This is a genomic window from Niallia sp. 01092 (genome assembly GCF_052318935.1).
Lineage (GTDB): Bacteria > Bacillota > Bacilli > Bacillales > Cytobacillaceae > Niallia.
Genome location: NZ_JBQRKO010000016.1, coordinates 1 through 115,343, shown reverse-complemented (window position 1 = coordinate 115,343; position 115,343 = coordinate 1). Strand labels below are relative to the sequence as shown.

The 115,343-nt window shown below is 35.3% G+C and carries 96 protein-coding genes; 73 read left to right on the top strand and 23 right to left on the bottom strand.

Annotation, left to right across the window (positions count from 1 at the left end; genetic code table 11):
• Nucleotides 1-201: 201 nt before the first annotated feature.
• Entirely contained in the window at nucleotides 202-471 is a 270-nt protein-coding gene (locus ACTXGU_RS15610) for a VanZ family protein (RefSeq protein ID WP_443482453.1), read from the top strand.
• 98 nt (nucleotides 472-569) lie between these two features.
• Nucleotides 570-2,117, top strand: coding sequence for a glycosyltransferase family 2 protein (locus ACTXGU_RS15605; RefSeq protein WP_443482452.1), 1,548 nt, complete (start codon nucleotides 570-572; stop codon nucleotides 2,115-2,117).
• A gap of 223 nt (nucleotides 2,118-2,340) precedes the next feature.
• Here ACTXGU_RS15605 and ACTXGU_RS15600 read toward each other — a convergent pair whose 3' ends face one another.
• Entirely contained in the window at nucleotides 2,341-3,516 is a 1,176-nt protein-coding gene (locus ACTXGU_RS15600) for a CDP-glycerol glycerophosphotransferase family protein (protein WP_443482451.1), read from the bottom strand.
• Complete coding sequence (gene tagD, locus ACTXGU_RS15595) at nucleotides 3,509-3,904, bottom strand: glycerol-3-phosphate cytidylyltransferase (RefSeq protein ID WP_443482450.1); 396 nt, start codon at nucleotides 3,902-3,904, stop codon at nucleotides 3,509-3,511. Before tagD ends, ACTXGU_RS15600 begins: the two co-directional genes overlap by 8 nt.
• A 289-nt stretch (nucleotides 3,905-4,193) precedes the next feature.
• Here tagD and galU point away from each other — a divergent pair, with 289 nt between their 5' ends.
• From galU to ACTXGU_RS15565, 6 genes are all read left to right on the top strand, one after another.
• Nucleotides 4,194-5,084 (top strand): UTP--glucose-1-phosphate uridylyltransferase GalU, encoded by an 891-nt coding sequence (galU, locus tag ACTXGU_RS15590; RefSeq protein WP_443482449.1) that lies wholly within the window; start codon nucleotides 4,194-4,196, stop codon nucleotides 5,082-5,084.
• A gap of 260 nt (nucleotides 5,085-5,344) precedes the next feature.
• Nucleotides 5,345-9,298, top strand: a complete 3,954-nt coding sequence (locus ACTXGU_RS15585) for a PA14 domain-containing protein (protein WP_443482459.1) — start codon at nucleotides 5,345-5,347, stop codon at nucleotides 9,296-9,298.
• Nucleotides 9,299-9,508: 210 nt separating this feature from the next.
• Nucleotides 9,509-11,626, top strand: a complete 2,118-nt coding sequence (locus ACTXGU_RS15580; RefSeq protein ID WP_443482448.1) for a CDP-glycerol glycerophosphotransferase family protein — start codon at nucleotides 9,509-9,511, stop codon at nucleotides 11,624-11,626.
• Nucleotides 11,627-11,950: 324 nt separating this feature from the next.
• On the top strand, nucleotides 11,951-12,769 hold the full coding sequence (locus tag ACTXGU_RS15575) for an ABC transporter permease (RefSeq protein WP_443482447.1): 819 nt from the start codon (nucleotides 11,951-11,953) through the stop codon (nucleotides 12,767-12,769).
• A 13-nt stretch (nucleotides 12,770-12,782) separates the two neighbouring features.
• Complete coding sequence (gene tagH / locus ACTXGU_RS15570; RefSeq protein WP_443482446.1) at nucleotides 12,783-13,592, top strand: teichoic acids export ABC transporter ATP-binding subunit TagH; 810 nt, start codon at nucleotides 12,783-12,785, stop codon at nucleotides 13,590-13,592.
• Nucleotides 13,593-13,905: 313 nt separating this feature from the next.
• Nucleotides 13,906-14,967: a glycosyltransferase family 4 protein gene (locus tag ACTXGU_RS15565; RefSeq protein WP_443482445.1), complete on the top strand. Its 1,062-nt coding sequence runs from the start codon at nucleotides 13,906-13,908 to the stop codon at nucleotides 14,965-14,967.
• Nucleotides 14,968-15,210: 243 nt separating this feature from the next.
• On the opposite strand, the gene ACTXGU_RS15560 is transcribed toward ACTXGU_RS15565, so the two are convergent.
• Both ACTXGU_RS15560 and ACTXGU_RS15555 read right to left on the bottom strand, forming a co-directional pair.
• On the bottom strand, nucleotides 15,211-16,278 hold the full coding sequence (locus ACTXGU_RS15560) for an LCP family protein (RefSeq protein WP_443482444.1): 1,068 nt from the start codon (nucleotides 16,276-16,278) through the stop codon (nucleotides 15,211-15,213).
• A 192-nt stretch (nucleotides 16,279-16,470) separates the two neighbouring features.
• The gene (locus ACTXGU_RS15555; RefSeq protein ID WP_443482458.1) at nucleotides 16,471-17,127 is read right to left on the bottom strand and encodes a YigZ family protein; all 657 of its coding nucleotides are present in this window, start codon (nucleotides 17,125-17,127) and stop codon (nucleotides 16,471-16,473) included.
• 654 nt (nucleotides 17,128-17,781) lie between these two features.
• Between ACTXGU_RS15555 and ACTXGU_RS15550 the strand changes: the two genes are divergently transcribed.
• The 30 genes from ACTXGU_RS15550 to ACTXGU_RS15405 all read left to right on the top strand — a co-directional run bounded on the left by ACTXGU_RS15550 (nucleotide 17,782) and on the right by ACTXGU_RS15405 (nucleotide 46,886).
• Complete coding sequence (locus ACTXGU_RS15550) at nucleotides 17,782-18,924, top strand: sensor histidine kinase (protein ID WP_443482443.1); 1,143 nt, start codon at nucleotides 17,782-17,784, stop codon at nucleotides 18,922-18,924.
• A 29-nt stretch (nucleotides 18,925-18,953) separates the two neighbouring features.
• Nucleotides 18,954-19,640, top strand: a complete 687-nt coding sequence (locus tag ACTXGU_RS15545; protein WP_443482442.1) for a response regulator — start codon at nucleotides 18,954-18,956, stop codon at nucleotides 19,638-19,640.
• Between the two features lie 613 nt (nucleotides 19,641-20,253).
• Nucleotides 20,254-20,409 carry a sporulation histidine kinase inhibitor Sda gene (sda, locus tag ACTXGU_RS15540; protein ID WP_443482441.1) on the top strand — a complete coding sequence of 52 codons (156 nt, stop codon included), beginning with the start codon at nucleotides 20,254-20,256 and terminating at the stop codon, nucleotides 20,407-20,409.
• A gap of 103 nt (nucleotides 20,410-20,512) precedes the next feature.
• The gene (locus ACTXGU_RS15535; RefSeq protein WP_443482440.1) at nucleotides 20,513-21,352 is read left to right on the top strand and encodes a DegV family protein; all 840 of its coding nucleotides are present in this window, start codon (nucleotides 20,513-20,515) and stop codon (nucleotides 21,350-21,352) included.
• Nucleotides 21,353-21,612: 260 nt separating this feature from the next.
• Nucleotides 21,613-22,599: a nuclease-related domain-containing protein gene (locus tag ACTXGU_RS15530; protein ID WP_443482439.1), complete on the top strand. Its 987-nt coding sequence runs from the start codon at nucleotides 21,613-21,615 to the stop codon at nucleotides 22,597-22,599.
• 3 nt (nucleotides 22,600-22,602) lie between these two features.
• Complete coding sequence (locus ACTXGU_RS15525; protein ID WP_443482438.1) at nucleotides 22,603-24,087, top strand: DEAD/DEAH box helicase; 1,485 nt, start codon at nucleotides 22,603-22,605, stop codon at nucleotides 24,085-24,087.
• A gap of 13 nt (nucleotides 24,088-24,100) precedes the next feature.
• A complete protein-coding gene (locus ACTXGU_RS15520; protein WP_443482437.1) occupies nucleotides 24,101-24,787 on the top strand; it encodes a ComF family protein in 687 nt (228 codons plus the stop codon).
• A 27-nt stretch (nucleotides 24,788-24,814) separates the two neighbouring features.
• Entirely contained in the window at nucleotides 24,815-25,237 is a 423-nt protein-coding gene (locus tag ACTXGU_RS15515; protein WP_443482436.1) for a TIGR03826 family flagellar region protein, read from the top strand.
• Nucleotides 25,238-25,392: 155 nt separating this feature from the next.
• Nucleotides 25,393-28,632 (top strand): hypothetical protein, encoded by a 3,240-nt coding sequence (locus tag ACTXGU_RS15510; protein WP_443482435.1) that lies wholly within the window; start codon nucleotides 25,393-25,395, stop codon nucleotides 28,630-28,632.
• 5 nt (nucleotides 28,633-28,637) lie between these two features.
• A complete protein-coding gene (locus tag ACTXGU_RS15505) occupies nucleotides 28,638-28,925 on the top strand; it encodes an EscU/YscU/HrcU family type III secretion system export apparatus switch protein (RefSeq protein WP_443482457.1) in 288 nt (95 codons plus the stop codon).
• 57 nt (nucleotides 28,926-28,982) lie between these two features.
• Nucleotides 28,983-29,408: a flagellar export chaperone FliS gene (gene fliS / locus ACTXGU_RS15500; RefSeq protein ID WP_443482434.1), complete on the top strand. Its 426-nt coding sequence runs from the start codon at nucleotides 28,983-28,985 to the stop codon at nucleotides 29,406-29,408.
• 26 nt (nucleotides 29,409-29,434) lie between these two features.
• Nucleotides 29,435-31,441, top strand: coding sequence for a flagellin N-terminal helical domain-containing protein (locus tag ACTXGU_RS15495; protein ID WP_443482433.1), 2,007 nt, complete (start codon nucleotides 29,435-29,437; stop codon nucleotides 31,439-31,441).
• Nucleotides 31,442-31,551: 110 nt separating this feature from the next.
• On the top strand, nucleotides 31,552-31,989 hold the full coding sequence (locus ACTXGU_RS15490; protein WP_443482432.1) for a YaaR family protein: 438 nt from the start codon (nucleotides 31,552-31,554) through the stop codon (nucleotides 31,987-31,989).
• Between the two features lie 248 nt (nucleotides 31,990-32,237).
• Nucleotides 32,238-32,498, top strand: coding sequence for a flagellar biosynthesis anti-sigma factor FlgM (gene flgM, locus ACTXGU_RS15485; RefSeq protein WP_443482431.1), 261 nt, complete (start codon nucleotides 32,238-32,240; stop codon nucleotides 32,496-32,498).
• 11 nt (nucleotides 32,499-32,509) lie between these two features.
• The gene (locus ACTXGU_RS15480) at nucleotides 32,510-32,992 is read left to right on the top strand and encodes a flagellar protein FlgN (RefSeq protein WP_443482430.1); all 483 of its coding nucleotides are present in this window, start codon (nucleotides 32,510-32,512) and stop codon (nucleotides 32,990-32,992) included.
• A gap of 11 nt (nucleotides 32,993-33,003) precedes the next feature.
• Complete coding sequence (flgK, locus tag ACTXGU_RS15475) at nucleotides 33,004-34,653, top strand: flagellar hook-associated protein FlgK (protein ID WP_443482429.1); 1,650 nt, start codon at nucleotides 33,004-33,006, stop codon at nucleotides 34,651-34,653.
• 23 nt (nucleotides 34,654-34,676) lie between these two features.
• A complete protein-coding gene (gene flgL, locus ACTXGU_RS15470) occupies nucleotides 34,677-35,822 on the top strand; it encodes a flagellar hook-associated protein FlgL (RefSeq protein WP_443482428.1) in 1,146 nt (381 codons plus the stop codon).
• A gap of 92 nt (nucleotides 35,823-35,914) precedes the next feature.
• On the top strand, nucleotides 35,915-36,364 hold the full coding sequence (gene fliW / locus ACTXGU_RS15465; protein ID WP_443482427.1) for a flagellar assembly protein FliW: 450 nt from the start codon (nucleotides 35,915-35,917) through the stop codon (nucleotides 36,362-36,364).
• A 4-nt stretch (nucleotides 36,365-36,368) separates the two neighbouring features.
• Nucleotides 36,369-36,596, top strand: coding sequence for a carbon storage regulator CsrA (gene csrA / locus ACTXGU_RS15460; protein ID WP_443482426.1), 228 nt, complete (start codon nucleotides 36,369-36,371; stop codon nucleotides 36,594-36,596).
• 130 nt (nucleotides 36,597-36,726) lie between these two features.
• The gene (hag, locus tag ACTXGU_RS15455; protein ID WP_443482425.1) at nucleotides 36,727-37,542 is read left to right on the top strand and encodes a flagellin Hag; all 816 of its coding nucleotides are present in this window, start codon (nucleotides 36,727-36,729) and stop codon (nucleotides 37,540-37,542) included.
• A gap of 81 nt (nucleotides 37,543-37,623) precedes the next feature.
• Entirely contained in the window at nucleotides 37,624-39,360 is a 1,737-nt protein-coding gene (locus tag ACTXGU_RS15450; RefSeq protein ID WP_443482424.1) for a motility associated factor glycosyltransferase family protein, read from the top strand.
• 17 nt (nucleotides 39,361-39,377) lie between these two features.
• Nucleotides 39,378-39,722 (top strand): hypothetical protein, encoded by a 345-nt coding sequence (locus ACTXGU_RS15445; protein WP_443482423.1) that lies wholly within the window; start codon nucleotides 39,378-39,380, stop codon nucleotides 39,720-39,722.
• A complete protein-coding gene (locus ACTXGU_RS15440; protein WP_443482422.1) occupies nucleotides 39,719-40,963 on the top strand; it encodes a motility associated factor glycosyltransferase family protein in 1,245 nt (414 codons plus the stop codon). Before ACTXGU_RS15445 ends, ACTXGU_RS15440 begins: the two co-directional genes overlap by 4 nt.
• A 30-nt stretch (nucleotides 40,964-40,993) precedes the next feature.
• A complete protein-coding gene (gene pseB, locus ACTXGU_RS15435) occupies nucleotides 40,994-41,965 on the top strand; it encodes a UDP-N-acetylglucosamine 4,6-dehydratase (inverting) (RefSeq protein WP_443482421.1) in 972 nt (323 codons plus the stop codon).
• 34 nt (nucleotides 41,966-41,999) lie between these two features.
• Nucleotides 42,000-43,169, top strand: a complete 1,170-nt coding sequence (pseC, locus tag ACTXGU_RS15430; RefSeq protein WP_443482420.1) for a UDP-4-amino-4,6-dideoxy-N-acetyl-beta-L-altrosamine transaminase — start codon at nucleotides 42,000-42,002, stop codon at nucleotides 43,167-43,169.
• Between the two features lie 3 nt (nucleotides 43,170-43,172).
• On the top strand, nucleotides 43,173-43,913 hold the full coding sequence (locus ACTXGU_RS15425) for a cytidylyltransferase domain-containing protein (RefSeq protein ID WP_443482419.1): 741 nt from the start codon (nucleotides 43,173-43,175) through the stop codon (nucleotides 43,911-43,913).
• A 33-nt stretch (nucleotides 43,914-43,946) separates the two neighbouring features.
• Nucleotides 43,947-45,041: a UDP-2,4-diacetamido-2,4,6-trideoxy-beta-L-altropyranose hydrolase gene (gene pseG, locus ACTXGU_RS15420; protein WP_443482418.1), complete on the top strand. Its 1,095-nt coding sequence runs from the start codon at nucleotides 43,947-43,949 to the stop codon at nucleotides 45,039-45,041.
• Entirely contained in the window at nucleotides 45,028-45,591 is a 564-nt protein-coding gene (pseH, locus tag ACTXGU_RS15415) for a UDP-4-amino-4,6-dideoxy-N-acetyl-beta-L-altrosamine N-acetyltransferase (protein WP_443482417.1), read from the top strand. Before pseG ends, pseH begins: the two co-directional genes overlap by 14 nt.
• Nucleotides 45,588-46,637 (top strand): pseudaminic acid synthase, encoded by a 1,050-nt coding sequence (pseI, locus tag ACTXGU_RS15410; RefSeq protein ID WP_443482416.1) that lies wholly within the window; start codon nucleotides 45,588-45,590, stop codon nucleotides 46,635-46,637. Before pseH ends, pseI begins: the two co-directional genes overlap by 4 nt.
• A gap of 84 nt (nucleotides 46,638-46,721) precedes the next feature.
• Complete coding sequence (locus tag ACTXGU_RS15405) at nucleotides 46,722-46,886, top strand: hypothetical protein (RefSeq protein WP_443482415.1); 165 nt, start codon at nucleotides 46,722-46,724, stop codon at nucleotides 46,884-46,886.
• A 669-nt stretch (nucleotides 46,887-47,555) separates the two neighbouring features.
• Here ACTXGU_RS15405 and bioB read toward each other — a convergent pair.
• Genes bioB through bioD form a run of 4 tightly spaced genes read right to left on the bottom strand, consistent with a single transcriptional unit; the run spans nucleotide 47,556 to nucleotide 51,179 of the window.
• Nucleotides 47,556-48,554 (bottom strand): biotin synthase BioB, encoded by a 999-nt coding sequence (gene bioB, locus ACTXGU_RS15400; RefSeq protein WP_443482414.1) that lies wholly within the window; start codon nucleotides 48,552-48,554, stop codon nucleotides 47,556-47,558.
• On the bottom strand, nucleotides 48,551-49,141 hold the full coding sequence (locus ACTXGU_RS15395; protein WP_443482413.1) for a biotin transporter BioY: 591 nt from the start codon (nucleotides 49,139-49,141) through the stop codon (nucleotides 48,551-48,553). Before ACTXGU_RS15395 ends, bioB begins: the two co-directional genes overlap by 4 nt.
• Nucleotides 49,138-50,514, bottom strand: coding sequence for an adenosylmethionine--8-amino-7-oxononanoate transaminase (bioA, locus tag ACTXGU_RS15390; RefSeq protein ID WP_443482412.1), 1,377 nt, complete (start codon nucleotides 50,512-50,514; stop codon nucleotides 49,138-49,140). Before bioA ends, ACTXGU_RS15395 begins: the two co-directional genes overlap by 4 nt.
• Complete coding sequence (gene bioD, locus ACTXGU_RS15385) at nucleotides 50,511-51,179, bottom strand: dethiobiotin synthase (protein WP_443482411.1); 669 nt, start codon at nucleotides 51,177-51,179, stop codon at nucleotides 50,511-50,513. The genes bioA and bioD overlap by 4 nt, the downstream gene beginning before the upstream one ends.
• A gap of 302 nt (nucleotides 51,180-51,481) precedes the next feature.
• Between bioD and flaG the strand changes: the two genes are divergently transcribed.
• The 15 genes from flaG to ACTXGU_RS15310 all read left to right on the top strand — a co-directional run bounded on the left by flaG (nucleotide 51,482) and on the right by ACTXGU_RS15310 (nucleotide 69,586).
• Nucleotides 51,482-51,853, top strand: a complete 372-nt coding sequence (gene flaG, locus ACTXGU_RS15380; protein ID WP_443482410.1) for a flagellar protein FlaG — start codon at nucleotides 51,482-51,484, stop codon at nucleotides 51,851-51,853.
• 14 nt (nucleotides 51,854-51,867) lie between these two features.
• The gene (locus ACTXGU_RS15375) at nucleotides 51,868-53,364 is read left to right on the top strand and encodes a flagellar hook-associated protein 2 (RefSeq protein WP_443482409.1); all 1,497 of its coding nucleotides are present in this window, start codon (nucleotides 51,868-51,870) and stop codon (nucleotides 53,362-53,364) included.
• A gap of 13 nt (nucleotides 53,365-53,377) precedes the next feature.
• On the top strand, nucleotides 53,378-53,779 hold the full coding sequence (gene fliS / locus ACTXGU_RS15370) for a flagellar export chaperone FliS (RefSeq protein ID WP_443482408.1): 402 nt from the start codon (nucleotides 53,378-53,380) through the stop codon (nucleotides 53,777-53,779).
• On the top strand, nucleotides 53,779-54,120 hold the full coding sequence (locus tag ACTXGU_RS15365) for a hypothetical protein (protein ID WP_443482407.1): 342 nt from the start codon (nucleotides 53,779-53,781) through the stop codon (nucleotides 54,118-54,120). Before fliS (ACTXGU_RS15370) ends, ACTXGU_RS15365 begins: the two co-directional genes overlap by 1 nt.
• Nucleotides 54,121-54,389: 269 nt before the next feature.
• Nucleotides 54,390-54,944, top strand: coding sequence for a ribosome hibernation-promoting factor, HPF/YfiA family (hpf, locus tag ACTXGU_RS15360; RefSeq protein ID WP_443482406.1), 555 nt, complete (start codon nucleotides 54,390-54,392; stop codon nucleotides 54,942-54,944).
• A gap of 276 nt (nucleotides 54,945-55,220) precedes the next feature.
• Nucleotides 55,221-57,737: a preprotein translocase subunit SecA gene (gene secA, locus ACTXGU_RS15355; protein WP_443482405.1), complete on the top strand. Its 2,517-nt coding sequence runs from the start codon at nucleotides 55,221-55,223 to the stop codon at nucleotides 57,735-57,737.
• A 276-nt stretch (nucleotides 57,738-58,013) separates the two neighbouring features.
• Nucleotides 58,014-59,124, top strand: a protein-coding gene (prfB, locus tag ACTXGU_RS15350) for a peptide chain release factor 2 (protein ID WP_443482404.1) whose coding sequence is annotated in 2 segments (ribosomal slippage) — nucleotides 58,014-58,085 and nucleotides 58,087-59,124 — 1,110 coding nt in all. Because the reading frame shifts where the segments join, the coding sequence is not laid out codon by codon here.
• 224 nt (nucleotides 59,125-59,348) lie between these two features.
• Nucleotides 59,349-60,161, top strand: coding sequence for a YitT family protein (locus ACTXGU_RS15345; RefSeq protein WP_443482403.1), 813 nt, complete (start codon nucleotides 59,349-59,351; stop codon nucleotides 60,159-60,161).
• A gap of 296 nt (nucleotides 60,162-60,457) precedes the next feature.
• On the top strand, nucleotides 60,458-60,757 hold the full coding sequence (locus ACTXGU_RS15340) for a c-type cytochrome (RefSeq protein WP_443482402.1): 300 nt from the start codon (nucleotides 60,458-60,460) through the stop codon (nucleotides 60,755-60,757).
• A gap of 425 nt (nucleotides 60,758-61,182) precedes the next feature.
• Nucleotides 61,183-61,869, top strand: a complete 687-nt coding sequence (gene ftsE / locus ACTXGU_RS15335; RefSeq protein ID WP_443482401.1) for a cell division ATP-binding protein FtsE — start codon at nucleotides 61,183-61,185, stop codon at nucleotides 61,867-61,869.
• The gene (ftsX, locus tag ACTXGU_RS15330) at nucleotides 61,859-62,752 is read left to right on the top strand and encodes a permease-like cell division protein FtsX (protein ID WP_443482400.1); all 894 of its coding nucleotides are present in this window, start codon (nucleotides 61,859-61,861) and stop codon (nucleotides 62,750-62,752) included. Before ftsE ends, ftsX begins: the two co-directional genes overlap by 11 nt.
• 318 nt (nucleotides 62,753-63,070) lie before the next feature.
• Complete coding sequence (locus ACTXGU_RS15325; RefSeq protein WP_443482399.1) at nucleotides 63,071-64,456, top strand: murein hydrolase activator EnvC family protein; 1,386 nt, start codon at nucleotides 63,071-63,073, stop codon at nucleotides 64,454-64,456.
• 530 nt (nucleotides 64,457-64,986) lie between these two features.
• Nucleotides 64,987-65,322 carry an ArsR/SmtB family transcription factor gene (locus ACTXGU_RS15320; RefSeq protein ID WP_443482456.1) on the top strand — a complete coding sequence of 112 codons (336 nt, stop codon included), beginning with the start codon at nucleotides 64,987-64,989 and terminating at the stop codon, nucleotides 65,320-65,322.
• A 264-nt stretch (nucleotides 65,323-65,586) separates the two neighbouring features.
• Nucleotides 65,587-67,956, top strand: a complete 2,370-nt coding sequence (locus ACTXGU_RS15315) for a heavy metal translocating P-type ATPase (protein WP_443482398.1) — start codon at nucleotides 65,587-65,589, stop codon at nucleotides 67,954-67,956.
• Between the two features lie 205 nt (nucleotides 67,957-68,161).
• Nucleotides 68,162-69,586 carry a S41 family peptidase gene (locus ACTXGU_RS15310; protein WP_443482397.1) on the top strand — a complete coding sequence of 475 codons (1,425 nt, stop codon included), beginning with the start codon at nucleotides 68,162-68,164 and terminating at the stop codon, nucleotides 69,584-69,586.
• Between the two features lie 142 nt (nucleotides 69,587-69,728).
• Here the strand turns inward: ACTXGU_RS15310 and ACTXGU_RS15305 are convergent, their stop codons facing one another.
• Nucleotides 69,729-70,610, bottom strand: coding sequence for a PhzF family phenazine biosynthesis protein (locus tag ACTXGU_RS15305; protein WP_443482455.1), 882 nt, complete (start codon nucleotides 70,608-70,610; stop codon nucleotides 69,729-69,731).
• A 161-nt stretch (nucleotides 70,611-70,771) separates the two neighbouring features.
• Here ACTXGU_RS15305 and ACTXGU_RS15300 point away from each other — a divergent pair, with 161 nt between their 5' ends.
• Nucleotides 70,772-70,912, top strand: coding sequence for a hypothetical protein (locus ACTXGU_RS15300; protein ID WP_443482396.1), 141 nt, complete (start codon nucleotides 70,772-70,774; stop codon nucleotides 70,910-70,912).
• 360 nt (nucleotides 70,913-71,272) lie between these two features.
• Here the strand turns inward: ACTXGU_RS15300 and ACTXGU_RS15295 are convergent, their stop codons facing one another.
• Nucleotides 71,273-71,656 carry a winged helix-turn-helix transcriptional regulator gene (locus ACTXGU_RS15295; protein ID WP_443482395.1) on the bottom strand — a complete coding sequence of 128 codons (384 nt, stop codon included), beginning with the start codon at nucleotides 71,654-71,656 and terminating at the stop codon, nucleotides 71,273-71,275.
• Nucleotides 71,657-71,956: 300 nt separating this feature from the next.
• On the opposite strand from ACTXGU_RS15295, the gene ACTXGU_RS15290 reads away from it, so the two are divergent.
• The 5 genes from ACTXGU_RS15290 to ACTXGU_RS15270 all read left to right on the top strand — a co-directional run bounded on the left by ACTXGU_RS15290 (nucleotide 71,957) and on the right by ACTXGU_RS15270 (nucleotide 79,126).
• Nucleotides 71,957-73,153, top strand: coding sequence for an MFS transporter (locus ACTXGU_RS15290; protein WP_443482394.1), 1,197 nt, complete (start codon nucleotides 71,957-71,959; stop codon nucleotides 73,151-73,153).
• 354 nt (nucleotides 73,154-73,507) lie between these two features.
• On the top strand, nucleotides 73,508-74,353 hold the full coding sequence (locus ACTXGU_RS15285) for an aldo/keto reductase (RefSeq protein WP_443482393.1): 846 nt from the start codon (nucleotides 73,508-73,510) through the stop codon (nucleotides 74,351-74,353).
• 235 nt (nucleotides 74,354-74,588) lie between these two features.
• Complete coding sequence (locus tag ACTXGU_RS15280) at nucleotides 74,589-75,458, top strand: 6-phosphofructokinase (protein WP_443482392.1); 870 nt, start codon at nucleotides 74,589-74,591, stop codon at nucleotides 75,456-75,458.
• A gap of 52 nt (nucleotides 75,459-75,510) precedes the next feature.
• Nucleotides 75,511-77,526 carry a transketolase gene (gene tkt / locus ACTXGU_RS15275; RefSeq protein WP_443482391.1) on the top strand — a complete coding sequence of 672 codons (2,016 nt, stop codon included), beginning with the start codon at nucleotides 75,511-75,513 and terminating at the stop codon, nucleotides 77,524-77,526.
• Between the two features lie 409 nt (nucleotides 77,527-77,935).
• Nucleotides 77,936-79,126, top strand: coding sequence for a PDZ domain-containing protein (locus ACTXGU_RS15270; RefSeq protein WP_443482390.1), 1,191 nt, complete (start codon nucleotides 77,936-77,938; stop codon nucleotides 79,124-79,126).
• A 359-nt stretch (nucleotides 79,127-79,485) separates the two neighbouring features.
• Here the strand turns inward: ACTXGU_RS15270 and ACTXGU_RS15265 are convergent, their stop codons facing one another.
• Nucleotides 79,486-79,626, bottom strand: a complete 141-nt coding sequence (locus ACTXGU_RS15265; protein ID WP_443482389.1) for a hypothetical protein — start codon at nucleotides 79,624-79,626, stop codon at nucleotides 79,486-79,488.
• Nucleotides 79,627-79,972: 346 nt separating this feature from the next.
• On the opposite strand from ACTXGU_RS15265, the gene ACTXGU_RS15260 reads away from it, so the two are divergent.
• Nucleotides 79,973-80,515: a sugar O-acetyltransferase gene (locus ACTXGU_RS15260; RefSeq protein WP_443482388.1), complete on the top strand. Its 543-nt coding sequence runs from the start codon at nucleotides 79,973-79,975 to the stop codon at nucleotides 80,513-80,515.
• A 680-nt stretch (nucleotides 80,516-81,195) separates the two neighbouring features.
• Here ACTXGU_RS15260 and ACTXGU_RS15255 read toward each other — a convergent pair.
• The 7 genes from ACTXGU_RS15255 to ACTXGU_RS15225 all read right to left on the bottom strand — a co-directional run bounded on the left by ACTXGU_RS15255 (nucleotide 81,196) and on the right by ACTXGU_RS15225 (nucleotide 88,513).
• Nucleotides 81,196-82,497 carry a hypothetical protein gene (locus tag ACTXGU_RS15255; RefSeq protein WP_443482387.1) on the bottom strand — a complete coding sequence of 434 codons (1,302 nt, stop codon included), beginning with the start codon at nucleotides 82,495-82,497 and terminating at the stop codon, nucleotides 81,196-81,198.
• Between the two features lie 101 nt (nucleotides 82,498-82,598).
• Nucleotides 82,599-83,885, bottom strand: coding sequence for an amidohydrolase (locus ACTXGU_RS15250; RefSeq protein ID WP_443482386.1), 1,287 nt, complete (start codon nucleotides 83,883-83,885; stop codon nucleotides 82,599-82,601).
• A gap of 149 nt (nucleotides 83,886-84,034) precedes the next feature.
• A complete protein-coding gene (locus ACTXGU_RS15245; protein WP_443482385.1) occupies nucleotides 84,035-85,234 on the bottom strand; it encodes a NupC/NupG family nucleoside CNT transporter in 1,200 nt (399 codons plus the stop codon).
• A 24-nt stretch (nucleotides 85,235-85,258) separates the two neighbouring features.
• On the bottom strand, nucleotides 85,259-86,299 hold the full coding sequence (mtnA, locus tag ACTXGU_RS15240) for an S-methyl-5-thioribose-1-phosphate isomerase (protein WP_443482384.1): 1,041 nt from the start codon (nucleotides 86,297-86,299) through the stop codon (nucleotides 85,259-85,261).
• A 37-nt stretch (nucleotides 86,300-86,336) separates the two neighbouring features.
• Nucleotides 86,337-86,969 carry a class II aldolase/adducin family protein gene (locus ACTXGU_RS15235; RefSeq protein WP_443482383.1) on the bottom strand — a complete coding sequence of 211 codons (633 nt, stop codon included), beginning with the start codon at nucleotides 86,967-86,969 and terminating at the stop codon, nucleotides 86,337-86,339.
• A 12-nt stretch (nucleotides 86,970-86,981) separates the two neighbouring features.
• Entirely contained in the window at nucleotides 86,982-87,716 is a 735-nt protein-coding gene (locus ACTXGU_RS15230; protein ID WP_443482382.1) for a GntR family transcriptional regulator, read from the bottom strand.
• 68 nt (nucleotides 87,717-87,784) lie between these two features.
• A complete protein-coding gene (locus ACTXGU_RS15225) occupies nucleotides 87,785-88,513 on the bottom strand; it encodes a nucleoside phosphorylase (protein ID WP_443482381.1) in 729 nt (242 codons plus the stop codon).
• A gap of 678 nt (nucleotides 88,514-89,191) precedes the next feature.
• On the opposite strand from ACTXGU_RS15225, the gene ACTXGU_RS15220 reads away from it, so the two are divergent.
• Together ACTXGU_RS15220 and ACTXGU_RS15215 are read left to right on the top strand one after the other, a co-directional pair.
• Entirely contained in the window at nucleotides 89,192-90,487 is a 1,296-nt protein-coding gene (locus ACTXGU_RS15220; RefSeq protein WP_443482380.1) for a Glu/Leu/Phe/Val family dehydrogenase, read from the top strand.
• A gap of 143 nt (nucleotides 90,488-90,630) precedes the next feature.
• Nucleotides 90,631-91,572 carry a DMT family transporter gene (locus tag ACTXGU_RS15215; protein ID WP_443482379.1) on the top strand — a complete coding sequence of 314 codons (942 nt, stop codon included), beginning with the start codon at nucleotides 90,631-90,633 and terminating at the stop codon, nucleotides 91,570-91,572.
• A 408-nt stretch (nucleotides 91,573-91,980) separates the two neighbouring features.
• Here the strand turns inward: ACTXGU_RS15215 and ACTXGU_RS15210 are convergent, their stop codons facing one another.
• Nucleotides 91,981-92,349, bottom strand: coding sequence for a MerR family transcriptional regulator (locus ACTXGU_RS15210; RefSeq protein WP_443482378.1), 369 nt, complete (start codon nucleotides 92,347-92,349; stop codon nucleotides 91,981-91,983).
• A gap of 262 nt (nucleotides 92,350-92,611) precedes the next feature.
• Between ACTXGU_RS15210 and zupT the strand changes: the two genes are divergently transcribed.
• The gene (gene zupT, locus ACTXGU_RS15205; RefSeq protein WP_443482377.1) at nucleotides 92,612-93,424 is read left to right on the top strand and encodes a zinc transporter ZupT; all 813 of its coding nucleotides are present in this window, start codon (nucleotides 92,612-92,614) and stop codon (nucleotides 93,422-93,424) included.
• Nucleotides 93,425-93,934: 510 nt separating this feature from the next.
• Here the strand turns inward: zupT and ACTXGU_RS15200 are convergent.
• Nucleotides 93,935-94,192, bottom strand: coding sequence for a hypothetical protein (locus tag ACTXGU_RS15200; RefSeq protein WP_443482376.1), 258 nt, complete (start codon nucleotides 94,190-94,192; stop codon nucleotides 93,935-93,937).
• Nucleotides 94,193-94,394: 202 nt separating this feature from the next.
• Here ACTXGU_RS15200 and ACTXGU_RS15195 point away from each other — a divergent pair, with 202 nt between their 5' ends.
• The 4 genes from ACTXGU_RS15195 to rpiA all read left to right on the top strand — a co-directional run bounded on the left by ACTXGU_RS15195 (nucleotide 94,395) and on the right by rpiA (nucleotide 96,689).
• Nucleotides 94,395-94,601 (top strand): DUF1657 domain-containing protein, encoded by a 207-nt coding sequence (locus ACTXGU_RS15195; protein WP_443482375.1) that lies wholly within the window; start codon nucleotides 94,395-94,397, stop codon nucleotides 94,599-94,601.
• 62 nt (nucleotides 94,602-94,663) lie between these two features.
• Complete coding sequence (locus tag ACTXGU_RS15190) at nucleotides 94,664-94,870, top strand: DUF1657 domain-containing protein (protein ID WP_443482374.1); 207 nt, start codon at nucleotides 94,664-94,666, stop codon at nucleotides 94,868-94,870.
• 19 nt (nucleotides 94,871-94,889) lie between these two features.
• A complete protein-coding gene (locus tag ACTXGU_RS15185; RefSeq protein ID WP_443482373.1) occupies nucleotides 94,890-95,747 on the top strand; it encodes a DUF421 domain-containing protein in 858 nt (285 codons plus the stop codon).
• 243 nt (nucleotides 95,748-95,990) lie between these two features.
• The gene (rpiA, locus tag ACTXGU_RS15180; RefSeq protein ID WP_443482372.1) at nucleotides 95,991-96,689 is read left to right on the top strand and encodes a ribose-5-phosphate isomerase RpiA; all 699 of its coding nucleotides are present in this window, start codon (nucleotides 95,991-95,993) and stop codon (nucleotides 96,687-96,689) included.
• Between the two features lie 380 nt (nucleotides 96,690-97,069).
• On the opposite strand, the gene ACTXGU_RS15175 is transcribed toward rpiA, so the two are convergent.
• On the bottom strand, nucleotides 97,070-98,365 hold the full coding sequence (locus tag ACTXGU_RS15175) for a nucleobase:cation symporter-2 family protein (RefSeq protein ID WP_443482454.1): 1,296 nt from the start codon (nucleotides 98,363-98,365) through the stop codon (nucleotides 97,070-97,072).
• A 176-nt stretch (nucleotides 98,366-98,541) separates the two neighbouring features.
• The gene (locus ACTXGU_RS15170; RefSeq protein ID WP_443482371.1) at nucleotides 98,542-100,164 is read right to left on the bottom strand and encodes a PucR family transcriptional regulator; all 1,623 of its coding nucleotides are present in this window, start codon (nucleotides 100,162-100,164) and stop codon (nucleotides 98,542-98,544) included.
• A 265-nt stretch (nucleotides 100,165-100,429) separates the two neighbouring features.
• Here ACTXGU_RS15170 and allC point away from each other — a divergent pair, with 265 nt between their 5' ends.
• The 4 genes from allC to adhE all read left to right on the top strand — a co-directional run bounded on the left by allC (nucleotide 100,430) and on the right by adhE (nucleotide 107,896).
• Nucleotides 100,430-101,665: an allantoate deiminase gene (gene allC, locus ACTXGU_RS15165; protein ID WP_443482370.1), complete on the top strand. Its 1,236-nt coding sequence runs from the start codon at nucleotides 100,430-100,432 to the stop codon at nucleotides 101,663-101,665.
• 18 nt (nucleotides 101,666-101,683) lie between these two features.
• On the top strand, nucleotides 101,684-102,913 hold the full coding sequence (locus ACTXGU_RS15160) for a pyridoxal-phosphate-dependent aminotransferase family protein (protein ID WP_443482369.1): 1,230 nt from the start codon (nucleotides 101,684-101,686) through the stop codon (nucleotides 102,911-102,913).
• Between the two features lie 64 nt (nucleotides 102,914-102,977).
• Entirely contained in the window at nucleotides 102,978-104,588 is a 1,611-nt protein-coding gene (gene ggt, locus ACTXGU_RS15155; RefSeq protein WP_443482368.1) for a gamma-glutamyltransferase, read from the top strand.
• 704 nt (nucleotides 104,589-105,292) lie between these two features.
• A complete protein-coding gene (gene adhE / locus ACTXGU_RS15150) occupies nucleotides 105,293-107,896 on the top strand; it encodes a bifunctional acetaldehyde-CoA/alcohol dehydrogenase (RefSeq protein WP_443482367.1) in 2,604 nt (867 codons plus the stop codon).
• Nucleotides 107,897-108,181: 285 nt separating this feature from the next.
• Here the strand turns inward: adhE and ACTXGU_RS15145 are convergent, their stop codons facing one another.
• Complete coding sequence (locus ACTXGU_RS15145) at nucleotides 108,182-109,207, bottom strand: HD-GYP domain-containing protein (protein WP_443482366.1); 1,026 nt, start codon at nucleotides 109,205-109,207, stop codon at nucleotides 108,182-108,184.
• A 1,178-nt stretch (nucleotides 109,208-110,385) separates the two neighbouring features.
• Here ACTXGU_RS15145 and uvrB point away from each other — a divergent pair.
• The gene (gene uvrB / locus ACTXGU_RS15140) at nucleotides 110,386-112,365 is read left to right on the top strand and encodes an excinuclease ABC subunit UvrB (RefSeq protein WP_443482365.1); all 1,980 of its coding nucleotides are present in this window, start codon (nucleotides 110,386-110,388) and stop codon (nucleotides 112,363-112,365) included.
• A gap of 4 nt (nucleotides 112,366-112,369) precedes the next feature.
• Nucleotides 112,370-115,246: an excinuclease ABC subunit UvrA gene (uvrA, locus tag ACTXGU_RS15135; RefSeq protein WP_443482364.1), complete on the top strand. Its 2,877-nt coding sequence runs from the start codon at nucleotides 112,370-112,372 to the stop codon at nucleotides 115,244-115,246.
• Nucleotides 115,247-115,343: the final 97 nt, after the last annotated feature.

Sequence of the window (115,343 nt, the reverse complement as noted above, 5' to 3'; positions counted from 1 at the left end):
AAAACCGCTGTAAAGGATTCAATGTCCTTCACAAGGCTCCTGACTGAGCTGTACACCTAACTGATGATTCCCTACCGTTCTTTGTTTTAGAAACAACGTGCGGACTGGGAGGAGGTAACGGTAACACCAAAGGCACTGACGGTTTGTAACGCAGTGAAATCCCTTTGGAATCCCCTTCCTCAAAAAACGTTAAGATTTTAGGTGGGGGAGGATGTCAATCTTGCATTTTTTACAATTCGAGCATTCCGAACTTATAAGCAGTCTACATTAAAGGCAGCCGTGATTAGTTTCTTGTTTGTGCTGATTTATGCTATATTAGATGAAACGCATCAACTATTTAAAGATGGAAGAACTCCGCTTAAATCGGATGTAATTGTTGATTGCTTTGGAGGAGGCTTAGGAATAGTCTTTTATTTAGTTTGGAAAAGGGGCCGGAGCTACGTCAACTTTAATGAAAAAAAAGCGGCGTGATAGTGCTTGGTAGATTGTTTTTTTATCCTAAGTTTAAGATAATACATAAGCGATATAATATAAAAAATAAAAGAGAAACAGAAAGAGAGTGTTAAGAGTTGTCTAATACTTATAATAAATTAGATTTTGAAAAACAACATAAAATACAATACAATAGCGACGGTTACTTTATTGCTAATAAAAAACCAAGCCTATTTGATGTCTTAAAAAAGAAAAAAGATAAAGTGGTAACGGTTGTTACACCTGTTTATAATGCTGAAAAATATTTAACGAAAACGATTGATTCTGTTGTGAATCAAACACTGAACTTTAATGAAATAGAATACATATTAGTGGATGATGGTTCAACTGACCAATCACGTCCTATATTGTTAGATTATGCAAAAAAATATGCGAACATGGTTGTTGTATTTTTAGAGAAAAATACAGGGACGCCTGCTCAGCCGAGAAATTTAGGAATCGAGTTAGCTACAGCACCATATATTACTTTTTTAGATGCAGATGATTGGTTAGAACAAGATGGTTTGGAAACATTGTATCAAATATTAAAAGAATCCAACGATGATTATGTGGTAGGAAAAACGATACAAGTGGAAACAAAATCAACGAAAATTGTAGGAGAACACGAATCATGTATGGAAAGAAGAGGAGTGTTGCCGACTTCTATTCCCCATATTTTTCAACATTTAGGACCTCGTTCAAGAATGATGAAAACAAGTGTATTAAAAGAAAATAATATTAGATACCCTGAAATGAAGTTTGCAGAGGATAAACAGTTTTTTATTGATGTATTAACAAATGCGAAAACAATATCTACTACAACGAAACCAATTTATTATTTAAATCGATTAGATGAAAACGATGCGTCCTTAACAAAACAAACGTCCATTATACAGAAGATGGACACAAATATAAAAGTAATTAATTATGTGAAAAGTAAAAAACTAGACATAAAGACAGAAAAGATGATTTTAAATCGACTATATGAGTTTGATTGCATTACAAGGTTATTTAATAGACAGCATTTTTTCAAAAGCAAAAATAAAGAAGCGTATTATGAGAAATTTAATGAAGTGATAGAAACGACAAAAGATCTTCCTTATTCTATCGAGGATCAGTTTTTTCATCCAATTAATAAAGTAGTTTATCACATGTTTTTAAATGGCGATCAGGAGAAAATTGCGCCATTGTTTATGTGGGATAAAAAAGAAAAAGTAAAGGAAATCGAAATAATTGATGACTTGCCTTATATGGTGACACCATTCGAGGAAAATAAGCATATTAGAGTATCAATGGCTGGTTTTTATCATGAAGGAACATTTCAAGAGGATAAGTATACATTAAGCTTTTCTGTATATGGCGACTATATACATGAAGTGAATGATATCGTTCTTCGAGACAGAAACGATCCAGCAAATCAATATTCCTTTAACGTAATGAAAAAAGATGATTATTTATTTGAACTAACAATTCCTATGTCAGTTTTAAAAGGTTTCAAAAAAGCAGGATACGCGATATTTCTTCGCTATAATGATTATCAAAAAATTAGCTTGATCCGAAAAGAACCGAATCAAATAATGTATGAAAAAAGATTATATCAATTTTATACAACCGTTAATTCTAATTTAGGATTTAACATTAAATAATAGGCTATGTTAAAGCTTATTGTTGATTTTGGCACTATGTTGATTGGAGTGGAAGGCGTGAGACTCCTGCGGGAAAAGTGAGTCAGAGGGAGACCCCACAGGCGCATAGCGCCGAGGAGGCTCCCGGACCGCCCGCGGAAAGCGAACGCCTGGAACGGAAATCAACAGGCAGGTTTACAGAGGCAAATAATAAAAAAGACTAGACAGAGAAAAAGCTTTTCGTCTAGTCTTTTTTTACCCATTCTAATAATAAGTGAGCCGTTTTAGAACTGGAACAGCCTACGGAATATTCATTCCATTCTTGATGAAACCGGTTGGTTTTTTCCGTATTGACACTTTGACTTTTTATTATGTCAATGATCTCTGCTGTATTGGATACGATGGGACCAGGAACAAGCTCCTCATAATCTTCCCAGAAACCTCTTGATTTTTTGTATTCGTCTAAATCATAAGGGAAAAAAATCATTGGTTTTTCCAAAAAGGAGAATTCGAATGGGATAGACGAATAATCTGTAATTAAGTAATCGGTTACTAAAAGTAATTCGTTAATATTAGGGTAATTTGTTAAGTCGTATACAAAATCCTTATATGTATCGAAATGCAGTGTATTCGTTATATGCGGATGTAGTTTTAAGATAAGGATATACTCTTCTTGCAAACTAGCTTTCATTAACGAAAGATCTAATGGCAATGTATAGTTTTTTTCCCCATCCCTATATGTAGGTGCATATAAAATCACTTTTTTATGTTGAAAATTTGGATAAGCAACGTAAATTTGTTGTTGAATTTTATTTTTTGTATCTTTTTGAAAAAACAAATCCGTTCTTGGAATGCCTAATGGCAGCATTTGATCTTTATTGGCTCCAAACGCTTCTTGAAAGATGGTCGACATTTTGTCAGAACCGGTCGAAATGTAGTGGAATTGCTTGTATACTTTCTGGAAACGAGTTCTTGCCGCAGCAGTTCTCGTTTTAATAGATGGATCTTTCCGTCCAAATTGTTTAATGGCTCCTGCTGCATGCCATATTTGCAGGCATTTCACATTTCGTTTAAAACGAATAGTTGATAAATAGCCATAATAATTATCAACTACTATTATTTTAGCAGTAGCAAGATGATAGATGCCTATTAAAAAAGTGAGAAATTTAATTGGTGAAAACAATAAGACGGTATCTGTTTGCTTCTGGTGCTCGATAAAATAACTAAATGTTCGTTTCTCCGTTAAAAAAACACATGGAATGTCAGCCTGTTGTGTTTTTAATTCGTTATATAAATAAAGATTATTTTCAGCAAAAGAGACACAAAAAACTATTTTCTTTTGCTGAGGAAATAGTTTTGCGATCCTAAACAGAAAAGAAAATAGTAATAAATAAGCAGAAATGGCTAGTTCTCTAGCCATTTACTTTAAAAAGATCTTTCTTAATTTTTGATGTCGAAATGCCAACCGTTCTAGGTAAATAAACAACTTCACAATGATCTTTTAAGAAATCAAATTTACCTTCCCAATCGTCTCCCATAACAAATATATCAATATTATGGTTGATAACGTCTTTTACTTTTTGATCCCAATCATTCTCTGGTATTACTTCATCTACATAGCGAATGGCTTCTAATATCATTTTACGATTATCGAAACTGTGGTATGCTTGTTTATTTTTTATAGCGTTAAATTCATCGGTAGAAATAGCAACAGTTAAGTGGTCGCCTAATTCTTTTGCGCGCTTCAAAATATTAATATGGCCCCAGTGCAGTAAATCAAAGGTTCCATAAGTAATTACTTTTTTCATTTTTTTCCTCCCGAAATAATATAGTCGGTTAAATTAGTTGATTTATAATATGAATCGTATGTGTATATAATATGTGTATATCATTTATATTTGCATAATTATTTATTCTAAAACTTTTATTTGCTTCTGACAAGTAGAAGTATAAAACGATTAAGAGGAAATGATTGGACATTAGTAATTCTATTGAGGGATAGTCCTATTATTAACTGATAATATGTAGGATAAATATAGACATTTACATGATAAAACTTTAATATATAGGTGGAAGAGGAATTTTTTGGAGGTAGTTATGACAAGAGTAAGAAAAGCTATTATACCTGCTGCTGGATTAGGAACAAGATTTTTGCCTGCAACAAAGGCAATGCCGAAAGAAATGCTGCCAATTGTCGATAAACCAACTATACAATATATAGTAGAGGAAGCAATTGCTTCTGGGATTGAAGATATTATTATTGTAACAGGAAAAGGAAAAAGAGCGATTGAAGATCATTTTGATCATGCTTGGGAATTGGAAGAAAACCTTGTCAGCAAGGAAAAATTTGACCTATTAGAAAAAGTAAAAAAATCATCCAATGTAGATATTCATTATATTCGACAAAAAGCACCAAAAGGACTTGGACATGCTGTTTGGTGTGCTCGCAAGTTTATTGGAGATGAACCTTTTGCTGTTTTATTGGGCGATGACATCGTGGATAGTGAAAAACCTTGCCTTGGCCAATTAATTAATGAATATGAACAAACTTTATCCTCCGTAATTGGGGTTCAAGTTGTTCCAGATTCCGAAACCCATCGTTACGGTATTGTTGATCCGATAGAAGATAACGGAAATAGACGTTACCAAGTCAAAAAATTTGTGGAAAAACCTGCAAAAGGAACAGCCCCTTCAAATTTAGCAATTATTGGACGATATATATTTACACCAGAAATTTTTAAATATCTGGAAGAACAAGAAATTGGCGCTGGCGGTGAAATCCAGTTAACAGATGCAATTGAAAAATTGAATAAAATTCAACGAGTATTTGCATACGAATTTGAAGGAAACCGTTATGACGTAGGAGAACAATTTGGTTTTATCCAGACAACGATTGAATTAGCGTTAAAACGTAATGATATTCGCGATTCGTTAAAACCATATTTAATTCAACTAGCTAAGTCCCTTTCAGAAGAAACGGGTAAGTGAACTCGTTTCTGAATCTTTAAAGAGGTTACCCTTCACCTAATGGAAAAAAGAAGAGGGAAATAGTTTTTTTGTTTTGCTCTATACGCGTTTATGTATAGGGCTTTTTTTGTGGCAGAAGTATGTCTAACTATGTCATGTGCTGGAAATAAAAAGGGAAATTTTATCGGAAACAGGAAAAAATAACTAGTTTTTTTTGGGAAACTAGCTTAACATTTGTACTAGATTCTTAGATAATAGATTGGGAGTTTTAATCTTTGGAGGTGTACCAAATTAATACTAAAAGAAATGCAAATAGAGTTATTAGTTTTATATTACTTGTTAGCTGTTTTTATGTTCTATTTTCAACGAATGACAGAGCAAGTGCAGAAGGTCTTTGGTCTGGAAGTTACTATAATAATAAGGCATTATCAGGGAAACCTGTTAAAAGTGAATATGATGCTGTTAAATTTAATTGGGGGAAAAATGCACCAATTAAAAAAGTTAAAGCAGATGGTTTTTCTGCTAAATTTGAAAAAAGCATGGATGTGAATGAGCAAAAGGATTATTTTTTAACTTCTTATGCTGATGATGCGATTAGAACGTTTGTGGATAACAAAGTGCAAATTGATAATTGGCGCAATTCTAGTGGGAAATTTAATATGAAAGCTTTGCCCAATATGGCTCAAGGTCACCATACTATTAGAAGCGAGTATTATGAAAATACGAATAATGCAGCTTTGTATTCGGAGATTTTGCCTTTTAATAGTTGGATAGGCTACTACTTTAATAATACGAGATTAAAAGGGGCACCACAGGATGCTTTTATATTAAATGAAAATAACGATACATTATCATTTAATTATGGCAATAATGCACCAGGAGCTAAAAATATAGGAGCAGATAATTATTCTGTCAAATTATCTACTTTTAAACGTTTACCGGCTGGAGAATACATTATTAAAACAAAAGTCAATGAAATGTTAAAGGTTTATATCGACGGAAAAAAAATCATTGATCAACCGAAGTATGGCTCTCAGTCTATTAAAATAAAAATAGCAGATACGAAGTCTAAAAGTAATAAGGATGTACATGAAATTAGATTGGAATATGTGGAGAAGAAAGGCAAAAGCTACCTTGATTTTTCAATTAAGCCTTTGCAAACAGAATTATCCTACGATAATTGGTTATCTACCTATCATAATAATCAAAATTTAGCAGGTACAGCAAATGTATATGGAGGAAATAGTGTTGCAAGGAAAATAAATGGTTTATTTTTCAATTGGGACGGTAAACCAAATGCAAAAACGAATAACAATAATTTCTCCGCTTCTTATTACAAGCTGTTAAGGAACGGTGATTATTTTGTCCATGCGATCGCAGATGATGGAGCAAAAGCCAGCATAAACGGGCAAAGTCTTTTCAGCAGGTGGTCTGGGTCTGGCGGCAAAGAAAATAAAGCATTAATAACGGGATTAACAAATGATGACAATACGTTGCGTTTTGACTATCTGGAAAAAGTAAAAAAAGCCTACTTTACAGCAGATGCTGTTCCTTTTGGACAATGGCTCGCATATTATTATCCGAATACGACTATAAGTGGTCTGCCAAAAGCAAAAACGATTCTAAATGGAAATGAATATGGAAATCTTTCTTTTGACTTAGGAAAGGGTGCACCAATAGCTGGCATTCCTGCTGATAATTATTCTGCTAAGTTTATGACGGCAATGAGGCTGCCAGCAGGCAAATATGTGATAGATTCTTTTGCAGATGATGGTGTAAAAATATATGTTGATGATAAGTTAGTAGTAAATAGATGGACGAAAGGAAACTCTCGTCAAAATAAGCTAGTGCTTAACATTGATAACCGAAGCAATGAGACAGGTGATTCTAAAAAGGATGTACACTGGATTCGTGTCGAGTATTTAGAGAAAAAGGGTAAATCAAAATTGAATTTTACCATTAAACCGTTAACTGATTTCATTACATCCTCTGATTGGTTGGGAGTTTCCTATCCAAACAATCATTTGTCAGGAGAAGGATCGATTTTTAACACAAACAATATTCGATATAACTGGGGAAAAGGTGCAGGATTTTCCACTACTAGAAAAGACGGTTTTTCTGCTTCCTTTTACAAAAAAATATCTGGGTTTAATGATTATTTTGTGTATAACTTTGCAGATGATGGGCTTAGAGTAAAGGTCGATGATCAAAATCTTATTTCCAGGTGGAAAAATTCCGGTGGACGATTAAATAGTGCATTAATTAAAAACTTGAGCGATGAGGATCATAAGGTTCAAATCGATTATTATGAAAATACAGGAAATGCCACATTAGCTGCAGATGTACTGCCGCTCGGCGACTGGGTTGCTTATTACTATAATAATAAGGAGTTAACTGGTCATCCTTCTGCGGTGAACTCTTTTAGTACCAATAATAGCATGACATTAGAACAGGATTTTGGATTTAATGGACCTGCTAATGGAATTAAAAATGATATGTTCTCAGCAAAATATGTAACAGCAAAAAGATTAGAAGCGGGAGAATATATTGTCCGAGGCTTGTCTGATGATGGCATGCAAGTATTTATTGACGGCAAGCCCGTTATTAATCAATGGAATGATAGCGAATATCGTGAAAAGGCAACAAAAGTAAGAATTGATGATACGAATAATGATAATATTCACTGGATTGAAGTACGTTATTATGACAATACGAACGAAGCTAAATTTAAGCTATCCCTAACGAAATATGATGAAGGAAATGTAGTGGATAGTTCAGGCTGGCTGGCACAATATTTCTCTGGAATTATTGATCCAAACAATCCTCCTAGCTTTAATATACATGATGCACAGAAAACAATGATTGTTGGTGGAAAAGATTCACTTAATCATATTGAAAATATAAATTTTGATTGGCAGCAAGGTTCGCCAGACGCTTCGATTCCTAATGATCAATTTTCAGCTATTTATAAAAAAGTGATTAATGTGGGCGAAAGTGGAAATTACAATTTTGTTGTGACGGCTGATGACGGAGTAATATTAGAAATCGATGGCATTAAAATGATTGATTCATGGAATAACAGCGTCGGCGATAAACGTGAATATTTAGGCTACTATTTACCACAAGGCGATCATACCGTTGTACTGAAATATTATGATGATGCCGCAAATGCTTCTATTAAGTTTGAGATGAGCAAAGCACAGAATGTTTTATCAAATTATTTTTATTTAAATAAATCGCTTGATCAACATGTACAAAATCAAATGTATTTACGTCCTCAAACAGATACAAAGTATAAAGCGTATATTATGGAGGATGCTTTAACATTAATAAACAATGGTACACAGGCGATTACTAAGAGTGGAAAATGGAATGTTCGAGGCGGTCCTAGTACTGATTTTTGGAGTATTGGAACATTATCAACGAATAATAAAGTAGATGTAATCGCAAAATCAACGATGGATAATTTCGGTAAATACTGGTATGAGATTAACTATTATAAATATTATGTGCCAGTTGGACCTGTTTTTGAAGGGATTCCATTAAACTATAAAACGGCCTATCATGCGTGGGTCAATGCAAGCCCTAATGATGTGAAGAATTATTTAGATCCTAATAACTTCTTAAACGATGAAAGGCAAAAGCTGCAGTTTTTAGATTTAGCCAGCAGTGCTAATTTAAACGAAACAGAAGTAAACGAAAAGATTTTATGGAATAAAGGAATATTTGTTGGAAAAGCAGGGGCGTTTATGCAGGCTGGTGCAACCTATGGCGTAAATGAAATCTATTTAATTGCACATTCAATGCTAGAAACAGGCAATGGAAAATCACAATTAGCAACAGGCGTTACTGTATCAAAAGTGGATGGAAAAGATGTGGAACCGAAAGTAGTTTACAATATGTACGGAATTGGTGCATATGATAGTTCTCCACTTAAAAGCGGCTCAGAATATGCATACAAGCAAGGCTGGTTTACACCAGAGGCTGCCATTATCGGCGGAGCTAAATTTATAGGCCAAACATATATTAATCATCCAACCTATAAACAAAACACATTGTTTGAAATGCGATGGAATCCTAGTCATTCTGATCGTGTTGATTATGGAAAAATGGGTGGTTCCCATCAATATGCTACTGATATTGGCTGGGCTAGCAAGCAAGTAAATTCTATGTATTATATGTATAGTTTATTAAGTTCCTATCGGATGACATTTGATATCCCAACTTTTAAATAAGAAGAAAAGCTGACGCAAAGGTTGATTCCAACTTTTGACGTCAGTTTTTTTAGTCTTACGTAAACAGGCATTTACTTTTCAAGCTAAATGTGTGTATACGGGGGAAGATTTGATATTTAGTTTGAAATACTTTTCAGTAACCGATATAATGTGTGATAGATTCAAATGCCACGGTTTTTTCTTTATGGAATGTTTGAGAGGAGTAACAAAATGAGTGAATCTGGATTTGTGCATAAACAAATACAAAAGATTATGATTGATAACCATCAATTATATATAAGCTTTTGTTTTAAAGATGATATATTGAAAGAGCAACAAGCGACACTACTTTTCCTTCAAAGGAGTACAGGACGTCATATAAAGTATCCATTTAAACAAATTGCATTGCAGGAAGGCTACGGAACGTATGAAACGACCATTTCTTTAAAAGAGAATGACAACGTTTTTCACCAAAATGCAGTTTGGGATTTATATGTGTCGCTAGAAGGGGAAGAAGAAGAAAAGAAATATCGTTTAATAAGTAATGGAGCAGAAGTAGAACTTAATTATTGTTTATTCCCTAACGAAGGAACGATGTTTTTTCCTTATACAACAAATAAAGGAAACATTTCATGTAAAACTACAAAACAAAAAATAGTTGCAAATATAGAAGAGGCCTATTTATCTAAAGAAGGTTCTATTCGTATTTCTGGATATGGTTTTGACCCGAATTGGGGAAGGAATGTACCTGCTAATCAAGTAAAGAATTTAATTATTACCAATAACATAAATGAAGAACAACATAAAGTAAAGTTAGAGTCTACTGAAAGAAAAGACTTAACAGAAAAGTACGGCACAAGCAATAATAATTTTGATTTCATAGGATTCGAAGGAAAAATAGACTTAAATAAGTATATAAATAATGATTCTTTAATCTACTATCGTTTTTATTTAGAAATACAATATGAGGAAAATGGAGAAACAAAAAGCTTGCTCAGTCCTCGTCTAAAATTTCAATCCTTCAATCCTAAATACTTAAAACAAAAAGCAGTTGCTCCAAGTGTTGCAGGAAAGAAAAAATACTTTCTGAAATCTACAGCCAAAAAACAATTTTTGTCGATAAGAGTGTCAGATTATAATGCAAAACAAGAGTTGAAATCAAGAATAAAAGGAAAACTCCGTAGAATGAAAAGAAGTAAAAAGGCAAAGCTATTATACAAATTGGCTTTTAAATTATTAGGTAAATTACCTTCTAAAAAGAATACGATTGTTTTTGAAAGCTTTTTAGGAAAACAATACAGCTGTAATCCAAGGGCAATATATGAGTATATTCAGGAACATCATCCCCAATACAAATTATATTGGAGTGTAGATAAAAGATTTATTCAGAACTTTGAAAACAGAGGAATTGATATTGTTCCAAGATTTTCTGTTAAGTGGTTATTTACGATGTCGAGAGCACAGTACTGGGTGAGTAACAGCCGGTTGCCATTATGGATACCAAAACCAAAGTATACAACGTATTTGCAGACTTGGCATGGGACTCCGTTAAAAAGACTTGCGGCAGATATGGATGAAGTACATATGCCTGGTACGAATACGGAAAAATACAAAAAGAACTTTTTAATGGAAGCAAGTAATTGGGATTACTTAATTTCACCTAATCAATATTCCAGCGAAATATTTGCTCGTGCTTTCGGATTTGATAAAACGATGATTGAGTCCGGCTATCCTCGAAATGATGTATTATCTAATGATAATACAAAAGAGAATTTGGCTGCTTTAAAAGAAAAGTTTGGATTGCCATTAGATAAAAAAGTGATTCTATATGCTCCTACATGGAGAGATGATCAATTTTACGGAAAAGGGAAATATAAGTTTGATTTAGAATTAGATTTAAATAAGCTCAGAGAAGAATTAGGCGATGATTATATTATTGTGTTAAGAATGCATTATTTAGTTGCAGAGAATTTGGATCTTACTCCATATAGCGGATTTGCTTATGACTTTTCTAATTATGAAGATATTAGAGAGCTATACTTAATTTCAGACTTGTTGATTACAGACTACTCTTCTGTATTTTTTGATTACGGAAACTTAAGACGACCAATGATTTTTTATGTTTATGATATCGACAGCTATCGAGATAAATTACGTGGTTTTTATTTTGATTTCGAAAAAACAGCTCCAGGTCCGCTTGCGAAAACAACGGATGAGGTAATTGATTACATTAGACAAGCGGATGCGATGCCGTTAAATGAACAGTTTGAACAATTTTATAATATGTTTTGTTATTTAGAAGATGGGGAAGCTTCTAAAAGGGTAGTAGAGGAAGTGTTTTTAAAATAGGCTGTTTTCTAAAAGTTTATTGTTTTTGAATAAAATAATAACAATAACCTTGGCTGAAGCACTGAGCAGTCTGAATACACGTAGACTCCTGCGGAAAAAGCGAGAAAGACGAGACCCCACAGGAGCATAGCATTGATGCGGCTCGGCACTCGTCCGCGGAAAGCGAAGTGTATTCAGGCTGCGAGCTTAAAAGCAACATTCTATACGAAAACAGCCTTTCAGAAACAGATGAAGCTGATTTTCACCTGTTTCCCCAATGCTTCCGTTTTCTGAATAAAAGTAGACTACTGGCTTACAAAAGGCTAAGGGAAGGATACATGATTTATGGGTTCAATGTTTAAAGTGCTGAAAGAGCAGTATGATAATTTTCATCTGATAAAGAGATTATCATTATATGAATTAAAAAGTGCTAATAATAATAACTACTTAGGGATGTTTTGGGAAGTCTTCAATCCAGCCATTCAAATCGCCATTTATTGGTTTGTGTTTGGGTTTGTTCAGCGTAGAAAACCGATTGAATATCCTGGAGGAGGAACGTATGATTATTTCTCCTGGATGGTGGCAGGTATTCTTATATGGTTTTTTATTTACCCATCGATAACGCATGGATCGAAATCCATCTATACAAGGCTGAAAATGGTATCTAGAATGAACTTTCCATTAAGCGCTATTCCGTCTTATGTCATTTTATCAAAACTGTATCCACAGCTATTGTTGATGATTGTGACGATTATTGCTTTTCAATTTATGGGGCTGCCGATTAATATCTATTATATTCAGCTTCCATACTTTTTGTTTGCAACGATCATTTTTTTGTTTTCTTTATCCTTGATTACTTCTACAATTGCCACAATTGTAAGAGATTTTCAAATGTTGATTCAGTCGCTGATGAGAGTGCTACTGTATGTCACTCCTATTCTTTGGCCGTTGGAACACTTTAATTCTCTTTTCAAATTCGTTATGAGGTTGAATCCTTTTTATTATTTAGTGGAAGGATATCGATATGCGCTTTTAGGTGAAGGCTGGTTTATTGTAAAGCATTGGCACTTTACTATTTATTTTTGGGTTATTGTTTTGATTATGCTTTCAGTAGGTTCGTATTTACATGTAAGATTTAGAAAGCACTTTATTGATTTCTTATAATGGAAGTGATCGAATGAAAAAATCAGTTGTTGTAAAAAATTTAACAAAAAGATATAAATTATACACTAGTAATAAAGAACGGTTATTTGATATCTTTTTGCCAAAAAGCTATGGGGAACCGTTTTATGCTTTAAGAGATGTAAGTTTTGAAGCGGACAAAGGCGATACCATTGGTTTTGTTGGCATTAATGGATCAGGAAAATCGACTCTTTCCAATATCATTGCTGGGATTGTACCGGAAACTTCAGGAACGGTTGAAATAGATGGGCAAGCATCTTTAATTGCTGTTGCAGCAGGTTTAAACAATCAGCTTACTGGAAGAGAAAATATAGAATTAAAATGTTTAATGCTCGGCTTTAGCAAAGAAAAAATTCGCAGATTGGAGCCAGAGATCATCGAGTTTGCTGAATTAGGCAAGTTTATTGATCAGCCGGTTAAATCTTACAGCAGTGGGATGCGTTCAAGATTAGGCTTTTCTATTTCTGTTCATACAGATCCAGATGTTTTAATTATTGATGAAGCATTATCTGTTGGTGATAAAGCATTTGGTGAAAAATGTTTTGAGAAAATGCGTGAATTTAAAGCAAAAGGGAAAACGATGTTTTTCGTCAGCCACTCAATCGGTCAAATGAAACAATTTTGCGATAAAGCGATTTGGTTGGAATACGGAAAAGTAAAAATGGAAGGAAGCATTAAAGAAGTTATTCCTGCATATGAAAAATTTCTGGACGAGTATAAAAAAATGTCGAATGCAGAAAAGAAAAGGTATCGGGAAGAGGCATCAAAAGACCAAAGTGAAGAAAAGGTTACAGCATTAAGTTAATTAAAACCAATAAAAACAACCTTATTTCTAGTGACTAGAAATAAGGTTGTTTTTTTAAAAATACAGTTTAAATCAAAAAGATTAAATTTGTTTATACTATTAGTGCAACTTTTTTTTATATTCTTTCGTCTTATATATTAAAGGTTAAGCGGAAGTGAAGAAAATATATTTTTTTTGTAATAAAAATGTAAAAGAAGGAAACGAAATTTTCAACTAAGCTTGTTTGGAATGTGCTATAATAAACTCCGATATAAGGTTTGAAAAGACATATGTATAGAAATGTACGTATAGTGGGGCAGGAAGGAGGCTCTTTATGATTTATGTAATGCTTATTATATGTTTTTTTGGTTCCATCTTGTTAACTCCACTAGTGAAAAAATTGGCATTTAAACTAGGAGCAATGGATAAACCAGAACAAAGGAAAGTGCATCAAAAAATTATGCCTCGTATGGGCGGTTTAGCAATATATATTAGTTTTGTTATAGGAGCTTTAATTATTAACCCAGATAAAGCGTATCATTATCCTATTTTAATAGGAAGTGTGATTATTATCGTTACTGGCATGTTAGATGATATATATAATCTTTCTGCTAAAATTAAATTCGGAGCACAAACAATCGCAGCTATGGTGGTCGTAATATGGGGAGGAGTGCAAGTTGAATTTATCAACCTTCCATTCGGCGGGCAGCTCCAATTCGGATTTTTAGATATTCCTATCACAATATTATGGATTGTTGGAATCACGAATGCGATTAATTTAATTGATGGGTTAGATGGGTTGGCAGCAGGCGTTTCATCCATCGCGTTGTTCACCATTACTGGCATGGCAATGATTATGGGGAATGGCTACGTTATTGCTATTTCATCTATCGCTTTAGCGAGTACTTTAGGCTTTTTATTTTTCAATTTTTATCCAGCGAAGATTTTTATGGGGGATACGGGTGCTTTGTTCCTCGGTTATATCATTGCTGTCATGTCTTTATTAGGATTTAAAAATGTAACATTAATTTCATTTGTTATTCCTGTTATTATTTTAGGTGTACCTATTTCAGATACTTTCTTTGCCATCATACGCAGATTAATTAATAAACAGCCATTATCAGCACCAGATAAATCCCATCTTCATCATTGTCTGTTGAAAATCGGATTTACCCACCGCCAAACGGTTATTATCATTTATGCAATGGCAACATTTTTTGGGCTTGTTGCCGTAATCTTCTCACAGGCAAAAGTATGGGGAGCTATTTTATTAATTGTCATTATGCTCATAATTATCGAATTGTTTGTAGAGAAAATCGGATTAGTAGGAAAAAATTATAAGCCATTAATAAAGTTTTTTAATGATTTACGATATACAACAGAAAAAAATAAATAATCGAAGCAGCTATTCTGAATAAAGGAATAGCTGCTTTTTTATGGAAAAGAGCGAATTTAAAAAATAGTCTCTTTTCGTATAGAGTGTTGTTATTTTTATCCCGCGGGAGTCTACGGGTATTCAGGCTGCTTAGTGCTTCAGCCATGGTTATTATTTTATTCAAAAACAACAAACTTTCAGAAAACAGCCAAAAAATAAAAAGCTTGAGGTTTAGAATTCCTCAAGCTTTTCTTTTATAGGGTATTAACTGTCGCCGCTTATTGTAGAATCATTTGCAACATCGGATGTAGTATCTGTCGATGTGTCATTGTTCTCTGTTGCAAGATTATTTTTCGTAATGCCTAAATGATTTTGCAGTATGGTCTTTGTTTCTTCAAGCGCTGTTTCATCAAGCTGATAAATATATTTGCCGTTTATGTTTCCATCGCTTCCAGTCAATGTTAAGCTGTCAATCTGCAGACCATTTTCAGCAGTTGCATATGCCAAGAAGGATTGAATATCACTAAAGGATAAATCGGTTGTCATATTGTCACCGACAGCCTCCATTAAACTGGAGTATTTTGTAATACCTTTCGCTGATACAGCTTTATTCATAATTGCTTTTAAAATAAGCTGCTGCCGTTTTCCGCGTTCAATATCATTATCAATTTTACGAGTTCTGGCAAGTGCCAACGCTTGTTCCCCATTTAGTGTTTGAAGTCCTTTTTCTAGATGAATAGCGCCTTTTTTATCTTTTGAATTCTGTTCTGAAAAAGTAACAGGCACATCGACCTCTATCCCATCAAGTGCTTCTACAATATCCATAAATGCATCAAAATTCATTTTGACATAATAATCAACAGGTATATCTAATAAATTTTCGACTGTTTCGATTGTAGAGCTAACACCGCCGAAATAATGGGCATGAGTGATTTTATCACTGTATCCTCTTTCCGGAATATACACATAAGAATCACGAGGTATACTCAGCAATTTAACTGATTTTTCTTTTTCATTTAATGTTGCCAGCATTAATGCATCTGATCGTGCGCGAGTGCTTCCTGATTGGGTGGATCTTTTTTTACTATCGTCCACTCCGACAAACAGAATGGATACATCGTCGATTTTTGGGTCTACTTTTGTTTCCCTTTTTGACTCTCTATCAATTGGCTGATACGAATTATTTATAACAGACTTTGCTTTTGTATATAGAAAAGCCCCATAGCCAATACCGCTTACTGCCAACACCAATAACGGGAGCAGAATAAATGTCATGATTCTTTTCTTTCTTTTTCGCTTTTTATTTATATATATTTCTCTATTTGAAGCCATTGATTTCTCCTTTAAATAGATTTTTGTCGAAGATAGTCGTTATATATCTATTCTACTATCTAATAGTCCTATCGTACACTAGTGATTTGTTTCTTTATGGTGGATTTTGATGGAAATGTGAAAATATTATAATAGTGCCTGTTCAAAAAGGAAACAAATTAGAAGCAAGCCAACGAAGAGACTCGCCGCTTATCATTTGGTGCCTTTTTGAACATCCTCTAATAAGGTTTCTAAATACACTTCTTCTTTTTCGGTGATGATGGCTTGACCATTTGTTAAATCAGTTATCCAATCTTTAAAGTCTTGAATATGGTCTATTTCGATAAAGGTTTCTATTTCTACAGCTTCTAAATAATGAATCTCTTTTATTTGATAAGGAGAGGATCTTAACTCATTTTCCAATTTTCCAAGGAAAGTATAGTCTATACTCGTGCTAATAATCCTCATTAATTTTCTTTCTACCACACCGGTAGCAGCTATTCCCTCAGAAGTGGCTTTCCCATACGCACGAATTAAGCCGCCTGCGCCTAACTTAATCCCTCCGAAGTAGCGGGTAACAACAACAACCGTATCTTTTAAATGCTTTTTCTTTAAAACTTCCAGCATAGGTACACCAGCTGTTCCACTAGGCTCTCCATCATCATTTGCTTTTTGAATTTGATCATGTTCACCAATTAAATAAGCAGAGCAATTATGGGTTGCATCTTTATGCTTTTTTTTAATTTCTTGAATAAATTCCTGTGCTTTTTCTTCTGTTTCAACTCTTTGGATATGTGCAATAAAACGTGACTTTTGAATAATCAGTTCATGTTCACCGTACCCTTGTACAGTATGATAGCAAGGAAGCATCAAATATCGCTCCTTTCAGTAAAACCGTGAATAAGAGGTTGTTCAAAAAGTCCGGGCTTGTAAATCTCTTCGCTGCATTATCACTCAGTCCTTGTGCAATGCTTTACGCTCCAGGCTTTGTGACTTCCGCCCATTGGTCCTTCTCCGCTCTGATTGCCCTCCTTTTGAACGCCTGCTATAAATAAAAAAGTATTGTAAAATAATAAAATGTTGCTTTCGTAATAAGTTTCTCTTTACAGCCTTATTTCATTATAATTCGACATGGATGATACTTCAATTATTGATGTGTTTGTAATGAAATTTTAATATTCATAACGGTGTCCCATGGTATAATAAGAAAAACTCCATGCTCAAAAAGTCCTCTTTTTTAACTCAAAAAAGAAAGCGTTTAGAAGAGTATGTAGTATTGTCGTCCACATATTTGTGGAAAAATTAACTGAGAGAATTTCTTGCTAAGTATCTTTCGCAACATGTCCATAAAAAAGTTCTTTCGGTATCATTAATCTTATAATAAAAAAACAAAAATAGGATATAAGTCTTAATGAATTGGGAAACATATAGGAACATGAACGAATCTAATATATATTTTTTAACTGTCACGCTTAAATAAGACTAGTTACAGGAAGGGTTTTCGGCCTTTTGGAGGAATTATATATGCTAATAAAGAAATTTGACACAAAAGCGTTAGATTTTATTTTAGAAAAAATGATCGAAACGGTCGGATCTAGTAAGGAAGAAATCTTTCGGATTGGCGAACAGTGTCGACAAGATTATGAAACATTAACAGAAGAGTTGAAAGAAATAAAAGCATTGGTGCTACAGACAATAGACCAAGGTGACAAGCTGGAGATACAATCTCGTTTTGCTAGGAAAAGGTTATCAGAAGTAAGCCAACATTTTAAAGAGTATTCTGAATCAGAAGTACGAGAAGCCTATGAAAAGGCCCATAATCTGCAGATGGATTTAAACACGAATCGTCATCTGGAGAAGCAATATCGTAACCGGCGTGATGATATTGAAAGACGATTAATTGGGTTAGATGAAACGATAGAACGAGCAGATCAACTTGTAACGCAAATTGCTGTAGTAATGAATTATTTAATCAGTGATTTAAAGCAAGTTGGTGAAGTGTTAGAAGATGCGAAGCAAAAACAGGATTTCGGGTTGAAAATTATAGGGGCACAAGAAGAAGAAAGAAAACGGCTTTCAAGAGAGATTCATGACGGGCCTGCACAAATGATGGCAAATGTGATGATGCGTTCGGATTTAATTGAAAGAATATATAAAGAAAATGGCGAAGAAGAGGCGTTTAAAGAAATAAAAAGCCTTAAAGTAATGGTGCGCAATGCCTTGTATGAAGTCCGTAGAATTATATATGATCTTCGTCCAATGGCTCTTGATGATTTAGGACTAATTCCTACATTAAAAAAATATTTGCAAACGATTGAAGAGTATCATCAAACTACAAATATTGCTTTTTCTACTATTGGGAAGGAAGCAAGGCTGCCTAGCAAATATGAAGTAGCATTGTTTCGCCTCGTTCAAGAATCCGTACAAAATGCATTAAAGCATTCAGAAGCAAAAATGATTACTGTTCAGATAGAAATACGGAGAGAGCAAGTAATTGTTATGGTTAAAGATGACGGAAAAGGCTTTGATAAAGAACAAAAAAAGCCGGAATCTTTTGGACTAATAGGAATGAAAGAAAGAGTAGAATTGCTTAAAGGCGAGTTAACGATTGATACAAAGCCAGGAAATGGAACGATTGTGATGATAAATGTTCCCGTTCAAAATTAAAGAAGAGAGAAAAAAGGGAGGCGAAACAATTGACTACAAAAATTGTCATTATAGATGATCATCAATTGTTCAGAGAAGGAGTAAAACGTATTTTAGATTTTGAATCAAGTTTTGATGTTGTGGCAGAAGGATATGATGGAACGCAAGCAGTAGAACTTGTGGAAAAATACGAGCCAGATGTAACGATCATGGATATTAATATGCCTACAATAAATGGGGTAGAAGCTACTAAACTGCTTTTAGAAAAATTTCCAGATACAAAAGTAATAATTCTATCTATTCATGATGATGAAAATTATGTTACACATGCATTAAAAACAGGCGCTAGCGGCTACTTGTTAAAGGAAATGGATGCGGATGCATTAGTTGACGCAGTGAAAGTAGTTGCAGACGGTGGATCCTATTTACATCCAAAAGTTACACATAACTTAGTAAATGAATATCGTCGATTAGCATTAGAAGAGTCAGGCCATAATGATCATTATGTGCAAGCGGTTGAAATCAGACGGCCTCTTCATTTATTAACACGTCGCGAGTGTGAAGTATTGCAGCTTCTTGCAGACGGCAAAAGCAATAGAGGAATTGGAGAAGCTTTATTTATTAGTGAAAAGACAGTAAAAAACCATGTAAGTAATATTTTACAAAAAATGAATGTAAATGACCGAACACAAGCAGTTGTTTTTGCAATAAAAAATGGCTGGGTAGAGGTTCGATAAAAATGGTGTCCCTATTAGGGCGCCATTTTTTCTTGTCGTCCAGGAAGTTATAAACGAAATGGGATTGTGGATAACTTGGCGGTTGTGTCCGCATCCAGCTCCAGCGCCTAGCTCTTGTGAAAAATAACCCCATGCCTCTAAAAGTAAAAAGCACTTTTTGAGTCATGTGAACATTTTTCTTCAGAGCTATTCAAGGCGCTTGCGCTTTTGTTCTGTAATGATTATTTTTTGAAAGAAACGATACAATACAATATACATGTTCCGACAGTGAGATGACACTACCTATATTTTATTATAGGCTATGTTAAAGCTCATTGTTGATTTTGGCACTATGTTGATTGGGAGTGGAAGGCGTGAGACTCCTGCGGGAAAAGCGAGTCAGAGGGAGACCCCACACGCGCAAAGCGCCGAGGAGGCTCCTGGACCGCCCGCGGAAAGCGAACGCCTGGTACGGAAATCAACAGGCAAGTTTAACAGAGCCTTATTATAAAAAATGGCAAATAGGTTGGGGGGAAAAGTGAACTTTTAGTGAAAAATGACAATTCAATAGTTTTGCAATATGAATCATTTTAAGGCAAACTATTCATAAAGATAAGGGATAGGAGTGTTTGCGTTGAGTGGAATAAAAAATCTATCAAATGCTGAATTATTACATGCTTATCACCTAGCTGTATCTTTAAAGTTAGAACCAGAATTTCTTGGAATTTTGGTGGAAGAAATAAAAAGAAGAAATATTAATGTAATAAATAAACAAGAAGCGAATTACTGATAGATAAATTATTCATTATTTGCGTCGAATATAATGCAAACCAACTTTCTTTTAGATAGAATGAACATATAATACCGAAATAATAAGGCAGGTAATTATTTGCATGAAAACAGCGATTGTTACTGATAGTACTGCATATATTCCAAAAGAAGTAAGAAATCTTCACAATATACATATTATTCCTTTAACCGTAGTGCTGGGGAATGACATTTATGAAGAAGAGATCGACTTAAATGCGGATGAATTTTATGAAAAGGTGAAAACAAACAACCTTCCAACTACCTCACAACCACCGATTGGAAAGTTTGTAGAACTTTTTGAGAAACTTTCTGTAGATTATGATGAAGTAATTAGTATTCATTTATCAAGTGGCATTAGTGGTACGTATCAAGGAGCAGTTTCTGCCGGAACCATGGTCGATGGAATTACGGTATATGCTTTTGATAGTGAAATTAGCTGTATGATTCAAGGATTTTATACAATTGAAGCTGCAAAACTAGCACAATCAGGAAAGTCGGCAGCCGAAATAATGCCAATATTGAAGGAGTTAAAGCAAACGGGTCATGCTTATTTTATGGTAGATGATTTAAGCCATCTTCAGCGCGGAGGTCGCTTGTCTAGTGCTCAAGCATTGATTGGAAGCTTGCTCCAAATGAAGCCGCTTCTTCATTTCTCCAATAATGTAATTGTTCCATTTGAAAAAATTAGAACGAAAAAAAGAGCGATAAAAAGAATGACCGAATTATTTGCAGCAGCAACAAACGGAGAAAGCTACCAAGCAGTGATTATCCACGCAAACCGCAAAGAAGAAGCAGAAGCGTGGAAACAAGAACTAGCGGCAGTATATCCGAATATCGATTTCACCATCAGCTACTTTGGAGCCGTAATCGGAACACATCTAGGCGAAGGTGCAATGGGGATTGGTTGGGTGAAGAAGCTGTAGATTGGGGAGAGAACCTGTTTGGGGGTTCTTTTTTTGTGTAGAAAAAAGCTGTTTTTTGTCGAAAAGTAGCTATATCGAAAAAAACGCAATAATAACTGCTAAAACTGCAACAATATCCTTAAAAACTGCAACAAAAACAGCCGAAATTGCAACAATACTGCAAAATCCAATAAAATTAGAAAAAACTTCTTACTAAAAAGAGGATTTTAGAAGCCTTTTATTGAATTTATCAGAGGAGAAAATGATATAGGAGTGATTTAATGATCATAAAAAACCTCGAAATTCCTCTCCTCGTTTCTAAAACGGAAGCTCTATTAGCTAGAATAACTCCAATGCATGAAAAAATTCCCCTCATACAATCAGATTTACAGAAAATATTAGCCGGATACCATGGTGAAAAATCATTAGCGTTTGTATTAAGTTTTTTATCAGAAAAAGAGTACTATATCTTACATGATTTACGATTATTTGATGGGAAAAACTACTTTCAAATCGATGTATTAATTCTTACGACCAGGTATTTTCTTATCCTAGAAGTGAAAAATATAGCTGGTGAATTGTACTTTGATACAGAATTTAATCAATTAATTCGTACGAAAGAAGGAAAGGACAGTGCTTTTGCAGATCCCCTAACACAATTAAAAAGAATAGAATCACAATTGAAACAATGGCTAAAGCCACATATCTCTATACCGATTTTTGGATTTGTTGTTATTAGCAACCCTGCAAGCTTAATCCGAATAAGCAATCCTCACTCACCATTTACCAAAAAAATTATTCATCGTGAATCCCTTCCTTTTCGAATAGAGGAGATTTCTAATTCAATTTCTACCCCTACACTAGACGAACATAAATTAAAAAATACCATCAAAGTTATAAAAAAGAAAAATACCCCTTTAAATTCATCTATTCTAACCAAATATAATCTTAAAAAAGAAGACATACAAAAAGGAGTCATATGTGAAAATTGTGGTTCTCTTCAAATGAGCAGAGTAAATGCTAATTGGTACTGCCCAAAATGTTATTCAAAAAGTAAAAAAGCTCATATTAATACGTTAATAGATTATTATTATATATTTGGAGAAACCATTACGAATCAAGAAGTAAGAGAATTTTTACAAATAGGTTCAGCATACTTGGCAACAAGGGTAATAAAATCTGTGACCACCAAAAGTTGTCGTAAGGGAAAAGGAAATGAGTACTATTTGTCGATTAAACAGTTAAATAAATTATTAGGAGGAAAGTAAAAATTGCGATTCATTACCACCAATAATATACTCCAGCCAACAATGGATGTAAAAAATTCTACAAGAATCAGCGACATCCCCAAACCGCCGCAGCAGCCCACCAATCCTAACTACTCATTCAATCCCACTTTGCAATCCACACTACAAGGAAAACAACTCCTTCTCGATGAACTCTTATTTCCTTTAGAAGAAATCCAAGACCATTACGTAAACGGTTATTGTTCTTACAACAAAGGCATCGTAAAACAAAAATCCACTTATCTTTGCAATCGCTGCGGCAATACGGAAAAACATCTGTTTGCTTCCTTCCTTTGTTCCCGCTGCAACGAAACTTGCCACTATTGCCGAAACTGTATCATGATGGGCCGAATTAGTGAGTGCACACCGCTAATCAGTTGGACTGGTCTCACTATCGACCAAAATACTGCTGCCGTTCAACTTGAATGGGAAGGAACTTTATCTAAAGGGCAACAAGTAGCATCGGCAAAAATGGAGCAGATAATAGACGAACAATCAGATCTCTTAGTATGGGCCGTATGTGGTGCAGGGAAAACTGAGATACTTTTTAAAGGAATCGAAAAAGCTTTACAGCAAAACAAACGAGTTTGTATCGCAACACCAAGAACAGATGTCGTGTTGGAATTGGCGCCAAGATTACAAGAAGTTTTTCCTGATATTCGCGTACTTCCAGTATACGGAGGCAGCGAAGACCGCCATCGATACAGTCCACTGACCATCAGTACAACACACCAGCTTTTCCGTTTTAAACAAGCATTTGATCTTGTGATTTTGGATGAAATGGATGCATTTCCTTATTCTGTTGATCAATCCCTGCAATTCGCTGTGCACAACGCACGAAAACCAACCTCCACCATGATTTATTTAACCGCTACCCCTGATGCAAGTTGGAGAAAGAAATGCCAGCAAAACAAAATAAATTATGTCACCATTCCGGCGCGATTTCATCAGCGACCTCTTCCCGTACCAGAATTCCTATGGTGTGGAAACTGGGAGAAGCAGCTACAGAAAGGAAGACTTCCAAAATTAGTTATAGAGTGGGTAGAAAGACGCCTTCATTCCAATAAACAAGTGCTTCTTTTTATCCCAAAAATTGCGTATATGAAAAACGTAAAATCTGTCTTCGCACCATTAACAACAAAGATAGAAACGGTTCATGCAGAAGATCCATTGCGAAAAGAAAAAGTGCAAAAAATGCGTAATAAAGAATTATCCCTTCTGATTACGACCACCATTTTGGAAAGAGGCGTGACTTTTTCTAATATCGATGTTGCTGTAATTGGTGCAGAGAACGAAATTTTTACAGAAAGCGCACTTATACAAATTGCCGGCAGGGTTGGCAGAAAAAAAGAATACCCAACAGGGAATATTACCTTTTTTCATTACGGAAAAACGAACAGTATGGTAGGGGCAAGAAAGCAAATTTTACAAAGTAATAAAGAGGCAAAAGAAAAAGGGCTGCTGTTATGAAAGGTCGGATAGGATGCACTGTGCGATTTGTTTAACGGAAGTAACACCTGTTTTTAATTGGACTTATTTATTTTCACGAGAACCTTCTTATTATATATGTGATGATTGCAAACATAAATTAGCTTTTATTGAAGGAGAGCGCTGTATCATCTGCAGCCGTCCTCTTGCTGATTTAGATGATGTTTTTATAAAAGAGAAAAGATGCAATGATTGCTGGAGATGGGAACAGAATCCGAAATGGAAAGGCGTATTAGAGCAAAACACCTCGCTGTTTTTATACAATGATTTTTTAAAAGAGGTGATCGCGCGTTTTAAATATCGTGGAGATTACGAAATAGCTGGAGCATTTTCATTATTTTTACCGAAAGACTTATTTGCAGATAAAATGATTGTGCCCATCCCTCTAAGTGAAGAGAGACTGTATGAAAGAGGATTTAACCAGGCAGAAGCACTAGTAAATAATGTTCAAGTGCATAATATCCTTACGAGAGTACATAGCGAGAAACAATCGAAAAAAACAAGAGAAGAACGGTTGGAAACGGTGCCGATATTTAAATTGACAGCGGAAGAGAGTATAATCGCTCAAAATATTGTATTAGTGGACGATATATATACTACAGGAGCAACGTTGAGAAAGGCTGCAAAGGTTTTAAAGGAGGCAGGAGCAAAATCTGTCACTTCTTTTACGATTGCACGGTAAAAAAGGACGAAAGTGGGGAATGCGGTAATGGCTGAATTGGCTAATTGCCCAAAATGCGGCGATGTATATGTAGTAAATAATTTAAGAGATATATGTCAAAAATGCTGGAAACAAGAAGAAGCAGATTATGAAAGGGTATATCAATTTATCCGCAAAAAACAAAATAGAACCGCAGAAATGGATGAAGTAGTCGAAGCAACCGGCGTTGAGCGTTCACTCATTTATAAATTTATTAAAAAAGGCAGAATAAAGCTCGCTCAATTTCCCAATTTGGGGTATCCGTGTGCGAAGTGTGGTGCAAAAATTAGAGAAGGGAAATTATGTTCCAATTGTTTAGACGAAGTAAGAACGGACTTAAAAAAATTGGAAGTGGAAGAAGAGAGAAAACAAGAAATAGCAAATCGGAAAAAAGATGATGCATATCGAGCAATAAATAAAAAGAATCGATAAAAGAAAGTAATAAAAGAGTCATATTTAAAGATTCTTTTATTACTTTTATTTGTTTTTTAATAAGCAATAAGAGCTATTTTGTATATCGGTAATAAAACTCAAGTTTATTTCTCCGATATATATAAATATAGAATGTACTTTACGGGAGTGTTAATATGCAGGTTTCCAATCAACCCCCCTTTACAAATAGTTTATCAATGAGTGAAAAAACGATTGAGTTATCTAAAGGTGAAACGTATAATGCCCAGATTAAATCAAGATTATCAGATAATGAAGCGGTCCTTCAAATAAAAGGAAAAGAGGTTCAGGTAAAGTTTGATCATGAAATTCCAACAGAAAATAGAATATCGGTACAAATAACAGATGTAAATAACTCGGAAATAAGAGTGAAATCAACCCCACCTGAAACAGTGGCTCGTCCTTTAAGTGATAATCAAGAAAAGTTGATACAAAGTTTAAATCTCTCTACAGAAAAAACGGAACAACTAAAAAAAGCAATTACTCTTTTAGGAAAAAATAATCCAGTAAATAAAGAAGCCTTATCACAAATTTCTAGTTTCCTTGGAAATGAAAAAGGAACATTTGAATCAAAGCTTGTTGCGATTAGAGCATTAGTTAACAAAAATCTTGAAGTCACAAATAAAAATTTAGTTTCCATTCATGAGGCGCTTAATGGAGAGCCGTTAAATGATGTGATAGATTCTATTGCCAGAAAAATGGACCCTAATTTTCAAAGTGAATCAGTGAAACAGCAAGATGTTAAACCCAATCCAATCTATCAACTTGATATGGGTAGCAAAGATTTGCAAAGTAATATAGATCAACAGAAAACGATTTTAAATAATGTCATCAAAGAAGTGAGTTCGTTAATAAATAGGGAGCAAGATCCGACCAAAGTAATAGAAACGGTAAAAGGAAAGTTATTAAATAATCCTTTCATTTCTAAAGAAGATATACAAGAAGTTATTCAAGCTGTAAAGGATTCTGAAAAATTACAAGGAATAGCGAAAAATAGAATAGTTAATGCACTATCCACTATAGAACCTTTATTTAAAGAGAATACAGATCAAACGCAATATAAAGAGATTCAAAATGAATTAAAGCAAGTAACTAGTCAACTAAAACAAGAACCAAATCTACAAAAGGCAATTCAATCGGTAAGAGAGACGATTCTCTCAAATTCTAAGATACCAACGGAAGTAGTTCGACAAGTAGAACAAGCAGTGAGTGAAGCGATCATCCAACAGCGTGTAGGAAATGAAGCGGCAGGCCGAGAAAAACTAGTTCAAGCGATTACGAAAGCAGAGACAGAGGTTTCTTCACTAGGAACAGGAAAGAATCAAACTGTTGACCAACCAAAGCAAATACAAGATCATCTTGCACAAGTAAAGGAACAATTGAAACAAGAACCAATCCTACAAAAGGCGATCCAAACGGTAAGAGAATCGATTGTGTTGAATCCAAAGATGCCGACAGAAATATTAAAACAAGTAGAACAAGCAATAAGGGATGCTTCCATCCAACAGCTAGTGGGAAATGAAAGTGCTGGTTTTGATAAACTACAAAAGGCACTTAGCAACGCAGAACAGATCGTTAATCATAATACGCAACAAGCAGTTGGACGTGGTCAGACAGCGAATCAAATAAAACAATTAATAAATCAAGTAAGTGATGGGCAGTCAATTGACCAAGTCCGTAATGCTATTTTAGAGACGGTTGCTTCAAATAAAAATATAAATCAAGAAATAGTAAAGCAAATTTCTCAAGTGATGAATCAGTCAGAACAATTAAATGAGGCAGCTAAGAAACGAATAGTAAGTGCAGTAACTGAATTACAACAAAAAATTAGTCCAACATTACCGGGAATTTCGAGTGAACCAATAGAGGAAAAAACTTTACCGATACAGCCCAAAAATATATCGCAAGCTCAAGGGCAAATAGAAACAATAAAACAAGCAGTTAAACATTTACAAACAGAACCTAATCTTGAGCAAGCATTAAATCTAGTGAAGACTGAATTTAAAAAGAACGAAAATTTTAATGCAGAAAAAATAAACAAAATCGAACAAGCAATTGATGAATCATTGCAATTAAACAATAAAGGTAGAGAAATCGCATCTAGGAATCATATAGCAGATGCGCTTTCAGAAATAGAACAAAATATTCAGCAAGAGAATCCAGATGTCATCCAGAAAAGTACAAAAAACGAGTCAGCATTAGATGAACAAAAGTGGAATAATCAACTTCTAGCAATGGGGATATTATCTAAAGATATATTAGTAACAAAAATTTCGCAAAAATTAGCAGAAACTACGCAACAGTTCCGAGATATAAAAAGAGAAATTTATAGAAATTTAGATAGTGCACAAAGATTAATGGAGAATTTAAAAAAGGCATCCATTCCACAAACAACGAAGATTTTAGAAAACACGATTAATAAATTGGATCATGCTATTTTAAAAAGTGACATGATGTTATATGCAGATATGCGGACCGAAAAGCAATTATTGCAAGCCAGCTCGCAATTAGCCGAAGCAAAAAAACTGCTGTCAAAAGGAAATACAAGTGAAGCGGCAAAGATAGTGTCAGAAGTGAAAAATATGGTGGAGAAAATTCAATATAAACCGTCGGAACAAAAAATATTCCATTATGTTTCAAAAGAAAGTCAATTTTTAGAACAGGATTCTCCAGTGAAAAATTTATTAAAGCAAGCAGCACATGTTGGCTCCGATTATAGAGTAGCAGGAGAGGAACCATCACCAAGACATTTATATGAAAAAATACGTTCACTTGGCTTAAATAGAGAAAGTGATTTAGCAAGTTCACTAGTGTCCAATATTCCGACACAAGAAGAAAATTTAAAGTCAACGCTGCTAAAGCTAGTAAATGGCTCAGATGAAGGAAATGAACAATTAGCAAAACAGGCAGAGCAGGCTTTACATAATATTACTGGACAACAATTGCTAAGTAAGCAGGACCCTCCCAATCAGCTTCAAAGTATGGTGTTTAATTTACCGATGCTGTTAGGGCAAAAGAGTGAAAATATTCAAGTTTTTATTCATTCGAAATCACAAGGTGAGCAAGTAGATTGGGAAAACTGTAGTCTCTATTTCTTACTAGAAACAAAGAAATTAGGGGATGTAGGGATTCTGTTGAATGCGACAGACAGAAATTTGTCTATTACGGTTAAAAATGATTCAGAAGGATTTCAGTCAAAAATGACACCACTAGCTAATATAGCCATTAATCGATTACAGGATATTGGCTACTATGTTCAAAATATCCAATTTACAAAAATGACAACCGAAGTCAAAGGTTCTCATGAATCAGCGAATGAAAAGACACCTAGTAAAAATGCAATTTTACAAGAGAAAGGAGTGGACTTACAAATATGAGTATGATGAAGTACTATAATCAGAAAAGGAGATTCGAGAAAAACGGATCAGTAGCTGCAGTGTTAAAGTACGAAAATAAAAATAGTGCACCAACAGTTATAGCTCAAGGTAAAGGGGTAGTTGCCCAACAAATTATCGAATTAGCAAAAAAAAATAATATTCATATGCAAGAAGACTCTTCTCTTGTAGCAAACCTATTAGATATGGACTTAGGAGATAGTATTCCTCCTCAATTGTATTCCGTGATTGCAGAGATTTTGCTTTTAATAGAAGAAATGGAGAAAAACTATTAAAGATATAACCGAAAATGTCGATAAAAAAACAGATAATTGTTTGGAGGTGTAAATTTCGTGTCTACCCCTATTAGTGAGGCAGTAATATTTCAAAAATCTCCACAAGAAATAACTGCTTTATTATATGAAGCATGTTTAACCAACTTAGAAGAAGCAATCGAAAACATTTCTAGTACAGACTATGTTGTTGCTAATCTAAAATTAAAAAAAGCAAATGATATTGTCTGGAGACTTGGCGCAGGTCTTAATTATGAGGCGGGGATTATTGCCGATCAACTAGACATGTTATATAACTATATAGCTGAAAAACTTATTGAAGCAAATTTAAAAAAAGATATAACCATCATCCAAGAAGTGCAGAAAATAGTAGAAGAACTATTAACCACATGGAATGCTGGAATGAAAAATAAATCAAAAATAAATGTAGGACTTCGCCATAAAACACAAGCATATGAAAAAAATATTATGACCAATCAATGGTAATTAAACTTTAAAAGGAGAATTATATAGTGAAAATCAATCACAATATTCAAGCTTTAAATGCCTACCGCAATTTATACCAAAACCAATTTAACACTTCTAAAAACTTAGAAAGATTATCATCAGGACTTAGAATTAACAGAGCAGCCGATGATGCAGCAGGACTAGCAATTTCAGAAAAAATGCGTTCACAAATCAAAGGTCTGTCAATGGCTGAACGCAACTCCTTAGATGGTGTTTCTCTCATGCAAGTAGCAGAAGGAGCAATGAATGAAGTACATTCTATGCTGCAACGTATGCGTGAATTATCGGTACAGGCAGCAAATGATACAAACACAGATTCAGATCGCGAATCTCTTCAATTGGAGATTGATCAACTTCTTAAAGAGGTTGATAGTATTGCTGCGAAAACTGAATTTAATACACGTAAACTTCTTGATGGTTCAAGTGCTGTTGATACACAATATATTCTTGGTGAAAGTGAAAAAACAAATATTAAACAAGTTCCAACAGTGGTAGATCCATCTATTGCGACAGGAAGATATGAGGTTAGGGTAGAATCTCAACCGAAATTAACATACACGTTAAATCAGCCTGGTGCTGGTGTAAGTAATTCATCAGTACTTCAGATGCCTATGGTAGGAACGTATAAAGACGGAGAGTTAGTGAAAACAAATTTAGGGAATTCTCCAGTTGCAGTAGGTTCAGGCGTGAAAGATGAAAATGGAACATATAAAGTAACAGTAGCAAACAAAGATTTCGTAACACCTCCAACTTTGATTGGATCATCAACAACAGGGGTTAATCCTAATACTGATATTACTATTGACAGTGCGACAGACTCAGTTGGTGGAGATTACATTATTAAAGTATCAAATTTCGATTCTTCGGGTACACCTATCACAGCGGATGTTCAAATTTTAGATGCGAATAATAATGAATTGTACTCTGGTACTGATCAAGCACTGGATGCAGATGTTGTATTTGGTACCGATCCGAAATTTACAATTGGAGCCAATACAATTACAAGCAACGGAGAAACAAAATTTCATGTACAAGCAACTGCTGATATTACAATTGAAAAATTGAATGTAGATGGTACGACAGTTAGCCCTGCTATATACCCGCAAACAAATGTTGATTTGCAAAATGGTAAGCTGCAAATCGGTGGATTTTCTTGGAATTTTGACCCTGCTGTAGTAACAGAAGGATCAAGTACTTTTGATGTGCAGCCAAGTGATTTAAGTCTTGGAGAATACACTCTAGTTGCTTCAAGTATTCAAAAAGATGCTAACGGTGTAATGAGTGCTACAGTTGAAGTGTTTGACCCAAATGGATTTTCATTAGGTAAATTGGCTTCCGAAATAGGTGAAGACGGTTCATTTAAATCAATCGGAGCAGAAACAGGAAAAAGTATTTTAGTTGATACAAGTAAAATCACTCAAGCTGGCACAGCAAAAATTCAAATTGAAAATAAAATGGAAGTATCCGTTTCAAAAGTGAATGGAGATGGAACAAAAACGCCAATTACATTTGAAAAAGAATTAACTACTAGAAATGGAATTATTACTCATGGCGGATTAGAATTGGAATTTGGAGCAAATGCTAAACAAGGTGCTTCTCAGTTTGACTTAACAAACAAAGCATTAACATTCCAAATTGGTGCGAACACGAATCAAAATGTGCAAATTGATGTACCTCAACTAAGTACAGTAAAACTTGGCATCGATGGATTGAATGTGCTTTCTAACGAAAGTGCAAGTAAGGCAGTGTTTAATATTGACCAAGCCATTAATCAAATATCAGCAACTCGATCAAAGCTTGGGGCTACTCAAAATAGACTAGAGCATACAATCAGCAATCTTCAAGTAACGAATGAGAACTTAACATCTGCTGAATCAAGAATTCGTGATACCGATATGGCACAAGAAATGACTGAGTTTACGAAAAATAATATTCTTAATCAATCTGCTCAAGCTATGTTAGCTCAAGCAAATCAATTACCAAACGGTGTTTTACAGTTATTACAATCTTAATTAAACCGAAGCTAGTCCTAGAAATAGTTGGACTAGCTTCTTTAGTGAATTTTTATGTTAGAATATATAGAAGATACTGTACGGATCTTATTGCAAAGTGAGGGGTTTGTTTGGAAGTACAAAAGGTTTCAAGAGCAAGTACAGAAAAGATAAAGAGCAAGGATAAGACGCCGACGGAAAGTATTTCCTTTCAAGAAGTGATGTCGAAAAATCGGCAGCAAATGGTGCACGAAAAACTGACAAAATTAGTCGAAGATATAGAAGGGCAAGGGAAGAAATTAGCAGAAAATCGGACCGTTGATGATTTGCGTAAATATAAAAAAATGGTTAAAGATTTTATGGAAGAGGCCGTTAATAATGCATTGAAACTGGAAGAACAAAGTGGTTTCAATCGAAGAGGAAGAACAAAAATTTATAAGATTGTTAAAGAAGTGGATAAAAAACTAGTAGATCTAACCAATACACTATTAGATAAAGAAAAAAGCGGTTTAGATATTTTAGGTTCCGTCGGTGAAATCCGAGGGCTTTTAATTAATATTTACACATAGTAAGCAGCATAGAAAATTCTATGTTGTTTTTTGTATTTCAGCATAAAATGGTCATTAAGTATGAGGACTATTATTTAGAATAAAACGCATAATAGGAATATACGTCTAAATTCTAAAAAATAATAGTTTTTTCTTTAACTTAAATCATTTTAACCGATAAAGTAAATAGCGGAATAGTACTTAAAACATGAATAATTAAATATAAATTGGATTCGGTCTTTTTAATAAGGTATTTTGGGGGTGAAAAAATGAAAATCAATCATTATAATCGAGTGAATTTAAATCCATATAAAAAACAAATAGAAAAAAATGAGGCTGCCGAAAGTATAAAACGTCAGGATAAGGTAGAAATTTCACAAGAGGCAAAAAAACTGCAAGAAAGTAATGGAATGGAAGGTCGACAGGAAAAAATACAGGAATTAAAAAATCAAATTAACAATGGACATTACGAAATAGACGCAACAACAGTTGCAAAGAAAATACTGTCCTTTTGGAAAAAGGATAATTAGGAGGAGCAATTTTGCATGTAGCAGCGATTGCCAATACGCTAAAAGATTTAAACCTACTGCATGAAAATTTATTAGAACTTGCAACTGAAAAAACAGATGTACTTATTCGTGGGGATATGGATTTTTTAAAATCAATAATGAGCAAAGAACAAAAATTGATTAAATTGATTCAAAATAAAGATCAAGATCTGCGTATATTCTCAAAAGGTTATTTGCAGAGAGAAAATGATATAACATTAAATGACGTGATAAAACAGTCGGAAGAAAAAGATAGTGAAACACTTATACAATTAAAACAACAACTAGAAGAAACAATTAAAGATTTGAAAAATAAAAATGAAACAAATCAGCAATTACTGCAGCAATCACTACAGTTTGTTCAGGTTTCATTAGATTTATTAAAACCTAGTATTGAAACGTATAACTATGAACGACCGATGAAAAAAAATTCATATGAAACAGAAGGATATTCTAGTTTTGAATCAAAGGTTTAGGAGGAAAATAAATGGTTTCGACCTTTCATGGATTAGAAACGGCTAAGCGTGCGCTGACAACTCAGCAACTTGCAATTTCCACGACAGGACATAATATTGCTAATGCGAATACACCAGGCTACACAAGACAACGTGTTAATTTAACGACAACAGAATCCTATCCAGCAGTAGCAATGAACAGTCCCAAGATGCCGGGGCAGTTAGGTACAGGTGTAAGTGCTGATCAAATACAAAGAATAAGAGATAGTTTTGTAGATATGCAGTATAGAAAAGAAACAAGTAAAATGGGTTACTGGGAATCAAAAGCAGATATGCTGTCCCAAATGGAAAATGTTATGGATGAATTATCTAATACTGGACTTTCAAATAGTATGGATTTATTTTGGAATTCATTACAAGACTTAGCTACAGAACCAGAAAATGATGGTGCCCGAAGAGTAGTAAGAGAAAGAGGCTCTCATTTAGTGGAATCATTTCATTATATGAATTCTTCCTTAAAGGCAATCCAGAAGGATAATAGAAATACACTAGATAACACACAGGATAATGTAAATAGTATATTAAAGCAAGTAAATCAGTTAAATAAACAAATTGGCGCCGTGGAGCCAAATGGATATTTGCCCAATGATTTATATGATGAAAGGGATAGGTTAGTAGATGAACTATCTTCCATGGTGAATATTAAAATAGAAACGAAGTCTAGCGGAGGATTAGCTACTGCAAGTGCAGAAGGTCTATATGATATTTTCATGGCTACACCAGAAGGGGATGTATTAACAGATTCTAATGGACAACCTATCAAGCTAGTGGATGCTGCTACTAAAACAGCAAATGGTATTCATATTCAATATCAGGATCATGTGCAATTGGATAGTCCAGTAACAGCAATTAAATTCTTTAAATTAAGCAATGAACCAACCGATACAAATGAATTTGAAGGAATCAGTACTAATACAGAAGCAGATTCTGCAACTGGCTTATATACTATCAATGATTTTTCAGATTTAAATTCTCAAGGTAAGCTTAAGGGTGTAATAGAGGGTTATGGATATTTGGATGGTAATGATACAAAAGGAATCTTTAATAATTTATTAGCAGATTTAGATCAAATGGCTGCAACTTTTGTACAAACCTTTAATGAAGTACATAGAAGTGGTTATAGTTTAAATGAAATTCAAACGGGCGCAGAACGAGATATTGATTTTTTTACATTCACTGATAGTACGATAACTGCTAATAATCCAAAAGGTGCTGCAGCAACCTTAAAGTTATCGAATGACATTTTAGAAGATGCGGAGAATATTGCAGCTGCAACAGAAGCATCAAGTGGAAACGGTACGAATGCATTACGATTAGCAAAAGTAAAGGATGAAAGTCTTCTTTTTGGCGGTACTCTAACAAACGTACAATCCTTTTATCAAGGAATGATAGGAAAACTAGGTGAGCAGGCATCAGAAGCAAATCGCATGGAAAAAACATCAGGTATCTTAAAAAACTCCGTTGAGCAAACGCGTATGTCTGTAAGCAGTGTGTCTCTTGATGAAGAAATGATAGATTTAATGAAATATCAGCAAGCGTATAATTCGGCAGCAAGAATGATTACGATTGCAGATGAAATGCTGGATAAAATAATAAATGGTATGGGCGTAGGCGGACGATAAACTAAACTAGGAGGTGCAAATATATGAGAGTAACTCAATCCATGCTTTCGAATAATAATATAAAATATATTAGTCAAAGCTATTCTGAATTACAAAGACTATCCGATCAGATTACAACAGGAAAAAAAATTACGAAGCCTTCTGAGGATCCGGTAGTAGCAATGAAGGGCATGCGTTATCGTACAGAAGTAGTAGAAGTAGAACAATACCAACGCAATTTAAATGAAGGGTATAATTGGATGGAAAATGCGGATTCCACTTTAGATGAAGCAACAAAGATTTTGCAAAGATTTAGAGAATTAACCGTGCAAGCATCCAATGATACATATGATAAAACAGCACGTAACAATATAGCCAATGAAATGACCACTTTACAACAGCATATGGTAACATTAGCTGAAACAAAAGTAGGAGAAAAATATATTTATAATGGTACGAATACATCTAACTCTCCTATTAATTTAAACCAAATGGATATGGAATATAGTGCTTTTCAAACTGGTTTAACTAATAATACAATTATACCTTCTGAGTATGTCATTAATTATCGAGGAAACACATTTACATTTGATAGTACTAATAATGTATACAAAGATAAAAAGGGAGACACTATTTCGTTTAATGATCCAGCAGGTGAAATTACTCACACTTATCAAGAAGCATTACCGTATAAAGATGGAGAAACAACTACTAATCAAGAAAAACTTCAAAGTAGCGATATCATTATTTCTAAAAACACAGCAGTATCGACTAATTCAAATCGGGTATTATTAGAAGTGTCAAAAGGGGTATCAATCCCAGTGAATGTCATCTCCAATGAAGCATTTTCGATTGATATGTTTAGTGGAATGGAAGCAATCAAAAAGATGATAACGAACCCAGATGTTGCTGGCAAAGAAATTACGAAATCACTTGATTCCATAGATGAGTATATGAATAACGTGATTTCAACAAGATCACAATTAGGTGCCCAAATGAATCGTGCGGAAATGGTAGAAAGCCGGTTAACACAACAAGAAGTCGTTGCCAAAAAAACAGTTTCTGAAAACGAAGATATTGATTTTGAAGAAGCAACCAGCAATTTATTATCACAACAGCTTATTCATAATGCAGCATTACAAGTTGGAGCCAAAATAATTCAAAGAACGCTGCTGGATTTTCTACATTAAGCTATCCATTTTGGATAGCTTTTTCAACATCATAGTGAATTATTTAGTATTCTTCCTGTGAATAATATTAAAAAAGATTGGTGGTAATAAAAGTGAAAATTGATACAAAATATCATGGGAAAATAGCGATAAATCAAGACGAGATACTTTCTTTTACAAAAGGAATTCCAGGTTTTCCAGATGAAACCCAGTTTATTATTTTGCCACTATCCGATGATGGCGGATTTGCTGCCATGCAATCAGCGAAGACAGCATCCTTAGCATTTGTTATTTCCAATCCTTTCGATTTCGATCCTACCTATGATATTGAATTGGATAATTATGTAATTGAAGTATTGGAGATTAAAGAGGAAAAGGATGTTGTAGTATACAGCATTTTAACGGTACAGGATCCGTTTGAAAAAACAACCGCTAATTTCCAGGCACCTATTATTATTAATGCAAAAAATAATCAGGCAATGCAAGTTATTCTTAACAACTCAAACTATGAAACGAAACACCCTATTTTTCCAAATAAAATGCCAATTAGCTCAAAGGGGTGATGATATGCTTGTATTAACACGAAAACAAGGCGAAGTCATTAAAATCGGAGACGATATTGAAATTACCATCATTGCAAATAAAGGCGATCAAGTAAAAATTGGGATACAAGCCCCAAAAGATATACAAATTCTTCGCAAAGAAGTATATGATCAAACACTAGCGGAAAACCATCAAGCATCACAAGACATTTCCTCGATCCTGCCATTTTTAAAAAACATTGAAAAAAAATAAAAAAACTATTAAATATTCTACTCCATTGACGATAAATAAAATAGAGACAGGAAGGGCGGCCGACCTTCCTCGATCAATAAAAAGCTTGTTCACAAGGAAGTGAACACCAAATTCAAGGAGGAAAAATAGAATGAGAATCAATCATAATATTGCTGCCTTAAATACGTACCGTCAGTTTAATGCTGCAAATGGTGCACAAGGTAAATCAATGGAGAAATTATCTTCAGGTCTTCGTATTAATCGTGCTGGTGATGACGCTGCAGGTCTTTCAATCTCTGAAAAAATGCGTGGTCAAATTCGTGGTTTAGAGCAAGCGTCTCGAAATTCGCAAGATGGTATTTCGTTAATTCAAACAGCTGAAGGTGCGTTAAATGAAACGCATGATATTTTACAACGTATGCGTGAATTAGCTACTCAAGCATCGAATGATACGAATGTAACTGCAGATCGTACAGCAATTTCTGATGAGCTTAAGGAATTAAATAGTGAGATTACACGTATTGCTAACGAAACAGAATTCAATACGCAAAAACTAATTGCAGGTTCTGGAACTTATAAATTCCAAGTTGGAGCAAATTCAGGTCAAACAATTTCACTTTCAATTACAACGATGACTGCAACAGCACTTGGATTAACTGCTGGCGCAATTACAGTAACAAGTAATGGTGCTGCTAATACAGCTATTACAAACATCAATGATGCGATTGAAAGTGTGTCTAAAATGCGTTCTAAATTTGGTGCTGTTCAAAACCGTTTAGAGCACACAATCAATAACTTAAACACAGGTGCAGAAAACTTAACAGCTGCAGAATCACGTGTTCGTGATGTTGATATGGCGAAAGAGATGATGGCTCAAACGAAAAACTCTATCCTTTCTCAAGCTGCTCAAGCAATGCTTGCACAAGCTAATCAACAACCACAAGGAGTTCTTCAATTACTTCGTTAATTGAATAGCCGTGTTATAGTAAAATGAAAAACTAAGAGCGACCAAACTATTGGTTGCTCTTTTTTAAAGGTGAGAGATGTCATGAATGAATCGTTTATTATTAGTATGAAAGAGGCGAAAATTTCGCAGCTTCCTGTTACATCTGTAAATCAATATCCATTACATAGCGTATATAATCCTATTCGAGAAGCCGAAAAAATTGTTGAAAGTCACTATAAAAAAAACCATCTCCATATTTTATTCGGGTTAGGAGATGGATATATTGTAGATGAATTTATAGAGAAAATACACACAGAAGACTATTTATTAGTCGTTGAACCCAATTATGAAAGAAATATAGAACACATAAATAAAACAATGAACGCCATTGAAGATTTTCCTAATATACAATTAGTAGTTTTTGATCACGTGAATGATTTAAAAAACATATTATTACACTTATTTTCTATTTATTTACGACGTGTACAATTCATTACATCGCCAAACTACGCTATTATTTTTCCTAGTATTTGTAAAGAAGTGATGATTTCTATTAAAGATAACATGATGAGTCAAATTGTAAATTCAAATACGATGAGGCTGTTTTCTCATTCGTGGCAAAAAAATTTTAGTTTAAATTTATTTCAAGCTGCTCATGCTACACCATTAAAATTTTTAGAACAGCAATTTACATGTCCAATTGTTGTTGCTTCGGGAGGTCCTTCACTTACGAAACAAATTCCACTTCTAAAAAAATATCGAAAAAACTTTATGTTGATTTGTGCAGGTTCAACAATTAATTCTTTATTAAAACATCATATTGAACCGGACTTAATTGTGTCAATTGATGGCGGAGAGCCAAACTATCAGCACTTTAAAAATATAAATGTAAATCATATTCCTCTTGCGTATAGTTTAACGATTCATCACAACATCGTCGAAGAGCACAAAGGTAAACAGATTGTTTTTAATTTAGGATCACATCTTCCTATAAAGGAATGGACAAATAAGCTATTGCGTCAAGATATTGGAGAACTTCAAGACGGAAAATCAGTGGCAAATTATGCATTAGGTATCGCTCATTATATAACGTCTGGTCCGATTTGTTTAGTCGGTCAAGACTTAGCTTATACGAATCACGTAACGCATGCTGATGGCAATAAACATTCTAAAGGAATAACAGAAAATCAAATAAAAGAGCGAAAAATGTTGCTGAAGAAGGATATAAATGGTGAACCGGTATATACAGATTATGTATTTCTAGGGATGAAAGAGTCATTCGAATATTTAGTTGAAAGAGTAAAGTCTAATCGTATATACAATTGTACAGATGGGGGAATTCCGATAAATGGCATCCCTAATAAAAAATTTATGTCATTTATGAATGAATGTTGTCATGATAATATTAATGAAAGCTTTCTTGATTTATTAAACCACTTTTCCGTTATGGAACAAGATTTGGATTATATTTGCAGTGAAATTCAACAGATTTTAGACGATATAAACACTATAAAAGAATTGTCAATAAGGTCTTTAGATATATTGAATGAATATCCAAGTCAAGAGTTATTTACTAATTCTAATATGTTAGTTGAATTAGAAAACATTGATGATGAATTAAAAACATTATTAAAAGATGATTTTATGTTTTACCTATTACAAGAAGTGATTTTTCAAGTAAACCATTATAGTTTAGAAACTGAAAATGAAACAGATGAAAATGCAAAGGAACGTATTTATAATAAGTCTAAAGATTTATATGAGGGAATTAAAGGAGTTTGCACGTTGACTGTTGCTTATTTAGAAAAGGTAGTGTGTAAGCTTAAAAGGGAAATTTAATTTTAAGGGATGATTGAATGGAAACGAAAGAGCTTATAAGTGAAAGTTTAGAGACGATAAAAAGTTATATTCCTAATTTAATGAATGCTTGTATTGAAATTGCTGATTTCCTGAGAGCTAATAAGCAAACAGACGCATTACAACTAATTGTACAGTTTGCAACAGGGATGGAGTGGATGACTCAAGCAACAACTTTATTAAATCAGCTGGAAGTAGCGGTTGATATAGAAGAACTAATGAAGGTTAATAATTTTTTAAATGAAATTAATGAGGCTATTAGTATTGAAGATTATGTATTGGTAGCAGATCTATTTGAATATGAAATAAACCCAAGCTTAAGTACAGTGCAGCAAGCATTATGAAATGTAATTTTGAATGTGTCCAAAATCGACAGTATCCGACTGTGAAAGTAAATATGAACGGAAATAGCTATTATTTACATAGCCGCTATAACCCTATTTTAGAAGCTGAAAAATGGGCAGAGAGTATAACGAAACCTTCGAGAATTTCTCGTGTGATTGTTATTGGCGTTGGTGCTGGTTATCATATTCATGCCCTAAAACAGATGTACCCGAAACTAAAAGTTGATAGTATCGAATTTAATGAAGAATATTTAGAGTGGTGCAGAAGTCAAGAACTGATACAAAAGCGTTTGAGAGATATTAATGTACTGACGCCAAAACAATTTACTGCTATTGATTTTGTTCAAGATGATACAGTAAAAGTAGTGGTATACCAGCCGGCGTTAAAAATGATTACGAATCCTGACATATTGCAAAAAGTACAACAAATTCAGTTAATGCAACAAACGATTGAAGATCAGTCGCATTTATTAAGCCGTAATTTTCATTTGAACATACAACTACAAGATTCATGTGCTTCAACATTTGTAAACATCCATCCTGATGAACATTGTATTCTTGTATCGGCTGGACCATCTTTAACAAAACAGTTGCCAATTCTAAAAAAGTTAGTGAATCATAAAAAGGTGAAAATTTGTTGTGTAGGAACAGCACTAACTCCTTTATTAAAGGTAGGTATTATCCCGGATTATGTAATGGTTACAGATCCTAAAATAAACATAGTAGAGCAATTTGATTTCATTTCAAATCAAAAATCAATGATTCTATTTTATTTAAGTACAGCTAATCATGAGGCAGTCGTTAAATGGCCGTTTCAGCGGTTTATTATTTTGCAAAATGGATATGAACAAGCGGAGAAAATAGTGAACGAGAAAAATAGATTATTAGTTAATACTGGTGGGTCGGTTGCCACAACGTTCACTGATTTATTAGTAAAGCTAGGCGCATCTAATATTATATTCGTGGGACAGGATCTTGCTTTTACGAATGGATTTTCTCATGCAGACGATACCCATAATCAGAAGCATGTAAATCATTTAGCCAATTTAATTAAAGTGAAAAACTATGACAAAACGGATGTTATTGCTACATCTAAAAACTTATTATTCTATTTAAGATGGTTTGAAAACTATGTGAAAACAAAAAAAGAAATTAATTTTTTTAACTGTACGGAAGGTGGAGCACATATAGATGGTCTTCATCACATCCCGTTTCAAAGCTATATAAACATGTATTTATAATTTTACTATATTTAGATAAAAGGTGTGTTGATGTTGGATTTAAGTGGAAAGGTTGTTTTAGTAACAGGTGGTACAGGTTCGTTTGGACGCAAATTTATTTCGAAAATTTTAGACATGAATGTTCAAAAAGTAATAGTATTTAGCAGAGATGAACTAAAGCAGTATGAAATGGCTCAAGAATATACAGATTCACGGATGAGATTTTTCATTGGTGATGTACGTGATAAGGATCGATTATATCGAGCATTTGAAGGAGTAGATATTGTAATTCATGCTGCGGCATTAAAGCATGTTGGAGCATGTGAGTATAATCCATTTGAAGCGGTAAAGACGAATATTCACGGAGCGCAAAATATTATTGAAGCTGCTATTGACAAAGGTGTTCAAAAAGTAATTGCTTTAAGTACAGATAAAGCATGCAGTCCTGTAAATTTATATGGAGCGACTAAATTAGCATCGGATAAACTATTTGTGGCAGCAAATTCATACGTTGGTGACAAAGAGACGAGCTTTGCTGTTGTAAGATATGGAAATGTAGTTGGAAGTCGCGGCAGTGTCGTTCCGTTCTTTAAAAAAATGAAAGAAACGGGTGAACTTCCAATTACAGATGAGAGAATGACACGATTTTGGATTACGTTAGAACAAGGTGTTCAATTTGTACTTGATAGTTTAGAGAGAATGCATGGTGGAGAAATTTTTATTCCTAAAATTCCAAGCATGAAGGTTGTTGATTTAGCGAAAGCAATTGCACCTGAATGCTCAATAAAATATGTTGGGATTAGAGCAGGTGAAAAGATTCATGAAGCGATGATCACTGAAGATGATGCTCGCCATACTTTAGAATTTGATACCTACTACACCATACAACCGGAATTTCCTTGGTGGTCAAGTGAATGTGTGCAAGATGGGAAACCTCTTTCAGATGGATTTAAATATACAAGTGATGTTAATGATACATGGTTAACAATTGATGAGCTTCGTCATCTAGTTGACAGTATGTAAGAAAATAACGTATTGCCAATAAGGAGAGTAAATCGTGATCAGTAAAAGAGAAAGTTATTTACCATATGGAAAGCAATGGATTGACGAAGAGGACATACAAGCTGTTGTTGATGTATTAAGAGGAGATTATTTAACAACTGGTCCGTATATTCAACAGTTTGAAGAAGCAGTTGCTAACTACGTAGGTGCTACATATGCCGTTGCATTCTCTAATGGAACAGCAGCGCTGCATGGTGCTTGCTTTGCTGCGGGTATTCAAAAAGGTGATGAGGTTATTACTACACCTATGACATTTGCTGCAAGTGCGAATTGTATTTTATATCAAGGAGGTACGCCCGTTTTTGCAGATATTGATGAACAAACATATAATATCAATCCAGTTGAGATAGAGCATCAAATTACTCATAAAACGAAAGCGATTATTCCAGTTGATTTCACAGGTCAACCAGCGGATTTAGATGCTATTTTGGACATTGCTAAAAAGCATCATTTAGTTGTAATTGAGGATGCTGCTCATGCGTTAGGTGCTACGTATAAGGGAAGAAAAGTAGGATCAATTAGTGATATGACGATGTTTAGCTTTCATCCTGTTAAACATATTACGAGTGGAGAAGGCGGCATTATTACGACAAACAGTAAGAAATACTATGAAAAACTGCTGCAATTTCGTTCACATGGTATTACACGTGACGTAAACAAAATGAATCGTAACGATGGTCCATGGTACTATGAAATGCAGTTTTTAGGTTATAACTACCGAATGACGGATATACAAGCTGCATTAGGAACGAGTCAGTTAAAGAAAATTAATCGCTTCATTGAATTACGGCGTAAATATGTTGAGATGTATAATGCGGCTTTTAAAGAATTATCAACATTATCCGTTCCAAGACAGTTAGAAGAAACCCTATCTAGTTGGCATTTATACATTATCCGTCTGAATTTATCTAAGTTATCGACAAATCGCAAACAAATCTTTGAAAAGTTACAAAAGCATAATATCGGAGTGAATGTTCATTATATTCCTGTTCACTTACAACCTTATTATCAACAATTAGATTATAAAAAAGGAAGCTGTGTAGAAGCAGAAAAGCTATATGAAGAAATTATTACGCTGCCACTATTTCCGGCTATGAGTATGAAAGATGTTCAAGATGTAATTAACGCGGTGAAAAGTATTGTCAGCGAATACGAGGTGTTGTGATAGATGGAGAGCTTAAGAGTAGGCACTATTATTCAAGCACGAATGGGATCCACAAGATTACCGGGAAAAGTATTGAAAACAGTTCTTGGAAAAACATTGCTTGAATATCAATGGGAGCGAGTTGGTCGATCGAATAGACTAGATGAGATCATTGTAGCTACGACAACAAATGAAGCTGACCATCCAATTGTAGAACTATGTGAAAAACTATGTATCCCAGTATACAGGGGTTCAGAAGAAGATGTCCTCGCACGTTATTACGAAGCGGCAACTGCATTTAAACTTGATGTCATTGTTCGACTTACATCAGACTGTCCACTTATTGATTCGGATGTTGTAGATAAAGTAGTAGAATTTTTTATTAGCGATATAAATAAATATGATTATGCATCTAATACATTAGCACGTACTTATCCAAGAGGGTTCGATACAGAAGTGTTTTCATATGAAGCATTAACAATGGCTTATTTAGAAGCAAAAAATGTTTCGAATCGTGAACATGTTACGTCTTATTTTTATCAACACCCTGAGAAATTTAGGTTAGCAAGTATTGAAGATAAGGATGATCACAGTGAATATCGTCTAACAGTCGATACTATGGAGGATTTTACTTTAATAAAGAAAATAGTTTGTATACTCTATCCTCAAAAAGAATTCTTTGATTTAAAAGATATTGTAGGGGTTCTAAATGAAAATCCTAGTTGGGCAAATATAAATAAACATGTGGAACAAAAAATCATTTAGTGATTAAAAGTTTTTAGGTTAAGGGTGAATAATATGAATGTTGCCTTTCGAGTAGACGCTTCCTTACAAATTGGGACAGGTCATGTAATGCGATGTATCACTCTGGCTCATCAGTTAAAAAAAATAAATATTAATAGCTATTTTATTTGTAGAGAACTAGATGGTAATCTCATGAGTTATATAGAAAGTCAGGGGTTTGAATTACTTAGGTTACCATATAAAAACACTACGCTATCTGATTTAGATTGGCACAGAGCATATTGGAGTGTAGATTTTGATGAAACTAAATTAATGATTACAAAAAAGAAATTAAAAATAGCAATGATTGTAGTCGATCATTACGCTCTAGATTTTAATTGGGAAACAGCCATTAAAGAAATTATACCTAAAATATTCGTTATAGATGATTTAGCTAATCGAAAACATGCCTGTGACGTATTATTAGATCAAAATTTTTATTTGAATTTAGAAAGCAGGTATTGTCAAATACTGCATTCGAACTGTCGACAGCTTTTAGGCCCTAATTATGTCTTGCTAAGAGAAGAATTTTTGGTTCAATCTAAGAAGCAGCGTAGTCGTGATGGGGAAATTCGTAACATTTTAGTTTTTTTTGGTGGTGCAGATGCTACTAATGAAACGATGAAAACATTAAAAGCTATTAGTATTGATAAGTTCAAGCATATAGATGTAAATGTCGTTGCAGGTGCATCTAATATAAAAAAAGAAGAAATTCAATTGTATTGTGATGGTCATCCTAACTTAACGTTTCATTATCAGATATCCAATATGGCACATTTAATGAATCAAGCTGATTTAACAATCGGTGCAGGAGGAACTACTACATGGGAAAGATGTTATCTTGGTTTACCTTCTATTACAATTACTGTAGCTGATAATCAAGTAGAAATTACAGATGCAGTTAGTAATGTAGGCGCAACTGTTTATTTAGGTAATCATAATAATGTAACAGTTACGATGATTCAGGAACAACTACATCATCTCATGAAATATCCTAATAAGGTTAAGCTTTTATCGGATAAAGCTCTTAATATGGTAGATTCATCAATTGTTGATAAATACACTGTGTTAAAAGCTATTATGGAGGAAATTGATTTTGAACGTACTTGATAGAGTATATTTGCAAAATGTTGATCATTCGCATTTTGATTTAATTTTGAAGTGGAGAAACCAAGAGTATATTCGTAGAATGATGTTAGACAATCATTTAATTACATTAGAAGAGCATGAAAAATGGTTTCAACAAAATATTGTCGAAGGTAATAGTAATTTTATTATGAAAATACTTTATTTAGACCAATTGCCTATTGGAGTAGTAAATATAAATATATTAGACGCAATTGAACGGATATGCAAGTGGGGATTTTACATAGGTGATTCAAATGCTCCAAATGGTTTAGGAAAAGTAATGGGATATTTAGCTTTAAATTTTATTTTTAATAAGTTACATATGAATAAGTTATATGCGGAAGTATTAGAAAATAATAGTAAAAGTATAGCGGTGCACAAAAAATTGGGTTTTTCACAAGATAGAATCCTAAATGAAAAAGTATTTAGAAACGAACAATATATAAACGTATTGTTCCTGTCAATATCTCGTGAAGGTTGGACAAAATACCAACCAGAGGTAATTAAAATGATAGAAGGAATGATCTTATGAAAGATATTATATTAGGACAATCAATTATATCTTCAAGTTATAAACCCTTTATTATAGCAGAAATGTCTGGCAACCATAATCAGTCACTAGATAAGGCTTTAGCTATTGTAGAGGCAGCTGTTAAAGCGGGTGTAGATGCATTGAAAATTCAAACGTATACAGCTGATACGATGACATTAGATATTGATAACGATGATTTTAAGATTGAAGATAAAGAGAGTTTATGGAACGGAAATTCTCTTTATAAATTATATCAACAAGCTTACACTCCTTGGGATTGGCATGAGCCTATTTTTGAAAGGTGCCGAGAGCTGGGAATTATTCCGTTTAGTACACCTTTTGATGAGACAGCTGTTGACTTTTTAGAATCGTTAAATGTTCCTATGTATAAGATTGCTTCTTTTGAAAATAATGATCTCCCATTAATTAAAAAAGTTGCTTCTACAGGAAAACCAATGATTATCTCTACAGGTATGGCCACGTTAGCAGAGCTAGATGAAACAGTTAGAGTGGCGAGAGAAGCGGGATGTAAAGACTTAATTTTGTTAAAATGCACAAGCACATATCCAGCTACTCCTAATAATACAAATATTTCTACGATTCCACATATGAGACAAGCCTTTAATTGTCAAGTGGGTCTTTCTGATCACACGATGGGTACAGGTGTTGCGGTAGCAAGCGTAGCGTTAGGAGCTACTGTGATTGAAAAGCATTTTACTTTATCAAGAGCAGAAGGTGGCGTCGATGCCGCATTTTCAATGGAGCCACATGAGATGAAGCTCCTTGTAGAAGAAACAGAAAGAGCTTGGCAAGCTATTGGACAAGTTACTTACGGACCAACAGAAAAAGAAAAAAGCTCATTAAAATTTCGACGTTCTATCTATGTAGCTAAAGATATTAAAGCTGGTGAAGAGTTTACGAAAGAAAATATTAAAGTAATACGACCTGGTTACGGTTTAGCACCAAAATATTATGAAGAAGTGCTAGGACGTAAAGCGAAAAATAATTTATCAAAAGGTACTCCTCTTCGTTTACAATTGTTGTGATAGTAGATTTATTTTGTGAGAGATACTGTTCAGAATGTTGTGTATTTAGATTGTCTTTTGTTTACTGTTCTAAGGAGTGATATAATGCAAGATATTTTATATAACGATGAAACGAAAATAAGTAAATTTTGTGAAGAGGTACTAGAACTCGAAAATGCAACTCTTCCTGATGAGTACTATTATACTAGTGTGCCTTTATGTGTAATAGATTCAGTATTTTCAATAGGAGTTAGTAAGAAACACTGTTAACAGGTACTGTGATTACTTCGGTTTCAATCGATATAGAAGTGAAGCAAATCATCCTAGTGTTGAAGAACAACAATCTGTTGAGGATTTTTTAGATTCTTATGAAAAAATAGGTTTAGATAATTTTGTCCAAGAAGTGTTCCAAAATAGACAAAGAACCTCTTCTAGAAATGGAATATTAAAAGCTGAAGCTGTATATCAATTCTGTAGAGTGCTTCACAAATATAGCGTTAATTATTTGCAAGATGTTATTAAACTTTATGGGAATCAAGAATTTGAAAAGGAGATCAAATTAATTTCTGGTCAGAAAAGCGGAATCTCACTTGTTTACTTTTATATGTTGGTAGGAGAAGATACTTTAAACCTGATAGAATGATTATTCGGTTTCTTGATAGAGTATTACAGAGAAAAGTGAATGTAGACGAAGCGCAAATCTTATTATATAAAACTTCTAAAATTCTACTACAAAAATATTCGAATATTAATCCTCGTGTATTAGATTATCAAATTTGGAATTATATGAGAAGCAACTCTTAACAACCTATTTTCTAATGAGTTTTGAAATTAAGAATTCAAGTGACTATTAATAAAGGAATCTCTTTCAATAGGAAGCCGACTTTGCATTAAGAATTAAAATACAAAGTCAGCTTTTTACTAATTACTTACAGCACTTCAACAAGAAAACTCCTCTTCCTGCTTCTTCACCAACTCAATCTCAAACCCTAAATCCTCAATCAATTTATGATCTTGATTCGCTTCTTGTCCTGCTGTTGTTAAGTAGTTTCCTAGGAAGATGCTGTTGGCTGCATATAGGCCTAATGGCTGTAGGCTTTTTAAGTTTACTTCTCGGCCGCCTGAAATACGGATTTCTTTTGTCGGATTGATGTAGCGAAATAGAGCTAACACCTTTAGGCAATAACGAGGGTTTAATTCATGAACGCCCTCTAGTTTTGTTCCGTCAATTGCATGAAGAAAGTTGACTGGAATCGAGTCCGCATCCAACTGATGAAGGGCACGAGCAATATCAATAACATCTTCTTTTGTTTCCTTCATGCCGATAATCGCTCCAGAGCATGGGGAAATGCCGTGTTTTTTTACCGTTTCGATTGTATTTAGACGATCTTCATATGTATGTGATGTTGTAATATAAGAATGATGGCGTTCTGATGTGTTGACATTATGGTTGTAGCGGTCAACGCCGGCATCTTTTAATTGAGCAGCATATTCTTCTTTTAGTAGACCTAAGCAGGCACATACTTTCAGACCATACTTTTCTTTAATTTCTTCTACTGCTTCACTGACCACTTTTACATCTTTTCGTGTCGGACCTCTGCCGCTCGCTACAATGCAATACGTTCCTACTTTATTGTCAAACGCTGTTTTCGCGCCTTCTAAAATTTCTTCTTTCGAAATAAACGGATATTTTTCAATTGGAGCTGTCGAAATAGAAGATTGGGAGCAGTACCCGCAGTCTTCCGGACAATAGCCACTTTTTGCATTGATAATCATATTTAATTTCACTTTTTTTCCATAATAGTGCTTGCGAATATGGAATGCGCCATGTAATAAAGGCAATAAATCATCGTCATCACAATTTAAAATACTGTTTGCTTCCTCATCACTAATAATTTTTCCGTCGATAACTTCTTGTGCTAACTGTAGCCAATTCATACGATACTCTCCTTTTGGTTTTCAATTTTGTTTTTGCTTCGAACACTCTGGAATACTTTGTATAATCTTGCAGCTAAAACACCGGCAACAATGGATATAAGAATGTCACCAGCAATGCTGTAAACAAAGCCAATCATTATGACATGGGACCAGCTGCTTGGAATGCCCATCCACATGTTAAGTGCCATGAAAAGGTAAGGAACGCCAATCGCGTAAACGACTAGCAGACCAGCGAAATGGGCCAGAATAAAGTGATACGTTTTTGGCTGATCTATTTTGTCTATAATCCACCCAATCACAAATGCACCAGCAATAAAGCCGATTAAATAGCCAAATGTAGGCTGAAAAATATAGCTGATTCCTCCCCCTTGTGTAAAGACAGGAAAGCCAACGAGACCGATGCAAACATACACAAGTTGGCTTTGCAATCCTCTTTTCCACCCTAATAGACTTCCAGATAAAAAGACAAATAGAACTTGCAGTGTAAATGGAACATGGGGCAGTGGGATCTTGATAAATGCCCCAACAGCAGTTAATGCTGCAAACATTGAGACAGCTGCTAATGAAACAGTTGTGTTTTTATTCATTTGTTGAAAAAACCTCCTTTTGATACGAAATATTCCTGGATGGCTTCGTTTGCTGTATGAATCATTGTTGTTATTTCTTCTTCTGTTATGACATATGGCGGCATAAAATAAAGGATGTTTCCAAGCGGCCTTAGCAGCAAGCCCTTTTCAAGCGCAATTCGATAAATTTGATAGCCGACTCGTTCTTTGCTTGGAAAAGGTTCCTTTGTTTCTTTATTTTTTACTAATTCAATCGCGCCGACCATACCAGTTTGTCTGTATTCACCGACATAGGGTTGGTTAGTGAAAATGTTTAATGCTAAATCATGCATATACTTACTTTTTTGCTGAATTTGCTCTATGTAATTTTCCTCTTCGAATAGCTGCAATACTTCAAGTGCCACTCTGCATGCTAAAGGGTTCCCTGTGTAGCTATGAGAATGTAAAAATGCTTTCCCACTTTCATAATCATCGTAAAAAGCATCATAAACATCGTCCGTTGTTACTACCGCAGATAATGGCAAGTAGCCGCCTGTTAATCCTTTTGATAAACACATAAAATCTGGTGTAATACCCGCTTGTTCACATGCAAACATTGTCCCTGTCCGCCCGAAGCCAACGGCAATCTCATCGGCAATCAAGTGTACATCATACTGCAAACATAACTCCTTTAATTTTTTTAAATAAGAAGGAGGGTACATTTTCATTCCAGCTGCTGCTTGTATTAACGGCTCAATGATCACAGCAGTCAGTTCTTCATGATGATGTTTTAATTTTTCTTCTATAAATGAGATGCAAGGTGTATCACAGCTTTCTGGCTTTTCATTAAAGGGACATCGAAAGCAATCTGGTCCTTGTGCTCGTATCGTATCTAGCAAAAGAGGCTGATAGATTTCATTATATAAATCTACTCCCCCGACTGAGAGCGCTCCGAGTGTTTCACCATGGTAGGCATCTGTTAGTGCTAGAAACCGTTTTTTATTCGGTTTATTTTTTTGCTGGTGATATTGGAAGCTTATTTTTAACGCCACTTCGATTGCAGAAGAGCCATTGTCTGCAAAAAATACTTTTGTTAAACCATCCGGTGTTAGTTTCGCTAATTTTTCTGCTAGTAATACGGCTGGTTCATGCGTAAAGTTGGCAAATATCACATGCTCTAACTGAAAAGCTTGATTGGCTAATGCACTACTAATCCGCTCATTCGCATGGCCAAATAAATTCACCCACCAGGAAGATACGGCATCTATATACTGTTTTCCGTTTTCATCATACAAATAAATACCTTTCCCGCTTTTAATGACAATCGGTGGGAAATCTTCATAATCCTTCATCTGAGAACAAGGGTGCCAAACATGCTGCAAGTCTCTTTTTTGTAAATTGGAAAGGGGTGTCATGTCCTTAATATCCTTTCGAAAAATTCATTATTTTCCACCTGAATATTTTTCAATTCTGATAGATTATTTAACTTAGGAATCACAAGAGAAGGCAAATCTGTGTATTGTTGAATCGTTTTGATGTTATCCCTCTCAAGCCTAGTGCCTTCAAAACGGTTAAATACAATGCCGGTAATCGGAATATCCTTCATTTTAAGCATTTCTACAGACAGCAATGTGTGATTGATTGTCCCTAATTGTGTACCAGCAGTTAGGACGACAGGCAGCTTTGATTGTTTTATAAGATCGATTAAATGATAGGGACGCTGATCACTTAATGGAACGTATAATCCACCTGCCCCTTCACAAAGCACATAATCATACAACGATTTTAATTTTTCGATATGCTCTAGAATTACCTCTTCTTTGATAACAGCATCTTCTAACATCGCAGCATAATGCGGCGAAGCAGGCTCCTTGAAAGAATAGCTATTCAAATGCTCTTCTACTAAGGGCTCTTTACTAAATGACTGATAGAATGCTGTATCCTCTATGATGCCTGTTTGGATCGGTTTGTATGGTATGACAGTTGCTTTTTTTCTTTGCAAATATTGCGTTAAATATGTAGTTACGAGTGTTTTTCCAATATTGGTATCTGTACCAGCTATCCAAAAATGTCTTTTCATAAAAGTCGCCTCTTTTTTATGTTAACTAATTTATTAAATAAGTTAACATAAAATGAGTAAAATTGTAAATATTTTTCTTATGGTGCCTGTCACTCTTTATTTAAAAAACAAATTTTAGGACAGGCATCGACAGAAACGAGTAAAGATTGATTTTAAAACAAAATCTAGTCTCATTTTCCCGTCTTTAACTAGTCATTTCTCCTCATTCATCCATATTCACATAATATTTTTCTTCAATCTCTTAAATTCCTGCCGATATAAATAATACAATTCTAGTTGTTCTTTACAGGGGGATGTATTAAATGATTGAAAAAACTGTTTCCCAGCCGATATTTTCTGCATCTAGACAAATGGAAAAAAATCCGATTATAAATAAAGCAAGTATAGAGGAATCAATTATTGCAGAGGATGCTTTTACAAAAAGTGAAGCTGATTCTGATCATGTTGCAAATGAAAAAAAGCTTCATGATATTATTCAAGGGATGAATAAATTTATGCAGCCATCCCATACTTCCGTGAAATTTCAATTGCATGAAAAGTTAAATGAGTATTACGTAACGATTGTAGATGATGTGACCGATGAAGTGGTCAAGGAAATTCCATCGAAGAAATTTTTAGATATGTATGCTGCTATGACGGAGTTTGTCGGCTTAGTAGTAGATAAAAAAGCATAAGAGGTGAATGGAGTTTGGTTACGAGAATAGGTGGTCTTGCAAGCGGCATGGACATTGATTCTATGGTAGAACAATTAATGCAAGCTGAACGAAAACCATTAGATAAAATTAATCAAAGAAAAACATATACAGAATGGCAACGAGATGACTATCGCAGTATGAATTCATTGCTGCTTGAATTGGATCAGCAGATTTTTAACGGTGTTGCCAAACAAGGGTCATATATCAAGAAAACAGTAAATATCTCCGATCCTAATGTTGTTTCTATTAAAAATATCAATTCGACGATTGATTTTACTGGGTCGCTTGAAGTAACTAAACTGGCAACTGCTGCGACGATGTCTAGTACAACTGACATTGCCAAGTCATCCGATATACTAGGTATTGGTGCGCAAACGGTTAAAATCAGTGCTATTACAAAAGATGGAACAATGCAAGATACAACAATATCAATTACGAATGATGATACATTAGATAGCGTGATTGCAAAAATCAATAAAGATTCTGGTGTGACTGCTTTTTTTGATGAAACTTCCAAAAGGATATCTTTCACAGCAAAAAATGCGGGGGATACTACTGGATCAGAGATCAAATTAACAGATGACAGCGGTATTACTAATCCAGATGATAGGTTTTTTAGTGGCTTATTAAACCTAGAATTAGAAAGTGATATGGCAGCAGTCGGAAAAAAAGGAACCAATGCAGAGCTTATCTACAATGGAATGAGTATCACTCGTACTTCTAACACATTCCAAATCAACGGTGTAGAATTCACAGCAAAAAAAGAAACAACAGGTACTCCGGTCACGTTCTCCTCAACAGCTGATGTTGACGCAATCATGGACACGATTGTTAAATTTGTTGATAAATATAATGAAGTTATTGATAAAATAAAAACAAAAACAAGCGAATCTAAGTATCGTGCTTATACTCCTCTCACAACCGCACAGAAAAAAGAAATGGAAGAGGATGAAATTAAGCTGTGGGAAGAAAAAGCAAAAAGCGGGACACTTCGAAATGACTCGATTTTATCGGGTATTCTCACAAAAATGAGAAGCGATATAAGCGATTCAGTTTCTGGAACTTCTGGTTTTAAACAGCTTTCGCAAATTGGAATCACAACAACCAAAAATTATTTGGATGGCGGAAAACTGACGATTGAAGAAGACAAGCTGCGTGCGGCCATCGCTGAAAATCCAAACGCAATCTATGAACTTTTTCAAAAAAGCGGGGAGACAACTTCTGAAAAAGGAATTGCCCAGCGCTTGCGTGCAAGCTTAAAAACAGCGATGACTGATATTACAGAAAAAGCAGGGAACGCTTCCAAAGGTAATAATTCGTTTACACTAGGGAAGTTACTGAATAATTATAATGATCAAATATCCAATTATGAAGATAAATTAAAAACGATAGAGAACCGATATTGGTCTAAGTTTTCCGTGATGGAAACAGCAATTAATAGAGCAAATAGTCAATCAGCCCAATTAACAAATATGTTTAATTCGCAATAAAGGAGTTTTAACAATGGCAACTTCCAATCCATATCAATCTTATAAACAAAATTCTGTTACGACTGCATCTCCAGGAGAGTTAACTTTAATGCTTTATAACGGTTGTTTAAAATTTATCCAATTAGCAAAAAAAGCAATCGAAAACAAAGATGTTGAAACGAGAAATATTAATATCCAAAAAACACAAAATATTATTCAAGAATTAATGGTGACTTTAAATATGGATATTCCTGTATCCAAAAATATGATGTCCCTTTATGACTATTTGAATCGTCAATTAATAAAGGCAAATATTACAAGTGATATAACCATTCTCGAAGAAGTAGAAACATTCGTAACAGAATTTCGTGATACGTGGAAAGAGGCAATCCAAATTAATCGTCAACAGCAGTATGGTCAAGGCGGCCAAGTTTAATGGAAGCATTCAAGCAATGCTATACAATAACTGCGCAGTTAATTCAACTAGTAAAGGAAGCATCTGATAAAGAGGAATTTATGCAAGAAGTAGACGAGTTGCTCAACCAAAGGCAATCCTGTTTGACATTGCTTGCTCCTCCACAATCGGAGCAGGAACAAAATCTAGTAGAAGTTTTATTGCAGCAGGATCAAGAGCTGTTAAAGCTTCTTAACGAAGAAAAAGTAAATATTCTGCAAGAGCTTAAGAAGTTAAAAATGAAAAAAACATCGAATCAAAAATATGTAAATCCGTACCAGTCCCTGCAAACGGATGGCGTTTTTTATGATCGAAGAAATTAAGTGGAAAACCGTCTTTCATAAGGCGGTTTTTTCGCATTTTCGTCAAGAATCTTTTCAAAGCAACAAGTGATATAGCAAAGAAAATGTCTAGTTTGAGAAAAAAATTACTTTTTATTAATAAATTTGTCGAAAATTTTAAAAAATTTAGCAGGAGTTTTAAAGGAGCTAATAGAATTATATAGTATGGTCAAAAAATCACCGAATAGAAAATTTCTTATTCTTTTCGGTATATAATTCTTGCACTGGAAATATGAAGGAGGAACAGCTATATGAACTTCAACATTAGAGGAGAAAACATTGAGGTAACTCCAGCAATACGAGAATATGTAGAAAAGAAAATTTCTAAATTAGAGCGTTATTTTTCCGAAACACCAGATGCGAATGTGAATGTCAATTTAAAAACGTACAATGATAAAACATCAAAAGTGGAAGTGACTATTCCGATGAGCCAATTGGTGTTGCGTGCGGAGGAAGACCATGAAGATATGTATGCAGCCGTTGATTTAATAGTTGATAAATTAGAACGTCAAATAAAAAAACATAAAACGAAAGTAAACCGCAAATTCCGCGAAAAAGGCACAGTGAAAGAACTGTTTGGTACATTTGAAGTCGCTGCTTCTGCTGAGGTAGAAGAGAATGAAAAAGATTTTGAAATTGTTCGTCAAAAACGGTTTAATTTAAAGCCGATGGATAGCGAAGAAGCAATCTTGCAAATGGATCTGCTTGGACATAGTTTCTTTGTTTACACAGATGCAGAAACAAATACAACTAATATCGTCTATAAAAGAAAAGACGGTAAATATGGTTTGATTGAAGCATTATAATAACAGCAAATCGCAAGGCGCTGAGCCTTGCGATTTTTTGCGGTGTCAGTACATAAGTTGTCACTCAAGTATGAAAATGGTAAGATAAATAAGATAAAGAAGTTTACAGGTGGAAAATTACCATGATTTTTTGAAATAGTATAGTAGCAAATTAACAAAAGCTACAAAGATTTTTCATCTGATCTTAATGTATTATAACTATACTAATAAGACTGTGATTCGTTTTTTAACGTGTAAACGGTCGATATAAACATATACACAAAGGAGCGTTTTTTAATGCTTGGAATTTTAAATAAAGTGTTTGATCAAAATAAGCGCGATTTGAAAAAACTAACAAAAATTGCAGATAAGGTGGAATTGCTTGCAGATGAGACTGCGGCATTATCGGATGAGCAATTAAAAGCTAAAACAGAGGAGTTTAAAGAGCGCTATCAAAAAGGGGAAACATTAGACGATTTGCTTGTCGAAGCTTTTGCTGTTGTACGTGAAGGTGCTAAGCGTGTTCTTGGTCTATACCCATACCCTGTTCAGTTAATGGGTGGTGCTTCCCTTCATGAAGGAAATATTTCTGAAATGAAAACAGGGGAAGGGAAAACGTTAACTGCTACGATGCCAGTTTATTTGAATGCACTTTCTGGAAAAGGTGTACATGTTGTAACAGTCAATGAATATCTTGCTACTCGTGATGCTGCAGAAATGGGTCAATTATATACATTTCTTGGATTGACCGTTGGCTTGAATTTAAACTCTTTATCAAAAGAGGAAAAACAAGAAGCCTACAGTGCGGATATTACGTATAGTACGAATAATGAATTAGGCTTTGATTACCTGCGTGATAATATGGTTCTTTATAATGAGCAAAAAGTGCAAAGACCGCTCTTTTTTGCGGTTATCGATGAGGTCGATTCTATTTTAATCGATGAGGCCCGCACACCATTGATTATTTCTGGATCTGCACAAAAATCAACGCAATTATATGTGCGTGCCAATACATTTGTAAGCAGCTTAAAAGTAGAAAAAGATTATATTTATGATGAAAAAACAAAAGGGGTTCAGCTGACAGAAGAAGGAATGTCGAAAGCAGAACGTGTTTTCCAAATTGAGAACTTGTTTGATGTTTCCAATGTAGCGATTAACCATCATATTTCCCAAGCGTTAAAAGCGCATGCCAGCATGCATAATGATGTAGATTATGTTGTACAGGACGGAGAAATTGTGATTGTTGACCAATTTACAGGTCGTCTAATGAAAGGACGCCGCTACAGTGATGGGCTGCATCAGGCTATTGAAGCGAAAGAAAACTTGGAAATTCAAAATGAGAGCATGACGCTTGCAACGATTACATTCCAGAACTACTTCCGTATGTATGAAAAACTTTCCGGGATGACTGGTACGGCAAAAACGGAAGAAGAGGAATTCCGTAATATTTACAATATGAATGTTGTTGTTATTCCAACAAACAGAGAAATCGCTCGTGATGACCGTGCTGATTTAATTTACGCTAGCATGGATGGCAAGTTTAGAGCAGTTGTTGAAGATATCGCAGAACGTTATAAAAAAGGACAGCCAGTTCTTGTTGGTACGGTTGCGATCGAAACTTCTGAAATTATTTCGAAATATCTTTCAAACAAAGGGATTCCGCATAATGTGTTAAACGCGAAAAACCATGAAAGAGAAGCAGAAATTATTGCCAATGCTGGTGAAAAAGGTGCTGTCACGATTGCAACGAATATGGCTGGTCGTGGTACCGATATTAAATTAGGAGAAGGCATTAAAGACCTTGGTGGTTTAGCAGTTATTGGTACAGAGCGTCATGAAAGCAGACGTATTGATAATCAGCTTCGCGGACGTTCCGGACGTCAAGGAGACCCTGGGGTGACACAATTCTACCTTTCTATGGAAGATGAGTTAATGCGCAGATTCGGTTCTGACAATATGAAAAACATGATGGCACGACTAGGCATGGATGATTCGCAGCCTATTCAAAGCAAAATGGTTTCTCGTGCAGTAGAATCCGCGCAAAAACGTGTCGAAGGTAATAACTTTGATTCACGGAAACAGCTGTTGCAATATGATGATGTGCTCCGTCAACAACGAGAAATTATTTATAAGCAGCGTAATGAAGTGTTGACTGCTGAAAACTTACGCTCCATTGTGGAAGGCATGATTAAATCATCTTTAGAGCGCAATGTATTAGCACATACACCAGATCATGAAGACCAAGAAGTATGGAACCTGCAAGCCATTATTGACTATGCAAATGGTAACCTTCTTCATGAAGGCGAGCTGCAATTAAGTGAAATTCGCGGCAAAGACGGCGATGAAATTGTAGATATGATTTTTGATAAAGTGATCAAAAATTATGATGAAAAAGAAGAACAATTAGCATCTGAGCAAATGCGCGAATTTGAAAAAGTGATTGTGCTTCGTGCTGTTGACAGCAAATGGATTGACCATATTGATGCAATGGATCAACTTCGTCAAGGAATTCATTTACGAGCATATGGTCAAATTGATCCGCTCCGTGAATATCAAGGAGAAGGATATGCAATGTTTGAACAAATGGTTATTTCCATTGAAGAAGATGTGGCGAAATATATTATGAAGGCAGAAATTCGCAACAACTTGGAGAGGGAAGAAGTAATCAAAGGGCAAGCTGTTAATCCAAAAGAAGATGGCGAAAAGAAACCGAAGAGAAGACCAGCAACGAAAAAGTTAGATGTTGGCAGAAATGCGCCTTGCTTCTGCGGCAGCGGCAAAAAATATAAAAACTGCTGCGGCAGTAACGTTTAATAGTTGAAAGGAAGCCTGTCTCTTAATTAAATAAGAGGCAGGTTTTTCTTTGGTGTGGAGTATTTTGCGAAAGTGGCTATTATTATTTCTAGAAAACAAGCTAGCTTTTGTGAAGTGGAAACTATACATGTTATTAGCAAAATCCCTTTACTAAGTAACAGAAAATCAAAACTTCACAGCAATACATGCTTTTTTTTGCAAAAAGCCATATAATACAAGAAGGTAGCAATTTTAAAACGATAATTGAACTATATTTAAACAAAGGGTGACAGATTAATGGAATTAGCAGATATTCGTAATGAGTTAGAAAAGATAGAGGTAACACTAGAAAACTTTAGGGGGTCTCTTTGACTTAGATAACAAAGAGGCGCGTATTGCTGAGCTGGAAGATGAAATGCTGCAGCCAGAGTTTTGGAATGATCAGCAGGCTGCACAGACCGTTATTTCAGAAAGCAATGCATTGAAGGATCAAGTACATGAATTTCATGATCTTTTTGAAACATATGAAAACCTAGAATTAACATATGAGTTAGTGAAAGAAGAAGATGATGCAGATTTAAGAGAAGAATTAGAAGGCGAGCTTACACAGTTAGTGAAGCGATTAAGCGAATTTGAACTTAATTTACTGTTAAGTGAACCTTATGATAAAAATAATGCCATCTTAGAGCTGCATCCAGGTGCTGGCGGAACGGAATCTCAAGACTGGGGAAGCATGCTGCTTCGAATGTATACAAGATGGGCGGAGAAAAAGGGCTTTAAAGTGGAAACATTAGATTATTTGCCTGGTGATGAAGCAGGGATTAAAAGTGTTACATTAGCGATTAAAGGTCATAACGCTTTCGGCTATTTAAAAGCAGAAAAAGGCGTCCATCGTCTTGTGCGCATTTCTCCATTTGATTCGTCAGGGCGCAGACATACGAGCTTTGTTTCTTGTGAAATAATGCCGGAATTTAATGATGAAATTGAAATTGAAGTCCGCACGGAAGATTTGAAAATTGATACGTACCGTGCAAGTGGTGCAGGTGGACAGCATATCAATACGACCGATTCTGCGGTGCGGATTACCCATATCCCAACTGGTGTGGTCGTTTCCTGCCAAACAGAACGTTCGCAAATTAAAAACAGAGAAACAGCTATGAAAATGTTAAAAGCAAAGCTCTACCAAAAGAAAATTGAAGAGCAAGAAGAAAAATTAGCAGAAATTCGCGGAGAGCAAAAAGAAATAGGCTGGGGAAGCCAAATCCGTTCTTACGTATTCCACCCATATTCCCTTGTGAAAGACCATCGCACAAACACAGAAGTAGGGAATACCCAGTCGGTAATGGATGGAGACTTAGATGTATTTATTAACGCGTATCTTCGTTCGAAACTGAGTATTAGTGAATAATATTGTACGAAGAAGCCATCACAAAATTGTGGTGGTTTTTTCTCGTGCAAAACAAAATAAATCTATATTTCACCCCTTTAACACGCTAATCTAACGCGGTTTACACCTCTCCAAATGGATGATATACTCTCTGCTTGGGAAAAAATAATGAGAAGAAATCTGTCGTATTTTGATGAAAAATAGTTGAGACAGAAATAGACAAAATTTTAAAGAGGTGTCGTTTCGTGCGTGAGTATATTTACGTGTTAATCGGGGCAGCGATTGTCGCGTTAACGTTTAATTTATTTTTACTGCCAAACCATATTGCATCTGGTGGAGTAAGTGGGATTAGTACAATAACAGATGAATTATTTCAATGGGAGCCGGCCTTTGTGCAATGGGCATTTAATATTCCATTATTTATTGCTGGCGTTATTTTATTAGGGAAGAAATTTGGAGCAAAAACATTAGTCGGAACTATATTTCTGCCATTTGTTGTGTTTTTGTCAAAAGATATTGAGCCTTGGACGAACGAGCCTTTATTAGCGTCAATATATGGCGGTATTGGGGTAGGGCTTGGTATAGGCATTGTTTTTAAAGGGAAGGCTTCTACAGGTGGAACAGATTTAGCTGCACAGCTGATTAATAAATATACCGGAATGTCTTTAGGAAAATGTGTTGCGATGATTGACGGGTTAATTGTTATATCTGCTGCGATTGTTTTTAATATTGAACAAGGATTATATGCGCTTATTGCCTTATTTGTCACAAGTAAAACAATCGACCTTGTACAAATTGGCATCGGAAGCTCCAAAATGGCACTTATTATCACGGAAAAACAAGAAGAAGTAAGAGAACAAATATTAACAAAAATGGATAGAGGGGTCACGAGGCTTACAGCACATGGCGGCTATACAGATTATGAACGGCCAATCCTTTTATGTGTCGTACATCAATCGCAGTTTACTAAGCTGAAAGTTCTTGTGCAGTCTATTGATTCTTCGGCATTTGTAATTGTGATGGATGCATCAGAAGTGCTAGGGAAGGGTTTTAAATAAATATTTAACAATAGCTTTCTTCACCTTCTTTGCTCTTCGTAAGCTTATAAGGTATTTTTTCCCTACTTATTAATGCGGGATGAAAATAGAATTGGTATAATAAAGTTATGATTTGCTCTTAATGTACGTGTTCAAAAAGGTACCGATTTAGAAGCAAGAAGGTCGAGGCGGCGTAGCTTTGAGCAACAGAACGTATACAATTAAATACGTGAGTAGCGGAAAAGCAAGCCAACGAAGAGATTCGCCGCTTATCATTTGGTAGCTTTTTGAATATCCTCAAAAAGGAGTTGAGCAGGATGAAAAAGAAACTAATAGCCATCCTATTTCTAATATTAATCGTCCTATCTGGCTGCGGTAAAAAGGATGATTCATCCTCTAGCTCTGCTAAAGCAGGCGACCCAGAAAAACTCTTTAATCAAAAATGTTCTATCTGCCATGGCGATATAAATGGATCAAAATTAGAAACGATTGGGTCCAAGCTTTCAGAAGAAGATATCGAGAAGATAATCCGCGAAGGAAGAGGGAAGATGCCTAAAGGAGTTTTAGAAGGGGAAGATGCAAAGGCAGTAGCTGCATGGTTAGCGGAAAAAAAATAAAAAAAGGAGTGCGTTATTTTTTATTCATTACCTAAAGAATAACGACTTCTTTTTTTGTGGAAAAATTCTATGTGACTTTTTTATAAAAATACGTTCCTTTTTCCTTTTTTATCCTGAATAAATGGGTTAAAATATCTATATTGATGAAAGTTAGAACGAAAAAAGACGAATTTGGTCGATGAGTAGTACTATTTAAGTTATATAGCTACTAATTTGTGTTAATAATAGTACTTTTTGATATGTTTGAAAAGAAACTGTAATAATTTTTTCCATATAATTTACCGTATTATGATGATATAATAACTTCTGTAATGAAAAAGCAAGCTGTCTTTTTTTTTGCTTGTCTTTTTTAGTCGGTTAATATTTGTCGAATTATGTTTTTTTTTGCAAAGTTTCTAACAAATAAAAATCAGGTGTGATAATAAATGATAGAAATGAAAAATGTGGTAAAGAAATATTCCAACGGTGTAATAGCCGTTAATGGATTGGATGTTAAAATAGGTCAAGGTGAATTTGTTTACGTAGTAGGCCCGAGTGGAGCTGGGAAATCTACTTTTATAAAAATGATGTATCGTGAAGAAAAACCTACACAAGGTACGATTATGATAAATGGGATTAATTTAGCAAAATTAAAAACAAGTAAAGTTCCGTTGTTACGAAGAAATATGGGGGTTGTTTTCCAAGACTTTAAACTACTTCCAACCTTAACAGTTTATGAAAATGTTGCTTTTGCTCTTGAAGTTATTGAAGAAAATCCAAAGTATATAAAAAAACGTGTGATGGAAACATTAAGTCTTGTTGGTCTAAAACATAAAGTAAGAATGCTGCCAACAGAACTTTCCGGTGGTGAACAGCAGCGTGTGTCTATCGCACGTTCGATTGTGAATTCACCTAAATTGGTGATTGCCGATGAGCCTACAGGGAATCTGGATCCAGAGACTACATGGGAAATTATGAATATATTAGAAGAGATTAATAATAGAGGGACAACCGTTATCATGGCCACACATAATAAAGATATTGTCAATACAATCAAACATCGTGTTATAGCCATTGAAAGTGGAAGAATAGTTCGGGATGAGCAGCGAGGTGAATACGGATATGAAGGTTAGGACAGTTCGTAGACACGCAAGGGAAAGCTTTAAAAGCTTATTTAGAAATGGCTGGATGACATTTGCTTCCATAAGTTCGGTAACCATTACTTTAATTCTTGTCGGTGTCTTTTTCGTTATTATGATGAATTTAAATAAAGTTGCGACAACCATTGAGGAAAATGTGGAAATTCGTGTACACATCGATATTGCGGCAAATAAAAAAGAGCAAGATGTATTACGGGATCGGATTAAACAGATACCAGAAGTCAAAAGTGTTAAATTTTCTCCAAAGCAAGAGGAATTAGATAATTTAATTGTCAGTCTTGGGGAAGATGGAGACGCATTTAAACTGTTTGAACAAGATAACCCACTAAACGATGTATTTATCATAAAAACGAAAAATCCAACTGACACGATCAAGGTTGCAGAAGAAATTGAAGGATTTGACCATGCATCGAAAGTAAAATACGGACAAGGTTCTGTTGAAAAACTATTTAAAGTGATAAGCGTCAGTAGGAATGTTGGAATTGTATTAATTATTGGCTTGTTGTTTACTGCGATGTTTTTAATCTCTAATACGATTAAAATTACGATTGTTGCAAGAAGGCGTGAGATTGAGATTATGAGATTAGTAGGTGCAACAAACTGGTTTATTCGCTGGCCATTTTTCCTTGAAGGCATGTGGTTAGGGGTATTAGGATCGATTATACCAATTGCCGCTGTCTCGGCCATTTATTATTATGCATATCAATATGTAAAACCGAAACTAGCTTCAAACTTTATTGATATACTGAACTTTACACCGTTTGTATATCAAGTTTCTATATTGCTTCTTTTTATGGGGGCAGTTATCGGAATTTGGGGAAGTGTTATGAGTATTCGTAAGTTTTTAAGAATATAGAAGTTCAAAAAGTTAGGACAAACAGAGCTGTGAAGGTCGAGGCGCAGAAGTCACGAAGCCCGGAACGTAGTGGAGTGCTACGTAAGGACTGTAGAGACGACAACGAAGAGATTGGACGGCAATGGTTCCCGGACTTTTTGTCTTTAAAACAACTAATTTTATAGATACAAAAGAAAGACGATATATCAATGGTTTTTACCCCGCATGATAGTTTCTGTCTCTCATGTGGGGATATTTTATATGTTGCGAAATGATTATACATAAAAAGTAAATAGACTTTTACATAATCGTAACGAAGTGGGGAAAGGAGCTGTACCCTTGAAAAAATCTATCGTGAAATTAACGGTTGTTGCGACCCTTGGAATTGGCGTCGTCGTAACACAGGCACCAAATACTATTGCGTTTGCGAATTCCTTAAATGAACTCAATCAAGAGAAAAAAGAGATTGAAAACAAACAAAATAATGTGGAAACGAAATTAACTGATAAACATGAAGAAATTAGTGATGTCAAAGATCAACAATCAAATGTAAAAGCGGAAATTGCACGGCTAAATACCGCTATCTCCAGTACACAAGTGAAAATTATTGAAAAAAAAGAACAAGTCTCTACTACGAAAGCAGAGATTAAAAAATTAGAAGCACAAATTAAAGAGGTAAAAGAAAGAATAGAAAAACGAAATGAGCTGTTAAAAGATAGAGCCAGATCGTATCAAGAAACAGGTGGAGCTGTCAGTTATATCGATGTACTAATGGGCTCACAAAGCTTTAGTGATTTTATTGACCGAATGGGTGCGGTTGCTACTATTTTAGAAGCAGACCAGGATATTCTAAGAGAACAAGAAGCGGATAAGAAGCTGTTAGAACAATCACAAGCAGAACTAAAAACAAAGTTAAGTTCACTTGAAAAAATGTTAAGTGACTTAGAGAACATGAAGTCTAGTTTAAATGGACAAAAAAAAGAAAAAGATAATTTAATGGCGAAGCTGAAAAAAGAAGAAAATCATATTCATGCAGAAATGCTGTCATTAGAAGAAGAAGAAGCGATTTTAGCAGATCAAAAAGTGGCGATGGAAAAAGCGATTCAGCTCGAGAAGGTACGTATTGCAGAAGCAGCAAGAAGAGCAGAGCTTGCAAGAAAAGCTGAGTTAGAAAGAAAGAGAAAAGCAGCGGCGGCGGCAGCGGCAGAAGCTGCTGCAAAAGCAAATAGTACAAGTGACTCTAGTTCTTCTTCCGACACCGACACTAGCTCCGGCACGGAAAGTTCTTATACTGAGACCGTACCAGCACCTGCAGTTTCAGCTGGCAGTTTTACAAGACCGGCAAGCGGTTATATTTCATCGGGGTTAGGAATGCGTTGGGGTTCATTCCATGCTGGAGTTGATATTGCAGCAAGTGGTACGGTGCCAGTTGTGGCAGCTGCAGATGGTGTCGTGATTCGATCTTATACATCATCCAGTTATGGAGAAGTTATTTTTGTCTCTCATTACATTGATGGACAGGTTTATACAACTGTTTATGCTCATTTACAATCTGGAAGCAGAGCTGTTGGTACAGGACAAGTGGTACACAAAGGTCAACAGATTGGTTTAATGGGAAATACAGGTGAATCTTTCGGTCAGCATTTACATTTTGAATTACATAAGGGCGAATGGAATGCGGCAAAATCAAATGCCATCAATCCAATTGGCATTGTACCGATGTAAAAAACTAAATACAGAAATATCATCAAAACAGTCTGGTTATATGAACCGGCTGTTTTTTTAATTAGATGGCTGTCTAGCTTCAGGCTTGTACATTTCTTTAAGAGAGAATGTCGGATTTTAGCGGTTTTTGTCAAAAAATCGATAAATCGGAAAAAAAGAAGATAAATCCGACAAAAAAGAAGATAAATATAGAAAATAGAAGATAAAACCAATAAAAAAGAAGATAAAAGGATTTTTTGTTATGCTAAGAGGAAAGAAGGCAATGTAATTGACTATCGCCTCTATAAGAAGGGGTGGGATGGGTGTGACAAGTTCTTTTGAAATGAGGAAAAACTTTTCTATGTTATAATAAAGAAAATGTTTTTAGGTTGTTCAAAAAGTCCGGGAAAAATAGCTGTCGAATTTCTGCGTCAGTTTGCTTCAACCGCTCCTACGCTTCGGTGCTCTAAGCTAGACTTCCATGAAGTTTTCGGCTCTTTTTATCCTCCTTTTTGAACACCTACTTTAAAACAGAGGAGTAAGTGGAAAAGATGACAACCTTTGATAATAATGATCGGCCAATAGACGATTCGAAAAATCAACTGGATGAAGAAACTTTATTTATTGTGTCGCAAACTTTTAAAGCATTATCCGACCCTACAAGAATCAGAATTCTTCATTTGCTTTCAGAAAAACCCCATTCTGTTAACGAAATTGCTGAAAGCCTGGAAATGCTGCAATCAACCGTTTCTCATCAATTACGGTTTTTAAAGAATCTCCGCCTTGTTAAATATCGTAGAGAAGGAACAACGATGATTTATTCTTGTGATGATGAACATGTAATGGGAGTATTACAACAAATGATTGATCACGCGATGCATCATTAATTAGGTAGAATGACTGGTGAGGGGGGGATACTATTCACTTTATTATGACAATAAAGTGAATAATATCGTCCCTTTTAAAAAATAATAGGAATATACATTGACAGTTTGTAAGATTCCTTCATATAATAAATATGTATATATGAGTAAATGTTCATATATTGTTTGGTATTCAAAATGAAGTTGTTTAAATAAATATTTTCATGGAAATAAAATCATCCAATTTTAATAGAGTAAACGAGAATTCACAAGAAAGAGGAGATTAATGTGAATGAGGCGAAACAGCTGGCAAAAAAAGAATATTTATTAGAAGGTCTTGATTGTGCAAATTGTGCGATGAAAATCGAAAAAGGGATTGCCTCTATTTCTGGAGTGGACAACTGCTCGGTAAACTTTGCTACACAAACTTTATCGATGCAAGTAAATAAGCAGGATGAAGAGGAAATTATAACGAAAACACAAAAAAAAATTCATACATTAGAACCGCATATTAAAGTAAAAGAAAAACAGAAAAACCAAGCTTCCAGCGCAACCTTGGTTTTAGAAAACTTAGATTGTGCAAACTGCGCCGCAAAAATAGAAAAAGAAGTGGTAAAGATAGACGGTGTTGCTGCTGCATCTGTCGATTTTGTCGCAAAAAAACTTATAATAGAAGCACCACGCCGAGAGCTTGATCACTTGATAGAACAAGCAACCGCTATAATAAAGCGTATAGAACCACAAGTAACAGTGCGCCACGCTAATCAAAAAGATCATGGACATGAACATAGCCATGATCATGGAAGTGAAAATACGAAGAAGATGATTGTTCGATTAGGAATGGGAGCTGTAGTGGCAAGCATCGGTTTATTTGCACCACTTTCTGCTTTTACGGAGTTTCTTCTTTTTCTCCTTGCTTATCTTATCATCGGCGGAGATATTGTTTTGCGAGCGGTTAAAAATATCATGCGTGGTCAATGGTTTGATGAACATTTTCTAATGGCGATTGCCACAATTGGTGCATTTGCTGTGCAGCAATATCCAGAAGGTGTCGCAGTGATGTTCTTTTATCAAATTGGCGAATTGTTTCAAGGGATTGCCGTTAACCGTTCTCGCAAATCAATCAGCAGCTTAATGAATATACGTCCTGATTATGCCAATATAAAAGTAGGGAACGATATAAAGCAAATCTCCCCTGAAGAAGTAGGCATTGGCGATACGATTGTTGTGAAACCAGGAGAGAAGGTTCCTCTTGATGGAAAAGTAATCGAAGGAAATTCGATGGTAGATACATCGGCATTAACCGGAGAATCACTGCCAAGAGAAGTAGAAACAGGCAGCGAGGTTTTAAGTGGTTTTATTAATAAAAACGGTGTATTAACAGTAGAAGTAACGAAGGAATATGGCGAATCAACTGTTTCGAAAATACTGGAATTAGTGCAAAATGCAAGCAGCCGCAAAGCACCGACAGAAAATTTTATCACAAAATTTGCGCGTTTTTATACACCGGTAGTAGTTATTATTGCGGCTATGTTAGCTATCATTCCTCCGTTATTGATTAGCAGCGCCACTTTCTCGGAGTGGGTGTACCGGGCATTGATCTTTTTAGTTATCTCTTGTCCATGTGCATTGGTTGTATCTATACCGCTTGGATTTTTTGGCGGTATTGGCGCAGCATCTAAATCAGGAATTCTTGTAAAAGGAAGCAACTATTTAGAAGCGTTAAATGATGTGAAATATGTTGTGTTTGATAAAACAGGTACATTAACAAAAGGAGTATTTGCAGTAGCATCTATCCAACCTGTTAGTGGGATAAGAGAAGAAGAACTGTTAAAACACGCTGTTTATGCAGAAAGTCATTCTAATCATCCGATCGCTTTATCGATTCGTAAGGCTTATACGGAAGAAATTGACGCAGAAAAAGTACAAGATTATCAGGAAATTTCAGGACATGGCATACAAGTAATGGTGGATGGAAAAGAAATTTTAGCTGGAAATCATAAATTGATGGAAAAAGAAACAATTGATTTTATTCCTGTTCAAGAAGTTGGAACAGTTATCTATGTTGCTGTAGACAAACAATTCATTGGATCAATCGTTATTTCGGATCAAATAAAAGATGATGCTCCGGAAGCAATCAAAGCGTTAAAAGAGCTCGGAATAAAAAAGACGATTATGTTAACAGGGGATAGCAAAACAGTTGCTGAAAAAGTTGGCAAAGAGTTAAAACTTGATGAAGTTCACGCAGAGCTATTACCACAAAATAAAGTAGAACAAATTGAAAGATTAGACAAGTTAAAAGCGCAAAATGATAAGGTTTTATTTGTGGGTGATGGCATTAATGATACACCTGTATTAGCGAGAGCGGATGTTGGCATGGCAATGGGCGGCCTTGGTTCTGATGCGGCAATTGAAGCAGCTGATATTGTCATTATGACAGATGAACCGTCCAAAATAGCAACAGCCATTAAGATTGCGAAACGGACGCGAAGCATTGTTTGGCAAAACATTGTATTTGCTCTTGGCGTAAAAGGAGTATTTCTTTTATTAGGAGCCTTTGGGATTGCAACGATGTGGGAAGCAGTATTTTCTGATGTTGGAGTTACGCTGCTCGCGGTTCTAAATGCAATGAGAGTATTGAAAGTGAAGAATATATAATCGAGAAAGGAGCTTTCTATAATAGGGAAACTCCTTTCTTTATGGTGCAACGGCGAGAAAAAGGAGTGCAATAACGGTAAAAAGAAATTACTACAAGATTCCATATACAGAGACAAATCATTTCATCATAACTTGTCCGTGTTCCACATATAATTGAAGCAATGTATGGGAGGAAGTTTCAGTTAATGTAGAAAGGGCGATCACGATGAATCGAAAATGGCTGGCAATTTGTATGACAGGCTCTCTTCTGACAGGAGCAGGTGGTACCTATATTGGAATGAGTGCTTTTAATAAAGAGAAACAGGAGATGAACACGTATACACAAGATAGTGAGACAGACTCTTTAGTAAAGGTAAAAACAGCATACGAGTTGATTTTTCATAATTATGTACAAAAAGTGGACAAAGAGAAGCTTGAAGAAGGGGCGATTAAAGGAATGCTCTCCACTTTAGATGACCCTTATTCTGTTTATATGGATAAAGATACAGCGAAACAGTTTGATCAAGCACTGGACCCTTCATTTGAGGGGATAGGAGCAGAGATAAGCACCGAAGATGGAAAAATCGTGATTGTTTCGCCTATAAAAGATTCTCCGGCAGAAAAAGCAGGAATAAAACCAAATGATGAAATCGTAAAAGTGGACGGACAAAATATAAAAGGGGAGGATTTATACGAAGTCATTAAAAAGATACGTGGGAAAAAAGGGTCGGAAGTAGATTTAGAGATTGAAAGACCTGGTGTAGACAACCCAATTTCTGTGACTGTTGTACGTGATGAAGTGCCGCAAATTACTGTTTATTCATCGATAAAAAGAGACGGTGGAGAGAATATCGGCTATTTGCAAATCACCTCTTTTTCAGAAGAAACAGCTTCTGAGTTCAAAACTGCCATGAAATCTTTAGAAAAAACAGGCATTTCTGGCTTGATTTTAGATGTACGCGGCAATCCAGGTGGACTTCTTCCGAGTGTAAATAGTATTTTAGAAGAGTTTGTACCTGCACAAAAACCATATGTACAAATCGAGCGTCGAGATGGAAAAAAAGAAAAGTTTTACTCACATTTAAAAACCAAAAAAGACTATCCAGTAGTAGTCCTTGTCGATAAAGGCAGTGCATCCGCTTCTGAAATTTTAGCAGGAGCCTTAAAAGAAGCAGCAAACTATACATTAATCGGCGAAAGAACTTTTGGAAAAGGCACGGTTCAACAAGCTGTTCCAATGGGAGATGGAAGCAAAATCAAATTAACGTTGTTTAAATGGTTAACACCAGATGGGAATTGGATTCATAAAAAGGGAATCCAACCTAATTTAGTAGTAGAACAAACAGCATTATATCAAACCCATCCATTGCAGATAAAAGAAACATTAAAAAGGGAAAATAATGATGAGCAAGTAAAATACGCACAAGAAATATTAACAAGCTTAGGATATAGAACGGATCGGGAAGATGGATATTACAGCTCACAAACGGAAACGGCTGTTAAGGCATTTCAAAATCAGAATGGGCTGCAGGCAACCGGAATGATTGATGCACATACTGCTTCAAAATTGCAGGAAGAAGTTCGGTCAGAAATGAAAAAAGAAGAAAATGATATTCAGCTGCAAATGGCGCTGCGGTATATTGTAAGGTAAAGGTTTGAAAAAACTTCTATAAAATATCAGCCTTTTTTCCGGCATAAAGTGGTTTTCATTCACAATAGGATAGAAAAAATTAGGCTGATATTTTTAGAATAACTGGTTAATAGTAGAAATTCTCCTTATCGTAAAAAGGATATTATAAAAACCATTCACCCTGAGCAATTTTTTCTACTCTACCACCTACATTTATGTTGATTTTCCCATTATCAATATTAGCTTTTAAAAACAATAAAGAAGATCTGTTGATTTCATATCCTTGTTCTACACGTATGTTTATTTCACTTTTTTCGAAATACCGATATTTAACCAAATAAGCAGCTAAACAACCATTGGCACTTCCAGTTGCAGCATCTTCAGGAACACCATAATAATCTGCAAAGTCTCGAACATTTACATCATTCTCTGTATGATACGTTTCTGGAGAAAAAACCATTATAGCTTTAGCGTCTGTTTGTGCAATTAACTCAAAGTATTTTTCTTTATTTATTTTTACTTTTTTTACAGCTTCTAAAGACTTTAAAGGTACAATGATCACTGGAAGTCCAGTTGAAACTTCTTGAATAGGAAATCTATTGTCTATGTATTCTTGATTAATATTTAAAATATCAGAAACCTGATTTTTATCTAAAACTTTACCAAAAGTCGGTTCATTTTGTTTCATCCATAGAATTTCTTCATGATTGTCAAACGTAACTGGAATTTGTCCAGCTTTAAAATTTAATGTAAGCTTCTCCAAAGGTTTCTCTAATATTTCGTTTTGAATAATAAAAGCCGTTCCTAAAGTAGGATGTCCTGCAAAAGGTACCTCCTCATTAGGTGTAAAAATTCGAACGTCATAACCGTCGTCTTTTTTTGTATTAGATAAAATAAAAGTAGTCTCCGAAAAATTAATTTCCTTCGCTATTTGCTGCATGTCATTGCTCGAAATGTTTCCAGCGTTTTTAAAAACAGCAAGTTGATTGCCTGTATATTTTCCTTGTGAAAATACATCAACAATAGAATAATTCATTTTCACTATAAGTACCCCCTACTTCTTTTGTTAGGAATATACCATTTATTTCATTTTAGTCAAGTTTATTATTTAATGAACTAATTGATATACATGAGAAAATTAACAGTTTATTAGCAAAATGCTGTGAAAATTGGATTCCTCATATTACTTCTGCAATGGATGATCTAATGGAGACGAGTTTCGCTAGCTTTAAACAAAGACATATTGATTTTTCACCATCTTTTAAGCAAACGATATCAAATTTAGCACTTATTGAATTTGAAAATAATGGAAGGGTAGAGTTGCTTCAGAATTACGAAATTATATAATACATCTTATTAATGTGTGTAAGCATTGAGCAAAGCTTTAGTTGAATTTTTATTAATGGTTGGATGGAATTGTTGCTGTTATATTTTAAATTTCATTATAGCCTTTAATACTAAAAAGACCCCACTTTACAATATTTTAGAGAGCAAATAGAGGAACATATAAATAATTTACGAAACAACATTTTTCAAATCATATAGACTAATTATATTTGAAAATGTTAGAAGGTTGAGAAGGCTATCAATTTTTTGACAGTGTCTTCTCAACTTTCTATCCTATTAGCCAATGAAATAGGAGAATCTCTATAACTGTTTACATAATAGGAGAATGATTATTATGGAATTTTTTGATTTTTATCCAGATTATTTATTTAAAATACTATCCTCTAGCATCAACTTTTCATCGCCATACACCTTAGCGATATGTTTTTTTCCCCAATTGCATAAGTCATCTAAAATACTTTCTAGGCTTTTTCCGTATTCACTTAATTCATATTCTACTTTTGGCGGAATTTGCTGGTAAATAATTCGGTTAATGACGCCATCTTCTTCTAATTCTCGCAGCTGCTGGGTGAGCATTTTTTGGGTAATATTTGGCATTAGTCGTTTTAATTCACTCGTCCGTTTTTTTCCATGAGTTAAATGACAAAGAATCACACACTTCCATTTACCGCCGATTACTTCGAGTGTTGCTTCTACCGAAATATTATATTTTTTTTGAGTTGGTTCTAATTTTTTATTCGTCATTTCAGCTATACTCCTTTTTTATTATTTTAACAAAATATTATCAATGGGAAATAAGGTTAATCAAAAGCGTATGCTTTTCGACGTCTGATAGGCACTAAAAAGTACCTATATATCTTTTTGGTGCCTTCATTACTTAAAAGTACGTACTTTTTTTATCTTCCTATATGATTCATAATAACACTAACCGGTAGAATTGCAATTGATTATTTATCGCTAGTGAGAAAAGTTATATCTATATTGTTTTACCCTAAAACATGTAGGAACGATTATTATTTTTCATAAATAAAGGAGGAGGATACTATGGCTTTACCAAAAAGCAGTATATTAGCACTGTTAGCTTTATCAATAAGTGCTTTTGCGATAGGAACAACTGAATTTATTAGTGTTGGTTTGCTTCCGCTCATTTCAAATGATATGGGCATATCGATTACAACGGCTGGTCTTACAGTATCTGTTTATGCGCTAGGTGTTACAATAGGTGCCCCTGTCTTAACATCTTTAACATCTAATATGCAAAGAAAAACATTGCTGCTGTGGATTATGATTATTTTTATTATTGGAAATGGTATAGCTGCTATTGCTACCAATATAACTGTTTTGCTTGTTGCTCGCATCATTTCTGCATTTTCACATGGTGTGTTCATGTCGATAGGCTCCACTATTGCAGCAGATGTAGTACCAAAGGATAAAAGGGCAACGGCTATTTCGATTATGTTCACAGGATTAACGGTTGCAATCGTAACTGGTGTTCCTTTTGGTACATTTCTTGGTCAGCAGTTCGGTTGGCGAATGGCGTTTTTAGCGATTGTGATTATTGGCCTTATTGCATTCATCGCCAACACGATACTAGTGCCATCCAATTTGCATAAAGGCAGCAAGGTAACATTTAGCGATCAAATTAAATTGGTGAAAAACGGGCGTTTGTTGCTTATGTTTATCATCACAGCATTAGGATATGGTGGGACATTTGTTGTCTTTACGTATTTATCGCCATTATTAAGTGAGATAGCAGGTTTTAAAGAAGGAACGGTTGCTTTGATATTGCTTTTATACGGAATTGCTATTGCAATCGGCAATGTGATTGGCGGCAGGCTCTCTAATAAAAATCCTTTATTGGCCTTGTTTTATATGTTTATCGTGCAAGCGGTTGTCTTATTTATATTAATGGCTGCCATTCCATTTAAAGTTGCTGGTTTACTAACGATTTTCTTTATGGGTTTGTTGGCATTTATGAATGTACCTGGATTGCAAGTGTACGTCGTGATGCTTGCAGAACGATTTGTTCCTACCGCAGTAAATGTGGCATCGGCAATCAATATAGCAGCATTTAATGCTGGCATAGCAATAGGTGCCTATTTAGGAGGAATCGTTACAGATCAGCTTGGCCTCATTCATACTACTTGGGTTGGTGGATTAATGGTTACATTAGCCGTTATTTTAACTGGATATAGTTTAATGTTAGAAAAAAGAACGGTACAAATTGAAGTAGAAGCATAAAACGAAGTACAGAATGAGGAAAGTGGGAGGCGGTAGAGTTTCTGAATAGCAGACTTCTATGTACTTGTAAAAACGCATCAGCGAGAGATTTGCTGCTTCTCATTTTATACTTTGGCTATTTTCTAAAAGTTTGTAGTTTTGAATAAATAATAAACATTGTTGACATACAGAGCAGTCTGAATACACGTAGACTCCTGCGGGAAAAGCGAGAAAGACGAGACCCCACAGGAGCATAGCGACGAGGAGGCTCGGCACTCGTCCGCGGAAAGCGGAGTGTATTCAGGCTGCGGGTTAAATAACAACAATCTATAGGAAAAGAGCCTATACTTTAAAAAACTATTATAGAAAAGGGGAATGGAAAAAATGAATTTACAATCTACAGTTACGTTAGCAAATGGAGTAAAAATGCCGTGGTTAGGTTTAGGAGTTTTTAAAGTAGAAGATGGAGAAACAACTACTTATTCTGTTTCCACCGCGATAAAAAATGGCTACAGAAGCATCGATACAGCAGCAATTTATGATAATGAAACAGGTGTTGGAAAAGGAATTGCAGAAGGAATCGCTGCTGCCGGCATCAAAAGAGAAGATTTATTTATTACTACAAAAGTTTGGAATGACGACTTAGGATACGAAGAAACGTTACAAGCGTTTGAAGTAAGTTTAGAAAAATTAGGGTTGGATTACTTAGATTTATATCTTATTCACTGGCCAAAAGAAGGAAAATATAAAGATGCTTGGAAAGCCATTGAAAAATTATATAAAGATGGAAAAATAAAAGCAATCGGCGTAAGTAACTTCCAAATTCATCACCTAGAAGATTTGATGAAAGATGCAGAAATAAAACCAATGATTAACCAAATAGAACTACATCCACGCTTAACGCAAAAAGAACTTATAAGCTTTAGCCAAAAACATAGTATTCAAGTAGAAGCATGGTCTCCATTAATGCAAGGCCAATTATTAGATAATGAAGAATTACAAGAAATCGCTGCGAAATATAATAAATCAGTTGCACAAGTGATTATTCGTTGGGATTTACAAAATAACATCATTACGATTCCAAAATCTATTAAAGAACACCGTATTATAGAGAATGGCAATGTATTTGATTTTGAATTAACAAAAGAGGAAATGGATCAAATCGATGCATTAAATCAAGATACAAGAGTAGGTCCAGACCCAGATAACTTCGATTTTTAATAGATAAAACAAATAATTAATCTTTGGCTGTCTTGTAAGTTGGTATAACCGACTTATAAGACGGCCTTTTTAAATGGGCTAGTTAAAGAAGATATAAACTGTCTACGACTTCCATCATAGATTGAAACAGAAGGAGAAAAAAATTGGATGGTGTAAGGTGATACCCATTTTCAGAACTTTCCTATATAATACGTGTAGGATGACAACTTGAGATGAAAAGTAGGAGGTAACGAATTTGAAAGTTGGAGTTATCGTATTAGGAATTTTTCCAGCAGGAGTAAAAAAAATTATTTATAAGCTTTATCATGAATTATCACCAAAGCATGACGTAATTGGACTGGAAGTAGGCCATGATAAAAAGGTTTCTTATCGGGAATTAAAGCCGACAAGTGACTCTCCTTATTTAGGTCATTCTATGTTGAAATTATCTGTAATCGGTGATGTCTCCAATTGGGAAGAACTTTTTTCCGATATGGATATTGCTATTATTATCGGAGATCAACAAGCAAAAGAAACATGGGAAGTTAAATTGGCTTCTAGCGAAAAAGTCCGTTCACTATTTGTACCAGCTTCGATTTACAATAATATGAAGGAATCTGATTCGTCATTAGGTTATGATACAGCGCTGAACAGTATTACACAAAATATTTTAAAGGTAAAAGATACCATTCATTCTTTAAAATACGATAAGCCAAGATTATTTGGTTTTTCCATTGAAGGACAACCGCCGACAAGTATGCTGCAAGATATAGCGATCGCAGTTGATGGATATTTTTTAGCAAATGATTATGAAATAGGCGAAGTAATAGAATTAAGTGAAAATATTACTAAATCTTTTGATAATTTGAATACTTCAAATGTTTTGATTTATAGTGTATCATTAGCAGATGTAGTTGAAAAAGAAGTAGTAAGTAAAATAGATGCTGATTGGAAATATGCAGAAATCGATGAAGCATTATGCATGGGTACGAACCCAACCGCAATGGACCGAATATTGGCAAATGAATTAGCAGAAGGCATTTTGCTGTGGACTGCAAATGAAAAGCAAACAGGCCAGTTAATCGTGCAAAAAGACGGAATTATTTTTAAAGAAATAAATGGATAAGTAAAAATTGAAAATGATTGAACAACCTTAATAAGTAAAGGAACGGTGAAATATGTCAAACGTAGTAATCAACCAAGTAGAACAAGTTGCCATTAACACAATTAGAACACTGTCCATTGATGCAATTGAAAAATCAAATTCTGGACATCCGGGAATGCCAATGGGTACAGCACCTATGGCTTATACACTATGGGCAAAAGAAATGAACCATAATCCAAATAATCCTAATTGGTTTAACCGTGACCGCTTTGTATTATCTGCAGGACACGGCTCAATGTTATTGTACAGCTTATTGCATTTATTTAAATATGGTGTCACAATCGATGATTTGAAAAATTTCCGTCAATGGGGAAGCAACACGCCAGGACATCCTGAGTATGGTCATACACCAGGAGTAGAAGCGACAACAGGTCCACTTGGTCAAGGGATTGCAATGGCTGTTGGATTGGCAATGGCAGAAAGACATTTAGCTGAAACATATAATAAAGAAAATTATCCAGTTGTCGACCATTACACATACAGCATTTGTGGAGACGGAGATTTAATGGAAGGGGTATCGGCAGAAGCAGCGTCCCTTGCAGGTCATTTAAAATTAGGTCGTTTAGTCGTTTTATATGATTCAAATGATATTTCATTAGACGGTGATTTAAATCTATCATTCTCTGAAAATGTGCAAAAACGTTTTGAATCATACGGATGGGAAGTAATCCGTGTAGAAGATGGCAATGATACAAAAGCAATCCAAGAAGCAATTGCTCAAGCAAAAAAATCTGATGTGCCAACATTAATTGAAGTAAAAACTGTTATTGGCTACGGTTCACCGAATAAAGGCGGAAAATCTGCTTCACATGGTGCACCACTTGGAGCAGAGGAAACATTGCTTGCTAAACAAGCATATGGATGGGAGTATGAGGAAGCATTTTATGTGCCAGAAGAAGTATCTTCCCACTATGATACATTCGTTCAAGCTGGACAGGAAAAAGAAGAAGCATGGAATACACTATTTGCAAGTTATAAAGCGGAATATCCAGAGCTTGCAGAACAGTTGGAATTAGCGCTTAAAGGAGAATTGCCTGCTGATTTACAAGAAAGTCTTCCTGAATTTACAGCTGGAGAACAAATGGCAACAAGAGACGCTTCAGGGAAAACAATTCAAGCTTCTGCAAAAGCGATTCCTGCCTTTTTAGGTGGTTCTGCAGATTTAGCTGGTTCTAATAAAACATTAATTGGGCATGAGAAAAATTTTGCTTTAGACGGGTATGCAGCTAAAAATATTTGGTTCGGTGTTCGTGAATTTGCAATGGGTGCTGCTTTAAATGGAATGGCGCTTCATGGTGGGGTAAAAGTATTTGGCGCAACATTCTTTGTTTTCTCCGATTATTTGCGTCCTGCTATTCGACTTGCTGCATTAATGAAATTACCTGTAATATACGTATTTACACATGACAGCATCGCAGTTGGGGAAGACGGTCCAACACATGAGCCGATTGAACAGCTTGCATCTTTACGTGCAATGCCAGGTTTATCTATTATTCGTCCAGCTGATGCAAAAGAAACGGCAGCTGCTTGGCAAGTTGCGATAGAAAGTCAAGATACACCAACGGCATTAGTATTAACACGTCAAGCATTGCCGATCTTAGATGTGACAAAGGCAGAAGCATATGAAGGCGTAAAAAATGGTGCTTATATCGTATCCAAAGCAAAAGAAGAAGCAGAAGCGCTGATTCTTGCAACGGGCTCTGAAGTATCGTTGGCGGTTAAAGCGCAAACTGCTCTAGAAGAAGAAGGGATTTTTGCTCAAGTTGTCAGCATGCCAAGCTGGGATTTATTCGAAAAACAGTCTGCTGAGTACAAAGAAACGGTTCTTCCAGAAAACATTTCGGCACGAGTTGGGATTGAAGCAGGTGCTTCTTTAGGCTGGAGAGAATATGTCGGCGCAAAAGGGGAACTTATTACGATTGATCATTTTGGTGCATCCGCTCCTGCAGATAAGTTATTTGCAGAATATGGATTTACAGTAGAAAATGTAGTGACAAAAGTAAAAGCAGCTATAGCTAAAACAAAATAATTTGTTTATGTACCAGACCTTTATCACTTTTTAGTGAAGGTCTGGTATTTTTTTTTGTGGTAAAGGGGTCGGAGCTGCGCCAACTTCAATAGGAAAACAAAAGTGATGGTGCTTTGTGGTTTGTTTTATTCTTATAGAGGGTTTGGAGTGGCTCCGCTCACACCGCCTTTATTAGGGTTAGAATCTGCATTTTCCTAGTTAGATGGTGAAGACGAGTAACTAGTCTCCCATGTAAGTTTTTTGCAGAAAAAGTAGCGCACAGTCTTTCTATTAAAAGCTTTGTGGAATATAATAGAATAATAGATAAAAAAATAACTGTTAGCGCTTACTTATAGGAGTATACCTCTTTTAAAAAGAATAAACAGAAAAAGTTACAATAGGAAGTCGTCGAAAAAGGTAGGTGGCCTTAATGGGGCAAGATTGGCTTTTTGAATTATTAAAAGGAATGAGCAAGTTTTTTTTGAATCCAGTATTTTATTTTTCCTTTTTATTGGCAGCATATTTGGGAGTGTCGAGAGTCAAAAAGGAGCGTAAATATTTTACCGTTCGAGCTCAAAATGCATATTTTGAAATAAAACAAGTATTGCCGTTAGGATTAATTATTGGATTATGTTTATCCATATTATCTGTTTTATTTGTACTTGTAGTACCGATGGAATTGGTGATCTATGTTAGTGTCATCACCATTTTATTGAGCTTGCTTTTGAAAGCACGGCTGCTTTCCCCTGTATATACAGTAGGATTGGGAATTTTATTAAGTATTGCATCGTTATACCAACAATGGGATTATTTCTTATTTTCGCAGCGTTATGTTGAAGAAACCTATATTTTTCCGACCGCTGTTGTTTTATTAGGTTTTTTGCTTGTTGCGGAAGGAATCTTCATCCAAAAAAAAGGTGTAAACAGCACTTCACCTCGCTTGAAAAAAAGCAACAGAGGTCAGTCTATCGGAGTACATATTTCCGAGCGAGTATGGCTAGTGCCTTTATTCCTTTTTATTCCACATGGGGTTCTTTCTATTCCAATCGAGGGGTGGCCGGCATTTACGGTAGGTGATCACACCTATTCACTTATTCTCGTACCATTTTTGCTGGGATTTAAACAAGAAGTAATCGGCATGCATCCCGCTTTAGCGGTTAGATCGGTTGGTAAAAATATTGTAGGATTAGGTGTTATCATTGCATTAAGTGCCGTTGCATCCTACTTCCTGCCTGTTGCCGCGATTGCCAGTGTTTTGCTTGCTATTATCGGACGTGAATGGATTTCGAACAGACAAAAAAATAAAGAAAAAAATAAATCCTTTTATTTTTCCCGAAAAAACAATGGCGTACAGATTTTAGGAATTGTCCCCGATTCCCCTGCAGATAAAATGGAGTTGAAAATAGGAGAAATCATCACAAAAGTAAATAACATTTCTGTGCAAAACAAAAAAGAGCTGTATAAAGCATTACAGCGAAACTCTGCCCACTGCAAACTAGAAGTGCTTGATATACACGGAGAAGTCCGCTTTGTGCAGCGAGCATTATACGAAGGCGATCATCACGAGTTAGGATTGCTTCTTATCCAAGAGACGAAATTTGAAGGAAATGCGGCGGTGTGAGTGTAATTTTCGGAATGTATTCATTAAGTTGAAAGTGTCGTAGTTTTTATTATTTTGATCAGTAACAAAAACCAGCTAATATCTTGAAGGGATATTAGCTGGTTATTCTTGGATTGAACAATTAGATGTGGAAAAGAGCTTTTTTCTTACTCCAGATAAGCCCTTTTCTGGAATAAAGAAAAATTTGACTTATAGATAAATTTTTAACCAGTTCGACCTTTTTGCACAAAATGATCATTCTCTGCAAGAGATTTATCCTTTTGATTATTTACGTTTCCTAGTAAAAAATAGGACGACATAACAAATATTCCTGATTATACACATTTTATCACTATGATTGATCTTTTTAATAATTATTACTACTCATTTTCATTGTTTTGTTCTTCAGAAGGTTCTTCAGTTGGATCTGGTTCATCTTCATCAACACCATTACACCCAAATAGAAATCCTAGGGACATAATAGAAGATAATAGTACAAGTAAGTATTTCTTTCTTTTCAAAGTTTATTCCTCCCTTCAAGAAAATAATATTTTCTTTTCCTAGTATCTATCTAATCCAAAAAATTATACTAATAAAAATGTTAAGTAATCCTTATTACCATTTTCTTAACAGTAAATAAGAAAAATAAAAAGAAAGGTTAAGCGTTTAAATCTTAAAGCGCTACAAGAAGAGTTGGAGAAAAACGGGTATACACGTGAAATTATTGATACATTTAAATTAATAAGTCCGGTATTTCACAAAATAGTTTTAGAAAGTTATTTAGATTTAATATAATCTAGGAGGTAGAAGATGATTTCAAGTTTTTTCTACTTTTGATTTTCTATTTTGGCAGAGAGGAGAAAAGGAATGACAGAAACAAATAAAGATAAAATCTACTATCAAAGAGGAACACGAGAACTACAAAATAAGAATATTAAAGCACAGAAATTGGTACAACAGTATAATATTTGTGATATAGAAGATTTTGAAAAGAGGGAAAAAATCATTCGTGAATTGTTTGGTTCTGTTGGAGAAAACGTAGCTATTGAGCATAACTTTCATTGTGATTTAGGATATAACATTTATGTCGGTAATAATTTCTATGCAGGATATAATTGTACGATTCTTGATATAGCAGAGGTAAGAATAGGTGATGATTGCATGATTGGTCCTAATGTAGGATTATATACGGCAGGACATTCAATTGAACCAAAAAATAGAAATAAAAATGGATATGCAATCCCCATAAATATTGGCAATAACGTCTGGATTGGTGGAAGCAGTGTCATACTACCCGGAATAACGATAGGTGATAACTCTATTGTTGCAGCCGGTTCTGTTGTAACAAAGGACGTACCGAAAAATTCAGTTGTTGCCGGAAATCCAGCTAAGTGGTTAAAAAATATATAAAGAACTTTAACTAAACCTCTTTTAATGGAAATTTAGAAATCATATTATGAAAAATTACAGCGTGATTGTATCAGATTCCATAATTAATAGGCTGTGTTAAAGTTAAATGTTGATATTGACACTTTGAAGATTGGAGCAGAAGGCGTGAGACTCCTGCGGGAAAAGCGAGTCAAAGGGAGAACCCACAGGCAAACAGCGAAGCCACTGAAAAAGTGTTTTATTGTATAAATTATAGGGGCAACCCTTATATTTAGTAGGATAAAAATGGTATAGAGAGTTAGAAAACGACCATCATGTTGGTTAGGAGATGCGTCCGCACGACTCCTGCGGGATTAGCGAGACAGGCGAGACCCTGCAGGAGCGTAGCGACGAAGCGGCTCGGCGCTCGCCCCGCGGAAAGCGTGTGGTAAGCCTCGGAAAACCGAACGAAATCTCTGCGTTGCTTGGATATTCACTATATATATATTTCATAGCATCCACTTTTTCAGTGACCTCCGCACAGCGCCGAGGAGGCTCCCAGACCGCCCGCGGAAAGCGAACGCCTCTCGCTGCAATCAACAGTCAAGTTTAACAGAGCCAAAGGAAGACCCCACACTAATAAAAATGCTAGTGTGGGGTTTGTCGACGGTCTGAAATTCGATTAGGAATCTATGTATCTTTTAGAAAAAACTAAATTTTACTTATTCATAATCTTTTCCTTGCAAATAATGAAAAAAGGCTAAATTAGTATACTTTTTTTCAATCTTTGTTTTAGCAAATTCATTTACTTCTTTAAATTTATGCTCTATTTCATCTTTATCAGTTTTTAAGAGTACAGTTCTCAATGAATACAGTTCATTTGATGCGCTAGCTTCATATACTTCAAAGAAACGATCTTTAGGCATTTTATTATTAGAGGTTAAAAGGAATGGCTGCCACCAAGAAGTAGTAATTAAACCCTTTCCTTTATTTTCTTTATTTCTCTTAGCATATTTATCTATCACTTGATCAAATTTTTCCAAATCTTTTATAGAGGAAAATTCTAAGGATAAGTCGTATTCTACCGCATTAGCTAATAGTAAGCCATCCACTTTATCAACCCGATACATCGGTGTTGATTCGTTAATTGGACCCCATTCTGGCAAATATTTAAAAATGGAGACTTTTGGTTCGAGCTGCACCTTAGCTACTAAGTTTTCACTATTTAGCAGCCCTATTAATTGGATTGCATGGTTAATATTATTGTGTCCATAAGTTATCGTTTTTTCCGGTAAAAAGTGTGGGTTATAGGAGTTTAATTTTAAGTTATATCCAGTAATAGTATTATTTTTAACAAGTTTTGCACCAAATTTGGACAATTCTTTATCGTTGTATAAAATAAAAGATTTCCAACTATCATCTATTTTTCGATAAATATTTGAATCGTTTGAATAACCGAGGTAATTCCTTCCGAGACCGCTGTTATTGACTGCTTCCATAAAGCTAGTAGTAGCAATATCTGAGGTGATTTTATCTGCAGAAACAAGTTCTTTTACAGTTACAGCATCTAATAGCTTAGTATCTATCGAAGACGCAACGTATTTAGCTAAATTACTATCAATTTTTTTATTTATCCCCGCTTTTTTCAAGCTTTCTTTAACCTTTTTATCACTATACGTTAAAGATAACTCTTTAAAACCACTTGCTTGGTTAAGTGTTTTAATAAAAGTCAATCCATTTAAGTTTTGGTCAATGGGTGGGGCTTTTTCTCCAAATACCTTTTTAATACCTATATTCACATCTTCTTTTGTTACATTCTCTTTAAACTCTACATCAAAAAACTTTTCCAAGTATTCTTCTGAATCATGAAGGGTATCACTTGATTTTATTTCTGAATTAATCGTAACCGTGTCTTTCGTCTGTTGTTGTTCATGATCATTAACGGTTTTAGTACAACCTGAGATAAATAAAACGCTTATTAATAATATACTTACTAATTCTATCATGGTTCTTTTTTTTCTCATAATCAGTTCAGCCTTTTCTATTTTGATTTTGACTTCTTAAAAGAAACCTAATTATTCATTATTTAATGAATAGTGAATTACTGCAACATTAATATGAATTATTAAGTGTTTCTAATTCTATTAACAATTTGGTTCGACTTTCTATAAATCTCTTCGACCTCTTCTGTACTAAAACGTGAAAACTCGCCATTCTCGTATAATATTTCTCCATTAATCATTGTTAATTTAATGTTATCTTTACTTCCACTATATACGATGTTGTTTACAATATGATTAACGGGCTGCATGTTTGGCTTATGCATATCAATAACAATTAAATCTGCTAATTTCCCTTTTGAAAGGGTATCGCAATTTACTAAATTCATAGCTTTTGCGCTTCCTTGTGTAGCCATGGCTAATACTTCACTGCCACAAACTGATGATGGATCAGACTGTACCTTTCCTAATCCGCTCACTAAAAACATCTCTTTAAACATATCTAAGCTGTTATTGCTTGCTGGTCCATCTGTTCCCACCCCAATATTTAGACCCGCTGCGATAAAATCATTAATTGGAGCTATTCCGCTTGCTAATTTTAAATTAGCACTACAATTTAGAACAATGGATAGTTTTTTCTCTTTAAATACGTTAATGTCTTCTTTTGTTAAGTGGACTCCGTGAAATCCACCACCACCATAATCGAATAGCCCTAAACTGTTTAAATATACTGCAGGAGTCATGCCATGTCTTCTTATACATTCCTCCACTTCTTGTTTCGTTTCAGAAATATGAGTATAAACTGGAGCTTTATACTTTTTAGCGATTATAGAAAGCTCCTCTAATATATGATGGGAGGTGGTATATTCAGCATGAAAACCCATCTCATACGTTATTAAACCGTTGTATCGATTATTATTGTTTAACTTTAGATAATTTTCTTCTATCTCACTCGGACTTTGCACAAAATCATTTAATCCACCTAATATGACCGTACGCATACCGCAATCATAGGATGCTTGAGCAATACTTTCAGGGTAAAAATACATATCAAAATTTGCTGTAATTCCACTTGTTAGATATTCTAAGATTGCGAGTTTAGATAAATGATAGATATCATCTTTATTCAATTTAGCTTCAAAAGGAAAAATACTTTCTTCTAACCAGCTTTTTAATGGTTTATCATCTGCCATCGATCGTAAGCAGGTCATCGCTGAATGCGTGTGAGCATTCTTAAATCCAGGCATGATCAAATTATGATTTAAATCAATTTCGCGATCCCACACTATGGAGCATTCTTTCTTAGGTCCAACATAAGAAATCGTAGAACCTTCTACCCATACTTCACCAAAAGTAATCTCCATGTTTTTTTTCATTGATAATATGTAGCCATTGTAAAATCTCGTATTCACGATAATTGTTCCTCCTAGTAATGATTGACTGATTACTTCCTGCGGATTGTAATGTACTAAAAAGTGGGAGAGGAGAAACCTTCCCACTGTATTTTAGTTTCACTTTATCTTAAAATTGAGTAAATATAGCGTAATACTCAACATTTATCTTACCAGACGAACAAACCAACAATAGCTGCACTCATTAGTGAAACAAGTGTCCCTGAAAGAATCATCATCCAGACACCACGAGATAAATTAGTTGCTTTTTCTTTACTAACAATCCCATTAAAACAACCGAGGACCATGCCAATCGTTGAAAAGTTGGTAAAAGAAACAAGGAACGTACATAAGACAGCTTTCATGTGTGGTGAAAAAGTATTTAACTTTGGCATAATATCAGCCATCACGACAAATTCATTGGTAACAAGCTTCGTTCCCATGTATTGGGCCGTTTTAAAAGCTTCATCAATTGGCAAACCGAGCAGAAGCGAAAATGGCATCATCGCTGTCCCAAGAATACTGCTAAGCGTCAACCAGGAAGCAAAAATTTGTAAAATTTTATCGATCAAAGCTGAAAGTGCTATAAAAGAAATCAGCATTGCTGTAATAATTAAAATTAGCTTCCCTGCTCCTAAAATGGAATCTCCAAGGAAAGAGAAAAAAGGTGGCTTTTCTTCTTTTTTTAATTCGAAAATCACATCTTCATCTTTTGGCACCTTTACTGGATTTAAAATACTTGTGACAATAATTGTATTAATAATATTAAGCGGAATAGCTGTCAGAACAAACTGTGAAGGAATCATTTGCGTGTAGACACCAATCATTGCCGCAGATACACAGCTCATCGACATCAAGGAAATGGTAAATAGACGCTCGGAACTCATGGATTTGAGCTGACCACTTGAAACAGCGAGTGCTTCAGTATTTCCGAGGAACATCATTTCAATAGCAAAGAAGGACTCAAATTTAGGTCGTCCAGTTAATTTGGAAAGCGCCCAACCTAGGCTATGTATAATTTTCGGTAAAATTCCGAAATAAGTTAAGATATCAAAAAGCGGTACAATCAACAGAATCGGCATGAGGGCACTAAATACAACATCCATATTTTTAACATGCACCATGCTGGCAAAAGCAAATCCAATACCAGAGTAGGCTGTCTCCATCAACCAGTTGAACCCAACGGCAATTTGGCTGATAATCCACCTTCCAATTGGAAACACCATTAAAAACCAAGCAAGAAATACGTTAAAGACTACTAATATTCCTATAGATTTCCATTGGATATTTTTCTTGTTTTTTGAAAAAAGAAATGCAAAACCGATAAAAGCAGCAACTCCAATAATATTGATAATCAGATATAAGTTCATTATGTCCTCCTTGTAAAAGTTATTTTATTTAAAAAGCTGTTTCAAATTTTTTTCAAATGGTGCAGTGACAATCCCTTTTTCGGTAATGATAGCAGTGATTAGCTCGTTCGGCGTAACATCAAAGGCCGGATTATAAACCACAACATCATCTTCAGGTGCGGTGCGTTTACCAAAACCTTCTGTGATTTCTTCTGCTTTTCGTTCCTCAATCGGAATAGTTTCCCCTGTTTTTGTTTCCATATCAATGGTAGATAGCGGGCTTGCTACGTAGAACGGAATCCCATGTTTTTCTGCTAAAACAGCTAATCCGTAAGTGCCGATTTTATTCGCTGTATCCCCATTTGCTGCAATACGGTCACACCCCACAATGACAGCATCTATTTTCCCTTGCCTCATTACCATTGCGGCCATGTTGTCAGTAATGAGAGTCACATCGATATCAGCCCGCATAAGTTCCCATGTTGTCAACCTAGCTCCTTGTAATAACGGTCTTGTTTCATTAGCAAAAACGTTAATATTCATGCCTTTTTCTTTAGCAAGGAATATAGGTGCAAGCGCTGTTCCGTATTTATTTGCTGTTGCAATTCCACCTGCATTACAGTGAGTGAGAAGTGTCATCCCATCTTTTAATAATGTCAAGCCGTAATCACCGATTGTTTTGCAAATATCAGCTTCATCCGCTTTGATAGCATGTGCTTCGTTATTAAGCAAACTTTTTAGTTCTGACACGGATTTTGATTCGTCAAGCATTGCATCCATTCGGCGTAGTGCCCAGAATAAGTTAACTGCTGTCGGACGGGAACTCGCGAGTTTTTCTGAAATTTCGCGGCACTGTTTAATAAAAGTCAAGCTGTTGTCCGTCTCCAGTTGATTAGAAAAAAGAGCCAACCCGAATGCAGCTGCAATTCCAATCGCTGGTGCACCACGGATTTTCAGTTCAAAAATGGCATCCCACAAATCTTTGAGGTTTTCAATTTCCAAATAAACTTCTTCGTTCGGTAATTTGGTCTGATCTAGAAATGTAATTTTTGAACCATCATAGGTTACAGATTCAATAGTTTTCATATGATTAATTCCCCTTTAATAAAAATTCAGCAGTTTATCAAATAGCCATTTTCTGCTTCATTTCCTGAATGGCCCTTTCACTGACAAGATGGACCTCACCTGCAGATTTAGCAAAATGATAAATTTTTGCAGAATCTTCTAAATATACAGATTTCATGTAGGCTTCTTCAAGTGTGGTACCAATTGTGAGCGCACCATGATTTTTTAGCAGGCAAGCGGAGGTTTGATTTTTCTTTAAAGTAGCAACAACTTTTTCTCCAAGTTCTAAAGTGCCTGGAAGGGCGAATGGCGCCACTGGAATTTCCCCTCCTAGAAGTACCATTTCAATTAAGACAACAGGAATTTGCTGATTCAAAACAGCAAAAGCTGTTGCATAGGGAGAATGGGTATGTGCAACTCCTGCTGCTTCTGGCATTGTTGCATAGATCGCAAGATGCATCTGCCACTCTGATGAAGGGGGAAATTTTCCTTTAATGCAATTTCCTTTCAAATCAAGTATAGTAATGTCTTCAATTTTTATCGTTTCGTAATCGACGCCACTTGGTGTAATGGCTATGACGCCAAGCTCTCTGTCAAATGCACTAAAATTACCACTTGTACCTGCCATAAGACCAGTACGAAAAGCTTTTAGTGCGTAGGCATGAACTTCTTGCTGTAATATTTGATACATGTCCTATCCACCTTATCTTCTGCGGACCAAATTGAATTTCATGATGTTGCTTGCAATATAACTTTTACCGTAAAACACCGGGTGATTTGCATTATCGTAAAAAGTTTGTTCCAGTACTTGCAGCGCTTCATTTTCAATAACGCCGAGTTTTTTGGAAATTTCTTCTGAAGCGTTTTCAGCAAACATATTACACTGTGAACTAAAAATCTCAATGGAATGAACATGACTTAAATAATCTAAAATAGACTGATCATCATCTCCTGTAAATGTTTTATTCATTAAAAGACGTTCTGGCATATAGACTTTATCCAGAGCAAAAGGCTTTTTATCCGCAGTCCGAATCCGTTCAAACACATACAGTTCCTCATTTTCTCCCATACGAAGCTGTTTTTTGATATGTAAATCATTACTTAACTGAGGTTTGGTCACAGCGATTGTCCCTACCTGATAGTTCTGGGCGCCAACTAGTTCAGTCACACTATCTAGTTTTTCAATACCGCTTGATAAAACGGGAGATTTTGAAATCACAAATGTACCTACACCATGCTTTCTTACAATGTAACCTTCTAATTCTAAACGCTGTAGTGCTTCACGCAGAACTGGTCGACTAATATTTAGTTTGTTTGCAAGTTTTTGTTCAGCATCCAGTTTTTCTCCTATTGCTAAAACATCTGTTTCAATAAGGTCCACGATTTTTTTAAATGCAATGGTTGCTAATGATTTCTTTTCTATGCTAATATCTTTCATTTTTTTCCCTCCTAAAACGACATTAAAATTCTATTTTACAGCAGCGGCTGTCGTCCTAAAAGAAATAGTTAAATTTTCAAGAATGTATCGAGTGCGATATCAATCTCATTTTGAATCGCTTGATGAACTAAGTCTTTGTGTGGATTGTAGTTGTTCATATCTGCAAAAGCATATCCATCAAGTGCGAAAATACCTGCAGCTGCAACACCTCTAAGCCTGGCAATTACATATAGAGCAGCTAGTTCCATTTCAGCCCCTAAGGCACCTGATTCTTTATATAGCATATGTGGGAATTCTAATGGTCCGGCATAAAATGCGTCGAGCGTGACAATCGTTCCTAAACCATATTTAATATCTTTTGTTTTTGCTGTATCTTCAAGAGCGGTTAACAATTTAAAATCTGCCACTGCTGGAACGCCTTCTGGAACAAGCTGTTTGGTCAGACCCTCTGCGCGAACGGCTGAATCAGCAATAATCAGACTGCCTGGAGGTAAATCCTCGTGATAAGAACCAGCTGTACCAACACGAATGATTTTTTTCGCTCCAGCTTTAATTAACTCTTCAAAGCAGATCGCTGCACCTGGTGCACCAACACCATGACTGCAAACTGTAATTTTAACTCCTTTGTAATACCCATTGATCGTGCGATATTCACGGAAATAAGCAATCTCTTTCGAATCTTCCAGCTGATCACCAATCAGCTTGGCTCGATCTGGACTGCCGCAAACAAGTACTAATTCTGAGATTTCACCTGGCCGTACTCGTAATGTGGGCATCAAATTTTCTGCATTTTTCATATTATCACCTCGAATTTCACCTAAGAGGTTTGACCTCTTGACCTCATAATAATTAAAAAAAGTGAAAGTTGTCAAGGGGTTGTTCTCAATTTTCTGATAGTTTTTTAATTTCATTAATAGTTTTTCCATCAAGATATTTCTCTGAATAATACTTAAATGTTTCCTATTTGGGTAATGAGCATCTTAGAAAGGAAAATAATGAAGAAATCGAACGTTTGCAATCTCTAGAAATAGGGAATTTTTTTGGAAGTATAATAGTGAATATATTGTTTCTTTCTCTAACAAGAGAAATTCTGACACAAAATATCCTGCGTTAATAAAAACTGTGTCAGAAATTATGACATCTGTGTAGACGGAACAGCTTATTTCTAATATTATGATTGCAGTTAATCATTGTGTTAATAAAATAATAATTGGCACCATGGTTATTCAAGTAATAGTTTATTAAACGTAAGCAGAATTATGGTGGTGTTTTTATCATAGTAAAAATGGTTGTTTTTAAATTACTCGTTATAATTATTTTTACGAAAAATGAAGGCAACTAATAAAGGAGACATAGCAATGAATTAACTTTAAAATCTGTTTATGACATCCTAAAAATAACTGAATATCAGTCATTAAAATTATACTAAAAAATAATCGTTTTAAAATTAAATATAATGCATACGAGGTGCACAAATGATAAAAGAATCAACTAGTACTATAAATAAAGTGGAAAAAACAGATAAACAAGAAGAAGAAATAGGTTTACTCCGTTCCACTCAAGCTATTATTAAGGAAGCAATTCATAAATTAGGCTTTAGCAACGATATGTACGAGCTGCTGAAAGAGCCGCTTCGCATGCTTACTGTTCGAATTCCAGTACGAATGGATGATGGTTCCACGAAAATATTTACTGGCTATCGATCACAACATAATGACGCAGTAGGACCTACAAAAGGAGGAATTCGCTTTCATCCTGAGGTAAATGAAACGGAAGTAAAAGCTTTATCGATGTGGATGAGTTTAAAATGTGGAATTTTTGATCTTCCTTATGGTGGTGGAAAAGGGGGGATTGTTTGCGAACCCCGTAACATGTCATTTCGGGAGTTAGAACGTTTAAGCCGAGGATATGTACGTGCAATTAGCCAGATTGTAGGGCCAACAAAAGATATTCCGGCACCTGATGTCTTTACAAATCCACAAATTATGGCATGGATGATGGATGAATATAGTCGTATACAAGAATTTGATTCACCAGGATTTATTACTGGAAAACCTCTTGTACTAGGAGGATCACAAGGACGTGAAACAGCTACAGCTAAAGGTGTTACTATATGCATTGAAGAAGCAGCAAAGAGAAAAGGGATTGATTTAAAAGGTGCACGAGTAATTGTCCAAGGGTTTGGAAATGCAGGAAGCTATATTGCAAAATTTATGCAAGATGCTGGTGCAAAAGTGATTGGAATTTCAGATGCGAACGGGGCGCTTTATGACAGAAGCGGGCTTGATATTGAATATTTACTGGATAGACGCGATAGTTTTGGTACAGTAACGAATCTATTTACAAATGTTATTAGTAATAAAGAATTGCTTGAAAAAGAATGTGATATTCTTGTTCCAGCAGCCATTTCTAATCAAATTACAGAGGCGAATGCAGAACATATTAAAGCGGAAATTGTTGTGGAAGCTGCCAATGGGCCAACAACATTTGAAGCAACAAAAATACTGACAGAAAAAAATATCCTGCTTGTACCTGACGTACTTGCTAGTTCTGGTGGAGTAACTGTTTCCTACTTTGAATGGGTGCAAAATAATCAAGGGTATTATTGGCCTGAAGAAGAAGTGGAACAAAAATTACGATCGAAGGTTATCGATTCTTTTCATAGAGTTTTTTCAACTGCCCAAAATTATCAAGTAGATATGCGTTTAGCTGCTTACATGGTTGGAATAAGAAAAATGGCAGAAGCTACCCATTATCGTGGTTGGGTGTAAATAGTTTGATTATATTAAATATATTGTGATTCACAAAAGCCAGTATAAAGCATTGCCGCTTTTTATACTGGCTTTTATATATTTTAGTATGTTCTTCCCCCTTTTTTTGTGCGATGATTAGTGGTGGAAAAGAGGGATAGGAATTGAAAAAAAGTACTATTTATTTCATATTATTATGTGTAATGGTCACATGGGGGATGAATGTTATTGCTACAAAAGTATTGGTAGCTAACTTTCTGCCGACTACTATGACTGCTTTCCGCATCTTTACTGCAGGCATTTGTGTCTTTATTATTCTTTTTAGTTTGAAAAAAGTACGCATGTTAACAAAAAAAGAGTGGGTATATGTTTGTTTAGGAGCGTTATTTAATGTCGTTGGCCATCATTATTTTTTATCTATCGGTTTAAAAAATACTTCTGCTACAAATGGAGGTCTTATTTTAGGGATGGGGCCGTTATTGTCCACCATTTTAGCAATCATTTTTTTACGTAGTGCGGTGACGGTTTCTAAAATGGTAGGCGTTTTCTTCGGTTTATTAGGTGTGTATTTTATCGTGCTAAAAGGGGCAAATGGATGGAATGGTGTGTCATTTGGCGATCTATATATGTTTATTAGCATCTTATCACAGGCAATCAGCTTTATTATGATAAAAAAAGTATCTAATACGCTAGACCCTCGGTTAATGACAGGATTTATGTTAATAATCGGTTCCATTTGTCTTTTTATGATTAGTTTATTTACGGAACCGAATGGATTAGCAAGCATGGCTAAAGGTTCTTTTAGTGTATGGCTTATTTTCTTTAGCTCTGCTATTATTGCAACTGCACTTGGTCATATGGCTTACAATTATGCAGTTGGAAAAATCGGCGTAACAGAAGCTGCCATTTTTATCAACTTAAATCCATTCTTTGCTTTAGTTGGTGCTGTTTTGTTTTTAGGAGAGACGATTGTGCTGTCACAAGATACAGGATTTGTATTTATTATTGTAGGTATTTTACTTGGCTCCGGGGCTTTAGAAGAGTTTATTCGTAAGATGAAGAGGAATCCACTTAAACTTGCTTCTAAAATGGATAAGGGAATGTAAAAGTTTGTTGTTTTTGGATAAAATAATAAACATTGCTAAAGCACTGAGCAGCCTGAATACACGTAGACTCCTGTGGGAAAAGCGAAAAAGACGAGACCCCACAGGAGCATAGCGACGAGGAGGCTCGGCACTCTCCCGCGGAAAGCGAAGTGTATTCAGTCTGCGGGGTAAATAACAACAATCTATACGAAAAGAGCGTTTATATATAATGAAGAGAAAAGACCGAGGCAGACCAACTTGCCTTATCTTGTCTTTTTTTTTCTTTTTTCTTTTTTCGAACGTTTATTTCATTGGAAACGCTCTACTACGATGAGTACTCGTGTTTTGGAAGTGTGTGCTGCTAAATTTCGTAAAGGGGTAATATTAGAGGGAGAATTACAAGAAAAAGTTTGCTGGTATAAAGTGAGTTTAGTCCCCCTCCAACACCCTATTTCGATACCAATTAATTTTATCATCAATTTTTTCTTGATGTGTTATGAGCTGCTTTATTTGTGAGGCTAGGTTGTCTTTTTGTTTTTGCAGCATAATGATACGATGATCAATAGTGTCGTCTCCTTGCTGTTCGAGACGTACAAATTCTTTTAAATCAGACACGCTCATACCTGTTGCCCGAAGGCAGCAGATAAATTGAAGATACTGAATATCTTTTGTTTCATACAAGCGAATGCCGCTCTCATTGCGGCTAACATCGGGAATAATGCCTTCTTTTTCATAGTAACGCAGTGTGTGTATAGATAATCCTATTTGATCTGCAACTTGACCAATTGTAAAGCCCATGATTATACCCCCAGAGTTTCTGCATTATACTAGCGTATGAATCTTCTTTCCTATAATATTTATCATACTATCACTTATTTTTAAAGTGAAAGGCTCCTCTCCCAAAAGGTGAGCCTTTCATATTTTTATTAAATTCTTGTACATTTGGTTGGTTAAAACTAATGTGATTTCGTCGCCACTGCACTTTCGTATTCAAATGGAATTGAAAAAAACTAGCATACAGTTAAAATATAATTAAAAGTACATATTAAGGGGACGAAAGATGCCAGAAAATTTATTATTTGCTTTTGGGTTAACCTTATTTGCTGGTCTTGCAACAGGCATTGGCAGCATGCTTTCCTTTTTTACCTCTACAACTAATACTAAATTTTTATCATGGACGCTTGGATTTTCTGCAGGGGTGATGATTTATGTTTCCATGATTGAAATTTTTGTTAAAGCCAAGGTGGCATTGGTTGATTCTTTAGGAAATCAGTTAGGGAACTGGTTAACGGTTGGTGGATTTTTTGCCGGTATGTTGCTTATTGCATTGATTGATAAATTTGTACCAGAGCAAACCAATCCGCATGAACCCAAAAAAATAGAGGATATTAATACGTTAAGTGTAGTTGAAAAACAAGATCATTCCCTTCTGAAAATGGGGATGTTTACAGCATTAGCAATAGCGATACATAATTTTCCCGAAGGAATTGCGACATTTACAGCTGCACTCGAAGATCCAGGGCTCGGAATAGCAATAGCAGTTGCCATTGCTATTCACAATATTCCTGAAGGCATTGCAGTAGCAGTACCCATTTTTTTTGCAACAGGTGATCGGAAAAAAGCATTCAAATTATCCTTTTTATCCGGGCTTGCAGAACCAATTGGCGCGATTGTTGCTTTTCTCATATTAATGCCATTTTTAAATGATGTGATGTTTGGGTTAATATTTGCAGCAGTTGCTGGAATCATGGTGTTTATTTCATTAGATGAATTATTGCCTGCCGCAAAAAAATACGATGAAGGTCATTTATCTATTTATGGCTTAATTGCCGGCATGGCTGTGATGGCGGTTAGTTTATTATTATTTATATAGTGTAAAAAGATGAATGAAAAAGGAAAAAGCCTTTTAATCATTCATCTTTTTTTCGGATTTTCCACTAATAAGCAGTTTCACTTCTTCAAATGTTAGTCGTTATAAAATGCTTTTGTTCTCTATGAATACTCCCGCCACTTAATTTTCTAACAAAAATTTGAAGTGGGGGTTTCTAACGTATCGAACATGTCTGAACGCTTAACGTTAGTGGAGTTGACACATTGGTGTGCTAAAAACACCCAACCCCTCTATCCCATTGGTCTTATTTTGATGCCTTTGGGACTTCTTTTCAGTTTATTGGTTTTCACACGAATGTGTGCCTCGGCTGACGTTTGGCTTGAACATTTTACGTGGCAAAGCAACGATTCCTGCCACAACCTGCTATGTTCAGTTTTCAAGGAACGATTCTAGGAATATTGTACCATGTCGGATACTTAATCTGCCAACAATCTGTCTTACGGTATCTTTTGTTGGCAGACCGTGTCCGAAGGCGATTCACCTTCCACCTACTCATTGGACTACGTCCTGCACATTCCTTGAGGTGGGAGTCCTCTCGCCTAAAATGATAGAACTTTCTTTATCCATTTTTTCTAATTCTAGTTTCATTCTTTCTGTTTCTAGCAAGAAATTCGTATGCTTTATTTTTTCCAGTTCTATTTCATCTTTTAACATACTATGTTTTAATTTCGTTTGTTTTCGTAAATGTGCAGTTGTAATAGCAATAATAGGGATAGAAAAGATCATAATTACAGCAACCAACCCTGTCATCGTAATTCCTCCTAGAGTCATGAATAAAATAGTTTTTTTAAATTTAGCCTACATCTTGTCTCACATGTATTATATACCATTTTTCTAAGGAACTGGTTTATTTTTGTCAAATTAGAAGAAGTTCCTAAAAAAAAATTGAATAAGTAAAACGTAAAAAGAGATGATAAAAAGGTAACAAAAATCAGTACAGGAGGAGAAATAAATGACAGTAATTAGTGATGTAAAACAAACAGTTGCAGGGTTAAAAAGTGCACAAGCTAGCTTTGAAACATTTGCTTTAGCTACAGATAATGAATCTGCAAAACAGCTTTATCAAGATGCAGCAAAACAAACACAACAAATCATTGATACTTTAAATCCACGAGTACAAGAGATTGAACAAGAAGAACCTCAATACTCACAACAATAATGCTTATTTCGGTATGGTTGGCTTTGATTGCCAATCATACCCATCCGAAAAGGAGATAACTTATGACGGTAGCATCCAATGTTAAACAAACATTAGCAAGTTTAAAAGGGATTGAATCTCAATTATCGACTTTTGCTTTGCATTCAAGGGAAGAAGAAGCACAAATTCATTTTCATGAAGCAATGGTGTTAGTTGGTGAAATAAAAAATGAAATTCAATTAAGGGTATATGAGATAGAAAGAGAAGAAAACGAATATAGTTCATCTTAATAAAAGGAGTGGATGAGAGATGATAAACGGTTTAGAAGTAGCCATGCGTGCATTTTTATTTGTCATCATTCTTTTTATAACCGCCAAGCTTTTAGGAAAAAAGCATATATCACAATTGTCCTTATTTGAATACATAGCAAGTATAACACTTGGAGATATTGTCGGAGAAGTTGTTTTAAGTGAAACAAAAATTTCCCATGGTATATTAGCAATATTTGTGTTTGGAATTGTTTCTTATTTAGCAGATTTTATATCTTTAAAAAGCAAAACATTAAGAAATGTAATTGATGGAACAGGGACAGTACTTATCGAAGATGGAAAATTGCTTGAAGACAATTTAAAAAAAGAAAATTATACAATCGATGATTTTTCCAGCCTGTTAAGACAAAAAAATGTATTCAGTTTATCACAAGTAGAATATGCAGTGCTAGAGCCAAAAGGCATGTTAAGCGTTCAATTGAAAAAAGAAAACCGTCCGTTGACACCAAAAGATTTAAACATGACAATGCCAAAAGAGAAAGTCCCGCAAACCATTATTATGGATGGAAAAGTATTGTTTGATTCATTAAAAAAAGCAGGCAAAACAATGGATTGGCTGCAAATAGAATTAAGTAAATTGGGAGTAACACTCGAAAATGTATTTTTAGGAGAAGTGAATTCCTATGGAGAACTAACCGTTGATATATTTGATGATAAAATCCAATTGGCAAAACCGCAAGAACGTCCGCTCTTACTCGCAACCATAAAAAAAATACAGGCAGATTTAGAAATGTACGCATTACAGACAGAGAATAAAGAAGCAAAAGAAATGTATAAAAAAAATGCAAATAAAATGTTGGAAGTGCAAAAGCGTGTTACAGTATATTTAGAAAATTAGAATAGATAAAGATTAATTATAAACATAGGCTTTGTTAAACGATCATGTTGTTTATAGGAAGGGAATCTGCGAGACTCATGCAGAAAAACGGGCTGACAAGACCCCGCAGTGAGGTACGAGCGAGGAGGCTTGCCAGGCTCGTCAGCGGAAAGGGAGTGGATTCCCTGACCTTTTGAAAATTAACAACTAAATTTAACAGAGCCTAAACATAAAAAATATAGTTTTTTTGCGGGGGTGGGGTTTTTGAACGAAAAAGCGGCGGTTGGCGAAAAAGCTGCAAGTGAATATGTAAAAGATGGCATGACGGTTGGATTAGGAACTGGTACGACTGTATACTATACAATTGTAAAATTAGCAGAACTGGTAAAAAATGGTTTTCGTATTAATGGGGTAGCAACATCTGTTCAAACGGAAAATTTGGCGAACAAATTGGGGATTCCACTTTTAAAAATAGACGAGGTTGAAAAATTGGACGTAGCAATTGATGGTGCTGATGAAATTGACAGCCAATTTAATGCTATTAAAGGTGGAGGAGGGGCACTGTTAAGAGAAAAAGTGATTGCTAATGCGGCGGAAAAATTTATCGTTATTGCAGATTCAAGTAAGCTTGTTTCTACACTCGGAAGCTTTCCTTTACCAGTAGAAGTAGTTCCGTTTGGAGCAACATTAACGGAGAAGCAACTCCGACATTTAGGATGTACAACATCATTCCGTCAAAAAGAGAAAGGTCAGTACGTAACAGATAATGGAAATTATTTGATTGATTGTTGTTTTTCCAGTATTCAGAACCCAAAAGAATTGGAGTTAGCAATAAATAATATTCCAGGCGTCGTGGAAAATGGTTTGTTTGTTAATCGAATTCATCATGTTGTTACATTAGATCATCATAAAAATATTGTCATTAAGACCAAAATGAAAGATTTTACAGATAAAAAAAACTAGCAATTTATGTAACAGCTAGTTTTTTTGTCTTCTAAAGCGTGGATTTACTGAGGTTCGACGTGTGCGCCTCCCCCTTGTGAAAAATAACCTTTTGCCTCTAAAAGTAAGGCTGTTTTCGTATAGATTGTTGCTTTTAAACTCGCAGCCTGAATACACTTCGTCCGTTTAGCGAGCGGCGAGCCTCCTCGTCGCATACGCTCTGTGGGGTCTCGTCTTTCTCGCATTCCCACAGGAGTCTACGTGTATTCAGGCTGCTATGAAACACTTTTCCAAATATGTAAAATCAACAAACTTTGAGAAAACAGCCAAAAGTAAAAAGTACTTTTGGCGTCAAATGAACATTTTTCTTCGGGGCTGAACAAGGCGCTTCCGCTTTGATTTTAGTTTGTTTTTACAAATGATTCTGTTGATTGGGAAGCGCTTTTTTTACTTGATTTTACATTAAATAATAAATTTAATAAGATGGCAACTAAGCTTCCAGTAATAATTCCATCACTTACGATAATGCGAATACTTGGTGGAAGTTGTGCAAATAAATCTGGAACAGCAGTAGCTCCTAATCCGATAGAAATGGAACAAGCCATGACAAGCAAGTTAGCGTGATTATTAAAGTCAACAGTGCTTAACATCTTAATTCCTGAAGCAACAACCATACCGAACATAACAACCGTTGCTCCCCCTAATACAGGTGTTGGAATAATGGTTGCAAAAGCAGCTACTTTTGGAATAAGTCCTAAAAATACTAAAATACCTCCAGCAGCAACGACAACATTTGGCGTTTTAACTTTAGAAAGCTGAACGAGCCCAACGTTTTGTGCAAATGTATTGTATGGGAATGCGTTGAAAATTCCTCCAAGTGTAATCGCTAATCCTTCTGCACGATATCCTCTTGTTAAATCTTTTTCGTTAAGAGGGGTATCACATATTTTGCTAAGGGCAAAGAATACACCTGTTGATTCAATGATAATTACAATTCCAACTATTAACATTGTAATAATAGGCCCAACCTCGAATGTTGGAGTCCCAAAATAAAATGCTTTTGGAAGATGAAACCAGCTTGCTTCTGCAACAGCGGCAAAATTCACTTTTCCGAAAATAGCAGCGACAACTGTACCAAAGATAATTCCAATCAGAACGGATAGGGATTGGAAATAACCTTTTGCAAAACGGTTAAGAAGTAAAATAAATAGCAATACTCCAAAGGAAAGTGCAAGGTTTTCCAGCGCTCCGAAGTTTGGGCTTGCAACACCGCCAGCCATATTCCTTATCCCTGTTGGAATAAGTGACAACCCGATCATCGTAACCACAGTCCCGATTACGACTGGAGGAAAAAGCTTGGTGATTTTACTAAAGAATGGTGCAAATAAGACAATAAAGATACCGGTGAAAATGATTGCCCCATATATGGTAGTTACCCCATATTTAGCTCCTATGGACATCATCGGTGTAACTGCAACGAACGAACTGCCGAGAACGACTGGAAGTCCAATTCCTAAATATTTATTTTTCCGTGCTTGCAGCAGTGTTGCGATTCCACATGTTAATAAATCGATGGCAACTAAATAAGCTAGCTGCTCTGCTGTTAAGTTTAATGCTCTACCTACTAATAATGGAACTAAGATTGCTCCTGCATACATGGCTAGGACATGCTGTAGGCCTAAAGAAAAAATTTTCATACCCCCGTGTTGATTGTTCACTAGAAATCTCCCCTTTTTAGTGATGTTAACTTATCTAACATAATAAGTTAGGTTTAATAACATCATAAAATCCAGGGTATTAATCTGTCATTAGTTATACTAAACAAAATTTTTAGAAAATATAGTATATTTTGCTAATTTTGTTAAGGTATATGCTATTTTGTTTGCAGAATAGTCTTTATCCGAAATGCTAACCTTAAGTGAAACGTAATATCTGCATCTTTTAAACTTCTGCCTAATAACTCTTCACATTTTTCTAATCGATAGATGACAGTATTACGATGAACAAACAGCCTTTTGGCTGTTTCGGAAATTTGGCAGTGGGTTTCTAAATAAACGGATAAAGTAGTAAGCAGTATTTGTTCCTCATCTTCTTCTTGATTAACATTAAATCCTTGAAAGGTATGATCATAAAACTCCTGCAAGTCTTTTATTGGAATGATTCGAAGCATTTCGGATACATCTTTCGGGCGGTGCACTTGAATAAATTGCACATTGCCAGACAACTGGCCAGTATGAATGGCGCTTACTGCTTCTTTATACATATTTGGAACATTAAACAGATTGTGCCCGATGTTGCTGATGCCAAATGAAATGGTTTTTTTAAAGATGTTTTTAATGTATGCCTGCAATTTCTTTAAATACGGAATAATGAAAGCATCGATATCGAAACTTTGTTCAGGTGCTTCCATCATAAGAATGCACATATCACCCTTTAGAAATAAATGAACAGGAAAAGGTGCTTTTGTAATTTCCATTTCTAAAAATTCATAAATATAATCTGTTTCTAGCTGATATTGGGTGAAGCTTTTTCGTTTTTCATCTTGATCTATTTTTCCGATGATTGTAATGGTAGGCTGCTCGCTTTTTAACTGAAATTCCTTTGCTCTATTTTCAATCTCTTCTTTTGAAGTGAAAGTACCTTCCACAAAATTAATAAAAAATTCATTGCGGGCACGTCTTGCGTATTGTTTTAATGTGTTTTCTCTCATTAATTCAAAGGATAATACATTGATTGCTTGTTCGATAATTAATAGAATGCTTTTATCATCTATTGGAATATTGCCAAGAACGACTAAATAGGCTGGTTTTCCTATATGGGTTGTAACAGGAAATACACAAACGGTTTCCTCCGTATGTCTTATAGTAAAACAAGTGTGCGTTGTATTTTCCAATAACATTTGGAAGCCTTCCGAGTATAATTGCGTAAGAAAACGTTCGATCGGGTATTTCGATGAAGAAGATGCATGGATTTGAAAATGCTGATCAAATAAAATAACTTTTTGGCCAATTATATTCGATAATTCTTCTATCAGTTTTTTTATGCCTTTTCCTTTTAGAATATCCTGTGTAAATTTCCGATGTATTTCAAAGGCATTTGTTAAATCCGTTGTCCGTTGATCTAAAATGTAATTTAATGTTGCGTTTACAAATTCGCCTAGCGAAGTTTCTAATGGAATCTCAATGATTGGAAACCCAAACTCATTGGCAAACTGAATCGCTTCTTCTGGAATGCCAGATAAAAATCGTTTTGTTTTAATCCCTAAAGCAGCACATTTCTGTTTATGCATATTTTTTATTAGTTCAACAATACTGTTAGGGTCATCTTTTAAGTGATAGGCAGTAGTAATAAGAAAATCATTGGGATGAAGAAAATGAACGATATCTGGTGCATCCATCATCGTAATGTTTTTTATCTCATTATCTAGTCCAGATTCTCCTGCGATTACTTTTACATTGTGGAAAAATGGCTTATTAAGGATGCTGTTTATTTTCATTTTATCCTCCGTTCGTGTTAAGAAAAGTTACATAATTAAATATGTTATTTTTATTATAACGGTAGTCTTGGTTAATTTGCACAAAAAAATTCGCTAATTCTAACGTTTTTTCTAATGAAATGTTTATTTATTCTTATTAAAATAGGAAGTAAATGTTATAAAATATAACAGAAAAGATCGAATCAAAAACAGGACGAAATTGTTATGTATTATATATAATTAAAGGTGGTTTCAGCACATACCTTCATCGAGAGGAAGATTTAGAATGAAAACAACAATTAATATGGAAACAGCTGAGGTGGAACAGTGGGTCGAATGGTTAGCTGGGTTTGGCAAAACAGCTAATGATGGGGTCACAAGACTATTATATGATGATACTTGGCAAAAAACTCAATTAGCATTAAAAACGAAAATGGATGAATCTGGGTTGCAATCTTATTTTGACAGCGTTGGTAATTTGTTTGGCAGATTAACTGGAACGGAAGAAAAAGAAAGAGTAATCCTTACTGGTTCCCATATTGATACAGTCGTGGATGGCGGCAAGTACGACGGAGCCTATGGAGTGGTTGCAAGTTTACTTGCGGTACAATATTTATATAAACATTATGGACTGCCGAAAAAAACAATTGAAGTTGTTTCTTTATGTGAAGAAGAGGGCAGTCGATTCCCATTAGCATTTTGGGGATCAGGTTCTATTACAGGCAAATTCAACATGAACGATAGTAAAGAGCTGAGTGATGCTAATGGAATTCCATTTCATCAAGCAATGGAACAAGCGGGTTTTTCTCCTTCAGGCGGGCAAGCTGTACGCGATGATATAGCTAGTTTTATAGAAGTTCATATCGAACAAGGTGCAGTTCTGGAGAAGGAAAAGCAGTCGGTCGGCATTGCTACACATATAGTAGGACAAAAAAGGTTTAATATAAAGATTTCCGGCGAAAGCAACCACGCTGGTACGACGCCGATGTCCTACCGAAAAGACAGTATGCATATTGCTGCAGAGTTAATAGCATACACATTAAAGAAAGCTTCGGAAATAGATGAAAGTTTAGTAGCTACTGTCGGCAAGCTAACGGTTTCTCCTAATGTTCCTAATGTCATTCCAAATGAAGTGATATTTACACTAGATGTACGTCATCATGAAGAGGCTGTTTTAGATCAGTATTGTCGTCTAATATTTTCTTATTTTCATGCTTTTTGCGAGGAAAAAGAGACTGGTTTAGATATAGAGCAATGGGTAAATGTAAAGCCGGTGAAAATGGATCCCGATTTAATCAATATTTCTGATAATCTTTTAAAAGATATGGATATCCCATATCGTAAAATGATTAGTGGAGCAGGACATGACTCCCAAATGTTTGGAACATATTGTCCAACAGCCCTTTTCTTTGTACCAAGTAAAAATGGCATTAGTCATTCTCCATTAGAATATACAAAACCAGAAGATTTAAAGAATGGAGTAATTGTTTTAATCGAAATGTTATATAAAATGGCATATTAATAGAGAGGATGAACAAATATGAGCTATAAAGAACTTAATACCCCGTTAAGAACGATTATGACACCAGGACCAGTAGAAGTAGATCCAAGAGTATTAAGAGCAATGAGTACACCAATAGTTGGCCAGTTTGATCCTGCATTCACTTCCATTATGAATACGGTAATGACGATGATTCAAGAATTATTCCAAACGAAAAATAAATGGGCATTTCCGGTTGATGGTACATCAAGATCTGGGTTGGAAGCTGTTTTAGGCAGTATCATCGAGCCAGGTGATAAAGTACTTATCCCTATATACGGAAGATTCGGTCATTTATTAACAGAAATTGCTGAAAGATACGGTGCAGATATCCATTTACTTGAATGTGAATGGGGAGAAGTTTTTGATCCTGAAGTAGTTATTAAGGAAATCAAAAAAGTAAATCCGAAAATCGTAGCAATTGTTCATGGTGAAACATCAACAGGTCGTATGCAGCCATTAGAAGAAATCGGAAAAGCATGTAGAGAACAAGATATTCTATTTGTTGTCGATGCTGTTGCAACAATTGGCGGTGCTGATGTTCAAACAGATAATTGGTATATTGATGCAGCGATTGGCGGAAATCAGAAATGTATTTCTGTTCCATCTGGAAATTCACCACTTACGTACAATGACCGCATTGAAAAAATTCTTCTACAACGTAAAAAGGTAGAAAGAGGTATTGCAACGGAGCAAGAACTAGAAAAGTCGTACCACCATCCGATTCGAACTAATTACTTGGATTTAAGTCAATTGCAGGATTATTGGAGCCCAAGAAGACTAAATCATCATACAGAAACAACGTCTATGTTATATGCATTGCATGAAGGTTTAAGAATTCTTTTGGAAGAAGGATTAGAGCAAAGATTTGCCCGTCACAAATTCCATGAAAAAGCACTTGTTGCGGGTTTAGAAGCAATGGGATTAGAATTATTTGGCGACAGTCGCCATAAGCTGCCAACTGTTACTTGTATTAACGTTCCTGATGGAATTGATGCAGATTCAGTTCGTAATATGATGCTTCAAGAGTTTGGAGTAGAAATAGCAAGCAGCTTCGGACCACTTCACGGTAAAATTTGGAGAATTGGTACAATGGGATACAGCTGCCGCAAAGAAAATGTTCTATTTGCATTAGCAAGTCTAGAAGCATGCTTAATTAGACATGGTGTGAAAGTGAACAAAGGCGAAGGAATTCAAGCATCATTAGATATTTACACAAAAGGTAAGTAATAGTACGAAGAAAACTATGCAGCCTTTACTTTACAATTTAGCCATAAAGAGAGGGGTTTATAGCATGAATGATTATTTTTTAACCTATCCGTATTCTTCGAAGCGCGTATGCTCTATTGCAAAAAAGGGGATGGTTGCGACTTCGCAGCCGTTAGCTGCACAGGCGGGGATGGAAATATTAAGAATGGGTGGAAATGCAGTGGATGCAGCTATTGCATCAGCAGCTTGTTTAACCGTTGTGGAGCCATCTTCTAATGGAATTGGCGGAGACGCTTTTGCAATCGTTTGGATGAATAATTCTCTTTATGGTTTAAATGCAAGTGGACCTGCTCCAATGAAAACAACAGTAGAAGCAGTGAAAGAAGCTGGTTTTTCTTCTGTACCTGAAAGAGGATTTCTTCCAGTAACTGTTCCAGGAGCACCATCTGCGTGGGCTGCCCTTTCGAAACGATTTGGAAAATTAAGCCTAAGTGAAGTTCTTAAGCCGGCAATAACTTATGCAAGAGAAGGTTTCCCACTGTCTCCAACTGCAGGAAGAAACTGGATGAACGGTGTGAATAAGTTAAAAAAAGAATTAAAAGGTGAAGCACATGAAGCTTTCTTTGAAACGTTTGCACCAAATGGAAGAATTCCACAAATAGGGGAAGTTTGGAAATCGGAGAATTTTGCCACTACTTTAGAAAGTATTGCTGAAAGCAATGGAGAATCATTCTATCGTGGAGAACTTGCCGAGAAAATAGACCAATTTTCAAGAGAATATGGCGGTAAGATTAGAAAAGAAGATTTAGCTAATTTTTATCCAGAATGGGTAACGCCTGTTTCTACAAACTATAAAGGCTATGATATTTGGGAAATCCCGCCTAACGGTCAAGGTACAGTTGTCCTTATGGCATTAAATATTCTAAAAGGCTATACGTTTCATGAAAAAGAGCAAATCGATACGTATCATACTCAATTAGAAGCAATGAAATTGGCTTTTACAGACGGAAAAGAATTTATTACCGAAAAGGAAGATATGAAAGTAAGACTGGAAGAGCTGCTATCAGATGAGTATGCAGATGAACGCAGAAAGCAGATTAAAGATACAGCAAGTCTTCCGCAAGCTGGAAAACCGCAGCATAGCGGTACTGTTTATGTCGCAGCTGCTGATGATGAAGGGAATATGGTTTCCTTTATTCAAAGCAACTACAGAGATTTTGGTTCTGGTTTGGTTGTTCCTGGAACGGGCATTCTACTGCAGAATAGAGGCCATAATTTCTCTTTGGATCCTAATCATGTGAACTGTTTAAAACCTGGTAAAAGAACGTATCATACGATTATTCCAGGCTTTATTACAAAAGGAGATACACCGATTGGTCCTTTTGGGGTAATCGGAGCATTTATGCAGCCGCAAGGACAAGTGCAAGTACTTATGAACATGATTGAGTTCGGATTAAATCCACAAGCGGCTATTGATGCCCCTCGTTGGCAATGGTTTGGCGACAAAAAAATTATGCTGGAAACAAATGTTCCTCGTCATATTATTGAAGGGTTAGGAAGAAAAGGACATGAAATTACGATGTCCATCGATTCGAATGAATGTGGAAGAGCGCAAATCATTTGGCGAGATCCAGAAACAGGTGTGTATTACGGCGGAACAGAATCCCGTACAGATGGCAGTGTAGCTATTTGGTAATAGAGAAGTAGATACTATACAATAATTGGACTATTCGTTAATTATATAAATAAAAGGCTGTTTTCGTATAGATTGTTACTTTTAAACTTCGCAGCCTGAATACACTTCGTCCGTTTAGCGAGCGTCGAGCCTCCTCGTCGCATACGCTCCTGTGGGGTCTCGTCTTTCTCACATTCCCACAGGAGTCTACGTGTATTCAGGCTGCTGAGTATTGCTTCTCCCAATTTTTTACGTAAAAAACAACAAACTTTGAGAAAACAGCCAAATAAAAAAAACGGGACATGTTGATAAAATCAGCATGTCCCGTTTCCTGTTAATATGGCGAAACATGAACATGTACTCTCGATTTATTGTTTAAAAGAAGATAGAAATATGTAATTGTGAACAAAATGTGAACAAGTTTGTGAAATACTGAGCAAATTTTCATTAAAACTATTGATGCTTATTTCAATCCAGTATATGATAAGGGTGTAAAGAGAAATAAAGATGAATTTGGTATAAAAGCAATATATTACCATATTTATTTATTGCAGCAGTGTTAAGCCATCATACATTTTTTATTCTATAATTCTATAGAAAAGGATGTGGTCATCCCTGAAAAATAGCTACTAATCAAGTAGTTTTTCTTTAGGATATACTTGTGAATTGTTTCACAAAGTTATTTTTTGGAATTCATTCTGTAATGAAAAATGGAGGGATTTAAGATGTCAGTTGTTGAAAAAGATGTAAAAGCAAAAAAAGACGTGAACGCCATTATTGATGAAATAGCAGCAAAAGGAAAAAAAGCATTAGAAGAATTTTATCAATTAGATCAAGAACAAGTTGATAATATTGTAAAAGAAATGGCATTAGCTGGTTTAGATAAACATATGCATTTAGCGAAGCTTGCTGTAGAAGAAACAGGAAGAGGCGTGTATGAAGATAAAATCATTAAAAATATTTTCTCAACAGAATATATTTATCACAATATAAAATATGATCGTACCGTTGGCGTTATTAATGATGATGAAGTAAATGGTGTAGTAGAAATAGCTGATCCAATTGGTGTGATTGCTGGTGTTACCCCAGTTACAAACCCAACATCAACGACGATGTTTAAAGCGATTATTGCCATTAAAACACGCAACCCAATTGTGTTTGCCTTTCATCCATCTGCACAAAAATGCAGCAGTGAAGCTGCTCGAATCTTAAGGGATGCTGCTGTAAAAGCAGGCGCACCTGAAAACTGCATCCAATGGATTGAGAAACCGTCTATTGATACAACACAAGCGTTAATGAACCACCCTGGAATTTCGTTAATACTTGCTACTGGAGGTCCGGGAATGGTGAAATCTGCATACAGCTGTGGCAAGCCTGCTCTTGGAGTAGGAGCTGGGAACGTTCCATGCTATATTGAAAAAACAGCAAAAGTAAAAAGAGCAGTAAATGATTTAATCCTTTCTAAAACATTTGATAACGGTATGATCTGTGCTTCTGAGCAAGCAGTAATTATTGATAAAGAGATCTACGATGAAGTGAAAAATCAGCTTCAGCGCAATAATTGCTATTTCTTAAATGAAGAAGAGAAAAAGAAAGTAGAAACGCTAGTAATCAATGAAAATACTTGTGCAGTCAACCCTAATATTGTTGGTAAATCTGCACACTATATTGCGAATCTAGCAGGAGTAAAAGTGCCGGAAGATACAAAAATATTAATTGCTGAATTAGAAGCCGTTGGTCCTGCTTACCCGCTTTCAAGAGAAAAACTAAGTCCAGTTCTAGCTTGCTATAAAGTGAATTCAACGGAAGAAGGAATCAAACGAGCAGAAGAAATGCTAGAGTTTGGTGGATTAGGACACTCTGCAGTCATTCATTCTGAGGATGAAGAAGTAACAAAAGCATTTGCATTACGTATGAAAGCATGCCGCATTATCAACAATGCTCCATCTTCTCAAGGGGCAATCGGCGATATTTATAACGCTTATATGCCGTCTTTAACACTTGGCTGTGGATCTTATGGCAGAAACTCTGTATCTACTAACGTAACGGATGTTCATTTATTAAATGTCAAAAAATTAGCGAAGAGAAATAATAATATGCAATGGTTTAAAGTTCCGCCTAAAATTTATTTCGAAAAAAATTCTGTGCAATATTTACAAAAAATGACCGATATTTCTCGAGTGTTTATTGTAACTGATCCATATATGGTGAAGTTCGGATACGTGGATAAATTGCTTTATCATTTAAGAAAAAGAGAAAACTTAGTACAAGTAGAAGTATTCTCTGATGTAGAGCCAGATCCATCATTAGATACGGTTGCAAGAGGAACAGAAATGATGGCGAAGTTTCAGCCAGATTGCATTATCGCACTTGGCGGTGGATCACCGATGGATGCTGCAAAAGGAATGTGGTTATTTTACGAACATCCAGACGAAGATTTCTTTGGCTTAAAACAAAAATTCATGGATATAAGAAAAAGAATTTATAAATATCCAAGTTTAGGAGGGAAAGCACAGTTTGTTGCCATTCCAACTACTTCTGGAACAGGGTCTGAAGTTACATCTTTTGCTGTAATTACAGATAAAGAGCAAAACGTAAAATATCCTTTAGCAGACTATGAATTAACGCCTGATGTAGCGATAATTGATCCGCAGTTTGTTATGACCGTACCACCGGCAGTTACAGCAGATACTGGAATGGACGTATTAACACACGCTGTCGAAGCATATGTGTCAATTATGGCAAATGATTATACCGATGCGCTTGCAGTAAAAGCAGTTCAATTAATATTTGAATATTTGCCAAAAGCGTATCGAAACGGAGCAGATGAAGAAGCGCGCGAAAAAGTTCATAATGCATCTACGATTGCAGGAATGGCATTTGCCAATGCATTTTTAGGAATCAACCATAGCTTGGCACATAAATTAGGAGCTGAATTCCATATTGCGCATGGACGTTCTAATGCAATCTTAATGCCGCATGTTATTCGTTATAATGCAGAAAAACCAAAGAAATTCACTGCATTCCCTAAATATGAACACTTTAAAGCAGATGAACGTTATGCAGAATTAGCAAGAATATTAGGTTTGCCTGCAAATACAGTGGAACAAGGAGTAGAAAGCTTTATACGTGCGGTTGTTCGTCTTGCTAAAGAATTAAATATTCCAATGAGCATTGAAGCAAACGGCGTTAATGCAAAAGATTTTGAAGCAAAAGTAGAATATTTAGCAGACCGTGCGTTTGAGGATCAATGTACAACTGCAAACCCTAAGTTACCACTTGTTTCAGAGTTGGCTGATATTTATCGTAAAGCATTTAAAGGCGTTTAATCTGATTGTTTCTAAATTTCATGCAAAAAAAACGAGGAGTAGCCCCCCCTCGTTTTTTTGCATGACTTTGTTAATTTTTATTGTTGATGTTAAAAGAAGGTCCGCAGCAGGAATACACTTCGCTTTCCACGGGCGAATGCCAAGCCTCCTCGTCGCTTCGCTCCTGCGGGGTCTCGCCTATTTCGCTTTTCCCGTAGGAGTCTTCGTGTATTCCTGCTGCTCGGTGCTTCAAATATAGACAAAAATAACAATATCTTTTAACTGAGCCTTTTGCATAAAAGAATACTACGCGAAACTAGTAATTTTTAATGGAGCAGCCCTTCGTAAATCAATATACTTATTTTTTAAACGAATGAGTGGTAAATGCGGTTCGTTGGCATGGATAAAAATAATCTCTGCTGTTTCATTATTGTTTAATTTCACCTTTTTAAAAAGCTGCTTTCTCATAATAAATTGTGTAAATGGAATAACTATGGCAGGGTTTAATGTGTTGCCATATGCTTCACTTATTAATTCGTTAATCGCCTCAAAATAAGATTTCTTCTCCTTATATGTATTAGAAGTACACATACTATTAAAGATATCTGCAACAGAGACAATTTGAATCATAAAAGGGATATCTTTTTCTAAACGGTTGCATGGATAGCCTTTTCCATTAATTTTTTCATGATGTAATAGAGCGGCTCTTGAGATAAGGATATCTAATTTTGTTAATGGGAAAAGGATGCTTTTTCCTAGTACCGTATGCTTTTGCATTTCTTTATATTCTTTTTGAGTTAATTTTCCCTTTTTTTTCACAATAGCCGGATCAATAGATAACATCCCGATATCATGGAATAACCCCATTTGTCCAAGGAGCTCACAATTTTTTTTCGAATAACCTAATATTTTTCCAATCATAGCGGAGATGATGCCTGCATTTATACTATGCTGGTAAATATAATCCGATTGAGAAGCATTCTTATGAATAATTTCTAAAGCAGAAAAGTCTTGTAAACATAGCTCCATTAGTATGGTAAAATGCGAAAGAAGCTGGTCTAGCCCTTCCTCTTTTTTTTGGAGGATATGTTGAAATACTTTTTTTACTTCATGTAATAGAGTAGGATACATTTTTTCAATAGAAATAGAATTGGAAGAAAAAGGTGAAATAATGATAGAAGGATCTACATGATGTTTTTCGAGTAATTTTATATGTGTTTGATTTAAAATAGTCCCTTTTTTTAATAATAAAAGACCTTGTATGGAATTTGAAAAGATATCTCTGCTTAGTGGATTCCCGATTATATCGGCTGTTGTATTTTCCATATCCATTTAATGTTCCCCTTTAAAAAATGTTTTTTTCCTGAAAATAATCTTTTTGTAAATATTACCTTAGAAAAATGAACAAGAAAACCTACTAACTTACTAGAAAACGTCATACATATTTACTAATTTAAACCACTGTATTGTTAAATAACTACTATTCTAAATAGAAGCCCCTAAATAAATCTCCTTTCTTTCAAATTTGCTTGTTAGCAAAATAATACCGAAATCGAAATTAGTACTTCCAAACTTAAACAGTAGTAAAAATTTGTTTACATTATCAAGAAATAATCCATTTAGAATGACTGATCGAACAGTGCTGTTAAAGGACAGTGTGGTTTGATCAGTCATTCTTTTTTGAAAGGCTACCCTGAAAAGTGTGGTGTTCTTGTGAGTAGTCCGCAGCCGGCATACACTTCGCTTTCCATGGGGCCGGGCGTCGAGCCTCCTCGTCGCTAGCGCTCCTGCGGGGTCTCGGCTGTCCCGCTAATCCCATAGGAGTCTTCGTGTATGCCGGCTGCTCTGCGCTAAAAAATAGGGAGACTGCTTCTTTTCATGCGCCATGGTGCGAATTTTGTTGCATGGGTGGCTACCTTGAAAATATGCTCTGTTTAAAGGGGTTTTCCGAAGCTTATCGCTTTCCTTGGGGCGAGTGATAAGCTTCTCTAAACCAACCACTTAGTAAAAAACGAATATTCGTTCGTTTTTCTGGTTTGAAATCCTTTGTTTGTGGTAGAATGGAAATATATTGATAGAAGGCTTAAGGAGAATTCTTTAAGCAAAACGATAGGTTAACTCCGCAGAAGTTAAATGCTTTAAGCAGTATAAAAAGAAGCGTGTTTGTAAGTACATAGAAGGATTCATTTTTTTGTTTGGCTGTTTTCTAAAAGTTGTTGTTTTTGAATAAATAATAAACGTGGCAGAAGCACTGAGCAGCCTGAATACACGTAGACTCCTGCGGGAAAAGCGAGAAAGACGAGACCCCACAGGAGCATAGCGACGAGGAGGCTCGGCACTCGTCCGCGGAAAGCGAAGTGTATTCAGGCTACGGGGTAAATAACAACAATCTATACGAAAAGAGCGTTCTGTTTTTTAGAAAGTGGATAACGGAACCACCAAAGATAGTTGTCAACAGTCTGTATGGTCCTTATTTTTATTTAAAGGGATAAAATGGGAGGATGTTTAACGTGAGTCAGCAATTTGATTTAGTTTCCAATTATTCTCCACAAGGAGATCAGCCGAGGGCAATCAAGGAGTTAGTCTCAGCCATTCAATCGGGCAAAAAACTTCAAACTTTGCTTGGTGCTACTGGTACCGGGAAAACTTTCACGATAAGCAATGTAATAAAAGAAGTAAAAAAACCAACTTTAATCATTGCCCACAATAAAACATTGGCAGGTCAGCTATACAGTGAGTTTAAAGAGTTTTTTCCAAATAATGCGGTTGAATATTTCGTCAGCTATTATGATTATTATCAACCAGAAGCATATGTTCCTCAGACGGATACTTTTATTGAAAAGGATGCAAGTATTAACGATGAGATCGATAAACTTCGACATTCTGCAACATCGTCGCTATTTGAAAGAGAAGATGTCATTATTGTTGCTAGTGTTTCTTGCATTTACGGCTTAGGTTCTCCTGAAGAATATAAAGAAATGGTTGTTTCTTTACGAACAGGCATGGAGCTGGAAAGAAACCAGCTACTAAGAAAACTAGTGGATATTCAATATGACCGCAATGATATCGATTTTAAACGCGGTACATTCCGAGTTAGAGGGGATGTTGTTGAAATTTTTCCGGCTTCTCGTGATGAACATTGTGTAAGAATAGAGTTTTTCGGCGATGAAATCGATCGAATTCGTGAAGTAGATGCACTAACGGGTGAAATAATAGGCGACCGCAATCATATTGCTGTTTTTCCAGCTTCCCACTTCGTTACAAGAGAAGAAAAAATGAAGCTGGCAATTGAAAACATTGAAAAAGAATTAGAAGAACAGCTCGCTAAATTAAGAGAGGATAATAAATTATTAGAAGCACAGCGCTTAGAGCAGCGTTCTCGTTATGATTTAGAAATGATGCGGGAAATGGGTTTTTGCTCTGGGATTGAAAACTATTCCAGACATTTAACTTTGCGGCCCCCAGGATCTACTCCATATACGTTATTGGATTATTTCCCTGAAGATTTTTTGATTGTAATCGATGAGTCACATGTTACGCTTCCACAAATTAGAGGAATGTATAATGGCGACCAGGCAAGGAAAAATGTATTGGTGGATCATGGTTTCCGTTTACCGTCTGCTTTAGATAATAGACCATTAACATTTACCGAATTTGAAAAGCATATCCACCAAATGATTTGTGTTTCTGCGACGCCAGGCCCTTATGAGTTAGAACATACACCTGAAATGGTACAGCAGATTATCCGGCCAACAGGTTTGCTGGATCCAACCATTGATATTCGTCCAATTGAAGGTCAAATAGATGATTTAATTGGAGAAATCCAGGAAAGAATTAAACAAAATGAAAGAGTATTAGTGACGACATTAACGAAAAAAATGTCAGAGGACTTGACGGACTATTTAAAAGAAATAGGGATAAAAGTGCAATACTTGCATTCGGAAGTGAAAACATTAGAACGAATTGAAATAATTAGAGAACTGAGAGTTGGAAAATATGATGTACTCGTTGGAATAAATTTGTTAAGAGAAGGATTGGATATTCCAGAAGTTTCTCTTGTGACGATATTAGACGCCGATAAAGAAGGATTCCTACGTTCGGAACGTTCTTTAATTCAAACGATCGGACGTGCAGCGAGAAATGCAAATGGCCAAGTGATTATGTATGCCGACAAAATAACCAACTCTATGGAGTTGGCAATTAGTGAAACGAAACGCCGCCGTGAAATTCAAGAGGCATACAATAAAAAACATGGAGTTATTCCACAAACGATTCAAAAAGGCATTCGCGAATCAATCCGCGCAACACAAGTAGCGGAAGTTCCAGACGAATATGAAACTAGTGTGAAACTGGAAAAGTTGACCAAAAAAGAACGAGATGTCATGATTGCGCAAATGGAATCAGAAATGAAAGAAGCGGCAAAAGCGCTGAATTTCGAACGGGCAGCAGAGTTGCGTGATTTACTCTTAGAATTAAAAGCAGAGGGGTGAAAGAATGGCAAAAGATAAATTAATTGTTAAAGGTGCAAGAGCACATAATTTAAAGAATATTGATATAACCATTCCAAGAGACAAACTAGTAGTCATTACAGGGCTGTCTGGATCAGGTAAATCTTCTCTTGCATTTGATACCATTTATGCAGAAGGACAAAGAAGATACGTAGAATCATTATCAGCATATGCACGTCAATTTCTGGGACAAATGGATAAGCCGGATGTAGATTCGATTGAAGGCCTTTCTCCTGCCATATCGATTGATCAGAAAACGACAAGTCGGAATCCTAGGTCAACAGTTGGAACGGTAACGGAAATATACGACTATTTACGGTTGTTGTATGCAAGAGTTGGTAGACCGACATGTCCAGAACACGGCATCGAAATCAGCTCTCAAACAATTGAACAAATGGTGGACCGTATATTGGAATATCCAGAAAAAACGCGAATGCAAGTGTTGGCTCCCGTTATTTCTGGAAGAAAAGGCACCCATGTAAAAGTATTAGAGGAAATAAAAAAGCAAGGCTATGTAAGGGTTCGTATTGATGGAGAAATGTATGAAATAGGGGATGACATTACCCTTGAGAAAAATAAAAAGCATAATATTGAGGTTGTAATTGACCGTCTTGTAGTAAAAGATGGGATTGCAGCAAGACTTGCTGATTCTTTAGAAGCCGCTTTGCAGTTTGGAGAAGGCAAAGTGATCATTGACGTAATAGGGCAAGAAGAATTGCTGTTTAGTGAGCACCATGCTTGTCCAATTTGTGGTTTTTCAATCGGAGAATTAGAACCTAGATTATTCTCTTTTAACAGTCCATTTGGTGCTTGTCCAGACTGTGATGGGCTTGGAACAAAACTCGAAGTGGACCTAGATTTAGTCATTCCTAATCAGCAGCTGACATTAAATGAAAATGCGATTGCACCATGGGAGTCGGTTAGTTCTCAATATTATCCCCAATTATTAGCAAGTGTTTGTAATCATTATGGAATTGATAGGGATATTTCAGTAAAAGATATTCCAAAACATCTGTTAGATAAGGTTTTATATGGATCCGGAAAAGAAAAAATTCATTTTCGATATGAAAATGAATTTGGACAAATTAGAGAAAATGACATCCAATTTGAAGGGGTCATAAGAAATATAGAAAGACGCTACAAAGAGACAAGTTCAGATTATGTAAGAGAACAAATGGAAAAATACATGGCCCAGCAGCATTGTCCAGCATGTAAAGGGTATCGTCTCAAAAAAGAAGCGTTGGCAGTTCATGTAAATGGAATACATATTGGGGAAGTAACACAAAAGTCCATTGTCGAAGCGAATGATTTTATTAGCAGTTTAACGTTAACGGATAAAGAAAAACAAATCGCTAATCTTATCTTAAGGGAGATAACAGAGCGTTTAGGGTTTTTAATCAATGTTGGATTAGATTATTTAACGTTAAGCAGGTCAGCAGGAACTCTTTCGGGCGGTGAAGCGCAAAGAATTCGATTGGCAACACAAATTGGCTCTCGTTTAACAGGAGTATTATATATTTTAGATGAACCATCTATTGGGCTTCATCAAAGAGATAATGACAAGCTGATCGAAACATTAAAGCATATGAGGGACATTGGAAATACGCTTATCGTTGTAGAACATGATGAAGATACGATGATGGAAGCTGATTATTTGATTGATGTTGGACCAGGAGCAGGAGTGCATGGCGGACAAATTATCTCCACCGGCACACCGAAGCAAGTGATGAAAGATAAAAAATCTATTACAGGACAATATTTATCCGGTAAAAAGTTTATTCCATTACCGTTAGAAAGAAAACAGCATGATGGCAGATATATTGAAATAATCGGAGCAAATGAAAATAACTTAAAAGATGTAGATGTCAAAATACCTTTAGGTGTATTTACGGCAGTAACAGGAGTATCTGGGTCAGGGAAAAGTACGTTAATTAATGAAATTCTCCATAAAAGCTTAGCGCAAAAGCTAAATCGTGCCAAAGCAAAACCTGGAGAGCATAAAGAAATAAAAGGCATCGAGCATTTGGAAAAAGTCATTGATATTGATCAGTCGCCAATCGGCCGTACACCCAGGTCCAACCCTGCAACTTATACAGGTGTATTTGATGATATTCGCGATGTGTTTGCTGCGACAAATGAAGCAAAGGTCCGCGGATACAAAAAAGGAAGATTCAGCTTTAATGTAAAAGGCGGAAGATGTGAAGCATGCAGAGGCGATGGTATTATTAAAATTGAAATGCATTTTCTTCCAGATGTGTATGTACCGTGTGAAGTATGTCATAGCAAACGATATAATCGGGAAACATTAGAAGTAAAATACAAAGGGAAAAATATTTCCGATGTGTTGGAAATGACAGTCGAAGATGCTGTTTCCTTTTTTGAAAACATCCCAAAAATTCATCGGAAGCTGCAAACAATTGTGGATGTAGGATTAGGGTATGTGAAACTAGGACAACCTGCGACTACTTTATCCGGTGGGGAAGCGCAGCGGGTAAAACTTGCTTCTGAACTGCATCGCCGTTCAACAGGTAAATCATTTTATATTTTAGATGAACCAACAACTGGGTTGCATGTAGACGATATTTCCAGGCTGTTAGTTGTGCTGCAGCGATTAGTGGAAAATGGAGATACCGTGTTGGTAATCGAACATAATTTAGATGTTATTAAAGCAACAGACTATATTATTGATTTAGGTCCAGAAGGCGGAGACAAAGGAGGCACCATTTTAGGTGCAGGAACACCAGAAGAAATTGCAAATCTAGATGGATCGTATACAGGAAAATATTTAAAGCCGATTTTAGAAAGAGACCGCCTTCGTATGCAAGAACAGGTAGAAAGTATGGAAAGAGTTACTTCTCACTAAAAAAGAGTTTGGCGTTAATATTTAACAAAAATGCTCTGTTAAACGATCAACAATAGAATTTAACAGAGCCAACAAAAAAGAAATGCATGTGCATTTC

Bases quoted from the DNA above. Each gene is read 5' to 3' on its own strand.
- ACTXGU_RS15600 (WP_443482451.1), bottom strand. From the start codon at position 3,516: ATGGCTAGAGAACTAGCCATTTCTGCTTATTTATTACTATTTTCTTTT.
- tagD (WP_443482450.1), bottom strand. From the start codon at position 3,904: ATGAAAAAAGTAATTACTTATGGAACCTTTGATTTACTGCACTGGGGC.
- galU (WP_443482449.1), top strand. From the start codon at position 4,194: ATGACAAGAGTAAGAAAAGCTATTATACCTGCTGCTGGATTAGGAACA.
- ACTXGU_RS15580 (WP_443482448.1), top strand. From the start codon at position 9,509: ATGAGTGAATCTGGATTTGTGCATAAACAAATACAAAAGATTATGATT.
- ACTXGU_RS15575 (WP_443482447.1), top strand. From the start codon at position 11,951: ATGGGTTCAATGTTTAAAGTGCTGAAAGAGCAGTATGATAATTTTCAT.
- tagH (WP_443482446.1), top strand. From the start codon at position 12,783: ATGAAAAAATCAGTTGTTGTAAAAAATTTAACAAAAAGATATAAATTA.
- ACTXGU_RS15565 (WP_443482445.1), top strand. From the start codon at position 13,906: ATGATTTATGTAATGCTTATTATATGTTTTTTTGGTTCCATCTTGTTA.
- ACTXGU_RS15560 (WP_443482444.1), bottom strand. From the start codon at position 16,278: ATGGCTTCAAATAGAGAAATATATATAAATAAAAAGCGAAAAAGAAAG.
- ACTXGU_RS15555 (WP_443482458.1), bottom strand. From the start codon at position 17,127: ATGCTTCCTTGCTATCATACTGTACAAGGGTACGGTGAACATGAACTG.
- ACTXGU_RS15550 (WP_443482443.1), top strand. From the start codon at position 17,782: ATGCTAATAAAGAAATTTGACACAAAAGCGTTAGATTTTATTTTAGAA.
- ACTXGU_RS15535 (WP_443482440.1), top strand. From the start codon at position 20,513: ATGAAAACAGCGATTGTTACTGATAGTACTGCATATATTCCAAAAGAA.
- ACTXGU_RS15530 (WP_443482439.1), top strand. From the start codon at position 21,613: ATGATCATAAAAAACCTCGAAATTCCTCTCCTCGTTTCTAAAACGGAA.
- ACTXGU_RS15520 (WP_443482437.1), top strand. From the start codon at position 24,101: ATGCACTGTGCGATTTGTTTAACGGAAGTAACACCTGTTTTTAATTGG.
- ACTXGU_RS15515 (WP_443482436.1), top strand. From the start codon at position 24,815: ATGGCTGAATTGGCTAATTGCCCAAAATGCGGCGATGTATATGTAGTA.
- ACTXGU_RS15510 (WP_443482435.1), top strand. From the start codon at position 25,393: ATGCAGGTTTCCAATCAACCCCCCTTTACAAATAGTTTATCAATGAGT.
- ACTXGU_RS15505 (WP_443482457.1), top strand. From the start codon at position 28,638: ATGAAGTACTATAATCAGAAAAGGAGATTCGAGAAAAACGGATCAGTA.
- flgM (WP_443482431.1), top strand. From the start codon at position 32,238: ATGAAAATCAATCATTATAATCGAGTGAATTTAAATCCATATAAAAAA.
- flgK (WP_443482429.1), top strand. From the start codon at position 33,004: ATGGTTTCGACCTTTCATGGATTAGAAACGGCTAAGCGTGCGCTGACA.
- flgL (WP_443482428.1), top strand. From the start codon at position 34,677: ATGAGAGTAACTCAATCCATGCTTTCGAATAATAATATAAAATATATT.
- csrA (WP_443482426.1), top strand. From the start codon at position 36,369: ATGCTTGTATTAACACGAAAACAAGGCGAAGTCATTAAAATCGGAGAC.
- hag (WP_443482425.1), top strand. From the start codon at position 36,727: ATGAGAATCAATCATAATATTGCTGCCTTAAATACGTACCGTCAGTTT.
- ACTXGU_RS15450 (WP_443482424.1), top strand. From the start codon at position 37,624: ATGAATGAATCGTTTATTATTAGTATGAAAGAGGCGAAAATTTCGCAG.
- ACTXGU_RS15445 (WP_443482423.1), top strand. From the start codon at position 39,378: ATGGAAACGAAAGAGCTTATAAGTGAAAGTTTAGAGACGATAAAAAGT.
- ACTXGU_RS15440 (WP_443482422.1), top strand. From the start codon at position 39,719: ATGAAATGTAATTTTGAATGTGTCCAAAATCGACAGTATCCGACTGTG.
- pseB (WP_443482421.1), top strand. From the start codon at position 40,994: ATGTTGGATTTAAGTGGAAAGGTTGTTTTAGTAACAGGTGGTACAGGT.
- ACTXGU_RS15425 (WP_443482419.1), top strand. From the start codon at position 43,173: ATGGAGAGCTTAAGAGTAGGCACTATTATTCAAGCACGAATGGGATCC.
- pseG (WP_443482418.1), top strand. From the start codon at position 43,947: ATGAATGTTGCCTTTCGAGTAGACGCTTCCTTACAAATTGGGACAGGT.
- pseI (WP_443482416.1), top strand. From the start codon at position 45,588: ATGAAAGATATTATATTAGGACAATCAATTATATCTTCAAGTTATAAA.
- ACTXGU_RS15405 (WP_443482415.1), top strand. From the start codon at position 46,722: ATGCAAGATATTTTATATAACGATGAAACGAAAATAAGTAAATTTTGT.
- bioB (WP_443482414.1), bottom strand. From the start codon at position 48,554: ATGAATTGGCTACAGTTAGCACAAGAAGTTATCGACGGAAAAATTATT.
- ACTXGU_RS15395 (WP_443482413.1), bottom strand. From the start codon at position 49,141: ATGAATAAAAACACAACTGTTTCATTAGCAGCTGTCTCAATGTTTGCA.
- bioA (WP_443482412.1), bottom strand. From the start codon at position 50,514: ATGACACCCCTTTCCAATTTACAAAAAAGAGACTTGCAGCATGTTTGG.
- bioD (WP_443482411.1), bottom strand. From the start codon at position 51,179: ATGAAAAGACATTTTTGGATAGCTGGTACAGATACCAATATTGGAAAA.
- flaG (WP_443482410.1), top strand. From the start codon at position 51,482: ATGATTGAAAAAACTGTTTCCCAGCCGATATTTTCTGCATCTAGACAA.
- fliS (WP_443482408.1), top strand. From the start codon at position 53,378: ATGGCAACTTCCAATCCATATCAATCTTATAAACAAAATTCTGTTACG.
- ACTXGU_RS15365 (WP_443482407.1), top strand. From the start codon at position 53,779: ATGGAAGCATTCAAGCAATGCTATACAATAACTGCGCAGTTAATTCAA.
- hpf (WP_443482406.1), top strand. From the start codon at position 54,390: ATGAACTTCAACATTAGAGGAGAAAACATTGAGGTAACTCCAGCAATA.
- secA (WP_443482405.1), top strand. From the start codon at position 55,221: ATGCTTGGAATTTTAAATAAAGTGTTTGATCAAAATAAGCGCGATTTG.
- ACTXGU_RS15340 (WP_443482402.1), top strand. From the start codon at position 60,458: ATGAAAAAGAAACTAATAGCCATCCTATTTCTAATATTAATCGTCCTA.
- ftsE (WP_443482401.1), top strand. From the start codon at position 61,183: ATGATAGAAATGAAAAATGTGGTAAAGAAATATTCCAACGGTGTAATA.
- ftsX (WP_443482400.1), top strand. From the start codon at position 61,859: ATGAAGGTTAGGACAGTTCGTAGACACGCAAGGGAAAGCTTTAAAAGC.
- ACTXGU_RS15320 (WP_443482456.1), top strand. From the start codon at position 64,987: ATGACAACCTTTGATAATAATGATCGGCCAATAGACGATTCGAAAAAT.
- ACTXGU_RS15310 (WP_443482397.1), top strand. From the start codon at position 68,162: ATGAATCGAAAATGGCTGGCAATTTGTATGACAGGCTCTCTTCTGACA.
- ACTXGU_RS15300 (WP_443482396.1), top strand. From the start codon at position 70,772: ATGGAGACGAGTTTCGCTAGCTTTAAACAAAGACATATTGATTTTTCA.
- ACTXGU_RS15295 (WP_443482395.1), bottom strand. From the start codon at position 71,656: ATGACGAATAAAAAATTAGAACCAACTCAAAAAAAATATAATATTTCG.
- ACTXGU_RS15290 (WP_443482394.1), top strand. From the start codon at position 71,957: ATGGCTTTACCAAAAAGCAGTATATTAGCACTGTTAGCTTTATCAATA.
- ACTXGU_RS15285 (WP_443482393.1), top strand. From the start codon at position 73,508: ATGGAAAAAATGAATTTACAATCTACAGTTACGTTAGCAAATGGAGTA.
- tkt (WP_443482391.1), top strand. From the start codon at position 75,511: ATGTCAAACGTAGTAATCAACCAAGTAGAACAAGTTGCCATTAACACA.
- ACTXGU_RS15270 (WP_443482390.1), top strand. From the start codon at position 77,936: ATGGGGCAAGATTGGCTTTTTGAATTATTAAAAGGAATGAGCAAGTTT.
- ACTXGU_RS15260 (WP_443482388.1), top strand. From the start codon at position 79,973: ATGACAGAAACAAATAAAGATAAAATCTACTATCAAAGAGGAACACGA.
- ACTXGU_RS15255 (WP_443482387.1), bottom strand. From the start codon at position 82,497: ATGAGAAAAAAAAGAACCATGATAGAATTAGTAAGTATATTATTAATA.
- ACTXGU_RS15245 (WP_443482385.1), bottom strand. From the start codon at position 85,234: ATGAACTTATATCTGATTATCAATATTATTGGAGTTGCTGCTTTTATC.
- mtnA (WP_443482384.1), bottom strand. From the start codon at position 86,299: ATGAAAACTATTGAATCTGTAACCTATGATGGTTCAAAAATTACATTT.
- ACTXGU_RS15235 (WP_443482383.1), bottom strand. From the start codon at position 86,969: ATGTATCAAATATTACAGCAAGAAGTTCATGCCTACGCACTAAAAGCT.
- ACTXGU_RS15230 (WP_443482382.1), bottom strand. From the start codon at position 87,716: ATGAAAGATATTAGCATAGAAAAGAAATCATTAGCAACCATTGCATTT.
- ACTXGU_RS15225 (WP_443482381.1), bottom strand. From the start codon at position 88,513: ATGAAAAATGCAGAAAATTTGATGCCCACATTACGAGTACGGCCAGGT.
- ACTXGU_RS15220 (WP_443482380.1), top strand. From the start codon at position 89,192: ATGATAAAAGAATCAACTAGTACTATAAATAAAGTGGAAAAAACAGAT.
- ACTXGU_RS15210 (WP_443482378.1), bottom strand. From the start codon at position 92,349: ATGGGCTTTACAATTGGTCAAGTTGCAGATCAAATAGGATTATCTATA.
- zupT (WP_443482377.1), top strand. From the start codon at position 92,612: ATGCCAGAAAATTTATTATTTGCTTTTGGGTTAACCTTATTTGCTGGT.
- ACTXGU_RS15200 (WP_443482376.1), bottom strand. From the start codon at position 94,192: ATGACAGGGTTGGTTGCTGTAATTATGATCTTTTCTATCCCTATTATT.
- ACTXGU_RS15195 (WP_443482375.1), top strand. From the start codon at position 94,395: ATGACAGTAATTAGTGATGTAAAACAAACAGTTGCAGGGTTAAAAAGT.
- ACTXGU_RS15190 (WP_443482374.1), top strand. From the start codon at position 94,664: ATGACGGTAGCATCCAATGTTAAACAAACATTAGCAAGTTTAAAAGGG.
- ACTXGU_RS15185 (WP_443482373.1), top strand. From the start codon at position 94,890: ATGATAAACGGTTTAGAAGTAGCCATGCGTGCATTTTTATTTGTCATC.
- ACTXGU_RS15175 (WP_443482454.1), bottom strand. From the start codon at position 98,365: ATGAAAATTTTTTCTTTAGGCCTACAGCATGTCCTAGCCATGTATGCA.
- ACTXGU_RS15170 (WP_443482371.1), bottom strand. From the start codon at position 100,164: ATGAAAATAAACAGCATCCTTAATAAGCCATTTTTCCACAATGTAAAA.
- allC (WP_443482370.1), top strand. From the start codon at position 100,430: ATGAAAACAACAATTAATATGGAAACAGCTGAGGTGGAACAGTGGGTC.
- ACTXGU_RS15160 (WP_443482369.1), top strand. From the start codon at position 101,684: ATGAGCTATAAAGAACTTAATACCCCGTTAAGAACGATTATGACACCA.
- ggt (WP_443482368.1), top strand. From the start codon at position 102,978: ATGAATGATTATTTTTTAACCTATCCGTATTCTTCGAAGCGCGTATGC.
- adhE (WP_443482367.1), top strand. From the start codon at position 105,293: ATGTCAGTTGTTGAAAAAGATGTAAAAGCAAAAAAAGACGTGAACGCC.
- ACTXGU_RS15145 (WP_443482366.1), bottom strand. From the start codon at position 109,207: ATGGATATGGAAAATACAACAGCCGATATAATCGGGAATCCACTAAGC.
- uvrA (WP_443482364.1), top strand. From the start codon at position 112,370: ATGGCAAAAGATAAATTAATTGTTAAAGGTGCAAGAGCACATAATTTA.